This window comes from Maridesulfovibrio salinus (genome assembly GCF_055394525.1).
The window spans coordinates 2,105,172-2,220,514 of sequence record NZ_AP042461.1 but is presented as its reverse complement, the minus strand read 5'-3'; the positions used below and the strand labels follow the sequence as shown (position 1 = coordinate 2,220,514).

General features: G+C 46.0%; 105 protein-coding genes and 3 tRNA genes (2 of these 108 cut by a window edge). 40 read left to right on the top strand and 68 right to left on the bottom strand.

Annotated features, from left to right (window positions below; all coding sequences use genetic code 11):
- Nucleotides 1-91, bottom strand: the 5' portion of a protein-coding gene (locus tag ACZ5PW_RS09965; RefSeq protein ID WP_464552758.1) for a TetR/AcrR family transcriptional regulator. It extends 485 nt beyond the left edge of the window; the window shows 91 of its 576 coding nt (coding positions 1-91); its start codon is at nucleotides 89-91; its stop codon lies beyond the left edge, outside the window.
- A gap of 107 nt (nucleotides 92-198) precedes the next feature.
- Between ACZ5PW_RS09965 and ACZ5PW_RS09960 the strand changes: the two genes are divergently transcribed.
- Both ACZ5PW_RS09960 and ACZ5PW_RS09955 read left to right on the top strand, forming a co-directional pair.
- Nucleotides 199-996 carry an EFR1 family ferrodoxin gene (locus ACZ5PW_RS09960; protein WP_464552755.1) on the top strand — a complete coding sequence of 266 codons (798 nt, stop codon included), beginning with the start codon at nucleotides 199-201 and terminating at the stop codon, nucleotides 994-996.
- 215 nt (nucleotides 997-1,211) lie between these two features.
- Complete coding sequence (locus ACZ5PW_RS09955) at nucleotides 1,212-2,216, top strand: Lcl C-terminal domain-containing protein (RefSeq protein WP_464552754.1); 1,005 nt, start codon at nucleotides 1,212-1,214, stop codon at nucleotides 2,214-2,216.
- Between the two features lie 73 nt (nucleotides 2,217-2,289).
- Here ACZ5PW_RS09955 and ACZ5PW_RS09950 read toward each other — a convergent pair whose 3' ends face one another.
- Complete coding sequence (locus tag ACZ5PW_RS09950; RefSeq protein ID WP_464552753.1) at nucleotides 2,290-3,039, bottom strand: substrate-binding periplasmic protein; 750 nt, start codon at nucleotides 3,037-3,039, stop codon at nucleotides 2,290-2,292.
- Between the two features lie 259 nt (nucleotides 3,040-3,298).
- Here ACZ5PW_RS09950 and ACZ5PW_RS09945 point away from each other — a divergent pair, with 259 nt between their 5' ends.
- From ACZ5PW_RS09945 to ACZ5PW_RS09930, 4 genes are all read left to right on the top strand, one after another.
- Entirely contained in the window at nucleotides 3,299-3,946 is a 648-nt protein-coding gene (locus ACZ5PW_RS09945) for a cyclase family protein (protein WP_464552752.1), read from the top strand.
- Between the two features lie 114 nt (nucleotides 3,947-4,060).
- Nucleotides 4,061-6,217, top strand: a complete 2,157-nt coding sequence (locus tag ACZ5PW_RS09940) for an EAL domain-containing protein (RefSeq protein WP_464552751.1) — start codon at nucleotides 4,061-4,063, stop codon at nucleotides 6,215-6,217.
- A gap of 174 nt (nucleotides 6,218-6,391) precedes the next feature.
- A complete protein-coding gene (locus ACZ5PW_RS09935) occupies nucleotides 6,392-6,640 on the top strand; it encodes a phage regulatory CII family protein (RefSeq protein WP_464552750.1) in 249 nt (82 codons plus the stop codon).
- Between the two features lie 96 nt (nucleotides 6,641-6,736).
- Complete coding sequence (locus ACZ5PW_RS09930; protein WP_464552748.1) at nucleotides 6,737-7,201, top strand: phosphatidylglycerophosphatase A family protein; 465 nt, start codon at nucleotides 6,737-6,739, stop codon at nucleotides 7,199-7,201.
- Nucleotides 7,202-7,611: 410 nt separating this feature from the next.
- On the opposite strand, the gene pal is transcribed toward ACZ5PW_RS09930, so the two are convergent.
- The 17 genes from pal to ACZ5PW_RS09845 all read right to left on the bottom strand — a co-directional run bounded on the left by pal (nucleotide 7,612) and on the right by ACZ5PW_RS09845 (nucleotide 20,490).
- The gene (gene pal / locus ACZ5PW_RS09925) at nucleotides 7,612-8,211 is read right to left on the bottom strand and encodes a peptidoglycan-associated lipoprotein Pal (RefSeq protein ID WP_464552745.1); all 600 of its coding nucleotides are present in this window, start codon (nucleotides 8,209-8,211) and stop codon (nucleotides 7,612-7,614) included.
- Between the two features lie 154 nt (nucleotides 8,212-8,365).
- Nucleotides 8,366-9,742: a protein tolB gene (locus tag ACZ5PW_RS09920; RefSeq protein WP_464552743.1), complete on the bottom strand. Its 1,377-nt coding sequence runs from the start codon at nucleotides 9,740-9,742 to the stop codon at nucleotides 8,366-8,368.
- A 14-nt stretch (nucleotides 9,743-9,756) separates the two neighbouring features.
- Nucleotides 9,757-10,683, bottom strand: coding sequence for a cell envelope integrity protein TolA (gene tolA, locus ACZ5PW_RS09915; protein WP_464552738.1), 927 nt, complete (start codon nucleotides 10,681-10,683; stop codon nucleotides 9,757-9,759).
- Nucleotides 10,684-10,741: 58 nt separating this feature from the next.
- A complete protein-coding gene (tolR, locus tag ACZ5PW_RS09910) occupies nucleotides 10,742-11,158 on the bottom strand; it encodes a protein TolR (protein ID WP_464552735.1) in 417 nt (138 codons plus the stop codon).
- Between the two features lie 2 nt (nucleotides 11,159-11,160).
- Nucleotides 11,161-11,922 (bottom strand): MotA/TolQ/ExbB proton channel family protein, encoded by a 762-nt coding sequence (locus ACZ5PW_RS09905; protein ID WP_464552732.1) that lies wholly within the window; start codon nucleotides 11,920-11,922, stop codon nucleotides 11,161-11,163.
- Between the two features lie 62 nt (nucleotides 11,923-11,984).
- A complete protein-coding gene (locus ACZ5PW_RS09900) occupies nucleotides 11,985-12,725 on the bottom strand; it encodes an SIR2 family NAD-dependent protein deacylase (RefSeq protein ID WP_464552729.1) in 741 nt (246 codons plus the stop codon).
- Nucleotides 12,726-12,820: 95 nt separating this feature from the next.
- Nucleotides 12,821-13,474 carry a histidinol phosphate phosphatase domain-containing protein gene (locus tag ACZ5PW_RS09895; protein WP_464552727.1) on the bottom strand — a complete coding sequence of 218 codons (654 nt, stop codon included), beginning with the start codon at nucleotides 13,472-13,474 and terminating at the stop codon, nucleotides 12,821-12,823.
- An 8-nt stretch (nucleotides 13,475-13,482) separates the two neighbouring features.
- Complete coding sequence (locus ACZ5PW_RS09890) at nucleotides 13,483-13,962, bottom strand: bifunctional nuclease family protein (RefSeq protein WP_464552725.1); 480 nt, start codon at nucleotides 13,960-13,962, stop codon at nucleotides 13,483-13,485.
- Nucleotides 13,956-15,332, bottom strand: coding sequence for a tRNA (N6-isopentenyl adenosine(37)-C2)-methylthiotransferase MiaB (gene miaB / locus ACZ5PW_RS09885; protein ID WP_464552721.1), 1,377 nt, complete (start codon nucleotides 15,330-15,332; stop codon nucleotides 13,956-13,958). Before miaB ends, ACZ5PW_RS09890 begins: the two co-directional genes overlap by 7 nt.
- Before the next feature lie 296 nt (nucleotides 15,333-15,628).
- Nucleotides 15,629-15,772: a hypothetical protein gene (locus ACZ5PW_RS09880; RefSeq protein ID WP_464552718.1), complete on the bottom strand. Its 144-nt coding sequence runs from the start codon at nucleotides 15,770-15,772 to the stop codon at nucleotides 15,629-15,631.
- Nucleotides 15,769-16,023, bottom strand: coding sequence for a hypothetical protein (locus ACZ5PW_RS09875; protein WP_464552715.1), 255 nt, complete (start codon nucleotides 16,021-16,023; stop codon nucleotides 15,769-15,771). The genes ACZ5PW_RS09880 and ACZ5PW_RS09875 overlap by 4 nt, the downstream gene beginning before the upstream one ends.
- A gap of 126 nt (nucleotides 16,024-16,149) precedes the next feature.
- The gene (locus ACZ5PW_RS09870) at nucleotides 16,150-16,605 is read right to left on the bottom strand and encodes a Cif family virulence factor (protein ID WP_464552713.1); all 456 of its coding nucleotides are present in this window, start codon (nucleotides 16,603-16,605) and stop codon (nucleotides 16,150-16,152) included.
- Nucleotides 16,606-16,674: 69 nt separating this feature from the next.
- Nucleotides 16,675-17,283 carry an adenylyl-sulfate kinase gene (locus tag ACZ5PW_RS09865; RefSeq protein ID WP_464552710.1) on the bottom strand — a complete coding sequence of 203 codons (609 nt, stop codon included), beginning with the start codon at nucleotides 17,281-17,283 and terminating at the stop codon, nucleotides 16,675-16,677.
- A complete protein-coding gene (locus tag ACZ5PW_RS09860; RefSeq protein ID WP_464552707.1) occupies nucleotides 17,255-18,337 on the bottom strand; it encodes a phosphotransferase family protein in 1,083 nt (360 codons plus the stop codon). Before ACZ5PW_RS09860 ends, ACZ5PW_RS09865 begins: the two co-directional genes overlap by 29 nt.
- Nucleotides 18,338-18,792: 455 nt before the next feature.
- Nucleotides 18,793-19,725, bottom strand: coding sequence for a carbohydrate kinase family protein (locus ACZ5PW_RS09855; RefSeq protein ID WP_464552705.1), 933 nt, complete (start codon nucleotides 19,723-19,725; stop codon nucleotides 18,793-18,795).
- 147 nt (nucleotides 19,726-19,872) lie between these two features.
- Nucleotides 19,873-20,190 (bottom strand): divalent-cation tolerance protein CutA, encoded by a 318-nt coding sequence (cutA, locus tag ACZ5PW_RS09850; RefSeq protein WP_464560367.1) that lies wholly within the window; start codon nucleotides 20,188-20,190, stop codon nucleotides 19,873-19,875.
- Between the two features lie 12 nt (nucleotides 20,191-20,202).
- Nucleotides 20,203-20,490, bottom strand: a complete 288-nt coding sequence (locus ACZ5PW_RS09845; protein ID WP_464560365.1) for a hypothetical protein — start codon at nucleotides 20,488-20,490, stop codon at nucleotides 20,203-20,205.
- 130 nt (nucleotides 20,491-20,620) lie between these two features.
- On the opposite strand from ACZ5PW_RS09845, the gene nth reads away from it, so the two are divergent.
- Genes nth through ACZ5PW_RS09830 form a run of 3 tightly spaced genes read left to right on the top strand, consistent with a single transcriptional unit; the run spans nucleotide 20,621 to nucleotide 23,063 of the window.
- On the top strand, nucleotides 20,621-21,283 hold the full coding sequence (gene nth / locus ACZ5PW_RS09840; protein ID WP_464560363.1) for an endonuclease III: 663 nt from the start codon (nucleotides 20,621-20,623) through the stop codon (nucleotides 21,281-21,283).
- Nucleotides 21,283-22,419 (top strand): tRNA guanosine(34) transglycosylase Tgt, encoded by a 1,137-nt coding sequence (tgt, locus tag ACZ5PW_RS09835; protein WP_464560361.1) that lies wholly within the window; start codon nucleotides 21,283-21,285, stop codon nucleotides 22,417-22,419. Before nth ends, tgt begins: the two co-directional genes overlap by 1 nt.
- On the top strand, nucleotides 22,419-23,063 hold the full coding sequence (locus ACZ5PW_RS09830; protein ID WP_464560359.1) for a YdcF family protein: 645 nt from the start codon (nucleotides 22,419-22,421) through the stop codon (nucleotides 23,061-23,063). Before tgt ends, ACZ5PW_RS09830 begins: the two co-directional genes overlap by 1 nt.
- A 143-nt stretch (nucleotides 23,064-23,206) precedes the next feature.
- Here ACZ5PW_RS09830 and ACZ5PW_RS09825 read toward each other — a convergent pair whose 3' ends face one another.
- The 6 genes from ACZ5PW_RS09825 to ACZ5PW_RS09800 all read right to left on the bottom strand — a co-directional run bounded on the left by ACZ5PW_RS09825 (nucleotide 23,207) and on the right by ACZ5PW_RS09800 (nucleotide 32,697).
- Nucleotides 23,207-23,995: an ATP-binding protein gene (locus tag ACZ5PW_RS09825; RefSeq protein ID WP_464560357.1), complete on the bottom strand. Its 789-nt coding sequence runs from the start codon at nucleotides 23,993-23,995 to the stop codon at nucleotides 23,207-23,209.
- 10 nt (nucleotides 23,996-24,005) lie between these two features.
- On the bottom strand, nucleotides 24,006-25,883 hold the full coding sequence (gene cooS / locus ACZ5PW_RS09820) for an anaerobic carbon-monoxide dehydrogenase catalytic subunit (protein WP_464560355.1): 1,878 nt from the start codon (nucleotides 25,881-25,883) through the stop codon (nucleotides 24,006-24,008).
- Nucleotides 25,884-26,310: 427 nt separating this feature from the next.
- Nucleotides 26,311-26,961, bottom strand: a complete 651-nt coding sequence (locus ACZ5PW_RS09815) for a Crp/Fnr family transcriptional regulator (RefSeq protein WP_464560353.1) — start codon at nucleotides 26,959-26,961, stop codon at nucleotides 26,311-26,313.
- Between the two features lie 51 nt (nucleotides 26,962-27,012).
- Nucleotides 27,013-28,422 carry a YihY/virulence factor BrkB family protein gene (locus ACZ5PW_RS09810; RefSeq protein ID WP_464560351.1) on the bottom strand — a complete coding sequence of 470 codons (1,410 nt, stop codon included), beginning with the start codon at nucleotides 28,420-28,422 and terminating at the stop codon, nucleotides 27,013-27,015.
- A gap of 67 nt (nucleotides 28,423-28,489) precedes the next feature.
- A complete protein-coding gene (locus ACZ5PW_RS09805; RefSeq protein ID WP_464560349.1) occupies nucleotides 28,490-31,738 on the bottom strand; it encodes an AsmA family protein in 3,249 nt (1,082 codons plus the stop codon).
- 107 nt (nucleotides 31,739-31,845) lie between these two features.
- Nucleotides 31,846-32,697 carry a damage-control phosphatase ARMT1 family protein gene (locus ACZ5PW_RS09800; protein ID WP_464560347.1) on the bottom strand — a complete coding sequence of 284 codons (852 nt, stop codon included), beginning with the start codon at nucleotides 32,695-32,697 and terminating at the stop codon, nucleotides 31,846-31,848.
- Nucleotides 32,698-32,889: 192 nt separating this feature from the next.
- On the opposite strand from ACZ5PW_RS09800, the gene ACZ5PW_RS09795 reads away from it, so the two are divergent.
- From ACZ5PW_RS09795 to ACZ5PW_RS09775, 5 genes are all read left to right on the top strand, one after another.
- Nucleotides 32,890-33,186 (top strand): hypothetical protein, encoded by a 297-nt coding sequence (locus ACZ5PW_RS09795; RefSeq protein ID WP_464560345.1) that lies wholly within the window; start codon nucleotides 32,890-32,892, stop codon nucleotides 33,184-33,186.
- Nucleotides 33,187-33,247: 61 nt separating this feature from the next.
- Nucleotides 33,248-34,108, top strand: coding sequence for an ATP-binding protein (locus ACZ5PW_RS09790; protein ID WP_464560343.1), 861 nt, complete (start codon nucleotides 33,248-33,250; stop codon nucleotides 34,106-34,108).
- Nucleotides 34,108-34,965, top strand: coding sequence for an ATP-binding protein (locus tag ACZ5PW_RS09785; RefSeq protein ID WP_464560341.1), 858 nt, complete (start codon nucleotides 34,108-34,110; stop codon nucleotides 34,963-34,965). The genes ACZ5PW_RS09790 and ACZ5PW_RS09785 overlap by 1 nt, the downstream gene beginning before the upstream one ends.
- Before the next feature lie 8 nt (nucleotides 34,966-34,973).
- Entirely contained in the window at nucleotides 34,974-35,345 is a 372-nt protein-coding gene (locus tag ACZ5PW_RS09780) for a CGGC domain-containing protein (RefSeq protein WP_464560339.1), read from the top strand.
- Between the two features lie 7 nt (nucleotides 35,346-35,352).
- The gene (locus ACZ5PW_RS09775) at nucleotides 35,353-35,598 is read left to right on the top strand and encodes an FmdB family zinc ribbon protein (RefSeq protein WP_464560337.1); all 246 of its coding nucleotides are present in this window, start codon (nucleotides 35,353-35,355) and stop codon (nucleotides 35,596-35,598) included.
- 158 nt (nucleotides 35,599-35,756) lie between these two features.
- On the opposite strand, the gene ACZ5PW_RS09770 is transcribed toward ACZ5PW_RS09775, so the two are convergent.
- The 10 genes from ACZ5PW_RS09770 to lysS form a co-directional block, all read right to left on the bottom strand.
- Nucleotides 35,757-36,692 (bottom strand): hypothetical protein, encoded by a 936-nt coding sequence (locus tag ACZ5PW_RS09770; protein WP_464560335.1) that lies wholly within the window; start codon nucleotides 36,690-36,692, stop codon nucleotides 35,757-35,759.
- Between the two features lie 70 nt (nucleotides 36,693-36,762).
- Nucleotides 36,763-37,593, bottom strand: a complete 831-nt coding sequence (locus ACZ5PW_RS09765; RefSeq protein WP_464560333.1) for an LpxI family protein — start codon at nucleotides 37,591-37,593, stop codon at nucleotides 36,763-36,765.
- 2 nt (nucleotides 37,594-37,595) lie between these two features.
- On the bottom strand, nucleotides 37,596-38,393 hold the full coding sequence (lpxA, locus tag ACZ5PW_RS09760) for an acyl-ACP--UDP-N-acetylglucosamine O-acyltransferase (protein WP_464560331.1): 798 nt from the start codon (nucleotides 38,391-38,393) through the stop codon (nucleotides 37,596-37,598).
- Complete coding sequence (gene fabZ, locus ACZ5PW_RS09755; protein ID WP_464560329.1) at nucleotides 38,393-38,857, bottom strand: 3-hydroxyacyl-ACP dehydratase FabZ; 465 nt, start codon at nucleotides 38,855-38,857, stop codon at nucleotides 38,393-38,395. The genes lpxA and fabZ overlap by 1 nt, the downstream gene beginning before the upstream one ends.
- Nucleotides 38,850-39,887 (bottom strand): UDP-3-O-(3-hydroxymyristoyl)glucosamine N-acyltransferase, encoded by a 1,038-nt coding sequence (lpxD, locus tag ACZ5PW_RS09750; RefSeq protein ID WP_464560327.1) that lies wholly within the window; start codon nucleotides 39,885-39,887, stop codon nucleotides 38,850-38,852. The genes fabZ and lpxD overlap by 8 nt, the downstream gene beginning before the upstream one ends.
- 6 nt (nucleotides 39,888-39,893) lie before the next feature.
- Nucleotides 39,894-40,424: an OmpH/Skp family outer membrane protein gene (locus ACZ5PW_RS09745; protein ID WP_464560325.1), complete on the bottom strand. Its 531-nt coding sequence runs from the start codon at nucleotides 40,422-40,424 to the stop codon at nucleotides 39,894-39,896.
- 98 nt (nucleotides 40,425-40,522) lie between these two features.
- Entirely contained in the window at nucleotides 40,523-43,237 is a 2,715-nt protein-coding gene (bamA, locus tag ACZ5PW_RS09740) for an outer membrane protein assembly factor BamA (RefSeq protein ID WP_464560323.1), read from the bottom strand.
- On the bottom strand, nucleotides 43,224-43,907 hold the full coding sequence (locus ACZ5PW_RS09735; RefSeq protein WP_464560321.1) for an ABC transporter ATP-binding protein: 684 nt from the start codon (nucleotides 43,905-43,907) through the stop codon (nucleotides 43,224-43,226). Before ACZ5PW_RS09735 ends, bamA begins: the two co-directional genes overlap by 14 nt.
- Nucleotides 43,900-45,129, bottom strand: coding sequence for a lipoprotein-releasing ABC transporter permease subunit (locus tag ACZ5PW_RS09730; protein WP_464560319.1), 1,230 nt, complete (start codon nucleotides 45,127-45,129; stop codon nucleotides 43,900-43,902). Before ACZ5PW_RS09730 ends, ACZ5PW_RS09735 begins: the two co-directional genes overlap by 8 nt.
- On the bottom strand, nucleotides 45,129-46,655 hold the full coding sequence (gene lysS, locus ACZ5PW_RS09725) for a lysine--tRNA ligase (protein ID WP_464560387.1): 1,527 nt from the start codon (nucleotides 46,653-46,655) through the stop codon (nucleotides 45,129-45,131). The genes ACZ5PW_RS09730 and lysS overlap by 1 nt, the downstream gene beginning before the upstream one ends.
- 270 nt (nucleotides 46,656-46,925) lie before the next feature.
- On the opposite strand from lysS, the gene ACZ5PW_RS09720 reads away from it, so the two are divergent.
- Both ACZ5PW_RS09720 and ACZ5PW_RS09715 read left to right on the top strand, forming a co-directional pair.
- Nucleotides 46,926-47,001: transfer RNA gene (locus ACZ5PW_RS09720), tRNA-Asn, on the top strand.
- A gap of 228 nt (nucleotides 47,002-47,229) precedes the next feature.
- Nucleotides 47,230-47,305: transfer RNA gene (locus ACZ5PW_RS09715), tRNA-Asn, on the top strand.
- 102 nt (nucleotides 47,306-47,407) lie between these two features.
- Here ACZ5PW_RS09715 and ACZ5PW_RS09710 read toward each other — a convergent pair.
- Complete coding sequence (locus tag ACZ5PW_RS09710) at nucleotides 47,408-48,217, bottom strand: substrate-binding periplasmic protein (RefSeq protein ID WP_464560317.1); 810 nt, start codon at nucleotides 48,215-48,217, stop codon at nucleotides 47,408-47,410.
- A 213-nt stretch (nucleotides 48,218-48,430) separates the two neighbouring features.
- Between ACZ5PW_RS09710 and ACZ5PW_RS09705 the strand changes: the two genes are divergently transcribed.
- A tRNA-Asn gene (locus ACZ5PW_RS09705) sits at nucleotides 48,431-48,506 on the top strand.
- Nucleotides 48,507-48,591: 85 nt separating this feature from the next.
- Nucleotides 48,592-49,008, top strand: coding sequence for a cereblon family protein (locus tag ACZ5PW_RS09700; RefSeq protein ID WP_464560315.1), 417 nt, complete (start codon nucleotides 48,592-48,594; stop codon nucleotides 49,006-49,008).
- Nucleotides 49,009-49,107: 99 nt separating this feature from the next.
- Here ACZ5PW_RS09700 and pyk read toward each other — a convergent pair whose 3' ends face one another.
- On the bottom strand, nucleotides 49,108-50,532 hold the full coding sequence (gene pyk, locus ACZ5PW_RS09695) for a pyruvate kinase (RefSeq protein WP_464560313.1): 1,425 nt from the start codon (nucleotides 50,530-50,532) through the stop codon (nucleotides 49,108-49,110).
- A 254-nt stretch (nucleotides 50,533-50,786) separates the two neighbouring features.
- Between pyk and ACZ5PW_RS09690 the strand changes: the two genes are divergently transcribed.
- Nucleotides 50,787-51,263 carry an OmpH/Skp family outer membrane protein gene (locus tag ACZ5PW_RS09690; protein ID WP_464560311.1) on the top strand — a complete coding sequence of 159 codons (477 nt, stop codon included), beginning with the start codon at nucleotides 50,787-50,789 and terminating at the stop codon, nucleotides 51,261-51,263.
- A gap of 217 nt (nucleotides 51,264-51,480) precedes the next feature.
- Here ACZ5PW_RS09690 and ACZ5PW_RS09685 read toward each other — a convergent pair whose 3' ends face one another.
- Together ACZ5PW_RS09685 and ACZ5PW_RS09680 are read right to left on the bottom strand one after the other, a co-directional pair.
- Nucleotides 51,481-51,942 (bottom strand): arsenate reductase ArsC, encoded by a 462-nt coding sequence (locus ACZ5PW_RS09685; protein WP_464560309.1) that lies wholly within the window; start codon nucleotides 51,940-51,942, stop codon nucleotides 51,481-51,483.
- 171 nt (nucleotides 51,943-52,113) lie between these two features.
- The gene (locus ACZ5PW_RS09680) at nucleotides 52,114-52,410 is read right to left on the bottom strand and encodes a YciI family protein (protein WP_464560307.1); all 297 of its coding nucleotides are present in this window, start codon (nucleotides 52,408-52,410) and stop codon (nucleotides 52,114-52,116) included.
- A gap of 162 nt (nucleotides 52,411-52,572) precedes the next feature.
- Here ACZ5PW_RS09680 and ACZ5PW_RS09675 point away from each other — a divergent pair, with 162 nt between their 5' ends.
- Nucleotides 52,573-52,929 carry an STAS domain-containing protein gene (locus ACZ5PW_RS09675; protein WP_464560305.1) on the top strand — a complete coding sequence of 119 codons (357 nt, stop codon included), beginning with the start codon at nucleotides 52,573-52,575 and terminating at the stop codon, nucleotides 52,927-52,929.
- 79 nt (nucleotides 52,930-53,008) lie between these two features.
- Nucleotides 53,009-53,500 carry a YajQ family cyclic di-GMP-binding protein gene (locus ACZ5PW_RS09670; RefSeq protein ID WP_464560303.1) on the top strand — a complete coding sequence of 164 codons (492 nt, stop codon included), beginning with the start codon at nucleotides 53,009-53,011 and terminating at the stop codon, nucleotides 53,498-53,500.
- A gap of 95 nt (nucleotides 53,501-53,595) precedes the next feature.
- On the opposite strand, the gene ACZ5PW_RS09665 is transcribed toward ACZ5PW_RS09670, so the two are convergent.
- Together ACZ5PW_RS09665 and ACZ5PW_RS09660 are read right to left on the bottom strand one after the other, a co-directional pair.
- A complete protein-coding gene (locus ACZ5PW_RS09665; RefSeq protein ID WP_464560301.1) occupies nucleotides 53,596-54,339 on the bottom strand; it encodes a substrate-binding periplasmic protein in 744 nt (247 codons plus the stop codon).
- A complete protein-coding gene (locus ACZ5PW_RS09660) occupies nucleotides 54,336-54,812 on the bottom strand; it encodes a hypothetical protein (protein WP_464560299.1) in 477 nt (158 codons plus the stop codon). Before ACZ5PW_RS09660 ends, ACZ5PW_RS09665 begins: the two co-directional genes overlap by 4 nt.
- A 491-nt stretch (nucleotides 54,813-55,303) precedes the next feature.
- On the opposite strand from ACZ5PW_RS09660, the gene ACZ5PW_RS09655 reads away from it, so the two are divergent.
- The 10 genes from ACZ5PW_RS09655 to ACZ5PW_RS09610 all read left to right on the top strand — a co-directional run bounded on the left by ACZ5PW_RS09655 (nucleotide 55,304) and on the right by ACZ5PW_RS09610 (nucleotide 69,664).
- On the top strand, nucleotides 55,304-56,230 hold the full coding sequence (locus ACZ5PW_RS09655; protein WP_464560297.1) for a hypothetical protein: 927 nt from the start codon (nucleotides 55,304-55,306) through the stop codon (nucleotides 56,228-56,230).
- 36 nt (nucleotides 56,231-56,266) lie between these two features.
- A complete protein-coding gene (locus tag ACZ5PW_RS09650) occupies nucleotides 56,267-57,370 on the top strand; it encodes a hypothetical protein (protein WP_464560295.1) in 1,104 nt (367 codons plus the stop codon).
- Nucleotides 57,371-57,494: 124 nt separating this feature from the next.
- Nucleotides 57,495-58,700 carry an S-layer homology domain-containing protein gene (locus tag ACZ5PW_RS09645; protein WP_464560293.1) on the top strand — a complete coding sequence of 402 codons (1,206 nt, stop codon included), beginning with the start codon at nucleotides 57,495-57,497 and terminating at the stop codon, nucleotides 58,698-58,700.
- 16 nt (nucleotides 58,701-58,716) lie between these two features.
- The gene (locus tag ACZ5PW_RS09640) at nucleotides 58,717-59,682 is read left to right on the top strand and encodes a hypothetical protein (protein WP_464560291.1); all 966 of its coding nucleotides are present in this window, start codon (nucleotides 58,717-58,719) and stop codon (nucleotides 59,680-59,682) included.
- Nucleotides 59,683-59,775: 93 nt separating this feature from the next.
- A complete protein-coding gene (locus tag ACZ5PW_RS09635; RefSeq protein ID WP_464560289.1) occupies nucleotides 59,776-61,941 on the top strand; it encodes an AsmA family protein in 2,166 nt (721 codons plus the stop codon).
- Nucleotides 61,942-61,944: 3 nt separating this feature from the next.
- Nucleotides 61,945-64,296 (top strand): right-handed parallel beta-helix repeat-containing protein, encoded by a 2,352-nt coding sequence (locus ACZ5PW_RS09630; protein WP_464560287.1) that lies wholly within the window; start codon nucleotides 61,945-61,947, stop codon nucleotides 64,294-64,296.
- 36 nt (nucleotides 64,297-64,332) lie between these two features.
- Nucleotides 64,333-65,916, top strand: a complete 1,584-nt coding sequence (locus ACZ5PW_RS09625) for a SpoIID/LytB domain-containing protein (RefSeq protein WP_464560285.1) — start codon at nucleotides 64,333-64,335, stop codon at nucleotides 65,914-65,916.
- A gap of 23 nt (nucleotides 65,917-65,939) precedes the next feature.
- Complete coding sequence (locus ACZ5PW_RS09620) at nucleotides 65,940-66,683, top strand: tetratricopeptide repeat protein (protein ID WP_464560283.1); 744 nt, start codon at nucleotides 65,940-65,942, stop codon at nucleotides 66,681-66,683.
- A 136-nt stretch (nucleotides 66,684-66,819) separates the two neighbouring features.
- Nucleotides 66,820-68,478, top strand: a complete 1,659-nt coding sequence (locus ACZ5PW_RS09615; RefSeq protein ID WP_464560281.1) for a Na/Pi cotransporter family protein — start codon at nucleotides 66,820-66,822, stop codon at nucleotides 68,476-68,478.
- Nucleotides 68,479-68,494: 16 nt separating this feature from the next.
- The gene (locus ACZ5PW_RS09610; RefSeq protein ID WP_464560279.1) at nucleotides 68,495-69,664 is read left to right on the top strand and encodes a hypothetical protein; all 1,170 of its coding nucleotides are present in this window, start codon (nucleotides 68,495-68,497) and stop codon (nucleotides 69,662-69,664) included.
- An 8-nt stretch (nucleotides 69,665-69,672) separates the two neighbouring features.
- On the opposite strand, the gene ACZ5PW_RS09605 is transcribed toward ACZ5PW_RS09610, so the two are convergent.
- Together ACZ5PW_RS09605 and ercA are read right to left on the bottom strand one after the other, a co-directional pair.
- Nucleotides 69,673-71,364, bottom strand: coding sequence for a PAS domain-containing sensor histidine kinase (locus ACZ5PW_RS09605; RefSeq protein ID WP_464560277.1), 1,692 nt, complete (start codon nucleotides 71,362-71,364; stop codon nucleotides 69,673-69,675).
- Nucleotides 71,348-72,508 carry an alcohol dehydrogenase-like regulatory protein ErcA gene (gene ercA, locus ACZ5PW_RS09600; RefSeq protein ID WP_464560275.1) on the bottom strand — a complete coding sequence of 387 codons (1,161 nt, stop codon included), beginning with the start codon at nucleotides 72,506-72,508 and terminating at the stop codon, nucleotides 71,348-71,350. Before ercA ends, ACZ5PW_RS09605 begins: the two co-directional genes overlap by 17 nt.
- Before the next feature lie 319 nt (nucleotides 72,509-72,827).
- Between ercA and ACZ5PW_RS09595 the strand changes: the two genes are divergently transcribed.
- Nucleotides 72,828-75,698, top strand: a complete 2,871-nt coding sequence (locus ACZ5PW_RS09595; RefSeq protein ID WP_464560273.1) for a bifunctional diguanylate cyclase/phosphodiesterase — start codon at nucleotides 72,828-72,830, stop codon at nucleotides 75,696-75,698.
- A gap of 88 nt (nucleotides 75,699-75,786) precedes the next feature.
- Here ACZ5PW_RS09595 and ACZ5PW_RS09590 read toward each other — a convergent pair whose 3' ends face one another.
- Nucleotides 75,787-77,334, bottom strand: coding sequence for a DUF4301 family protein (locus ACZ5PW_RS09590; RefSeq protein ID WP_464560271.1), 1,548 nt, complete (start codon nucleotides 77,332-77,334; stop codon nucleotides 75,787-75,789).
- Between the two features lie 537 nt (nucleotides 77,335-77,871).
- Here ACZ5PW_RS09590 and ACZ5PW_RS09585 point away from each other — a divergent pair.
- The 8 genes from ACZ5PW_RS09585 (at nucleotide 77,872) to ACZ5PW_RS09550 (ending at nucleotide 86,819) form a co-directional block, all read left to right on the top strand.
- Complete coding sequence (locus tag ACZ5PW_RS09585; RefSeq protein ID WP_464560269.1) at nucleotides 77,872-78,915, top strand: UDP-glucose--hexose-1-phosphate uridylyltransferase; 1,044 nt, start codon at nucleotides 77,872-77,874, stop codon at nucleotides 78,913-78,915.
- Nucleotide 78,916: 1 nt separating this feature from the next.
- On the top strand, nucleotides 78,917-80,254 hold the full coding sequence (locus tag ACZ5PW_RS09580; protein ID WP_464560267.1) for a galactokinase: 1,338 nt from the start codon (nucleotides 78,917-78,919) through the stop codon (nucleotides 80,252-80,254).
- Nucleotide 80,255: 1 nt separating this feature from the next.
- The gene (locus tag ACZ5PW_RS09575; protein WP_464560265.1) at nucleotides 80,256-81,284 is read left to right on the top strand and encodes a LacI family DNA-binding transcriptional regulator; all 1,029 of its coding nucleotides are present in this window, start codon (nucleotides 80,256-80,258) and stop codon (nucleotides 81,282-81,284) included.
- Nucleotides 81,281-82,306: an aldose epimerase family protein gene (locus ACZ5PW_RS09570; RefSeq protein WP_464560263.1), complete on the top strand. Its 1,026-nt coding sequence runs from the start codon at nucleotides 81,281-81,283 to the stop codon at nucleotides 82,304-82,306. Before ACZ5PW_RS09575 ends, ACZ5PW_RS09570 begins: the two co-directional genes overlap by 4 nt.
- Before the next feature lie 34 nt (nucleotides 82,307-82,340).
- Complete coding sequence (locus ACZ5PW_RS09565; protein ID WP_464560261.1) at nucleotides 82,341-83,438, top strand: ABC transporter ATP-binding protein; 1,098 nt, start codon at nucleotides 82,341-82,343, stop codon at nucleotides 83,436-83,438.
- A 69-nt stretch (nucleotides 83,439-83,507) separates the two neighbouring features.
- The gene (locus tag ACZ5PW_RS09560; protein ID WP_464560259.1) at nucleotides 83,508-84,767 is read left to right on the top strand and encodes an ABC transporter substrate-binding protein; all 1,260 of its coding nucleotides are present in this window, start codon (nucleotides 83,508-83,510) and stop codon (nucleotides 84,765-84,767) included.
- An 89-nt stretch (nucleotides 84,768-84,856) separates the two neighbouring features.
- On the top strand, nucleotides 84,857-85,975 hold the full coding sequence (locus ACZ5PW_RS09555) for a carbohydrate ABC transporter permease (protein ID WP_464560257.1): 1,119 nt from the start codon (nucleotides 84,857-84,859) through the stop codon (nucleotides 85,973-85,975).
- 4 nt (nucleotides 85,976-85,979) lie between these two features.
- Entirely contained in the window at nucleotides 85,980-86,819 is an 840-nt protein-coding gene (locus ACZ5PW_RS09550) for a carbohydrate ABC transporter permease (protein ID WP_464560255.1), read from the top strand.
- 114 nt (nucleotides 86,820-86,933) lie between these two features.
- On the opposite strand, the gene galE is transcribed toward ACZ5PW_RS09550, so the two are convergent.
- From galE to ACZ5PW_RS09430, 24 genes are all read right to left on the bottom strand, one after another.
- Nucleotides 86,934-87,938: a UDP-glucose 4-epimerase GalE gene (gene galE, locus ACZ5PW_RS09545; protein WP_464560253.1), complete on the bottom strand. Its 1,005-nt coding sequence runs from the start codon at nucleotides 87,936-87,938 to the stop codon at nucleotides 86,934-86,936.
- A 139-nt stretch (nucleotides 87,939-88,077) separates the two neighbouring features.
- Nucleotides 88,078-89,226, bottom strand: coding sequence for an NAD-dependent epimerase/dehydratase family protein (locus ACZ5PW_RS09540; RefSeq protein ID WP_464560251.1), 1,149 nt, complete (start codon nucleotides 89,224-89,226; stop codon nucleotides 88,078-88,080).
- 82 nt (nucleotides 89,227-89,308) lie between these two features.
- Nucleotides 89,309-90,388: a polysaccharide biosynthesis protein gene (locus ACZ5PW_RS09535; protein WP_464560249.1), complete on the bottom strand. Its 1,080-nt coding sequence runs from the start codon at nucleotides 90,386-90,388 to the stop codon at nucleotides 89,309-89,311.
- 60 nt (nucleotides 90,389-90,448) lie between these two features.
- Nucleotides 90,449-91,564 carry a glycosyltransferase gene (locus ACZ5PW_RS09530; protein WP_464560247.1) on the bottom strand — a complete coding sequence of 372 codons (1,116 nt, stop codon included), beginning with the start codon at nucleotides 91,562-91,564 and terminating at the stop codon, nucleotides 90,449-90,451.
- 15 nt (nucleotides 91,565-91,579) lie between these two features.
- Nucleotides 91,580-92,770, bottom strand: a complete 1,191-nt coding sequence (locus tag ACZ5PW_RS09525) for a glycosyltransferase family 4 protein (protein WP_464560245.1) — start codon at nucleotides 92,768-92,770, stop codon at nucleotides 91,580-91,582.
- Entirely contained in the window at nucleotides 92,770-93,978 is a 1,209-nt protein-coding gene (locus ACZ5PW_RS09520; RefSeq protein ID WP_464560243.1) for a glycosyltransferase family 4 protein, read from the bottom strand. Before ACZ5PW_RS09520 ends, ACZ5PW_RS09525 begins: the two co-directional genes overlap by 1 nt.
- 8 nt (nucleotides 93,979-93,986) lie before the next feature.
- A complete protein-coding gene (locus ACZ5PW_RS09515; protein ID WP_464560241.1) occupies nucleotides 93,987-94,433 on the bottom strand; it encodes a GNAT family N-acetyltransferase in 447 nt (148 codons plus the stop codon).
- A 180-nt stretch (nucleotides 94,434-94,613) separates the two neighbouring features.
- Entirely contained in the window at nucleotides 94,614-95,996 is a 1,383-nt protein-coding gene (locus tag ACZ5PW_RS09510; protein WP_464560239.1) for an O-antigen ligase family protein, read from the bottom strand.
- Nucleotides 95,974-97,845 (bottom strand): ABC transporter ATP-binding protein, encoded by a 1,872-nt coding sequence (locus tag ACZ5PW_RS09505; protein WP_464560237.1) that lies wholly within the window; start codon nucleotides 97,843-97,845, stop codon nucleotides 95,974-95,976. Before ACZ5PW_RS09505 ends, ACZ5PW_RS09510 begins: the two co-directional genes overlap by 23 nt.
- Before the next feature lie 23 nt (nucleotides 97,846-97,868).
- The gene (locus tag ACZ5PW_RS09500) at nucleotides 97,869-98,975 is read right to left on the bottom strand and encodes a glycosyltransferase family 2 protein (protein WP_464560235.1); all 1,107 of its coding nucleotides are present in this window, start codon (nucleotides 98,973-98,975) and stop codon (nucleotides 97,869-97,871) included.
- Between the two features lie 5 nt (nucleotides 98,976-98,980).
- Entirely contained in the window at nucleotides 98,981-100,141 is a 1,161-nt protein-coding gene (locus tag ACZ5PW_RS09495) for a DegT/DnrJ/EryC1/StrS family aminotransferase (protein WP_464560233.1), read from the bottom strand.
- Nucleotides 100,138-101,196 (bottom strand): FemAB family XrtA/PEP-CTERM system-associated protein, encoded by a 1,059-nt coding sequence (locus ACZ5PW_RS09490; protein ID WP_464560231.1) that lies wholly within the window; start codon nucleotides 101,194-101,196, stop codon nucleotides 100,138-100,140. The genes ACZ5PW_RS09495 and ACZ5PW_RS09490 overlap by 4 nt, the downstream gene beginning before the upstream one ends.
- Complete coding sequence (locus ACZ5PW_RS09485) at nucleotides 101,196-102,050, bottom strand: XrtA system polysaccharide deacetylase (protein ID WP_464560228.1); 855 nt, start codon at nucleotides 102,048-102,050, stop codon at nucleotides 101,196-101,198. Before ACZ5PW_RS09485 ends, ACZ5PW_RS09490 begins: the two co-directional genes overlap by 1 nt.
- A 60-nt stretch (nucleotides 102,051-102,110) precedes the next feature.
- A complete protein-coding gene (locus ACZ5PW_RS09480) occupies nucleotides 102,111-103,505 on the bottom strand; it encodes a mannose-1-phosphate guanylyltransferase/mannose-6-phosphate isomerase (RefSeq protein ID WP_464560226.1) in 1,395 nt (464 codons plus the stop codon).
- Nucleotides 103,506-103,522: 17 nt separating this feature from the next.
- On the bottom strand, nucleotides 103,523-104,869 hold the full coding sequence (locus ACZ5PW_RS09475) for a phosphohexomutase domain-containing protein (protein WP_464560224.1): 1,347 nt from the start codon (nucleotides 104,867-104,869) through the stop codon (nucleotides 103,523-103,525).
- 13 nt (nucleotides 104,870-104,882) lie between these two features.
- The gene (prsR, locus tag ACZ5PW_RS09470) at nucleotides 104,883-106,244 is read right to left on the bottom strand and encodes a PEP-CTERM-box response regulator transcription factor (protein ID WP_464560222.1); all 1,362 of its coding nucleotides are present in this window, start codon (nucleotides 106,242-106,244) and stop codon (nucleotides 104,883-104,885) included.
- A 21-nt stretch (nucleotides 106,245-106,265) separates the two neighbouring features.
- Nucleotides 106,266-108,308 carry an XrtA/PEP-CTERM system histidine kinase PrsK gene (gene prsK, locus ACZ5PW_RS09465; protein ID WP_464560220.1) on the bottom strand — a complete coding sequence of 681 codons (2,043 nt, stop codon included), beginning with the start codon at nucleotides 108,306-108,308 and terminating at the stop codon, nucleotides 106,266-106,268.
- Between the two features lie 11 nt (nucleotides 108,309-108,319).
- Nucleotides 108,320-108,955 (bottom strand): exosortase C-terminal domain/associated protein EpsI, encoded by a 636-nt coding sequence (locus ACZ5PW_RS09460; RefSeq protein ID WP_464560218.1) that lies wholly within the window; start codon nucleotides 108,953-108,955, stop codon nucleotides 108,320-108,322.
- Nucleotides 108,945-109,793 (bottom strand): exosortase/archaeosortase family protein, encoded by an 849-nt coding sequence (locus ACZ5PW_RS09455; RefSeq protein ID WP_464560216.1) that lies wholly within the window; start codon nucleotides 109,791-109,793, stop codon nucleotides 108,945-108,947. The genes ACZ5PW_RS09460 and ACZ5PW_RS09455 overlap by 11 nt, the downstream gene beginning before the upstream one ends.
- A 179-nt stretch (nucleotides 109,794-109,972) precedes the next feature.
- Entirely contained in the window at nucleotides 109,973-111,214 is a 1,242-nt protein-coding gene (locus tag ACZ5PW_RS09450) for a TIGR03016 family PEP-CTERM system-associated outer membrane protein (RefSeq protein ID WP_464560213.1), read from the bottom strand.
- Nucleotides 111,215-111,312: 98 nt separating this feature from the next.
- Nucleotides 111,313-112,503 carry an XrtA/PEP-CTERM system-associated ATPase gene (locus tag ACZ5PW_RS09445; RefSeq protein ID WP_464560211.1) on the bottom strand — a complete coding sequence of 397 codons (1,191 nt, stop codon included), beginning with the start codon at nucleotides 112,501-112,503 and terminating at the stop codon, nucleotides 111,313-111,315.
- 22 nt (nucleotides 112,504-112,525) lie between these two features.
- Nucleotides 112,526-113,428, bottom strand: a complete 903-nt coding sequence (locus ACZ5PW_RS09440) for an XrtA-associated tyrosine autokinase (RefSeq protein ID WP_464560209.1) — start codon at nucleotides 113,426-113,428, stop codon at nucleotides 112,526-112,528.
- Nucleotides 113,429-113,445: 17 nt separating this feature from the next.
- Nucleotides 113,446-114,948 (bottom strand): XrtA system polysaccharide chain length determinant, encoded by a 1,503-nt coding sequence (locus ACZ5PW_RS09435; RefSeq protein WP_464560207.1) that lies wholly within the window; start codon nucleotides 114,946-114,948, stop codon nucleotides 113,446-113,448.
- A gap of 10 nt (nucleotides 114,949-114,958) precedes the next feature.
- Nucleotides 114,959-115,343: the end of a polysaccharide biosynthesis/export family protein gene (locus ACZ5PW_RS09430; RefSeq protein ID WP_464560205.1), read on the bottom strand. It continues 416 nt past the right edge of the window; only the last 385 of its 801 coding nucleotides appear in the window; its start codon lies off the right edge, out of view — the gene reads right to left on this strand; its stop codon occupies nucleotides 114,959-114,961.

Here is a 115,343-nt window from a genome sequence, read left to right as displayed (position 1 = left end):
CATCCGATTCATTCAGAAGCTCATCTGCTGCCGCGATGACTGCCTCACGCGACTTTTCACTTCTCGGCCGGCCAATTCGCTTTGCTTTCAAATTCCCCTCCTTTTTTTAAAATATTCTTTGCCATGCTTGACAAAGATTGGCAAGTTTAATTACGTTACGTTTAGTAACGAAAAAACAAAAGCTCAAAGGAGCAACCGATGAATTTTAAAAAAACAAAAATTGCCTACTTTTCACCCACAGGTACTACCGAAAAAATCATTAGATCCATTGTAAAAGGATTTGGATGCGGACAGACAGACTATCTGAATATTACTCAGCCAGAAAACCGGGAAATAAAACTGTTATTGGAGGAAGATGAAATACTTTTTATAGGAGTTCCGGTATACATGGGCCGGGTTCCCGCTCTGCTGGAAGATTTCCTGAATTCCATGAAAGCCGACAGCACCCCCACGGTCTGTGTTGCTGTCTACGGAAACAGAGCCTATGATAATGCATTACTTGAATTGACTGATATAGTTAAAGAAAGAGGATGTGTCCCTATTGCTGGTGCTGCTTTTATAGGAGAACACTCATTTTCAAGTCCGGAGCGCCCTACAGCCCACAGTCGCCCCGATGCTAACGATCTTGCTATAGCTGAGCAATTTGGCAGAGAAGTACGGAAAAAAACCGAAAGATATTCAGACCTGCAGGAACAAAAAGTCAAGGTTCCCGGCACAACACCCTACAATGGAGTTACCCAATTATGGGATGTTGATTTCATTGAAGTAAGCAACAACTGCATTCAGTGCGGCATGTGTGCTGAAATATGCCCTCAAAATGCTGTTGATCCGCATGACAGTCACAAGATAGATACAGTCAAGTGTATCACCTGTTGTGCTTGCATAAAAAAATGTCCTGAGAACGCCAGATCCATAAAATCAGGCCCGGTAATGGATGCTGCAGAGAGGCTGACCAGTCTTTACTCTGAGCGCAAAGAGCCTGAATGTTTTATTTGATTAATATTGATTACATAATTTTCAACTTGAAAACCCTAACTGGCAATTCAAAATATAATACAAACATTGTATAATATTATATTATCAATTAACACCTCAGATATCTTGGATGATTTGAACTTATTTACAATCTAGATTAATGATACCTTATGTATTAGTTATTAAACCATATAATATGAGAACACTTTTAAAATATACTTATAATGAATAAAAGTATGGATAAGATAAAATATATTCTCAGTACAGGACTCAAAGACTGCTATGCCGCAGATGGAAGTAAAACATCATGTAAAGGAAGCGGACAGGATGCCGAGTTCCGTATTGGAATCGAATCAGATGGTGAACGATTTACTGTTCAAGATTCCATCGTCTTTGACTCCCTCACGGAACTTCAGTGGCCTGTTCATGCTGACGCTTTAACTTTTCCGCTGGACTGGAATGAAACCCTTGATGCTGTCAGCCAACTCAACAAAGAGAATTATCTCGGATATTCTGACTGGCGGCTTCCAAACCGTAATGAATTACGCAGCCTGATATGCCACGGAGCCAAGAAACCGGCCTTGCCGCAAGGGCATCCTTTCAGGAAGGTATTTCAGGGATGGTATTGGACATCTACCACCTCCGCTAAGGCCCCCGCTTATGCATGGCGGGTCCATTTCAGCGGTGGAAGAATGTTCTATGGAAATAAAAAGGACCCCGGTATGGCATGGCCCGTAAGAGGCACAAGCACGATGCTGCGCCGGACAGGGCAATTGGAGTGTTTTGATACAAATGGCGATGTCATGCCATGCGACAAGACACTTCAGGATGGCAGTATTCAGTCCGGAGTTGAATGGCCCGTCCCCCGATTCAGAATTTTGGAACATGGCATACTGGACAGGGGCACCCGGCTTGTATGGGCAGAAGAAGCAATGCTTGGGGATATTGTCGACTGGCAGGGAGCACTGGATAGGATAAAGAAACTCAACACCGACTCGAAAACTGTATGGAGACTTCCAAACATTAATGAACTGGAATCACTTGTTGACGCGTCAAAATCCGACCCAGCCCTTCCCGCAGAACATCCTTTCAGGAATGTGCAGGAAGCTTACTGGTCTTCGACAACGAGTTTCTTTGAAACAGACTGGTCCTACGCCCTGTATATGCACAAGGGAGCGGTAGGGGTAGGTTTCAAGCGCAACGCAGAATTTCATTGCTGGCCGGTAAGCGGACCTTTTTGAGCATGCTCAAGTTTCAAAAACACCGGCATTATGGAACGGTAAACAATCGATAACGCTATGAAAAAAACAATTATTAGCGATAATTTTCATAAATGCGTTCAATAGTGCCATCTTTCAGAAATTTCTCAATGGCTCTGTTATAGCGTGGAACGGCATGTCTTTTACTGGGATGAAAGCGGACCATCATGTCCAGAACGCTGCAGGGCTCTTCGTTGATTATCAAGCGGTCACCAAGAAGCTGGCTTTTAATCAGATACTGAGCATACACCTTATTCATCAATGCCTGATCCAGCCTTCCCGCGAGCAGAAGCTGGATAAGCTTATTCTCATCATGAAGCAGATGAAGATTTATCCGTCCATCTTCAAAATAAGGCCCATAAACAGGGTACTGGTATCCCATGACACCACCAATGGTTTTTCCGAGCAAGTCCTTAGGAGATTTAACAGGTCGGTAGCTATCCGCGTTGAAGAGAAGAATTTCTTCGGAAACAGCAAGAGGAAGACTATAAACCCCGGGAACGGAAGCTGACTTCCGCCAAACAGGATTTGACATCGGCTCGATATCAATTTTACCGTTATCAAACTGATATAGAGCACGCTTGAATGGAACCCGGACATATTCGTAGGTATCGCCGGTTTCTTTTGCAAAAGCACTGAAAATATCTTTTATTATCCCTGTTCGCGGGTCATCTTTCTCAAAAAAATAAGGTGGAAAATCTCCAGTATGGAGCATCACTCGAAAGTTCTCTGCAAAGCCAGGAGAAGCCGGCTGAAGCGCTCCCATAAGAATTGTTAACAGAACTATGAGTATAATTTTATTCATTCTTAATGTCCTTTGAAGAAAGATCATATCCTCCAACCATGCAACGGCATAATTTTTATCATCATTTCGTCAGATAAATCAATCTATTTAGCAGAAACAACTGTCTTGGTATGGCAAAATCAACTTGGCTGCGCCAAAATAAACGCCATGCTTGTCTGCTTGCTTCAAACTGTCGAGGCCAGAGGGAAGCTCATTCAAGGATTCCCGAATTCAACGAGATAGTTTTTCGTTGAGAACTGTTTCAGGAGACTACGAGAAAATGAAAGCAATAGATCTTACACAGATGATCACACCAGACATGCCGGTCTATCCCGGGACCAATTCGCCGGAAATAATAAAAACAGCCACGCACGATAAAGAAGGTTATCTGGAACAACAGCTTGTAATCTCCACCCATACAGGCACTCACATTGATGCCCCTGCCCACATTCTTAAAGGAGCACCGTCACTAGATAAAATTGAAGTCTCCAACTTTTGCGGTACAGCATCCTGCTTGGACTTTACTCACAAGATTACAGAAGACAGCAGAATATGTATCGACGATCTTGCTCCCTTTGAAGAACTTATCGCCGAACATGAATTTATCATCTTGAATACCGGCTGGTATGACTATTGGGGAAGTCCGAAATATTATTCCGGTTACCCGGCACTAACCCCGGAAGCTGCACGATGGCTGACCGACTTTGAGCTTAAAGGCATCGGAGTAGATGTGATCTCCGTAGATCCCCTTGAAAGTGAAGACTTCACTGTGCATCAAATATTGCTCAAAGCAAATATTTCCATCATTGAGAATCTTACAAACCTGAAAGCTATCAAAGATAACAGTTTTATATTTTCCTGCTTCCCACTCAAAATCACCAATGCCGATGGTTCACCTATCCGTGCCGTAGCATTCTGCAATGATTGAGAGCGCTCAAACTAATTTCATTGCGATTTAAAACTACGGGTGATATTTTAAGCAAGTATCAGAAAAATAAAAAATCAGCTGTTTTGTACACTGAAAGAACTGGATTTACTCAGCATGAATAATAACCAATCTGATTTACTGAAACTTTTTTTCGACAGCTCCACACACCTTGCCATCATCAAGGACCCTGAATTCAGATATGTTCAGGTAAACAAATCTTTCATGAACTTACTGCAAATCGATCATGAATCTCAGGTTATCGGAAAAAATGATGATGAAATTCTTTATGGTTTTGCCTCTGAAGAACAGTTGAATAAGATTTTAAAATCAGACCGGAAAACATGTACACTGCCAGCCGGAGATAACCTCTCTGTAGAAGTAGAAATCACCCTGCCGGATGGAAACAATGTTTTATTCCATTCACATAAATTTCCCATAAGAGACAGCTCCGGCGCCCTGCAGGGGATTGGGGTCCTCACCTTTGATATTTCCGAAATAAAATCCCGTGAGATGGAACTTATAAGGAATAACCAGGTTCTAACACAGGAGTTCCGTACTCAGGCCGACATACTGCGTGAAGCCAATGAAAACCTCCAGTTCATGCGCCATGTGTTCAAAAACACAATGGACGGTATAATTATTACCGATAAAAACGGAGCGGCCCAGCAGATCAACCCGGCCTTCACCGAAATCACCGGTTATACACTAGATGAAATCCGCGGCGACAACCCAAGAGTTCTAAAATCCAACTACCACGACGCTGACTTTTACAAGAACATGTGGGACACACTCGCCCGGACAGGCAGCTGGGAAGGAGAGCTATGGAACCGTCGGAAAAATGGTGAAATATATCCTCAGCGACTCAATATAAGCGCAATTTATAATTCGGAAGGTGAAGTCACCCACTATGTGGGAGTTAACAACGACATCAGTGAACTGAAACGTAAAGAAGAAAAAATTCATTTTTATGCCTTCCACGATGCCCTGACAAATCTGCCCAACCGCAAACTTCTAGGAGACAGGCTCCGCCGCGAGATTGAACGCTCTGAAAGAACAGGACACAAGATAGCTCTGCTGTATATGGATCTTGATGACTTCAAAAAGGTGAATGACTCCCTCGGGTATAATGTAGGGGATGAACTTTTAAGACAGTTCAGCGGCCGGATAAAGAAACTTCTTGGAGCTCAGGACACACTCGCGAGACTGGGGAGTGATGAGTTTGCCTTAGCACTGGTTGGCTATAAGGACATTAACGATATCATCAATTTTGCCCACAAAATCAACGATCAGATTGCCAAGCCGTTTGACATTGAAGATCACGAAATTTTCATTAACTCCAGTATTGGTATTTCAATCTTTCCTGATGACACAGACTGCCCGGACCAATTAATACTACATGCTGACACGGCAATGCATCAGGTCAAAGGCAGCCATCTTGAAAACTTCAGATTCTACACATCCCAGATGAAGGTTGAGGCTCAGCGTAAGATTGATATGGAATCAGCTATCAGAAAAGCTTTGATCAATGGGGAATTCGTACCATTTTATCAAGCCAAGGTTCGCTCCGGAGACGGCAAGGTTGTCGGCATGGAAGCCCTTGCCCGCTGGATAAGACCAGATGGAACAATAATTCCTCCTGTTGAATTCATTTCCTTGGCTGAAAGTCTTAACCTTATCCATGAAGTGGATACCTTGATCATTACCCAGGCCGTTAAGGACATGCACTTATGGGAGAAATCGGGATTTGATGATCTGGTAGTTTCAGCCAACATATCCGCAAAAGAACTGGATACACCTGAATTTGCGGAAAAAATTGTGAAAATCCTTGAAGAAAACAATATCCCGAGGGAAAAACTTGAACTCGAAATTACAGAATCCCTGCTGATGGAAAATGTTGAGAAAAACACAGGAGTGCTCAACCACCTGTGCTCGTCAGGCATTTCCTGCTCTATTGATGATTTCGGAACAGGTTATTCGTCCCTCAGCTATCTGAAAAAACTCCCCATAACCACTTTGAAAATTGACCGATCGTTCATAAATGACATCCTAAGCGACAACAATGACCTTGCGATTGTCTGCGCAATAATCAGCATGGCCCGCCATATGGGACTCAAAGTGGTAGCAGAAGGTGTTGAAGATAAGAAACAGGTTGAACTGCTGACCCGTGAGGGATGTGATATAATTCAAGGGTACTATTATAGTAAACCCCTTTCACGAATTGACTTTCTTGAATTTCTCAATGGAAGAAGGGACAGTAAACTTCTGGTCTAGCGAAACCCCACCCCGGAAACCCGCCCTCCTGCTGAAAACCCTACCCTCATATACAGTCAAAACGGGCGTAAATACAAAGAACCTGCCGTTTACACGTTCATACTCTCCGTTAATAATGCAGTTGAAGAATGAGATTTCATTCTGGACTTATGCATTTTAAGAAGGAGTAGTAAGATGAACTTAGAATCAATCACAAAAGTGACCCAGGATGTCGTACTCGAAGGCAATAAACCAGCTAAGGAAGTTGCCCAGAACATCGGCAAGCCCTATTCAACACTGCTTAGAGAGATTAACCCCTTTGACGATAATGCCAAGCTAGGAGCCGAAACTCTCATGGAAATCCTGAAAGCCACTAATGAAGTTAAGCCTCTTGAATATATTGCCCAGAGTATTGGTTACAAACTTAAACCCAGATCCAACTAACTTATACTAACGATGTATTCCAGAAGGGACTGGGAGTTGAAGATTAACTCCCAGTCCCTTCTGGACTTTTCAGGCTGTTGAGTAGATACTGCGGTCATGAGATATTTCAAATTAAACTTAACCGCTATTGCCACCCTCGGCCCTATAGGTTTTCTGCCCAAGGCACCTGGAACATGGGGTTCTGCGGCGGCACTGATAACCGCACCGTTTCTTTTTTTTCCACTCCCTATTCCTGTCCGGATAATTGTTCTGGGTTTGCTTTTTTACTTTGGCGCAGTAACCTGCACCGCTGCTGAAAAAGACCTCGGACAGAAAGACCCTGGCTGTGTCGTAATTGATGAGGTTCTTGGTCAATGGGTTGTATTTCTGCCATTTGCCGGAATAGTCGGCTGGCAGGCCATTGCCGGATTCATCCTGTTTCGTATCTTTGATATTTACAAACCATGGCCTGTAAAAGCCTCCGAAAAATGGCTTAAATCCGGTTACGGAGTCATGATTGATGACCTCTTTGCCGGCATTTATGCAATGTTGGGATTATGGCTGCTACGCTACCTGACATAATCATTTTCTATGATGTAATTCTGCAGGCCGTAAAAGTTTATCTTTTACGGCCTCAACTGATAAAAAAGACCTCTTGCACCATAATATGTTCTTCGAACATACGGGAACAGATCTCTGAGATATGCTGCAACGAGCTCCCCCCCTTTCATATCTTCTACGTTTAATCCACTATATTTCAGGTCAGTCCTCTGGCTTTCTTTAAAAAATACTGATCTAACTTATTGCTCCGCCCTGCAGTAAACTGGCTTTGTTTCTTCCCACTGAAGCGGGTATCTATTTTAATAATCTTATTTCCCATCTTCAATCCCGTGTTAAAAATATTATGCAGTGATCAGTATAAGCATTTTGCATACACAAAAAGCCCCGTTCCTGAAAGAAACGGGGCTTAAAAGAATCAATTAAATCTGAGACTAATAAGTTAGTCTGAACTGTGCTCGCCTGTTTTTGGCCCAGGCGGTTTCGTTATTGCCGGGATCGATGGGATTTTCTTCTCCATAGCTTACAATACTGAGCCTTTCCGGAGCAACCCCAAGAAGAATGAGGAATTCATATACAGCGCGGGCACGACGCTCACCAAGAGCGAGGTTATACTCTTCAGTTCCACGGTCATCGCAGTAGCCTTCAATCACCATGGTCACATTATCGAACTTTTTCAGGATTTCAGCTTTTGTCTGTAAAAGAGGACGATATTCCTGTTTGATTTCAAAGGAATCAAAATCAAAATGAATCAGGTTACCCAACTCTTCAATAGCTTCATTAAATTCTTTTTTGACTGCCGCATTCTCTTCCGCTTCACGTGCGTCAGCGAGAGCCTGTTCCTGAAGAGCCTTCTCTCTTTCAAGTCTGGCCTGTTCTTCTTGCCTTTGTCTTTCTTTTTCCTGTTGCTCGGTCATCCTTTCTTCAACAGCAGGACTTGCAGGAGATGATTCAACACGCTTTTTGGAACAACCGGAACCGAGTCCGGCCAACAGTACTAACACTACACACAAAATTATAGCTCTAGCTTTCATTTGCCCTCCTGAGACAGGAACTTTGCAGGACAGGAGTTTGTCCACACCAGATGATTTTCTTCTTAACTTAATACGACCAATGTTTCGACACTAAAGTGTTTTGCAAAAAAATCAAGTCATGACTGCAACAAAGCTGTTAAATAGCATTTGAAGACTATGATTTTTTAACTTTTCCCCATGCCGGGGCCTTTGCGACTCCGCTTCCGGTTGGAACCAGCATTGCCGGATCTCCATGTCGGGTTGTCAGGTAAATCTGATACTTTCCACTTCTACTTGATGAAAAAGCGACAAAATACCCATCCGGACCGAAAGCAGGATCTTCATCATTTCCCGGACCGAAAGTCAGTTGACGCTCTCTTCCGTTTTCCAGGTCATGCACGAAAATACGGTGTCCCAAAGGAGTCTGGCGTGAAAAGGCAACATATCTGCCATCCGGGCTTATTGTTGGATTTGTATTATACTTACCTTCTTTGGTGACTCTGGTAACTACCCCGCTCTGCATATCCAGAAGAAAGATGTGCGGATTACCGAATCTGGCTGATGTAAAAACCATTTTGGTTCCGGTACGGTCAAAATCAGGAGAGACCTCAATGGCCCAACTCTGGGCAAGAGTCTTTTTAGGCTTGTAATTGCCATTGATCAGGAAAATATCCGAATTACCATTCATAGTCAGAGTTGCGGCCATATTCCCATCAGGAAGAAATGCCGGGCCTATGACCGTATCTCCGGGAAAACTCTTCTGATCTATTTTACCGGTAGCGCTATCCCACACGCAGAGCAGGTGCTGGCGGGAGCCAAGCCTCGTAAAAACCAGCTTGTCCCCCTCCGGGGACCAGTTGGGACTAAGATTAACCCCGCCAAGAGAACTGATCTGACGCAGGTTACGTCCTTGAGGGCTTACGGTATAAATCTCTTTATCTTTACCGACCTTTCGGACAAAAGCAATTTTAGATTCAAAAAAACCGTCCCTTCCTGTCAGTACGCGCATCAGGTGGGAACAGAACCGGTCAGCTATTCGAGGAAGCATCTCCTCGGTAACCATGGAGTACTTCTTTCCGATAATAGTACGGCCATTAAAGGTTCCGATACATCTCAGCAACAGGTTTTTCTCACCATTCGGGCGGATTTCCCAGCCGGTGGTAATCGCAAGGTCTACTTTGGACAGCCTGAGCGGCTTGATATCGATTTCGCCGGGCCTGACACCGTTGGAAGGATCGCCACCCAGAATATCGGTAACCGGGACAATATTCAAAAAAGGCAGATAAGCTAGATCCTGCTTTAAATCCGTACTGAACGTCCCGGCCTCACCGGGCAAAGGGAGATTCTTCTCTTTGGATCCTGCATACTTTCCCTGCGGCACTGTCTTGGGAGGTAAGAGGATAAGGTTCACCTTGCGCTGCCCGGGACCATAAATATCCACAGTCAGAGTATCTGCGGCCTGACATAAAGACGCGCTGGTTAGGACCAGAAAACTGGCAATCAGTACGGAGGCTACCGAACTGAATATAAATAAATTAAGATTATTTTTCATTTTTTAAAACCGACCTACTGATCTAAATCATGCAGGTTGAAGTTTACAACGACGGTTCTGATGGAATTACCGGGGGGGTCGGGCAGAACTTCGGTATCCCGAAGAGCCGTTAACACGGAATCATCAAAATCAACGTTACCCGAAGATTGCAGTAATTTGATACCACTGATTTCCCCGGATGATTTCAACTGGATCTGAACACGGGCCATCAGGTTCTGTTTCTGCCCGAAAACAGGATATCTCCAGTTCTTTCTTACTGCCTCCTGAACTATTGAGGCATAGACCTGAACCAGCCCTGAAGCTCCGGCAGTTCCTTCTGCCGAACCAGTCACAGCGGTCGACTTTGCCGTTTTAGCAAGAGCTGCCAGATCGCTGGCAACTGCTTTCTTCTCTTCCTTCTTCTTGGCTTCCACAATATCAGCCAGAGATGCAAGATCCGCTGCCAGAGCATCTTCCGCGGTAACTTCAGGCTTCTCAGGTTCTACTTTTTTAGGCGGAGTCTTTTTTTCAACCTTCTGCTTTGCAGGAGCTTCTTTTTTCTCAACCTTCTTCTCTACCTTTTTCTTGGGTGGAGAGGTTGTCTTTACCTTATTTTCAGAAATCTTTTTCGCTTCAGGCTCAGGCTTTGGTTTAGGCTTCGGCTTTGGCTTAGGCACTGGCTTGGCTTCCGGAGCTTTTACTGTCTCCGGCCGGGGCTTGGGGACGGCCTTGGGCTTTGCCTCAGGTATGGCCACAGCTCCGGGCTTGGAAAGTTTCGATTTTGCAGCGGGAGCTTTTTTAGCAGCAGGGGCAGAAGGAAGTGGAGCAAGGCTGACCAGATCAACCTTGTAAACCGGCATATCAAGAGATATTTTCACAGGTGGTGCCATGTTCCATGAAACCGCCATAAACAACAAGCCCGCATGAAGCAGGAAAGAGATGAAAAGACCGATGAACTTCATCAATGAATTCGTCCTGTAATTTCCTTTAAATCAGTATAATAAGCCTGACTTATCAGGATTACTTCTTTTTCTTTTCAACGGGTTCGGCAACAACACCGAGACGGTCAATCCCGACAGCTTTGATTTCACCCATCACTTTCACAACTTCACCATAGGCAACAGTCTTGTCCGCCCGCAAAAAAAGCATTTTGTTCTGCTTTTTTACGAGCCTTTCCAGATGTCCCTGCAATTCGTCAAAACCTACCTTGTATTCATCAAGATAGATTTCACCTTTGTCATTAATGGACATCACGATATGCTCATTATCCTGAGGTAAAGAGCGGACAGTCCGGGTCTGCGGCAGGTCCACTTCTACCCCCTGAGTCATCAGGGGTGCGGTAACCATGAAAATGATCAGCAGAACCAGCATGACATCCACAAAAGGAGTCACGTTGATTTCAGCCAGCATTCCCTTGTTGTTGGTTGAAAATCCCATACCTACTCCTGAGTGGAATGAGTATCTTCACCTACAGGATGAACAGACTCTTTGGAAGTTCCGGATTTAACGGAAGGCTCAACCCACGAAACTTCACGCTCAACACGGTTCAGAAACGCCCCGGCAAAGTTAACCATTTCAGTCTCGATACCGTTTAATACCCCGAGAAAAAAGTTGTATGCTATTGTAGCAGGGATCGCCACACCAAGACCGATGGCAGTGGCTACAAGGGCTTCAGAAATACCCGGAGCGACAGCAGCAAGGGCGGCACTCTTTGCTGCCCCGATGGAATGGAAGGAATGCATAATCCCCCAGACTGTTCCGAAAAGTCCGATAAAAGGGGCTCCGTTGGCACAGGTAGCAAGAAAGGAAAGTGAGGAAGTGAGTTTTTTCATCTCAGAGCTGACTTTCTGGCGCAGAATACGGCGCAGAGTATCCTTGATCAATCTGCGCTTGTGGCTGGAGCTTACCGCGGACTTTTCAAGCACCCGGTACTCTTTTACAGCTGCGGTTCCAATTCTGTTCAGCGGAGAGGCCGGAGTCTTGCTGATTGAAGTCAGCCCGGCTGAAAGAGACTCTGCTTCTTCCATTATCTGGTTTCCTTTCAGGATCAGGGTCCTGGCCCGTCCGAGAGAAATGAGCTTCCAGAAAATTATTGTCCAGCTCCATAGAGACATACCAGCTAAAAGGCAAAGCACTCCCTTGACCACAATCGTAGCCTGATCGAGCATGGCGAAAATTCCGCCCTGAGGTAATAAATCCATATTTTACCGCACCTTTTTTGACCTGCCTTCAACCGGTCAGGCATTAAAAAATGAAAACTTTATTAATCAATGTTCTGCGCAATCAACGGCAGAACAACTTCAGTCTGTCCCTCAATCAGCACATCACTGAAAGATGAATATGCTGACGGACGGTTGTTAATCTCAACGATTTTACCACCTGACTCCTGAACCAGAGGTGGAATCAGACTTGCCGGGACCACTTCGCCGGAAGTTCCGGCAACAATGACGAGATCCGCCTCCTCCGCCAATTCAAAAGCCTCTTTATGGGCTTCGGAGGGAATCGGTTCCCCGAAAAAAACCAGATCCGGACGTATTATCCCAGAACACTCCGGACAACGGACCGGAAGTTCACTGCTCTGCACTCGATTTCTGTCATAAGGCTTGAAGCATTCCATGCAGTAATAGTCACTGCAGTTTCCATGGAATTCAACAACCCTTTCAGAACCGGCACGCTGATGCAGTCCGTCAATGTTCTGTGTGATCACAGCATGAAGATTACCGGACTTTTCCATCTGTGCCAGAGCAAAATGCCCGGCATTGGGAGAAGCCTCACTCATCATCCGGTCTGCATCCACAAGAAATTTCCATACCGTAGCCGGGTCACTCTTCAAAGAGCGTATTGAGGCAACCTTTTCCGGGTCATGTCTGGACCAAAGGCCACCGGGGCTCCGGAAATCAGGAATACCGCTGGCAACAGACATGCCCGCCCCTGTCATGGCGACTACACACCTTGCAGCTGATATGAGCCCTGCGGCTCTGGCGATAAGTTCGTTTGACTGCATAAAGCCCTGATTGCCTGCTGTGCCCTGAAATTTCCAGATAAAAACAAGACTATTGGTCAATAGTTTCACACAGACCAACAATCCCGCAATTAAACCTACCTTTTCATGAGATCCTGAACAAGTTGCCGAGAATTCTCTTCGGCCTGCTGATATTCATCTTTTGTCATTCCCGCACCGAGGGCAATCATACGGCGCATTTCAGGACCAACCATATCGCCGGGAGCGTGGGCATCATTGTTGATAACCAGCTTTGCTCCATGCTTGCGGGCCATGGAAACAACATGCCCGTTTGTAAGACTGTGTCCTTTCCGGGTCGTGATTTCAAGACATACGCCATATTCTGCCGCAAGCTTGACTTCAACATCAGAAATCAATCCCGGATGACCAAGGACATCAACCTTTGCCTCGATTGCGGCAAGGTTCGTACCTTCAGCAACCGGCTCCACAATAGTCTCACCATGGCAGACCACTATCTGTGCGCCTGATTTTCTGGCGTACTTGGTCATTTCTCCAATCAGCCCCGGGGGAACATGAGTAAGCTCCACACCTGCAAAAACATCGATATCAAAATAGTGGGCATGCTTCTTTGCAAACCTGTGAATATTCTCAAGAATCAAATCGATATTGCTCAAGTCGGCATGATCGGTCATTGCCATGGCACGGTATCCTGCAACTCTGGCTCTTCTTGCCAGCTCGGCAGGGATCAACTCTCCATCACTGAAAACGGTATGAGTATGAAAATCAATCAATGGTCTACCTACATTTTGTATTTAAAGTCATCAGGGGACAGATCATCTAGCTCATCTTCCCACTTTGATTTTTTACTAATTTTCTCTTCTGTATCTTTGGTTCCCGCAACATCAAGAACCTTGCGGGATACCCGGACCGGACAATCGGCCCTTACGGCCAAGGCAACCGCATCCGAGGGACGGGCATCAATCACTACGGTCTCCTCATCCTTAAGGACAAGAATTTCCGCATAGAAAGTACCCTTTTCAATATCCACAATATCAACTGAAACAACCTTGCCGCCGAAGGTTGCAATAGTAGTTAAAAGCAAGTCGTGGGTCATGGGCCGGGGGAAAGACATCTCGTTGAGCACCATGGATATGGACATCGCCTCCATAGCTCCGATCCAGATGGGAAGAATTATTCCGGCAGACTCATCCTTGAGGACCAGAACCGGTGCTTCCGTATCACTTTCAACAGCCAGACCGTAAACCTGCATTTCTACCATGGTTCCCCCAGTTTTTCTCCCACAAGGGAGTGATTCTTGGACTCGGTGATCTTCACTTTCACCAGTTTGCCTCCAAGTTTAACATTCTCAGGCAAACCGTCAAAATGAACATTGATCACCCGTCCTCCGGGATCCTTTCCTCTCCAGGAAACACCACCGGCCTCCTGTTTTCTACTCGGCCTTTCAAGCAGCACGGTCATTTCCCGCCCCTTAAGAGCCTCTAGACTTTCTCTAGTAATACGGTTTTGTCTTTCCTGCAAGTGAGCAAGACGCTTTTGAGCAACTTCTTCATCCACTTTTGGTTTCATTTTTACCGCCGCAACTCCCGGACGGTCAGAATATTTAAAGGAAAAGCTGCTCTCGTAACGAACCCTCTCCATGATATCCATTGTCTGCTCAAAATCTTCGTCGGTTTCACCTGGGAATCCGACAATAATATCAGTTGTAAGGGCGATGTCCGGGCATGCCTTCCGCAACCCTTCAACAATATCCAGATACTTGGAACGGTCGTACTTGCGGCCCATTTTTTTCAGAATTCTGTCTGAACCGGACTGGACAGGCAGGTGCAGGCTGGGACAAAGATTTGGAAGCTCTCCAAAGGCCTTTATCACCTCGGGGGCGATATCCTTTGGATGCGAAGTTGTGAATCTGATTCTTTCAAGACCTTCAATTTCTGAAATCCTGTATAGGAGTTGCGCGAACGTAAGATCGGCCCCTTTCTTATCCATGCCGAAACTATTCACATTCTGGCCCAACAGGGTAATCTCCCTTACTCCGGAGTTTACAAGAGCCCTGCATTCACTGATCACAGCATCGGAGGAACGGGATTTCTGGCGCCCTCTTGTGTACGGGACAATACAATAAGCGCAAAAGTTATCGCACCCCTGCATAATATTTACAAAAGCCTGCCCGGGAATGGTTCCGATTCCCGGAGGAATGAGATCAATATTCCCTTTAAGCTCACCACCTTCACGCTCAGGATATTCAGGCACAAAATCAGTAAGAACCAATTTCCTGTCATGATTCCGGGCCAGATCCTCCAAGGCAGCCGGAGTCTGTGAAATACCGTCACTTCCGAAAACGAGGCGCACGTGGGGAAACTTCTCCATGAAACCTTCGCCTATCTGTTGGGCTACACATCCGCCCACGGCAACAAAACTGCCGGGATTTTTACACAGAGGAGCGAGTCTACCAAGCACACTGTATACTTTCTGCTCGGGCTTTTCGCGCACAGAGCAGGTGTTAATGATAAATATATCTGCTTCCGATTCCTCAACTGCAGTCCAGCCGCGGCTTTCCATGGCCCGGATCAGCCAGTCGGAATCGTGAACGTTCATCTGACAACCGAATGTTAATACCGTAAATTTCATACCCGCCACATACTCTATATGATCTCTACGGTAAAGCCCGTCAGTGCAGCATAAAAGCTGAATATTCCGGCAAGATATAATTCATAAGAACCTGAATTTAAAACTATATCAAAGAGAACATGAATAGAGCAGCGGGATTTTCTTATTGAATGGCAGAGATCTTAGACTGAAAAAAGCACAAAAGAAATGTAATAGTTGAGATCCGCGTTCCATGTTTGGAAAAGAAGAAATATAAACTAAAAAAACCGGACAATTCCTGTTTTATCAGTAGTTGCCCGATTTTGTTTTATTTATAGCTATTTATGGCGCACTCTTCCCGAGCATACCGGGACAGGTCTACCATGACGATGTCTGTGACGGTGGGAACGTTTCGCCAGAAGCGGCAGAAAAAGGACTGCTCCTATGGCTCCGAACAATGCTATTCTGGCCAAAGTAGTCATACAGAAGCCTCCGCAGCTTCATTATTTTCTTCTGCTTCATTTCGCTTGAATGATTCACGGGCCTTACAGGTAAGCGATTTAACATCATTCCTGATATTGTCGTACTGTCCCACGGTCCAGTCTTTGGCTTTCAAGCCGGCCTTAACAGCTGAAACAGCCGCCGGACGAATTTTCTCCGACTTGACTGCATACCCTACAAAAATACCGGCCGCCACTCCGGCTGTAACTAAAGCAATTCTTCCAAGAGACATATAATACCTCCTTTACTTATCGATTTAATTACACCCTACTGTTTGGAAAAGTTATCCACAAACCCTGACGTTAAAACCCAGTATCAATTGCCACAACCGCTAATTTAAAGATCGGAAAACGGAGAATCAGCCTTCTTTACGTCCGTAAGTCTCTTTGGAAATCTTCCATTTCCCGTTTCTCTTGGTGAATTCAAACATCGGGGTGAATTTTCCTCGGTTTTTATTATCGCGGTAGTCCCAGAGAATTCTGGCAGAACATTTGTCACCTTCCACTTCAAAACTGGTGATCTTAAAAAGGCGAAGCTTGAAAGCCGACTCCACCCAATATGTAGAACAAAGGCCCAGTCCTTCACTGAATTCATTAAAAAACACTTCTTTGTTTGAATCACATGGAAAAGACATGATCAAGGCATCGGCAGTGTATAAATTTTTAATAGCCTCAAAATCCCGGAGATTGTATGCATCTTTATATTCAAAGAGCAGATCGGTGATTTGGCTACGCATATCTTCTTCAGAATGCGCGGAAACAGAGACAGCAAAAACAAGCATGAAAACCAGAATAAGTATCAAAATTTTACGCACGTCATTCACCTTAATTATTGAAGTTGAAATTATGAACTGGTCCATCCTTAAAACATTTTTTTACAAAAATCAGCAGATACCGTTCATGCTGCGCCAGTTTTGAAGGCAGCCGGCAACTTCATCCAGAACTTCTTCCGGAGTCTTATTAGTTGTTTCCACAATGCACTCGGCATTTTTATCTTCCTGAAAACGTACATCAACCCCGATGACCTCACCCAGATTTTCAAACTGCTTTCCTGTGCGCTGACGCTCAAGCGCCTTCTCGTAAAGCCCTGCCATAACAAGCCCCTGCTGCCGCCCTGCTTCGCGTTTCATCGCCATATTCACCGGGCATTTCAGATATACTTCCGCAAAAAATTCTATCTTTTCCCTGGCGTCATTGCGCCAGCACTTTTCATGGGCAGTTCCGTCCATTATTACGCACCGTCCTGATTCCATAATGGAAACAGCATCCTCAACGAACAGGTTATAAGCCTGCTCACGCTCCTGACAGGTATATTCGGGTTCTGGAATATACAATTTACGACGCTCATCCATGCAGAGTTTGACAACCCCGACTCCTTCGGAACGCACCTTTTCATAAAGCATGTCCGCAATTGTGCTTTTCCCGCATCCGGGCAGCCCGGTAATCCACACAGCCCAATTTTTGTTAACGCATATACCGTTCGAATCTGACATAATCAAACACCTCATCTTCAAGAACATTTTCCATGAAACGCAGCAAAGGATCACGGACACTTTCAGGATGATCCGGATACCATACAGGCGAAGCTATCACCAGACTTCTGAACACAAAAAAAGGAGCCATAACTTCAAGTATCTCTTTGTCTCCGGTAAGCTCAAGATATCTATCAAAAAGTGTCATATACAAGGTTCGGAAATCCTCGGAGAAGCTGCCATCCGCATACAAACCGAAAAGGATATAGTTTGCAGCCATGCAGCAAAGATCCCCGGCCGCTTCACCCCATTCCCCCCTGCTTCGATCCAGAACACTGAATCCGTCCGACCCGCCAACAAGTACATTCCAGGGATGGAAGTCTCCATGCACCGCACAAAGCCTTCCGGTATAATGTGACAACTTCCAGCGCCAATCGATCAGACGTTTTTCCAGAGCCATGAACCTGTCTCTTGAAAAATACTCATTAGGGTGGGCATAAGCCTCATCCACAAGCCCCATGATACACTCGCTGGAACCGATCAGATCCCGGATACGCCGCATATACAGATGTGAATCATCTTTGCGCTCCGAGTGGAGATCAGCAAGCCATTCAGCCAGTGAAAGAACCATTCTCCTGTCCCGTTCCTCAAGACCTTTTCTGCCGATACGATCCAGATCCTGAAAATAATCATACCCCTCAAGTTTCTCATTCAGAATGAAAAATTCACGCGGATTGTGCAGTGCATTCATCTTGCCATCCGACCCCACGTACCCCAGACCCATCGGTTTCACATGGCGCTTCATCCTTGCGGAAGCTTCGTATTGAAACATCAAGACCGCGGCCCGGTCCCAGTAAAACTGGTGACCGTAATTATCGCCTTTCATTACTGATATGACGGTTTCCCGCTCTTTTCCGTCCGCCTTAAATCTCACCAGAAGAGGTTTTCCGTAACCGAACTTCTTCATTCCCTGCTTATCCAGTGATCCTATGTCACCGTAGTCCAGCAGAACAGTTTCATTACCAAAAGCTTCTTTAAGATATTGCTCCAGCATCCCGGCAGTCAGTTCCATCATTGAAACGCTCCAACAGCCCTGAGGGGTTAAGGTCAAAATATTTACACGCCAGCTTAATGGCGACCTGTTCCGCGCCAAGAAGGTGATATCTCCCTTGTGTTGCCCGTGAACAGAATAGATTCAATACTACACTCAAGGGAAACATATCTTAAAAATGAAACGATTTCACGCACTGAAAATAAAAGATTACAAACACAAAAGGCGGTTTCGAAATTAATCGAAACCGCCTTAATATAAAGCTTATTGCCGTCAAAGCAGCCTGTCAGTTGAAGTCAGCATAGAAAAACAAAGGCAACTTCCACTAAAAGTCCTGATAGTTCAATAGCCTCAGAATCAATCTAAAATCAAAGAAAACTTAGAATCAAAGACAGAACATTTTACTGAATTACAATCTTAATTCAGAATAGCAACTCAATTATACATGACTGCTTCAAACCGATTAGATTTTACCACTCTTAAAGCTTGCCGAAATTTTCTTCGTAGCGGGTCCAGAATTCCTCTTCAGTATAGGAGTGCTCCTGAGTTCCAAGCTGCTCAACGCAATAGACAGCGCTGACAGCACCGACATGTGCAGCTTCAACAAGAGTCTTACCCATGGAAAGTCCTTTGATCAGACCGGCACGGAAAGCGTCTCCCGCTCCAGTGGGGTCTTCCACTACTTTAGCTTTGGCTGCAGGAACTGCTGTTTCACCGTCTTTCTCCACAACTAGACAACCCTGCTCACCGAGGGTGACAATGATTGAATCACATATCTCCATCAGCTCTTCACGGGTTTTACCAGTGGACTTCATAATCATTTCAAGCTCGTAATCATTGGAAACAAGAATACTGCAGCCACCGATCATATCGAGAAGCTGTTCTCCGCTGAAAGCCGGAATATTCTGGCCCGGATCGTAAATATAGGGAACACCTTTATCACGGTACAATTTCGGAAAATTCTGCATATCATCGAGGTTTCCGGGGGAGACGATAGCGAGGGTGTCGGCAGAATCAACTGCAGAAAAATCATAGTCGCAGCTGTATTTCATTGCTCCGGGGTTGAATCCGGTGATCTGGTTATCGGACTTATCTGTGGTGATGTAAGCGCCTGCGGTAAATTCATCATCAACCCGCTTGATACCTTCACGGGTAAGGTTGTTCTTATCCAGCCATTGTTCGTAACCATCGAAATCCTTACCGGCACTACCGAGAATTACAGGCTTTTCATCCAGCATGGAGAGCGCGTAAGCAATGTTTCCGGCAGTTCCACCGAACCTTTCATCAAGACCATCCACCAGAAAGCAAACGTTAAGCATATGAATTTTGTCAGGCAGAATATGATCAGAAAAACTGCCGGGAAAACTCATGATTCTGTCATAGGCCAATGAACCGGAAACTAATATCTTCATTTTTAAGAAACTCCTTGAGAAATTATATTTGAACGACCGAAAAAAAACCGCGCGAAACTTTTATCTAGCTTCGCGCGGCAGAGAGTATGCTTTAAGAGTGCGTAAAGTCAACTTGGACTGTCTCCACTACAGAAATCAAGTCCGTATTTACTTTGAAGTATAACTTTTCACCCACTGGAAAAACTCTTCATTACCTTTTTTCGCTTTGACAGCGACAATGCAGGGACATTCATAGGAATGCAGCTGCTTGACGGTATCAATCAATTTTTCCACTTTCTTGTCCGAAGTCTTTGCAATAAGTACAACTTCAGAAGAACTTTCAATCTGTCCTTCCCACCAGTACAGGGATTCCATTTTATCAAATATATTCACACAGGCGGCAAGGTGACGCATTACCAGCTCGCCTCCGATTTCCCGTGCTTCCTCAACATCCCCGGTTGTAATATAAACAAGCGTCACGGACATATTTCATTCTCCTTACTGGCAGACCGGACTTTCGCCGGGCTTGGCATTCGCGAGATAGTTATTTACCAGATCCAACTCTTCAGGGGTAATTGTCATTCCCATATCAACCATACGCTGGTTGGTTTTCTTCCATGCGGCAAGATCCTTTTTACCAAGAGCCCTGCAGGTCCTTTTCATGCTGTGACAGGCAGTACATTTGGAAAAGATCAGACCGGAACCGTCCTCAGCGGAAGGAGCGGTTAAGGTGATGCCGGATACAGCGAGAAGCGCAGCGGCGACTAAAGGCAAAACAAATTTCATAAGTAATTTCCTCCGGTGTTTTGTTTGAATAATACAGTAATTGACAATACAGGCAACATCTATAACCATCAATCGGAATCAGATGTCCATTGTAAGTTCTAAAAAGAAATGATAGCCCACACTCGACTTTATGAAAAAGAATACCCCCGACAAAAAAACTTTGCAAAGAGCAAAGGAAATATATGACAGGCTTCTGGAAAGATACCCCGATCCCGAGCCGGAGCTTGACTGGCGCAACGCATGGGAACTGATGGTCGCCACAGCTCTTGCTGCACAATGCACAGATGTACGGGTCAATAAGGTTACGCCGGAACTGTTTCGCAGATGGCCCGGCCCGGCTGAAATGCAAAAGGCCGAGATTTCCGAAATCGAAGAAGTAATCCGCTCCACCGGACTTTTCCGCAACAAAGCTAAAAACCTTAAAGGGGCGGCGGAAGTGGTCATGAATGAATTCGGTGGTGAAATGCCACGGACCATGAAAGACATGATCAGACTTCCCGGTGTAGCCAGAAAAACCGCTAACATAGTCCTTTCCAATGCAATGGGCGTCCATGAGGGAGTGGCGGTTGATACTCATGTAAAAAGGCTTTCCTTCAGAATGGGCCTGACCCAAAGTACCAACCCGAATGTAATTGAAAAGGACCTGATGCAGCTTTTCGAGCCGCACACTTGGGGGATAGCCAATCATCTGCTGGTACTTTTTGGACGTGAAATATGCCCGGCGAGAAGCCCCAAGTGTGATATCTGCCAGCTCAATGATATCTGCCCGAAAAAAGGAATCGAGAAAAAATAATGACTGAAGAAAAAAAGAAACCGGGATCATTTACGGTCCATGCCACTGACGGCCATGCACGGCGGGGAACTCTGGTTACCGCACATGGTGAAATCCAGACTCCCGTTTACATGCCTGTCGGCACTCAGGGGTCTGTAAAAGCTGTCCCTCCCCGGGATCTGCGGGACATCGGATCACAGATTATTCTGGGCAACACCTACCATCTTTATCTGCGTCCCGGTGACGACCTCATCGCGAGAAGGGGGGGACTGCATAAATTTTCAACCTGGGACCGCCCCATTCTAACCGACAGCGGCGGATTTCAGGTTTTCAGCCTTGAATCCATTCGCAAGATCACCGAACAGGGTGTGGAATTCCGTTCCTACCTTGATGGTTCAAAGCACTTTTTCTCCCCTGAAAAAGTAATCTCCATTCAAAATAATATCGGTTCGGATATTATGATGGTCCTCGACGAATGTGTCGGGTACGGAAACGACCGGGATTACACTGCCCGTTCTCTGGAACTGACCACCCGCTGGGCAAAACGATGTCGTGATGCCTATCCCGTGGGATCCGGAGATCAGCTTATGTTCGGTATTGTACAGGGTGGATTTCACAAGGACCTGCGTGAGGTAAGCCTTGAACAGCTCTCCGAGATACCTTTTGAAGGTTACGCCATCGGCGGATTGAGCGTAGGTGAGCCAATCCCCGATATGTACGATATCCTACAGCACATCGGGCCCAAACTGCCGTTTGAAAAACCGCGCTACCTGATGGGTGTCGGAACTCCCCTTGATATCCTTGAAGGTATCGCCAACGGCGTAGACATGTTCGACTGTGTTCTGCCAACCAGAAATGCCCGTAACGGCACGCTCTACACCAGTCAGGGCAAGGTCAATATCAAACGCGCGCAGTACCGGGAAGACGACTCTCCGCTCGATCCCAATTGCGATTGTTACACCTGCCGCACATTCAGCAAAGCGTATTTGCGCCACCTGTACACCGCTAAGGAGCTGCTTTCTTACCAGCTCAATTCAATCCACAACCTGCGTTTCTTCCTCAAGCTTACCGAAGAAGCACGGGACGCCATTGAAAAAGGAACTTTCTCCGACCTGCGGAAAAAGTATGAAGCTGTTTACGAACCGGTTAACAAATAATGAAAATTTTCAGACCTTTTCTGACGCTTCTTGGAGCAATGGCTTTAACGGGACTGCTGGCAACGGCAGTCCTTTTTCTATTTGCGCCCTATCTTCTGCAAAATGAGGATGCTCTTGAAAAGGCTGATGCTATCGTTGTTCTTGGCGGCCAGTATTACCGTCCTATATACGCTGCGGAACTTTTTTTTGAGGGTTACGCACCTAAACTGATGTTAAGTAAACCGGTGGTGATGCCGGAAGAAGTTAAGGTCCGTAATCTCGGAGTTGCTTATCCCTATCAATGGGAAGTCATACGTGAAATTCTGCTGAAAAAAGGCGTCCCTGAAAATGTTTTCTCATTTTTCGGCCATGCGAATGTCAGTACGCTTGAAGAAGCGGAAGAACTCAAAAAGGCTCTGCCACCGGACATAAAATCTATAATTCTGGTTACATCCCCCATGCACACCAGACGTGCCGGAATAATATTCAGAGAGATTCTTCCCGGAAATATAAAAGTAATTGTGGTCTCAACGCCATACGACAAAGTTCCGGAAAAATGGTGGACCAACTTTCGGACGGCGCCGTTTGTAGTATTAGAAGTCGCCAAAACTCTCTATTACGAAATTGGAGGCGGATTCCGAAGCACGGAACAACTCTCAAACTGATCCGGATAAATACAACAGCGGCCTTGAGACTGACTCAAGACCGCCGTTTCATAATAAAGACTGATCAAACTCTGTATTGCTAAGCTATTGTTGCCGTGGAATTGTCATTATCGACATGGCTCCAGAAACTGATTCACAAAAGATCAATCAGGTTGTTCCCCCTTTAAGGAGAGAACTATTTTTTCCATTATCGCGTCGATCTCCACCGACTCAGGAAGATTAAGAACACTACCGTCTGTCATCTGCCTTTCTACAAGTCCCTGCATGGGAGGGATATAAAACTGCTGCCGGGGTAGATTCTCAAGCTCCGGCGGATTGCCACCCATGTATCTGTTAACAACCAGAACCTGACGATCAAGCCCCAGTTCAGAAGCCATTCTGCCGACCTCTGACGCTGTTTTAAAACTGCGCATCGAAGGCTCGGAAACAACGACCAGACCGTCCACATGCATCGCCGTACCGCGACCCAGATGCTCAACCCCGGCTTCCAGATCGACCAGAACGCAGTCATTGCTATCCATCACAATATGAGCCAGAAGGGCCTTCAGCAGTGCGTTTGCGTCACAGGCACACCCACCTCCGGCATTGGACAGTCCGCCCATCACCAGAAGTCTTTTCCTGCCGGGACTGACCATTGGGAAAGGATCTTCATAAAGCGGAACATCCACTGCCAGCTCCTCAGGAAGATCACCAACATCAGGGTTCAGGTTCAAGAAACCTTCGTTATGGATTCTCTCCCTTATAAGGTCCACCCTTGATGAAACGGCATCGGGCAACTGATCCTCATTCAGTCCGGAAGCCTGCCCAAGGGAAAGAGCGGTATCGGCATCAATCATCCAGACATTCTTTCCACTGCGGGCCATCCAGTCGGCCATCCATGAGGTGATGGAAGTCTTGCCGACCCCACCCTTACCTGCAAAAGCGAGCTTCATGCCGCCTCCTCTATTCACTTAAACCAAGCCCTCTGCGCTTGGCCCTGATCCGTTCATCAAATAATTCGGCTGCCTTCACAGGATCCGGTTCAATGACAAAGGAAGCACCTACAAGATCTTCAAGCCCTGAAACGGCAAGGTTCGTTACGGTTTCGGAACCGAGTATGTTCGGAGGATGACCGAGATGGGTATAAATCCCACTGGCAACAGCATAAAGGCCGATAGCTGCGGCCTTTTCAGAATACCACTCGGGAGATGACGCCCCAACGGGAAGATCACTGATATCAACATTTAAAGCATCTGCCAGAGCGGCACAAAGCTGAAGAATACGGGCGTTATCAACACAGGAACCATAGTGCAGAACAGGGGGGATGCCGAGTGCGCCACAGACTTTCTTAAGCCCGGGACCGGCCATTTCTATTGCGTCGGGAACCAGAAGTCCTGCCTTACCTGCCGCAGTGGTCACACAGCCGGTGACAAGTACAAGAATGTCTTTCTTGATCAATTCTTTTGCAAGCCCGACATTCATGGAATCCTGCTGGAATTTGGGATTGTTACACCCGACAATACCAACGGCCCCGCGGATATCCCCTGAAGCAATCGCCTGCACAAGAGGATCAAGGGAACCGCCAAGCGCGGATATGACAGCTTCATTGGAAAAACCGGTCATGATCTCTACAGGTTCACATGGGATATCTACACGTGAACTGTCACGTTCAGTGTAGGCTTTAACTGCAAGACGGACGATCTCGCAGGCCTGCTCGTAAGCATTGTGGGGATGGATATCGAAATGTGTTGCTCCGGTAAAACGGGCCTTAGCTGCAGTGTCAATGAAACGGGTATGGTAACAGCTGGAAATCTGGACCAGACTGGGCATGATACACTGATAATCAACGACTACAGCTTCCACTGCACCAGTAAGGATAGCAAGCTCAGTCATCAGGTGGTTCCCGGCCATGGGAATTCCTTTACGCATAAGAAGTTCGTTACCTGTGCAGCAGAGTCCGGCAATATTTATGCCCGCAGCACCCGCGGCTTCAGCTTCAGCAACAATCTCGGGATCTCGGGATGCTGCCAGAATCATTTCGGAAACGACTGGATTATGCCCATGCACAAGGATATTGATTTTATCTTCTTTTATTACACCCAGATTGGCCTTTGACATCGAGGGAGTGGGAGTACCGAAAATCACGTCGGAAAGTTCAGTTCCGATCATAGACCCACCCCAGCCATCAGAAAGTGAGGTCCTCGCAGCATGGAGAAGTGTGTTGGGAGCATCGTTATCACATCCCATGTGAGTACGATGCATCATTTCCGCAATTTCACGGTCGACACCGCGGGGAGTTATTCCAAGTTTTTCCCAGAGATCCTTACGTTTTTGAGGAACACGGGAAAGAAAAGAGACTGCCTTTCTGCGGCTGCCGAAGTCGGCAAAAAAACATTCAACCGCATCTTTGGCAATATCCTTTATATCACGTCCATCGGTTTCAATACCGACTTCAGCTGAAATTCTGCGCAACTTATCTTCATCGGTTATTTTATAATCTCCGGTCTCACCCTCAACTATGGCCTCAAGCACCTCAATCAGATCACGTCCATGGTCTGAATGTCCAGCAGACCCTCCGGCAATAAAACGGCCGAAATTCCTTGCCACTACAACATCGGCATCGGCCCCGCAAACCCCGCGTGGCGCTTTCGGAGTAATTTTACAGGGCCCCATGGTACAGATACGGCAACTTGTACCCAGTTCACAGAATTTACAATGAGGAGTCTGTTTCTGAAGTCTCTCATGAACAGTCTCAATACCCTCGGACCTTGCTTTATTGATCATTGCACGGGCATCTTCCCATATTGACAGTTCTTCAGCCGGGCGCGGTTCTTTAGCCATTAATCTATCCTCCCTGTTTTGCCGATGGCTGGTTTACCGGAGCCATCGATCCATTCCTAATGAGTTAAATGTAACAAACAGGACACATTCTGTTTGTCGGATAGCCGACAAAAACAGTATAATTTTAAATTATACTGAACTTGGAAGTATCAGCAACCGATTGCCCTCTTTTCAGCTCCAAATAAAAAGCAACCTGCTGACGGGATAAAGCCAGAGGTTGCCAAATTACAGGTAAGGAAAGAAGAAACTATTTTAACAAAAGCTGCCCGGTAATCTGGGCCTGTAAATTTTATAAACGTGAAGACAGTTCACTTTATGAGCAGACATACACAGCTCAAAAATTAAAATCTACGATGAGTAAAACAGAACAACAAAGCCAATCTCTTGAAAACCGGATTTTTATCAACCTGAAAAAACAGGTTTAAGATTATCCCTCAGCCAGAGACTTCAACTGATCCATATCAGCCACAAGCCAGCGGGAACGGTTAATCCTTGAGATTACGCCTTCACGGGAAAGGTTATTAAGCAGAGTGGATACGGTCTGCCGCGTCGCTCCGAGCAACGTGGAAAGCTGCTCTGCAGTCAGGTTTAGATTAATCTCTATTCCACCTTCCACAGCACGCCCATAGTCCACTGCTTCTTTATACAGATATCCGCAAAGGCGGGAGTTGATATCCCGGAAAACAAGACCGTCAATGACCGAGAAAGAATTCTGGAGAATTTTACCAAGCACACGGACCATTGTCCGATTGAAAAGAGGAATATCCGCCATACACCTTTTAACGGACTTTACATCCGTCACAAGCAGCCTGCTATCCTCGTAAGCCTGAATAAAACATCCGGCATGAGTGGAATATAAGTCACCAGGGCCGAGAATACCGAGTGTAAATTCCTTGGCTTCATAGGCAAGATAGACGCGCACTCTACCCTCGGCGACAATAAAAACAAGATCTTCATCGTTATCAGAGGAAAAAGCTATCGCCCCTTTTTTTACCCTTCGCTCGGTGAATACACTGCGGATATCTTCGAACTCATCTCTTTCAAGTTCATCCAGAAGATTGATGCCGGAAAATTTCATTTGCTCTCCCTTTATTAGGGAAATGCCTTAAAATTAAAAAGCTGTCACTAATCAATTCAGATCCGGTTCAAAGCCTTCAGCCGCAACTCCTGCTTCATCAGGCTTATCAGATGAATCTCGGGATATGAACTGTGCCAATTCCTGCGAACATTCACTTAAGCTGATATCAAGCCCGCTACCACGAATTGTCTTTTTAAGATCATTGAACAACGAAGTAACGTAAGCCATACCCGGTCCTTCAACAACAGATGAGGCCCCTTCGCCGCTTCCGGACAGGATGCTCATTATTCTGAGAACGGTGATATTGGCCGGAGAAAGTGCAAAGCTGTAGAGATCCTGCTCATCATCGGAAGCTTTTACAAGTACACCGCCAGCAACGAATTTATCCAGAAGTGGCGAAATGAAATTGACCGGAACACCTATTTCACTTGCTAGATCTTCGGGAGCATAGGGAGGCTCTGAACGTTCAAAGCGAAGAGCCATGAGGCTAAGAGCCAGAAGGGAAAATTTCTGCATATCCTCAATTCCGGCATCCGGCATAAACCGCTGCTGACGGTAAAGCATCACATTCTGTACCGCATAACTGATTTCGGAACCGAGAAGAACGATTATCCAGCTGAAATAAAGCCAGAGCAGGAAAAGAGGCAACTGGGCAAAGCTGCCATATATGGCATTGTACTTGGAAACACCTATCTGCCAGTTTATATAGGCCCACTGCGCCATCTGCCATGTTGTTCCGGCTACAATCCCGCCGACAAGAGCACTTTTTAATCTGACCCTTGTATTGGGCATGAAGGCATAGATAAAAGTGAATGCAATCCAGATCAAAACCAGCGGGGCCAGTTTTATCAGGATTCCTTCCACTTCAGGAACTCCGTATATTCCTTCAAGAGAATGTAGAATGGCCTGCTTTTTAACGGAAACGCTGACACTTGTGGCTACAATAATAGCTATCGGACAGATAAAAATGACCGAAAAGAAATCAGTGAACTTGCGCCAGAAGGTTCTCCCACGATTAACCTTCCAGATAATATTGAAAGCCTTCTCAACCGTACCTACAGTAGAAAGGACAGTGAACAGCAGGGTTCCCACACCTATCCAGCCGAGAGTCTGAACATTTGTATTATCAACATACTCAAGAATCTTGGTGACAACCTCTTCTCTCCCAGCTGAAACTTTCAGCAGCATATCATGTATGAAATTGGAATCCTGAAATCCCATTCCTTTCATGAGAGAAAAAGCCACCGCAAGAAAAGGCACGATGGATAGCATAGTGGTAAAAGTAAGAGCTGAAGCCCGGATAATACACTGATCTTTCAAAAAACCGATACATACCAGATACGAGATTCTGGCTACTGTATAAAGCATCCTGAGCGGTCCGCTGGTCTGCCTGGAACTCCAGTCCCAGATATCGTGCAGAAAAAAATCCGTTATCCTCTGCCCAACCTTACCTCCGGTCATCACGGCCTCCTTGGCGAATCAGTACAAACAGGATGCGCTACTAATCATTAGACTATGAAAAAAACTATCAGAAAATCAGGTCCCTGAAAAACATAAAAGACTGCTCGGGAAGACCCAGAACATCATTTAAAACATCGCTCCAACGCTCAAGTCCCTTCACCTCAACCTTCGGGTCACTCAACTTCCCGGTGACCGTGACGTTCACACCAGTCATTGCTCCCAGAAAAGCATTGACGAGCTTCAGATACAGATTGGGTAATTTTACGATATCCGCCTTTACAAAAACACTGATGGAGTCTTTCGGAAAACTGAACCCGCCTTTGGCCGTAGCCGTCAGATAATCGGTTTTGAGCAAATAGTCGGCAACCTTGAAATTGCCTTCCTCGCCTTTGATAAACCCCTTCATGAGTGAAAAGGATGTCGGCTTTGCCTGCTTCTTCTGCTTTTTCTCTTTAACGGCGGTGGATTCGAACAGATAAGACCCATCGGTTATCTTGAACGCCAGGCTTCCGGTCATGGAATTGGTGAAATAAGTATTGGCTGATGAGCTTCCCTTGATTTTCAAAGAAGCATCCGTCCTGCCGTTGACCATGTCCCGCCCCACATAGTCCGCAAAAAAAAGTCCGGCATCGAACCCGCGGCATTCAAAATCCGTATCAAGAGTCACAGTTCCATTTTTAAGTCCAAGCGCAAGGCCGCCTGCCAGATTACCCTTATGAAAATCAGCCTTGATATTCCGTATATCTATAACTGATTTCTGCATCCCTACATCAGCACTGATGCTGCTGGCACCAAAATCAAATATACGGAAATAGTCACAATTAACCTTTCCAGTGGCATTGATTGCTCCAAGCAGGCTGTCGGGGAACTCCCATTCAGGCAGCTTGACTTCATAAGATTCGGTTCCGCCTGTTCCTTTTGCCTTCAAACGTTCATCTTCATCAGGCGGCAGAAAACGGTCGACATCAACATTTTGCCCATTGATTACAAAATTCAGAAACGGCTTTCTGAAATCAACCAGCTCGAAAGTAGCATCGGCAGTAGCGTTATCCAGACGGGCATTATTGACCCTGAGATTAAAATTTTCACCATTTAACTGAAAGGAGGTATCAAGCTCAACGGATTCAAATGCGTCAGAAGCTTGAGTCTCAGGTTTATCTAAACCGAAAAGACTGAATATTTCAGAACACGCTACCTTATCTAGCTTCAGTTCGCCCCTTGCTGATGCTGTTTCAGAAGCAAGCCTTTTGCCTTCCAGTTTTCCATGCAGCTTGATTTCACCACTTTCCAGCTGAAAACTATCCAGACTAAGATTGCGCTCCTTGAGACTGCCACCACCTGACACTGAAACTTTTAATCCTTTTTTTACAAACGGCAGTCCGGAACCTGAAGCTGCAATTGCGAAAGAGCTTTTCCTGAGCTCCACCCGCTCCGGATAAAGCCTGTCGCAGAAGACATCTCCATTAAAGCCTGTATTCAACTTTATCTCCGGTTTGGAAACATCCCCGGTCAACTTCAGGGCAATCTTGCGCCCTATCAAGCCTGCCGGAGCAGGACTGGACAAAGGAGCCCCCGAGAGATCAAACTTGAAATCTTTAACATACAGATTGCGATATTCAGCAGGCACAGCTTTGTTTTTTAAATCCGCAGCTATATTCTGTCCATTCAACTCAAGGTCAAATCTTAAATTGCGAAATAATTCCAACATATTTTTACCGCTGGAATTGAGGCTGTTAAGCTTGAGCCGGACTTTACCAGAACTGAACCTGAAATCACTCTCATTAAGAGGTATACGGACTAAGCTGAAAGGATCTATTTTTCCATTCCCTGAAAGATACAGGACATCAGTCTTTTGCTTTGCATCGAGGTCTAGATCCACCCGCAAGGAAAAATCACCATCCAGATATGCACCTTTGCCGATGCTCAACGCAGCAATCTTAGGCCCTGGAGAAATGGATAACCTTGTGTTGTCCAGATGCACACCATCATAAACAAGAGTTCCGACCTCCATCTCTCCCTTGCAGGGAATGTTTCTGACAAGATCCGCAATCACCACTTTGCGTAAGTCAAAACCATTATTTCCCGGCCTGCTATCAGTTGCCTTGGATACTGACTTTGCTGTTTTGCCCTCACCTTCATGCTCCAGAAAATCAAAGACACGAGTATAAGGATCAAGCTTGAGCTTATCGGCATAGACATTAAACTCAACCCATGGCCTGCTGTAATTGCTAAGGGAAAACGCCCCTTTGACTACAGTGTTATCCACCTTGAGAACCATGTTGCTCAAGGTACTTTTTTGAAGCGTGGAATGGAAATCCACTGAAAAAGAAGCAGTGTTAAGAATCTCTTTGAATTCTGAAGGAATAGGAACCGGGGTAAATTTAGAAAAGACGGCTTTGGGATCAAAACGGGTGGACTCAAGACTGCCTTTGAAATCCGGATTATGATAGATATCCGTGCATACAGCGGAACCGGACAGCCGGACTCCGCCCCCCTGAATAACAAGACCTTTGACATCGACTCTGCCATCCACCAGATTGAAGTCAAGATTGGCTATGGCCTGCACAGATTCATCAGGTCCAAGCAATTCCCCGCTCTGGACCTCGAGCGCGACTGAAGTTTCTGAGAGAGAAACAGACCTTTGCGGCCACGAAAAATCAGCCAGACCTTTCACCGTGGTTTCAGCGCGCAAATCAAGCTGGTCCGCATCGAGTACCGCCCTGACGTCAAAAGCCAGAGGCATCCCACGGCGTAAAGGTCCGGTTCGCACATTTACACCGGAGACCTTCATAGTGTTTCCGGATTCAACATCCGAATAAATGCATGTGGCATTTATTACACTCACTCCACGGACTGATAAAGAGTTAAAAAGTAATTCCAGAGAGTCACCCTGAGCATTCTCTTCAGATTTGCCGACATCAGGCAGATCAAGCCTGCCATTTTTTCCACGGTCCATTCTGAACACGGGCGAATCAACAATCACAGTATCGATTTCGAGCTCCCCGCGCAGCAGTGGAAGAGGCCGGACCTTAAAATCTATATCCTTAAGAGTAAGCTGATTGTCATAGTCCGCTCCCGGGGCAGAGGCCACCTCGACCGGTCCTGTATCAAAGCCCAGCCAAGGATAGAAAAAAATATCCAGATTCTCTTTAAAGACAACTTCGCGGCCGATTTTATCACTGATGAGTTTTTCAAGCTCATGGCGCGGAGCATCGGATTCCAAATAATAAACACCTCCCATAACCGCTGCCAGCAGGCAGAAGTCGAAGAGAAGAAATATAATCCAGAAAACTTTTTTTACTTTGAGAAACACCATCGAAACCTGTGTTTAAACTTTAGAAAAACCATCAAGACTTAACAGTAAAACACAAGCAGCATACAGGTAAAGAGATGTTTGGCGAATTCATTCAATTTTACAATAAGTTAATCTTCTCGACAAAAAAGTGAAGTTTTCATGGGATGTCCGGTAATGTCTGCCACAACCGGGCACTTGACTTTAAATGCATAATAAACCCCGGGAAAATTACCCCATAAAGACTCAAAATTACCCTGCCCCTTACTCAAGACAACCGGTGAAGATTTCAAAAGATCCAGAAAATCCGGGTCACATCTGTCCAGTACTGTCCCCGGTGTGTCCACCCCCGAAGGCACAACTTCACAGATATCGGTCATGCCAACGGTTTCAGCATCTTCTAGCGTGGCATCATTAAGCACCTTGCTGCCGCGCACGGCATAAGTCACTTGCACTCCTTCATCCTTCAGCAATCCGGTTAATATGGTATCAAGACCGATTTCGCCCGCATTATCGCCGAGAATGAGCAGCGACTTTTCAGCACGGACCTTTTCCATGAAGACACCGAACAGATCTCGGTCCACACCTTCTTCCAGAGTTTCCAGTTCTGATTCCCAGTCATATCTTTCAAGGACGGCACAATCCATATAATTGCCTATTATCGATACTCCCAGAGCTGCAAGCAATGGATCTGCACTGTTCATAACTTTACTGCGCACCTCGGGAAGAAGCTCAAGAACCCTTTTGTTGGCCAGTTCTTTCTGGTCCTTGAATATATCAATATCCCCGATGTATTCAGAAGTCTCCCTGAACAACCTTCCGGCGAGGGAAGGCGGAGATTCACTGAGATCAGCAGAAGCAAACCCTGAAGCCCAATGCTTTACTACCGCCTCATGAATATCCTCTTCTCCGGGACATGCAGCCCTTATCCCTGATAACGCCATAGTCAAAAAACATGGCAGACAATCTAACCGTGTATTCATTTTCAATCTACTCCATCTACATTAAGGCTAATTATAAGCCCAAAAATTAAAAAAAGGGCAAATTATAAGCCCCAAAGATTAAACATAAACATAATTCAACTGGATAACACACTGTTATTAAATAATTTTTAATTTAGGCACGGCAGTTGCTCATTTCAAGTTACCAATAACCAAATTAAAGGAGCAAAATCAATGCCCGTTAGTAAAAGAAATCAGAATCGCTCCGACAGGCAGGGCCTGGGACTTGGCCCGTGCGGAGCCGGACAGGCCAGAGGAAGAGCATCCATGGGCTATAGAATGAACAACAGACGCGGTATGGGACGTGGTATGGGCCAAAGTGCCGGACGTGGCATGGGCCGTGGTAATGGAATATGCCGCTATGCCGGAATGTCAGCCATGACAGATGACCGATACGAGATGTCTCTTGAAGCCCGGATTGTTGAACTTGAAGAAGAAAACAGGAAACTACGCCAGGAAGCTTCCAGATAAATCACTTCCCGATCCTCCGGTTTATCCGGGGGATCTTTCATATAACAAAAGGACCTTGTAAATGAAAATTGCAATAGCCAGTGGTAAGGGAGGTACAGGCAAAACTACTATAGCCGTAAATTTTGCCGCGTATCTCGATTCATTGGGAATAGATGTGAGTTTTACTGACTGCGATGTTGAAGAACCTAATGCACACTTTTTTCTGAATCCTGAACTTGAACAGGAAAGAGATGAATACCTCCCCGTCCCTGAGATAGACGAAGATAAATGTCTCGGTGAATCATGCCGTAAATGTGTGGAACTTTGCAGATTCAAATCGTTAATCTGGATGGTTGACTCTGTGATGGTTTTTTCTGAGCTTTGTCACGGGTGCGGATTGTGTGAACTTGCCTGCCCTGCTGATGCCATAGGCGAAGGAAAACGCCTGATCGGAACCACAACAAGCGGTAAAGCTGGCAGGATCAATTTTACAAAAGGTCTGCTGCGCATTGGAGAGGCGATGTCTCCTCCCCTGATTAAGGCCGCCAAAAATATTTCCCCTGAAGCTGAAGTCAATATTCTTGATTGCCCTCCGGGAACATCATGCCCGGTAGTTGAGTCTATTGAAGGCACGGATTTTGTCGTGCTGGTGACTGAACCTACCCCATTCGGGCTTCATGACCTGAATCTGGCTGTGCAGCTCATGCAGACTCTTGAAATGCCCTGCGGGGTAGTCATTAACAGGTCCGGTATGGGTGATGACCGCGTTGAAAAATATCTGGCTGAAAAAAATATCCCACTTCTCGGTTCTCTGCCTCACAGCCGTGAAGCCGCCTCGGAATACTCCAAAGGAGAACTCCTTTATGAGTCCATCCCCGGATTTAAGGCCGTTTTCGGTGATATCTGGGAATCAATTCAAAGTCAGGTCAGCGGAGCAGCATAATGAAACAGTTAGTAATAGTGAGCGGAAAAGGCGGAACCGGAAAGACCAGCGTGGTGTCCGGCCTTGCTTCAATCGGACCAAAGAAAGTTCTGGCTGACTGTGATGTGGATGCCGCAGATCTTCACCTCATCCTGAATCCCGCTGTAGTAAACACAAATGACTTCGTAAGTGGAGAACGCCCTTACATCGATCCCGACACCTGCACACAGTGCGGAATGTGCGCTGAGCATTGCCGCTTTGACGCAATTTCCGAAGACTTCAGGGTGATGCCGGAGAAATGCGAGGGATGTGGAGTCTGTTCATTTGTCTGTCCTGCTGGGGCAGTTACCGTAACTCCAAGAAAGTGCGGTCAGTGGTTCAAATCTGAAACCAGATTCGGAACAATGATTCACGCAGAGCTCGGTATAGGAGAAGAAAATTCAGGCAAGCTTGTCACAACTGTCCGGAATGCATCGGCAGAAGCAGCAGAAGAAGAGAACGCGGAACTTGTTCTCGTAGATGGTTCGCCCGGGGTAGGCTGCCCGGTCATCGCATCACTTACCAATGCCGATCTAGCTGTTTTCGTGGCCGAACCGACCATTTCCGCTGTCCATGACCTCAAAAGGGTTCACAAACTTACCGAGCATTTCAAAATCCCCGCCATGACTATCATCAACAAATGCGGAATTAATGAAGAGCAGGAAAACGAAATCCGCTCTTTCTGCAGAGAAAAACAGATAGTCCTTGCCGGAGAACTTCCCTACGATACTATTTTCACCAAAGCCCAGCTCGCAGGGCAATCTGTTGTGGAGTATGACCCCGATGGTATGGGAAAAAGAATTGAAAAAATATGGCACACAATGGAAAGCAACCTTTAGGAGGGAAAATGGCCAAGGAAAAGATTCTTATTCTGGGATGCAAGAGAACTATGGATGACACCTGCATCGGCTGCTCAAGATGCATGGTGGGATTCAACCGCCGTGCCGGTGAATTCGAAAGGTATGATTCAGATGCGGAACTTATGGGAATTATGGGCTGTGGAGACTGTCCTGGAGTCGCTATAGTTCCACGCATGGCTTTGATGAAATTGTGGAATTCCAAGCTTGGTGAAAATCCGACCAAGATTCACATAGCTCCCTGTCTTGCCACCCATTGTGAACACAGGGAAACCTTGGTAAAGAAAATCAAGGCAAAGGCAGGATGTGAAGTAATCGAAGGAACCCACCCTTTTCTTCCCGATAACATTTTTGCCGAATAAAAAGACGATGCCGATCTACGAATACAAGTGCCTTGAATGCGGTAAGGTTTACGAAGAACTAAGTAGCGTCAACGCTTCCCCCGGCCCCTGCCCTTCATGCGGAAAAACGGAAAGTGAAAAACTGATGTCCTCCACATCTTCACTTTCGGGCAAAGAAACCCCTGATGTGCCCGATTCCATGGGCACTGGATGTTGCGGAACAAACCCGTCATCCAAGGGATGTGTTCCCGGGTCATGCTGCGGAAAGGCCTGATATAAAGATAAAAAAACTTCAGCACAAAGAACGCTGAACGAAAATATATCTGTTGAACATACAGATTAAATAAAAACTGAAACAAAGCGTAATTGCAGTTCGCTGAGTTTCAGTTTTTTTATGAAACAAATTGTATGGAAGCTTAGCTCTAAAGATTCTTAATGCGCCATTTCAGAAGATAAAACACTTCCCTCGAAATGAATTTTGTATTCCCTGTCAAACCTTGATTTTAAATTGATAGGGACCCAATTTGCCAGTATATCCTTGAGTTCTCCTGAGCGTATCCCGGCTTCCAGGATCTGATCTATACGCTTGATTACTTCACGTCCCCATCTATTTCGTGGGGCTGCAAAATAACCGAGCATCGATTCTTTATTAAACCCTTTGCAGTTGAACATCGCTATTTTTTCAGCTGTCCCCTGATATTCGGAAGTGTAATAGACAATCAAAGGGTTAGCGAAAAAAATATCAATACGTTTTTTTAAGAGCAGAGAAATCTGATTTTTAAAATCCCGTGATGGATACGAAGTATTTTCGGTTTTCCTGTATCTGTCGATAACCGGATTAAGTGGCCCATAGTTAACACCCTTTATGTAACCCAGCTTATACTTACCGGAGCTTAAAAGATTCTCAGGGTTAATCTCTCCGTTTGCAACCATCTTCTTACGGTCATCCGCACGAATCACTGCCATCATCCACCAGATCAACCTGCACGGGTATTTGGAGAAGATTAGATACTTCTCCCTATCCGGTGTTTTGAGTAATCCTGTAGCTACCCATCCTCGACCCAGCTGTATCTCTTGAATTATTTTAACAGGCGAGGCTAAAGCATCTTTGTGCTCATATTCAGGCATATTGTACTTAATATAGTCTATTATGGCAGGCCCGGCTCCGGCAAAAGAGCCGTCTTTCTGGCTCATAAACAGCGGCGGTATATCAAATTGCGGCCAGACAACAACATTCTGAGCTTTTAGGTCTGTTGCAAAAGAAACAAAGACCAGCATCCAGAAAAATTTAAATGAAAAGCTGCTACAAGTGATAGAAAATCTATTTTGATACGACTCACTATTAAAAAAACAATAATCGAAGTTCATATACTTCTCCCCAAAAGTACACTTCAGCAGAACAATCCCCTCAATTGATCAACTTCCCGAAGATTTACCCTTACTCTTCAAACCAGTCTGAATTGAGCCCAACAATACTGATTCCGTGCTTATCAGCAAAGTCAACAGTCTTATCAAGGTCAAAAAACAGGCTCTTCCCCGCTTCAACACCTAGACAGGTTGCGCCGAACCTGTGCATCTGCTGAACAGTCTTAAAGCCGATAGAAGGCATATCCACCCTATCCTCCTGTCCCGGCTTGAAAACCTTTACCACACAACACCCTTTGCCACCGAGTTCACATCCGCGTTCAATGGCAGCGTCGGTTCCCTCAATAGCTTCTACAGCTGTTATGATACCTTCTCTCAAAACAACACATTGCCCGATATCAAGTCGTCCGAGTTCCCTTGCAATACGCCAGCCTGTTTCAAGATCAACTTTCTCAATATCACTGGGAGACCTTCTCGAAATCTGACCGGACGGAGTCAGCAGTTGAGGCGCAAAAACATGAGGCCCGACAACCTTCATGCCCTCATTCTCAAACTCATTGGTGATGGTTCTTAAAATTATGTCATCACCTTTGGTTGCCAGCTTGAAAAGCAACCTGGCAGCCCTGAAGTCCGGCCTGATATCAAGAGCTTTGGGCTTATTAATTGTGCCGGCCATAACAACTTCATCAACCTGACTCTTCTTGAAAAAAGTAATGAGTTTTGAAAGCTGCCCGAGCTTTAACTCAACAGAGTCATCCACTAACTCCGCAACATCGAAATTTGAATGCCCCTTAAAAAAAACAGCCACAACACGATGCCCTTGTGCTGCGGCTCCTTTTGCAACAAGGAGGGGGAATTGCCCCCCTCCTGCTATAAGGCCGATAGTCTTCATATTTGCAGTCATTTTTATTCAGGACTACGGTCAGCGGGACATATCCCACGCTCACTGGTCCGTATAAATTCTATAAGATTCTGAACTTCCGGGATGTCAGGAAACTCTTTTTCCGCCATTTCAAGGGACTCATCACGAGTCAAAGCAGAACGGAAAATAATTCTGTAAGCCTTTTTAATGGCCATACAAGTCTTGGAGCTGAATCCTCGCCGTCTGAGACCAACAGAGTTTGGCCCATGCAAAACACCACGGACACCGGTAGCCAGCATATACGGAGGAATATCCTGGCCAAAGCCGGACATTGCTCCGAGAAAAGCATAGTCACCAATACGGGCAAATTGATGAATTCCAGACATGCCACTAATGGTTACATAGTTTCCCACGTCTACATGTCCGGCAAGGCTGGAAGCATTCGCCATGATTACATAATCTCCCAACATACAATCATGTGCAACATGGACGTAAGCCATCAACATACAATTATTGCCGATAACAGTTTTGCTTCTGCCCTGCACCGTACCGCGATGCACCGTCATATATTCACGGAAAATATTATTATCGCCAATTTCTACTGTTGTATCTTCACCTTTGAATCCAAGATGCTGAGGAGGGCCACCAAGCACAACTCCGGTATGGACTACATTCCCTACTCCCATACTGGTATATGCCTTAATCTGGACATGTGCATCAAGACTGCAGTTGTCACCAATTACGGTTTTGTCCTCAACTACGCAAAAAGGTCCGATTTTAACATTTTCACCTAGCTCGGCACCAGGATCAACAATAGCACTGGGATGGATATCAACACCCACTATAATGACTCCTTGTCGACAATAGCAGCAGCAACTTCACCCTGAGCGGCAACTTCGCCATCTACTGTAGCGACGCATTTCATTTTCCAGATATTCATTTTACGCTTTACATCATTGACTTCAAGAACAAGCTTATCTCCCGGCACAACAGGTCTGCGGAATTTGAGTTTGTTAATTCCGGTAAACAGGAAGACTTTGTCAGAAGTGTCAATCTCATCCTGGCTAAGAACAATCATTCCACCCGCCTGAGCAAGAGCCTCAACAATAAGGACTCCGGGCATAACAGGCAGGCCGGGGAAGTGGCCCTGAAAAAAGGGCTCGTTCATGGTCACGTTCTTATATGCCCGGATGGATTCACCAGGAACAATCTCTTCTACTCTGTCCACAAGCAGGAAAGGATACCTGTGGGGAAGCATTTCCATAATTCTTCTGATATCAATATGATCAAGTGCGCTGTTACTCACTTTCTTTTCCTTTACTTAATTCAGCCTCAAGAACTTTAATGCGTTTTTCCAAGGCAGTCAGTTTTTTACCCATATCCGGAAGTTTTTTTAGATAAACTGAAGATCTCAGAAATTTACCTTTTTCCTGAATCGGGGATCCCGCCCCCATAAAACCTGCGGGAATATCGTTCATTACTCCGGCCTGCGCGCCGATTACGGCACCGTCACCGATCTTGATATTATCTACCAGCCCGGCCTGGGCCGCAAGAATAACATTATTCCCAAGTTTGGTACTGCCTGCGACTCCGCACTGCGAAATGATAAGACAATCTTCACCGGTAGTCACGTTATGCGCAATCTGAACAAGATTGTCTATCTTGGTCCCGGAACCGACTCTGGTAACATCAAGTGCAGCCCGGTCAATACAGGTATTAGCGCCTATCTCGACCTGATCCTGCAGTTCAACAGTGCCAATCTGGGGAATCTTCATATGCTTTCCGGAAACCTGCGCGTATCCGAATCCGTCCCCCCCGATCACAGCTCCAGGCTGAATGATAACACCGGTCCCGATGTTAGTCTCAGCCATAATAGAACAGTTGGGATAAAGAATGCATCCAGGGCCGATCACCGAGTCCTCGCCTATGTAAACGCAGGAAAAAACTTTGCAGTTAGGCCCGACTTTTGCCCCGCGCCCGATAAAAGCGAAAGGATAGACAGTTGCGGAATCATCGACTTCAGCCTCATCATGAATGAATGCCAGTTCATGGACACCATCAAGGCATCCCTGAGGTCTGGAAAACACATGCATGGCTTTCGCCAGATCCATATACGGGTTTTCACTGATTATGGCGGACTCTACATGGTCGGCATATTTCTCCTCAAGCACAACAGCACCAGCTTTGGTGCTTGAAAGCATGTTCTCATACTTTGCATTGGCGAGGAAAGACAGCTCTTCAGGTCCAGCCAGCTCAAGTGTATTGAGCCCGTTGATCTCCTTGTCCACCCCAGATATTTTCAGGCCAAGAAGGCCCGCAAGTTCGGAAAGAAGCATAGCAGCCTACTTTTTACCCGCTCTGAACTGACGGTTCATTTCAAGAAGAACTTCATTGGTTACATCAATGGCATCATCAACATAGAGAAAACCGGCTGAGCCTTTATCAAAAAGAGCTGCGTAGCCATTTTTTTCGCCATACTCAGTTACCACTTTCTTGATCAGTTCGAGTACGGGAGTTCCGACTTTTTTCTCTTCAAGCTGCATTTTTCTCTGAGTAGCCTGAGCAAGATCCTGATAATCTCTAACTTTACGTTTGAATTCTAGTTCCTTATCCTGTTTTGCTTCCAGCGAAAGCACAAGGCTTTGTTTCTGCAGGGACTGTTTCAGAGCTTCCAACTCTTTCTGCTTGGCCTCGAGTTTAGTTTTTGCTGACTCGAACTTTTTTTCCATTTTTTTCTGAGCGTCCTGACCAACTTCTGAATCTTTAATGAGCTTACCCATTGAAACAACTGCATACTTCTGAGGTCCTGCGGCGAAAGCGTGTGCCTGAAAAGCCAGAACCAGAACTAAAACTGCAAAAAGAATTCTACGCATTTAAATACTCCTTATTTCCTTTCAAATAAATTCAGTCGAAAAGGCATGCCGGAAATTTCCGACATGCCCTGTTTAACATCGTTTTGTTTCAAGCTCTACTAGAAGAACTGTCCCATAGAGAATTCGATCTTATGTCTGCCGCTGTCCTTGAGCTTGTCAAGACCATAACCGTACTCGACCCTGATCGGTCCCATCGGTGAAAACCAGCGTATACCGGCACCGATACTTTTGTACATACCGAGCAGCAGATCTTCTCCGTCTTCCTGCTTAGTGTCATGGAAGAAATTCTCACCGTCATTCCAGGCGTTACCCATATCGTAGAATGCTACACCGACCAGACCGAACTCTTCGTTAAGAGGAAAGAGCAGTTCAAAGTTCATGTAGAACATTTTGTTACCACCGATACGGTCTCCGGAATCACTGTCACGAGGTGAGATCATACGGCTTGAATAGCCTCGAACGTTATTGATGCCGCCAAGATAAAACCTTTCAAATGAGGGGATATCCCCACCACCGAAGTTATCATGAATAAATCCGGTACTACCTTTCCAGTGGAAAACGAGATCCCAGAATACAGGAGTGAAATAGTTAGAGTCAAATGTGTATTTAACAAATGAGTCATCACCGAGCAGTATTCCTCCGCCCATCTCAACAGTAAGTTCGTTCAAAGTACCGGTTGACGGGTTGAATGCTTTGTTGGTGGTATCACGTTTGATAGTGGCTCCGACAACACTGGACCAGTTGGGCCCCTTCATATCTATAATATCCTGAGCTGCGTCCGCGGAAACTTCGGTAACGTTGTAGTGTTCAAGACGATATGAGGTCAGGAAGTTGGTGTATTCCCCAAGGGGATAGCCGGCAGAAACAGATGCACCAATTGTTTCCTTGTCGTAATCATCGTAGTCTTCGTTACGCCAGTAGGTTGATCCCCCTGCACCCCAGCGCGAATCATTTACACGGGGGTTGTAGAAGTCAAGGCCGTAACTGATGTTTTTGGAACTCCACCCGCCGTTAAGACTGAAATTCCAGCCACGCCCGAAGAGGTTTCGCTCAGACATCTTTGCTGAAACGAAGACTCCGTCAGATGTCGAGTATCCGATACCACCACTGACCATGCCGGTATTCTTGTCCTTAACCTTGACCTTGAGATCCATTTCACTGGGATCCCCGGTAGGAACCGGCTCAATATCAACTTCGCTGAAGTAATCGAGTTTATTAAGACGTACAATGGAACGCTGCAGTTTTGAGCCGCTGAACTGGTCCCCGTCAGCAAGACGCATTTCACGCAGAATTACGTTGTTCCTTGTTTTACTGTTGCCCTGAATAACAACTCTGCGGATATGAACTTTCTGACGCTTGCTCATCACAAATGTGATTGCGACAGATTTGTTGTCACGGTCCTGATCCATCTGGATATTGGCTTCAGCATAAGCGTAACCATAGTTTGAATAAAAATCCGAGAGGGATTTCATATCTTCACGAATAACAGACCGGTCCAGAAATTCACCGCCATCAGCCATATCATCTGCACTGATCAACTCACGAAGTCTGGATTTCTTGACTATAAGATCTCCACGGAAATTGACAGATCCCACTTTATAGCGGTCTCCCTCAGAGACCTTGAAAGTGACATAAATACCGTCATCTTTGATATCAACTTCCGGTTCACCGACTTTAGCATCGATGAAACCACGGTTTCCGTAGTAAGCCAGAATTGCTGCGGCATCGCGCTCAAGAAGCTCTTCCTTGAGGACTCCGGTCTTGGTAAACCATGAAAGCCAGCCGCGTTCGGTAAGAGCCAATTGTTCCTTGACCTCATCCGGATCAAGTTTTTTGGCACCCTCTATTGTGATGCCTTCAATGTAGAGCTGCTTACCTTCCTCTATATTGATATTCAAACGCGCCTGAGGCCCTTCACCTTCAACGCTGTAATCAATTTTGGCATTGTAGTGACCTTCCTTGCGGTACATTTCACGCAGGGTATTGAGGTCATCTGAAAGAACTTTAGGGTTCAGGACAGCACCTTTTTTGGTGTTTAAAGCCGCAAGAATGTCTTCCGAGTCGATCTCATCAGCACCATTTACGGTTATAGCCTGAATTCGCGGCTTCTCTTTTACATCAAAAATTATTTTCTTGCCGCCGGGAACATCAGCAACCTTCACTTTAACATCGTCAAAGTAGCCGAGGGCATAAATATTTTTCAGATCAGCATTTATCTTGGAGGGGGTATAAATATCACCGGTCTTGATTCCTGTGCGCATCAAAATAACGTCTTTATCAAGAACTCTGGTGCCACGCACTTCGACCTTGGCAATTTTATCCTGACTGAGAAGTTCAAGTTTCATTTTGGAAACAAGTTCATCAACAGCCGGCAGAAGATTTATCAAACCTTTTTTGGAGACAAAAAGAGGTATAGCCGGTTTCAATCCGAAAGCTTCAACCAGCCTTACATCCAGGCTTAAATCCTCGCCTATCTGACTGAAACTGCCGTAAACGGAATAGCCTGCTCCTGCCAGAAGAGCCATGTCCTTGGCTCCCTGGATATCAAGATACTCGTATCCCTGTTCATCCATCAACTGCATCACCCGTTCCTGTCCAACTACTCTGAATCCGGCTTCTCGAAGACGGTCGGTAATGAGTGTTGGAAGGCTGTTCTTCAGGTATTGTGAATCAGCATCGGCATTAACTTCAAAAGGAAGAACAGCGATAATCACGCTGGAAGAGTCTTCCGCCCGGGCTTCTTGAGCCCCGAAATCGAGCATGAAAGCAAGAGTTGCCGCAATCAGTAAAAGCAGAATTCTAGTTCTGGGCATACAGTTCTCCGGAACGCAGCTCAAGCCGGCGCTTCATAAGGCCGGCAAGTTCGAGATTGTGAGTCACAATAACGAGCGTCATTCCAAGCTCTTCATTAAGGGAGGCCAGCATCTCGCCAACCATATTCCCTGTCTTCTCATCCAGGTTGCCGGTAGGTTCATCAGCAAGCAGAACTTTAGGTTTGAGCAATATGGCGCGCGCAATGGCCGCCCTCTGCCTTTCACCGCCGGAAAGGGTCGTCACCCTGTGTTCCAGTCTGCCTGCCATATCTACCAGCCCCAAGGCTTCACGGGCCATGTCAGAGGCTTCACTCTGACCAATGCCTGCCATCATGGCAGGAAGAGCAACATTTTCCAGAGTTGTAAACTCCGGAAGAAGATGATGAAACTGAAAAACGAAACCGATTCCCCTATTACGAATCGCAGCCCGTTTTTCAGAAGTCATATCATTAATATTCATTCCGGCAAAGTTGACAGTTCCACTCGAAACGGTGTCAAGAGTGCCGAGAATATGCAAAAGGGTAGTCTTTCCTGATCCGGAGGAGCCCATGATGGCCATGGCCTCACCCTTTTCAATAGAAAGATCCACATGATTGAGGACCCGCACATTTTCGGTAGGACCTTCGTACTCTTTGACGACGTCCTTGAGCTCATACAAAATATCACTCATATCTTAAAGCCTGTGCGGGTTCCAGACGTGCAGCCTGCTTTGCCGGATACAGTGTAGCCAAAAAGCAAAGCCCGAATGCCGCCACGCCGATTATGGTCAAATCCAGCCAATCCATCCGTATCGGAAGATAATCAACCGGATAAACATTGCTGGGCAGTTTAATAAACTGGTACTTCTTCAGCAGAAGGGCAACCGGCACACCTATCAGGTATCCGATAGAAGTTCCGATCAGTCCGATCAGAGTGCCCTGCAACATAAAAATTCGTCTGATACTCCCGGAAGTAGCCCCCATGGACATCAACACCGCGATATCTCTGGTCTTCTGCATCACAAGCATAACCAAAGTAGTAATGATGCTGAAAGATCCGACCATGACAATCATTGCCAGAATGATGAACATAGCGGTTTTTTCCAGCTTCAGCGCGGCAAACAGGTTGGCATTCATTTCCTGCCAGTTCCTGACCTGCACCGGGTATCCTGCCAGTTCTTTATCCAGTGCTTTGCCTATCTTATCAACTGCATATACGTCTGCGAGCCTAATTTCAAGACCGGAAACAAAATCGCGGTTGAATCCCAGTAATTTCTGAGCCGCTGTGTTGCTGATATAAGCCAGAGAAGAATCATACTCGAACATTCCGGTACGAAAGATTCCACCGACTTTGAATAAGCGCACTTTAGGAGTAAACCCCGCAGCAGTCTTTGTTCCCGAAGGAGACAGCAGATTCACGGTATCCCCGACCAAAAGACCGAGTCTCTGCGCAAGCTGCGTTCCTATAACTATTTGAGGCAGTTTACTATCTTTCTCAAGACAGTCAACACTGCCTGCAAGCATATCGCCCGGAAGACTCAGGACGCCCTTGGCTGTCTTGGTATCTACTCCACGCAGAACAACTCCCTTTACCCCACCACTGCTGGAAAGCATAACTTCAGAATAGATAAAGGGCGTTACACCTGTAACGCCCGGGATCTTCTTTATTCTGTCGGTCATGTGGTGGTAATTTTCAAGAGTACCATCATACGCGTTAATTATAATATGTGCGTTAACCCCGAGAATCTTATCTCTCAAATCGGTGGAGAAGCCGTTCATTACTCCGATAACAACGATCAGAGCTGCAACCCCGATGGCCACACCGCATACGGCAAACAGAGAGATCACCGAAATAAAGGAATTCTTCCTCAGGGTGAACAAATACCGCAGTGCGACAAAGAGTTCGAATCTCATTAACTGGAGCTTCCGGCTGATTCGGTTCTCAGGAGCGGGAACAGGATAACCTCCCTGATGGAGGCGCTATCTGTAAGCAGCATGACCAAACGGTCAATACCGATACCCTGCCCGGCCGCAGGAGGCATTCCGTATTCAAGTGCGCGGACATAGTCCTCATCCATGAAATGGGCCTCGTCATCACCGGCTTCCTTCTCTTCCACCTGCTCCATGAATCTCAAACGCTGATCCACAGGATCATTTAGTTCGGAGAAAGCATTCGCCAGTTCACGACCGTAAATGAACAGCTCGAAACGGTCAGTGATATCAGGATTCTCTTCATTCCTTCTGGAAAGAGGAGAAATATCTGTCGGATAATGATAAATAAAGTGCGGCTGGATAAGCTTTGGCTCAACCAGCAGGTCAAACAGCTTGGCCTGGAGCTTGCCGAGTTTTTCACCTTCGACTGCCTTTTCACCCAGCTTTTTAACCAGTTCCTTACATTTATCGTAGTCGTTGTAGACATCAGGAGAAACATCACCGACTTTTTCCAGTGACTCGTGAAAAGCCAGACGGTGCCAGGCTCCGGGAGTCAAATCGATACGCTCACCCTGATACTCAATCACTGTATCGCCGTTAACTTCCTTACATACCGAGGAAACCATCTCTTCAGTAAGGTCCATCAGGTCCTCAAAGTTTGCATAGGCCCAGTAGAATTCAAGCATTGTGAATTCGGGATTATGTCTTACAGAGATTCCTTCATTGCGGAAGTTGCGGTTGATCTCATAAACCTTTTCGAACCCGCCGACCAGAAGACGCTTGAGATAAAGCTCAGGAGCGATGCGCAGGTAAAGCTGCATGTCCAGCGCATTGTGATGGGTAACAAAAGGTTTGGCCGCCGCACCGCCTGGAATTGGCTGCATCATGGGAGTTTCCACTTCCATGAATCCCTTTTTATCAAGGTAGTTGCGGATAGACCTTACGATCAGGGTTCGCTTCTGAAAAATTTCACGGGCCCGCGGGGTAACGATAAGGTCAACATATCGCTGACGATATCTGGTCTCCACGTCTTTAAGTCCATGATACTTTTCAGGAAGCGGACGCATGGATTTGGTGATCAGTTCAACTTTGTCAGCCTTGAGAGTCAACTCATCAGTCTTTGTTCTGAAAAGCTCTCCCTCAACTCCGACAATATCACCGATGTCGAATTTTTTAAAAATTTTGTACAGGTCCGCGCCGAGATCATCCCGGGCAACATAAACCTGAATCCTGCCTGTAGGATCCTGAAGATGAAAGAATGCGACTTTACCGAAGGACCTGTGGGTTATAACCCTACCTGCAATTTTGAATTTCTTGCCTAGGGCTTCAAGCTCTTCGCCTCCGAGAGAGTCGTAATTGTCCCATATTGCAGAGACATCTGTATCTTTACTGAAGTTGTTAGGATAGAGCTCCACGCCTTCATCTAGAAGTCCGCAGGCTTTTTCCACACGATTCTTCAGAACCTGATTGAGTTCGTTCTGAGCTTGCAGAGCCTCAAGCAGGGGCATAAAAGTTGCCACGTGCTCTGATTTGGTTGCCAGCTTGATTTGCTTTTTCTTCTTGCCGCTCAAGTTATTAATTCTCCGTAACCGAATAAAGTCTAGATAAATACAAGATCCGTTGATTGCCTAAGCTAATTACCCTTTGTCGTCAAGAAAGTACATATCTTAAAGTTCTGATCCGCAATTTTAATTTTTTTTAAAAAAGTGTTTGACAAGTTCGCAGCAAATCCGTAGAAACCATCTTCGTTGCAGCGCGGAAGTGCTCAACACAAATATTCCTCGGTGGCTCAATCGGCAGAGCGGGTGACTGTTAATCACTAGGTTGGGGGTTCAAGTCCCTCCCGGGGAGCCAGAATAAACAAGGCTGCTTTCATATGAAGGCAGCCTTTTTCTTTTTATTTTTTACACTACATTAAATATAGATTCAGTCTCCTGGAAAACTACACAATTCATTTGTTTCAGCTCTAAGTAACCGGCAATTTAAAAAACATGAATTAAAACGAAGATAATGTTTGACAAGTTCGCAGCAAATCCGTAGAAACCATCTTCGTTGCAGCGCGGAAGTGCTCAACACATATATTCCTCGGTGGCTCAATCGGCAGAGCGGGTGACTGTTAATCACTAGGTTGGGGGTTCAAGTCCCTCCCGGGGAGCCAGAATAAACAAGGCTGCTTTCATATGAAAGCAGCCTTTTCTTTGTTTCCATTATTTCTTTCTTTAACGTGAAAGCAGGGAAAAACGCTCACACTGGCATCATTTCATAAATACCTTTTCAATTGTTCAGGAATTATATCATCAGGAACTTTCCCCTTTCCATAATACTTCTCCAGTATTGAATAATATGTTCCGTCTCTGACTATTTTCATGAGCCCCTTTTCAAATTTTTTCTTCATGAATTTGTTCTGTTTAAGAAATATCATGGAAAGAGGCATATCAAGCAAGTGCTTATCAATGTAGGCAAATTGATCTTCTTTACCCTGAAACATCACTCCAGCTAAATATGTCCCGGTAATCCTGAATGCTACTGCGAAATCGAATCTGTCCGCTTCAAGCTTTTTGAAATTCAACTTTACGTTCTTTACCAAGTCAATTCTCAAACCAGCAGATTCAAGAATGTGCTGACTGCTGCTCCCCCTGACATTGCCAAATGTATACTCACGCAACTCAGACAAGCTTTCATATTCAACACCGTCAGGGAACCTCGACTTCTTGTAAAAGGCTACAAACTTCAAGTTTACCAAGTCTACATGGCTGACAAGATCTTCCTTGCCCTGCCTTCGGAACCATTCCATGGCACCAAGGCATGCATCAGCCATTCTCTTGTCGATTGACCAGACATTTCTGGACATGGGAATCAGTTCATAATTAGCTTTGTAGCCGGAAGCCTGATATGCTTTCGAAGCGATTTCCCTTAGCATCCCCTCCTCTTTTACCTGATCATTCAGCTTAAAAACCAGAGGAGGATAAATAACTGATGAAATCACCACTTTCTGTTCAGCGGCTGCATCGGAGATTGCTCCCAAAACAATCAACATCACGGGGATAATTTTAAATATAGTTCTGACCACAGCAAGGCCTCCAGACTCAATTAAAACCAATTGTAATAATTATGGCAATCTTTCATGGCAAGAAATGCGCTACACCCGTTTTATCTAAATACAATTCTCCTCATACTCTCCATTTAAAAAAATTAAATTAAATTCCAGATAACGTTTGACAATCATGAAACAAATCCGTAGATACTTTCTTCGTTGCAGCGCGGAAGTGCTCAACACAAATATTCCTCGGTGGCTCAATCGGCAGAGCGGGTGACTGTTAATCACTAGGTTGGGGGTTCAAGTCCCTCCCGGGGAGCCAGAATAAACAAGGCTGCTTTCATATGAAAGCAGCCTTTTCTTTTATCTGGATGGCATCTTTTTCTATTTAGAGTTACAATACTGCCATGGAAGCAAATTTTATTACATATGGCCTTTTGGAATCTTTGCCGGACTCCCCTTCCGGTGAATATGAACTTAAAGATGAATCCGAACTCGATACCAATTCTCGGAAAGGAAAAATACTCTGCAGAGAATGCAGGTTCAAAGTTTCCGCTTCCTCCTTTTCCATCAACGTAAATGGAAGCCATGAACATTCCTTTTTCAACCCTCACGGCTACGTATTTGAAATTCGCTGCTTCTCCTGCGCGCCGGGTTGCATGCCTGCCAGTCCTCCATCTTCAGAATTCAGCTGGTTTGCCGGACATACATGGCAGATTGCGGCATGCACTCTCTGCGGAGCCCACCTTGGCTGGAAGTTCCAATCCGGAGCTTCTTCCTTCTACGGACTGATAAAAAACAACATACTGGATGAAGACTCTTAGGGTCCCCCAGCAAAGCTGGAGGGTTTCTCATCGGACTAATAAAAAGCTCCCGAAACCTGACGGTCCCGGGAGCTGTTCATTGATATTGTTTATTAAAATCTATTTGTGATAGAGCTTAACTTCGTTTGTTTTGGGAGTTGTCTGGCCGGGGGTAGGCTGGCCGGAAACAAGTATGTAACCCTTTCCTCTGGGGAAGTCCTTGTTGCCTTCAAGATATGCAACAAGCCGATCTCTATGGTTCGGTATTGTTGAGTCTGTCAGCACAGGAATGATTGCCCAGAAAAAGTTCAAATACGCAGGCACACTCTGATCAGGAGTCAGGCAGTAAATCGGCTGCTCCGGTCTGCGGCTGCAAACCAGTCTGGCGGAGGCTCCGCTTGTGGAGTGGCAGAGAATTGCCGGGCTATCAATATTATCAGCCAGCAGGCACGCGGAATAGCTCAGATACTTAACGGGGTCCACGCCTTTTCTTGCAGGCTTGTAGGGACCTTTAATCCTTTCAATATAATAAGGCTCGGTACCTTCTGCTATTTCTTTTATATATCCAACTGCCTCTGCAGGGTAATTACCGATTGCTGTTTCCTCGGAAAGCATGCAGCAGTCAGCCCCATCCATGATGGCATTGGCTACATCATTAGCTTCAGCACGTGTGGGAATGGGGTTCTTAACCATGGAAAGCATCATCTGGGTTGCCACGATTACTGGCTTCTGCGCATGACGTGCAGCTCGGATAAGCTTTTTCTGAATAACCGGTACAGTGGAAAGTTTGCACTCCAGCCCCAGATCACCACGGGCGACCATTATACCGTCTGCAACTTCTAGAATAGACTCGATATTGTCGACAGCATTCTGACGTTCAATCTTGGCGATAATCGGCATCCAGACGCCACGGTTCTGCATGTGCAAACGGACATCTTCCACATCCTTAGCCGTCTGAACAAAAGACATCGCAATTGCGTCCACACCGATATCAATACAGCCGTCAAGATCAACCTTGTCTTTTTCGGTAAACGCCGGAAGTGCAATATGCTTTCCGGGGAATGTTATCCCCTTCCGGGAAGAAAGAATACCTGCATTCTGTGACTGAATTTTGTAAAGACGATCTTTTGTACAGGTTTCGGTCACCAGGAAAGTAAGCATACCGTCACTCAAAGAAACTTCCATTCCAATATCAAGACCGAGCAACAGTTCAGGCTGGTCAAGAGGTATAAAAGGCAGATCTTTGGCATTTTCCGCTTCTTCGGGAAGTCCAAGGTATACTTCTGAATATGAACTGATTTCATGAGGAGCGCCTTCAACCTCACCGACCCTGATTTTGGGGCCGCAAAGGTCTCCCATAATAGTCAGAGGAATGGAGAGCTCTTCCTGCACCTGACGGATCAGGGCAATAACCGGTCGAAAGCTGTCCGCGTCCGAATGTGAAAAGTTCAGACGCAGAATTCTGACTCCGTTTTTAACCATTTTAGTAATGGTTTCGGCATTTGCGGAGGCCGGTCCAAGAGTGGCAACTACTTTGGTTCTCATTGTTTCTGTCCTCAAGTTTTTTGTATTGAGTAAATTTCCCACTTCCCTTAATCACCTAAAACCATACAGTTGACCTGACTGCAAAATGTTCGTTTCCGAAAACAATATTAACTCAATTTTCGAAAATGTCCATAACCTTTAATTTCGGGTTTTCAATTTCTTGCCAACAGCCTGCTTTTTGTTTTAAGGAAAGTTTTTGCCCGTTTTTCGAAAGTACTTTGAATTAAATAATCTAAAACACATGGAGACAATTAATGCTCAAGAAAGCAATCAAGCTGACCCTTCTTCTCACAATGGCCGCATTTATCGCTGGTTGCCAGCAACAGGCATCCACCGGCGCAAAAATAGGCTTTGTTGATACTAACAGGGTTTTCAAAGAGTGCAAAGCCGGAGCAGAAGGCATGGAGTATCTCCAGAAAGCAGGAGAAGAATTCCAGACCAAGTTCACTGAAATGCAGAAAAATCTTGCAGGCAACCAGACTGAAGAAAACACCAAAAAGTTTCAGGAAGCTCTTAACGAGTACCAGACCAAAATGGGTGCTGAGCAGAATAGAATTATCGAAGCTCTGCAGAATGCATTCGGTAAAGCCGTTGAAGAATACCGTAAAGCCAACGGTTACTCTGCAATCCTTTCAGTGGAAACAGCTGTAAGTTACGACAAATCCGCTGAAGTCACTGACAAGATCATTGAATCAATGAATAAAATGGATGTCAAAATCAAACCTGAATAAAATCAGTTCATACTTTTGACCCTCAGGTCCCCCTTGCTGATCGGCTCGGGGGACTTTTTTAATTCCTGAATCCGACGGTTTTAGCAAAAAATATATACTGCGAATAAAAAAGGACCGTATATTTCACCGGTCCTTAAAGCTGGTCATGACATATCCGCAGAGATTTGGGCAGGATGTGAGGCCCGATTCAGCTAAGCTTACATCTCCCGGAAATCATCTAACATTTGTTAAGGTTACAGAACTGATCAATCTCTCCTGAGGTAACAGCCTCAACAAAATTTTTAACTTTATCTTTAATAGAATCACGAATCTCACGTGTCTTTACAAGCTTCTCTTCCTGACTTCCCTCCAGTTTGGCGGGATCCTCGAACGGAAGATTCATACGCCTTACTATACCGGGAAAAATCGGGCAGTCTTCGTCAGTGCCTTTTTTACATACAGTGATAACATAATTGAATATTTTACCCTCCTTGTACAAATCAAACACAGACTGGGTCTTCTTTTCAGAAAGGTCGATCCCCTCCTCACGCATGACTTCCACTACAAGGGGATTTATTTCGGTGGGTTCAAACCCTGCACTGCAAACTTCAAACTTATCCCCGCCAACCTGGCGCAGAAACTCTTCGGCCATCTGGCTGCGAGCGCTGTTATGAACACATATAAAAAGAACTTTTTCCATTTAAAATAACTCCTTGTGTGGACTAAAACTTGAGCCGACCTGTTTCGCGACAATATCCTTGTGCGCTTTATCAAAATAATTGGTTAATGCACTCAGTTTTTATTATACAAACACCCCCCGGCATTTGTTTCGATTCTGTTAAGTTACTGACACGAAGACGTGATAAAAAAATCAAAGCAGTTCATCCTTTAGCCCTTCAAATCCTGCAGCCATCATGGTTGGAATAAACTGTATAACTTCATATTCAGCCACACCGTGTATCATAAAAGGATCTTCGCTGAAGACCTGATCCAATTCTTCGAAAGAAATATTCCTGACCAGAATAATCCCCCCTGTCCTGGGGACCTTTCTTCCGGAGGCAATAAAAATTCCTTTTTCATACTGTCGCTCCAAAAAACTGATGTGCTCGTCGAGCAAAGAATCAACTTTATCCAGATCATGGATATAATTCAAATTTACAATATACATATTCATTGATCTCCATATTTAGTGATGATAGTTATCAGTTATAATACTTTTGTAATTAATTTACCATTGTAGATTAGAGGCACAGCAAAAGTTTTAAATAAGTTAATTCGGATGCTCAAAATTTTAGAATAAGATGTGCCGCTCAAACAAACAGGGGAAAATATGAACCTGGTCCGCAATAGGATAGGGAACTATCTGATACTGCAGATAGATTCGGAAAGAGTTGATTCAACAAATTACCTGAAGTTAGAGCAAGTGATCACCCGTGAAATAAAATCAGGGGAAGATAAAATTGTACTTGATCTTTCCAAAGTCAAATTTATGGACTCCTCCGGTCTGGCCGGTCTGCTTCCCGCAGTAAAAACTCTTCCGCAGAATGGAATGCTACTGATAGCCGGACTGAACACAAGGGTTCAACAGTTATTCAAATTGACCAAGCTTGATGAAATATTGGAAATATTTCCATCAGTGAATGAAGCCATACAGCATGCGGAAAGCCCTACGGAATCTTCCTCTTGACTACTTTCCAACAATTATTAATTAACAGCTCAGCTTCATGCCCTTAAAAGAATAAATACTTAATGGAGGATATACCCAAGTGCCATCATTCGATATTGTCAGCCAGGTTGATATGCAGGAAGTGGACAACGCCGTGAACAATGTGTTGAAGGAAATTGACACAAGATATGATTTCCGTGGTGTCAACACAGAACTCTCCCTTAACAAAAAGACATCCTCAATAAATCTTGTCACCGGCGATGACATGAAGATTAAAGCTGTACGTGACATGATGATCACCCACTTCACCAGACGCAAAGTAGACCCCAGAGTCCTGGATTTCTGCGACACTGAGCCAACGTCAAATGGTCAGCTCAAACAGGAAATCAAACTGAAAGAAGGAATCGATAAGGATACTGCCAAAAAGATTGTAAAAATGATCAAAGGCAGCAAAATCAAGGTTCAGGGTTCCATTCAGGACGATCAGGTCCGGGTAACCGGAAAAAAACTGGATGATCTGCAAGCAGTTATTTCCATGGTTCGCGACTGCGACATAGATATGCCTTTTCAGTTTGTGAACATGAAAAAATAATTCAGGGCTACTCCCTCCTGCTCAACATCAGGAAATATCATTACAAATGATCCGGCCAGTTTAAAGGTTGTGCAACCGTAAAAACTGGCCGTTTTCTATTTCTGAGAATATATATCCACCAAAAGGTGAGAATATTTACCAGCGAGCCTCTTCATCGTTCCATCGCGAAACATGCTTTCAAATGATCTGCCCAGCTTTTCGGACAGCGAACCTTTAAATCTGGCATGCACAGCATGATAAAGAAAATTTTCAGCCAGAGGAGCTGAAACCCTGCACTCTTTAAAATCCAGCCTGTTGATAAGATATTCCCCGACAAGCATGTTACATAAAACAACATCCACGCGCCCTTTCTTCAGTACTGCAAAGAGTTGCCTGTGATTATCCACTTTAAAGACTTCGTTTGAAAATGATTCTGCCAAGTTAGTGGATGAGATATCACCCCTGACAACAGCAACCCTGCTTTTAGACAGCTCACTTATTTCAGAGACGCAAAAACTGCCATTGACACAGAAAGCAGCAGTTGAAACTTTGAAAAGAGGGACTGAAACACCTACCAGATTATCATATTCAGCTATCGCCTGCTCAGTTCTTACCCAGGAACCATCGGTGACGCCTTTATTTGCATATTCCAGATCCCTCATCATCGGCAGGCATCTGAACCTTACCCCCGCACCGGCACGGGAATACGCCTCGGTGAACAGGGCTTCAAACTCAGGAGGAAATTTCCTGCCCTGTAAAAAACTCCATGTGCCTACAGTATAAACCTCTTGGGCAAAAACACTGCCGCCCGGAATGAGCAACGCGACAATCAAAACAATCACGCATAAATAATATGTCATGGACGAGTCTTATTCCTGCAGTGTTCTTCGTAGCTGCAGACGGTTTCCATTATTTCTCTGCAAGTACGCTCGCCCTGACGACGAACCATCTCGGGCGGAGCATTCTCGGCAATCAGCCTGTCCAACTCCACCTTTTCAGGATAATCGTCCAGGCACTCCTCTTCCACTGTTAACTTATCCGGTTCAAAGGCGGTTTTCACGTGTACTCTGTATCCGATTGAACTGCACAAGTGATTTAAAGCCGCAACCACTAGTTCACGCTCTCCGGCATCATCAAGCATACTGAATAACAGGTGCAGGCGATCCAATGGATTACGCTGATGGTCTTCATGACCGGGAGAAGAACAATAACGGTTTATCTGGCTTTGCCCCCGGGAGAAAATTTTCTGCAACTCGGTAGCTCCAAGACTTTCCCTGCAGCACTGCATCATCTCCCAGCTTTCAACGGCGCACACTGTTTTGCTGGATTTCATTCTGACACCTTCCCCGTAAGAATTCAGACCACAATCAAAAGGTAAACTCTCTTTCAAGGCGTAGGGAAAAGCACATAATTTTTCCCCTCGCTTTTCATTCTAAATGTTTTCATTATAAAAACCGTGGATAAGCATCCTATTTGTGTGATATACACAAAACAGGATCTTTATCAATAAAAGAGCGGCATTGCGACTGTCCCGGACAGTATAGAAAACTTTTTTATTCTTATAAAGACATGAAGTTCAGTATATAATCGTTGATAGGATTTAAAAACGGAACTTTATACATATAAACACACTGCTTCCACTAAGATTGATTACTTAGTTATCCTGAGGTTGCCAACACCCTGAAATATAGTATAATCACACTTGATAATCGACATAAAAAGGCTTTGTTTTCTGATATCAGATCAAAGCAGTAAAAATGAATAAATGTCGGGGATGGTCCTGGCTTTAACAAAGGAACACAAATTATTTTAAAGGAGTAAGTCATGAAAAAAACCATTTTGCTTCTGGTGGCCTTTTTAAGTTTCTTAGTTGCCCCCTCGCTTTCGCTCGCAGGGGACCTTCCCCGGCTCATGATCGTGGGAGAGGACGCCGACCCGGATACGATCCCGCGCAACAACCGAGTTTTCAAACGTGTCCTCAATTCAATTTCCAATGAACTCCTGAACAGGGGGTTTGATGTCAAAGACGAAACAGCACTGACCCACATGACCCATGTGCAGGGACGCACCAGAAGAAATGATGCCGAACTTATCCAGATTGCAAAAGATGCGGGAATAGATGTCCTGATTATTTTCAGTATTTATCCTAACGTCAAACAGAACCAGAACAGTGTCCGGGCAACAGCCAGAGTTGAAGGACGTCTGCTTTCGGTATGGGATGGCTCAAGACTCGGCAACTTTGAGGCCGAACCCCAGCAATACCAGCTTGTCCCTGCTCCTTACAGCAGAAACGATGTTCTCGAATCCGTAGGCAAAATGTCCAAGATTATCGGTTCGGACGTGGCTGCGGTTCTGGCAGACCGGCTTGAAGGATATTATCCTGAAGGCGGGGGATACTCGGAAGACGGCAGCGGCGGCGGAAGTGGAGTCGGTGCAGGTGGTCGCGTCAAGGAATGGGTGCTCATATTTGATGGCTTCTCAGATGACGACATGCTTGATGTTGAAGATTATATCACCATTTTTACCGGCTACGACAGCCACCGTCCCAAGTCCAACGCTCTGAACACTTCTTCCCATCACGAGTTATGGTACAATACCTCCATTGACTCAGCCCACCTCAAAAGAAACATAACCCGCATGCTCAGAAAACTGAATATGAAGGGACGTGTCTACATCTCCGGGCAGGAAGTAAAAGTTGTAAAGCAGCACCGGGTAAAACAACGTAGAAAGCAGAGTAACACTGACTGGTAAATCTTCACCGGATCAAATCGAAAAAAAGAGGTCTTTATGCCCTTTTTAAAAATGCATGCAAAAACGGCTTTAATTTCATTATTACTCCTGATGTGGACCTCCCCGGCTTTTGCCGTGGAGGCCACAGGTCAGGGAATCGACCGCCAGCAGGCACTCAATTCCGCTCTCAGGTCTGCGGTTGAAATTGCCATCGGGACGGCAATAGCATCCAACAGCATAGTGGAATCCGGGATTTTGGTAAGAGATGAAATTGCCAGCCATTCCAGAGGGTATGTATCCTCTTATAAAGTAATCCGTGAAGGAGTTCTGGAAGATGGTTACACCATAACCATCGATGCCACCGTCAGTCCCGAACTTTATGGCGATTACAACACTCTTGGTATCCTGCAGAAAATGTCCAACCTTCCGAGGCTGCTCATTTTTGCATCCGATTACGGTTTCAGTTCCGTTCCCCCGGAAGCCATGAAACACCTTGTCCATGACGTAGCGAGAGTTTTCGGCGAGAAGTTCCGTTTTGAGGTAATCGACTGGCCGCTGACCCGCGCCACTTATCAGGCGATAGAAGGACAGATGACCCTGCAGAAGGCTGTCAAATTCAATAACCTGCTCAAGACTGATTATGTTGTTGATGTTTCGCTAGAGCTTCCCGCCGCAGCGAATCCGGTACTGCATATGTCCTGTGTCCGCATTTCAGACCGTCTTAAGATAGGAGAAGTCCGCAGGCCTGTGGAGCAGTATGTCAGACTTTCAGGTAAACCGGCCCAGCGTTATGCCACTGCAACAGATGCGGCAAAAACGGAAGTCTACTGGGCATCCGTACGTCTGGCTCGTGAACTTCTTGAAAACATGGAATCTGAATTGGACCGGGGAAAAGGTTTCCGCTACGGGCTGACCTTCAATGCATTCCCTGAAATCAATCAGATCTCCCGTGCGCTAGAAGATATTCCAGGCTTTGTACGTCAGGAAGTTAAAAGGAAAAACGACAAGAACATTGAGTTGGTTTACTGGTCGACACTACGTTCCGAAGCACTTCTTAAAAGAATTCAGCGGGCATTGAGAGACATAGGTGTTGAAAAATTCAGAAGTAAAATGGATGGCAGATCAATGAAATTCCGCTGGGAAAATCCCGAGGGCTTCTAAACGATCTTAAACGGGCGGAGGAAGGAAAAAAGGATTTCCTCCTCGCTTATCAATCTGAATGGTTTGTAATCAACTTAAACCATGATTGCTGCCCGAAGCGATCCGCAGCAAGGAGAACAACAACATGAGAAAATACCTGATATTGTTTACGGGACTGCTTTTAATCCTCTCCCTTGCGGGTTGCGGCAAAAAAGCAAAGCCCCAGTCCATTGAGGACAATCCGGCACATCATTACCTGATGGGTATGGAACTTATCGATCAAGGAATGCCGGACAAAGCGTTTGTCCGCTTTGAACGTGCTGTGGCTCTTGACGATGAGTTTGCCCCGGCCATCGCGGGTAAAGCACTGGTTTACGCTATTCGGGCTGAGACTGAAAGCGATGAAGAGTACAGTGCCGTTGATGCTGAAAGAGCTATTGACCAATTCGACAAAGCAGTGCGGGAAGCACGCCGTGACCGTTCTCAGAAATTCAGTGTGTATGTCACCGGCATAAGGGTGTACACCCACATCTCAACCCGGGGCTGGCTGCAAAGAGCGGAAGATCTTTGTGCTGACGCTAAGTTGATGATCAAATATGTCAAAGAAGAAGACCTCCCCTACTACCGCAATACCGAAGCTGTTCACTACTTCATGGGAGCAGCCTATTTCAAAGGCGGAGAATTCCGCAAAGCCGAAGACTCCCTGAGTCTGGTTCTGGCATCCTCACCGGGCAAATGGCATGACAAGTCAAACGCCCTTTATAAAAGAGCACAAAAGATTCTGCGGGCCATGAGCAACTACACCCTGACCGATGTAGCCAAAAAAATCGCAGTCAAAGAAAAAGTAGACCGCGCTGATGTGGCGGCACTTCTTGTGGATGAGCTGCACCTGGACCGTCTTTTCGCAGGAAGGATTCCTGTCCCCGACAAGAATCGCAAAGCTGAATTCGTTCCCGCAGATGTGGTTCAACACATGTTTGAGCCTGAAATAATGACCGTTCTCAAATGGAATGTACGGGGCCTGCAACCCATTTATGACCCCAATACTCGAGCCGAACTCTTCTTTCCCAAGAAACCCATGACACGCAAGGAACTCGCGCTGGTACTGGAGGATGTTCTCATCAAACTTACCGGAGATGAATCAATGTCCAGCCAGCACATGGGGCAGAGTAAATCCCTTTATCCCGACGTGAAGCCGACCGATGCGTGTTACAATGCCATCGTGACTGTGGTTAACAGAAATCTCATGGAAACCGACCTTTCCGGAGCTTTCCGTCCTGACGACAGCATGGACGGGGCGGACCTGATTCTGTCCCTGATGCGCCTGCGTAATATAATGAACATCTATTAAAGGAGTGGAGGATAACGTGAAAAAATTACTCTTTGCCATATTAGCGGTGATGCTTTTTGCAGGCTCCGCTCTGGCCGGTGAGAAAATTATTGAGGTGGTTCATCCGGACGATGTCTTTCAGAAAGGTTATATTCAGGTAATCGGCGAATCCGAAGCCGGGCAAAGCCGCTACCGGGCTAAAAGAGCTGCTGAAGTTGTTGCTCAGCGCAGGCTCCTTGAAATCTTTCAGGGGCTGAGACTTTCAGGCAAAACCACTGTACGTGATGGTATGCTGACCAGTGAAAGGATCAAAACCAGCGTTGAAGGAACCTTGAGGGGAGCAGCTCCTTGCGGAGAGTCATTCGACAGAACGGAAGGTTACGCAAGAGTATGTCTGCGCCTCAATCTCCACGGTCAGGATTCAGTGTACTCGGCTTTTGATGATATTATACTCAAAAGTCCCGAAGAATTGAAAATGAGGGAAATTCCCGCATTTAAACCGGAAAAGGACACACTCCCGGAAGTTCTGCCTTTGCCTGAAGTTCCGGAGCAGCAGGTGAAAGCCGAAACTCCCGCGGTTCCTCAACAGACCGCAGCAGTGGAAGAAAAGCCGATACCCACCACGGAAGAAGCTGCTGACAAAATTCAGGAAGCAGTGAAAAACCCCATAGACGGCATTATAGTTGACGTGCGTAATTTCGACTTCAAACCGGCTTTGGTCAACCGCATTCTGACAGAAAACAATGAAGTGCTTTTTGATCCCTCCAAGGTGCTCAATCAGGTGCTCATTGAGCGAGGCTGCGGGGGCTATACCACAGACCTGCAGAAAGCCCGCGCCCTTCTTGAGTCATGGGGTTCCAAGTCTCCCGTGGTTCTTAAAGGTAAGACCGTACAGAACGTAACCGATGCGGTGGTCAGCACTGAAGACGCCGCAGCCGTATTTGCATACGACCAGCAGTACAACCTGCTGGCACAGGCCAGAGTAGTATTTGTACTTAAGTAAAAAAGCTTAACTCCGCTTTCCGGAAGCAGGTCAGCTTTTTGCGAAATATGACCTGCCTTCCGGACTTCGGAGACAAATCCAGGGCGGTTTAAAATGCTGCGGAAGAAAGTAGTTCTTATTGCCGGGTTGATTACAGCAATCCTTATTGTCGGATCTGGTGTGCTGGTAAGAATCTACTTTGCCGAAGCAGCGGAAAAACTGCTCTCGGAGATGACCGACATGGGCGTAGTGATGGATGATATTGAAATACGATACTCCCCCCTGCCCTCCCTCCTAGTTCACAACCTTCAAGTGCAAAACGGAGCCGACACCGTAAGTGTCCCCCTCCTCGAAATCTACCCCGACATAGGCAGTCTGCTGATCGGGGAGATCAAACTGCGCCATGTGGTACTGAAAGATCCTGCTGTCCAGACCCCGGCACATAGGACCGAGACCGGAGCAGCCTCCCCGGAGATTCAGCTTCCCGCAATATTCCCGGAAAAACTGGACGTGGTGTCCGGCAAGGTAAAATTAACCAACGGGTATGAGGCCGCCCCGTTAACGGTTTCCGCAAGCATGGAAAAGGAAAGTAGTGGTTTCGCGTTCAACGTGCGCAGTGCTTCAATAGCCGAACTGGGATTCAAATTTTCAGGTAGAATGGATATGATTTCCACCTCGCCCCTGAAGCTTAATCTGCAGGCCACTGAATGCACCATCAACCCTTCTGAATTTCTGGGATTCCTGACCGGATTCGGATACATGGGCAACAATACAATTCCCGAACTGGCAGAATCGGGAGAATTCAAGACCAGAAATCTGGATTTCAGTGTGGATAGTGAAGCAGGCAGTATATCTGCTAAAGCAGCCGAACTTATCCTCGATTCAACAAGCGGTAAAAATCTTTCCTTTAATCTGGGCAAAACAGGATCTTTGGAAATTTCCCTTGAGGAAGCCCGGCTGGATGCCGGACAGCTATTTGCCATGGCCCAGAAAAGCGAAAGGGGCCGTAACGCTACAAAATCCCTTTGCGAATCGGCAAAATTAAAATCCATTGTACCAAAAGGCCAGCTCATTTTAAAAAACCTATCCCTTTATTCTACGGGTGGTAAAAAAAGCTCCCCTTCGGGAAAAATGACGATTTCGGCCAAGGATCTGGTTCTGGTGCTGGAATCACTTGAAGGCCGGAAGCAGGAATTGTCAGTTTCCGACATTGACGCAGATGTTGAAATCAAAAACGGAAAACCCATTCTTTCTGTACGCAAATTTAATATTGCCTCGGCAACGGGTGGTAATTTTAATATACAGGCTCTACTCGAATTCCCGTTTAATACGCGCCAGATTCGTTTCAAAGCAGAGGCTGACGCTTTTACGCTATTCGACTACATCATCACCTGCGAGGCTGAAAAAAAAAATCCTTTGCAAACCTTTTTTGACGGCCTGCTCACCTACAAGGAAACCCGAATCTCAGCTTCAGGCCGTATAAAAACTCCAAGTTCGATCTCCGGGAGCTACGAGGCCCAACTCAAATCTTTAAGCATCCGAACCCCTGAAAATCAGGACAACAAACAAAATGACAAATCGGCAGGCAACGAGAATTTTGATTTTGAACCTTTTCTCGGCAGAAATTTGAAGGGAACAGCCTCAATCAGGCGGTTTTATTATAACGACTGGCCGTTCAGTGATGTGGCTGTATACCTGCAAAGCGGAACCGAACGAGCAATTCTTAAGGCCGGCGGGAAATTGTTCAACCTGAACTTAAATGCTGATCTGGTCCTTGCCAAAGACCAGATGGCCGCGCAATGCAGTATAAAAGGCCGAGGAACCAGCCTGCCTAGCCTTATAGCATGCTTTGCCAAGGACCTTTCTGTTTCTCTGCGCGGCAAGGTATATCTGAATTCAAACATTTTTGTTCAGGGCAGCAGCCCCGAGGAATTAAAGAGTTCCCTAAGAGGTGAGGCCACAGCCAGAATCGACAGGCTCCATATCTTCAATCTCGCCAACCTTGATCCACGGCTGGGCTTTTTCATAGATATCCTTGATGCGGTATCGGCACACCCGGAAGCTGGTGAGGGGCTTAACTTCGACTCCGCCAGACTGAGAGCTGGTCTGACAGGAGAAAAGCTTTTCATAAACTCATTCAACATGAGCGGAAGGCTTTTACAGGCCTGGGGAGAAGGTTTTTATTCACTGGAAAACAGACACCTGAAACTGGACGGACAGGTCCGCTCAATGCTTGGAACACTTAATAATTTCAATATTGACCGAAAACTCAAATCATAACTTATGAATATAAACCATAAATATTTAATCCTTTTCCTCCTGCTGCTGATTGCAACCGGGGGGTGTGCATTTAAAAAAACTCCGCAATCCGTTCAATACACGGAAGAGGAGGCCATCCCCTACCGCATTGCGGTTCTACCTTCGGAGTTTGTCGTTCACGATTCCAATTCCACTGAGCACAAATCCGCACTGATAATGGATGACGACAGACGCTTCGTTGCGGATATTGCGCGCAGTGCCATTGCGAACCAGATGGCCGGAAAAGGCTTTATCCCACTTCAGATGAATATTGTGGACAATAAGCTTGATGATCTGGGGCAAAATGACGAATGGAAAGAACTTAGCGATAAGGATCTTTGCAAAGCCCTTCAGGCAGATGGGCTTGTGCGGACCGATATATACAGTGCGGACATGATTAAAGCACTGGCCTTTGACATGTTTCAAGTCGATGCTGAAGTCAGAATGGTCAACGCCGAGGGAGAGCTTGTCGGGAAATGGCGTGACAGTGCATCCAAACGAAGGGTCTCCGTCCCCACAGGAGTTTTCGCTCTTGCAGGAACAATTGTGGAAGAGGTTTTTTCCGATCCCATAAGGCGGCAGATGAGGATGGTCATCTACGACTGGGCATGGAACATGGCCCAGATGCTTCCTGACTCTCCAAAAGGGACCAAGCTGCCTGAGATTATTGCCGTTGATACCAATGTTGACAACCGTCTTTTCGCAGTCGGGAAAAGAGTGACAGTTCGAGTGGATGCCGAACCGGGCCTCAAATGCTTCTTCGACATCGGAGATTTCAGGAAAAACATACCATTGCCCCAGACATCACAGGGGGTGTACGAAGGTTTCTATGTCATCCGGGAAGGAGACAAAGGGGCTAACGAACCTCTGGTAATCCGGTTACGCAAAGCCAACGGCGTAGACCGCTTGTGGATTGAGTCTGGCTCACTCATTACCATTGACGGCACACTGCCTTCCGCGCCGATGGATATTCATTACCGCGCCGACCGGGACGGGGTTCACCTGATCTGGCAGATTCCTCAGGATAACGATCTTGATGGATTTACAGTTGAAAAATCCGATACTCCGGTCAGCGGTTTTGAGCCGGTAATCCGCACCAACAATAACTCCTACCTAGATCCCGATATCATGCAGGGTTCTACATCCTACTACCGTATCCGGAGTCTGGATAAGGCAGGTAATCTCTCAGCTGTGAACGGCTCGGTTAAAATAACCATGCCGCAATTTGATGAAAGAGAACTTTCAAGTGTGCTTACAGGAACACTGGTCAAAGGTAACTACCTGCTCACTATTGCGGCAACTGTTCCCGAAGGAACGAGCTTCACCATTCAGTCCGGAACCCGGATACGTTTTGAAAATAATGCCGGAATCGAAGTTCATGGCAATCTGGAAGCCAGCGGAGAACTCAGCTCTCCTGTCCGCTTTCTGTCGAACAGCTCAAAGGGTATAACCGTCTACCCCGGCGGCAAGGCTCTCATCAGCCATTCCGAATTCAAGGGATTCTCCAATTCAGTCTCTGCTGCGGGGGGATACTGTGAAATGCGCTCCTCGGTTATTTCGGGAGGAAAGACCGCCCTTTCAGTAAATGCAACCGGTAATTATGATTTCAAAGGATTACGTATCTCCGGTGCTGAAACAGGTGTGGCAATAAGTGCCGGGAACGGTTCGCTTGTCCGCTCCAGCATAAACAACTGCACTGTCGCAATAAGTGTTGAAGGCGGAAGTACAATCATTAAAAACAATAATCTTTACGACAATGAAATAAACATAAATTCACTTACAGGTCTTGTTGTTACCGATAACTATCTCGGTTCCGCCTCAGCTGAGAACATGCGCGTTTCAGGGAATGTACTGGTGAAGTCCATTCTTGATGCACCATACCCCCACGGACGCCAGATAATACTTGTCGATGACCGGACTGTCACACCTGAAGTACTCGAAAAGCAGTTCACCGAACTCAAGAAGAAAGGTATATCATCATTCCACAGCCAGCATTACGGAGATGCCTACCAGTATCTCAATAAAGCCGTCAGAATCAAAGATGACCGCGACATCTACCTTTATCTGTCCTACACCCTGCTGGCACTCAGTGATGACATCGCACTATCGGAAGTGCTCGAGGAAGGAATTTCCAAGTTCCCCTATGACGTAAGGCTGCATCAGCTTTTCGTCCGCCATTTGCTGAACAAGGGAGATATTAAACAAGCCCGGCAGGTACTTGAAAAAGCACTGACACTAAGCCCATCGGATAACAACCTCCTATACATGAAAGATTATATTGATCATCTGAATGCAGCAGAAGAGCCTGCAAAAAAGAATGATCAGCCTGATAAATAAATGATCTGGAGCAATATATAAAAGGCGGAGGATAACATGAGGAATGACAGACTAAACAAAATCGCTTCCATATCGGGCTTTCTGCTGTGTTTAGCACTTGTGTCAAATGCAGTAGCCAGAGAGTATACACCCATCGAAATAGAAGATCAGGCTCAGGCTCAGTGGCATATCAACTACGCGAGCTACCTGATCGACATAGGGAAATATTTCGAGGCACTGGAACAATATGACACCGCCATAGATTATTCCCCTGTCGTTAAGACAAGGGTGAATGCGATGTTCGGCAAGGCGATGGTTCTTTCAACTTTTCTTGACGCTCCCGACAAGGCGGCGGATTTATATAAAATGGTGGGCAGGAAATATCCGGATCATGCCGAAACCGCGCTCTACCGCCTTGGATTCCTCTACTACCAGATGGCCAAATACGATCAATCAAGATCCGCTTTCGCACAATATCTGAGATATTTCCCCAAAGGAAAATTCCGCTATCAGGCCGAAGCTGTAATATCCGCCATGGAAAAAAAAGTTGAACCTGAACCGGAAGACATTCCTAAAATTCCCGAGCCCATAGATAAAGAACCTTCTCTCAGGGTCTGCCTAAGCCGCAAAGCAACAACCATGACGGTCACCACCGGCGGCAAGCCCGGAAACATCTGCACTGACGAAATGGGCTGTGGCAAGAATTACAAGGTCGGCCTCAAAGGAGGCAAACTGGTCATGGACGGCAAAACAATCTCAGCAAAACGCATCAAATTCACCTCCGCCGCCCCGCTTAAAGTTACCTACGGTTCCGAGAGCAAGAGAGTGCGCGGGACCGTTCAAGTCAGTATCCGCAAAGGAAAACTGCTCATACTGAACCTGATCGATATTGAGGATTATCTGCGCTCAGTTGTTCCGGCTGAATCCTACGCTTCATGGCCCGCAGAAACACTGAAAGCGCAGGCGGTAGCAGCACGAACCTATGCCTACTACCAGAAACTGCACCGAACCCATCTTTTTTATGATGTTTACGCCGACACCTATGACCAGATGTATGCAGGGGTAGATAGGGAAGACAAGCGTACAGACAAGGCTGTAAAACAGACCAGAGGTCAGGTCATGACCTATAAGAAACGCCCCATTCTCTCGCAGTACACAGCAAACAGCGGAGGATTCACCGCTGACGCAAAGGCTATTTTCGGGGCGGGTAAAGCCTATTTGATCGCTCAGAAAGATCCGTCCAGCCTGAAAGGGAAAATGGCCAGTTGGACCCGCAAGTTCAAAGCTTCCGAAATAGAGACTAAACTGCGCAAAATAGGAATCTCTGTACCGGGCATAAAATCCATCGCTCCGCTCGAAAAGGGACCATCCGGAAGAATCGTCAAGGTTCGTATAAAATACAACGGCGGAAACCGCGACCTCCGAACAAGAACCACTCTGGGAAGCTCACGTGTTCTCAATTTGCCGGAGATTCTCCTTCGTATCGACAAAAAAGGCAGTTACTATGTCTTCAAGGGCAATGGTTGGGGTCATGGAGTCGGATATTCCCAGTGGGGGGCTGCCGAACTTGGAAAAAGCAAACAATATGAAGATATTCTTAAATTCTACTACCCGGGAAGCAAGCTTGAACAGATGTGGTAGGATTAAATACTCAAAGGTAGTAAATGAATAAAACAGAACGAATCATCTGGGTCGCCTGTCTGGTGATAACACTGACTCTGCTTGTGGGAATAATTGAAAGTCGTGCAGAAACGTCCGGCAACGGTTCGCAGGTCAAATCGGAACTGACCTGCGGAAGAATGGCCCAGGAGCTGATTGACGTAAAAGAATATGAACAGGCGATTGAGATTCTTGAGCCATGCCTCAGAGAACATCCCCACTCAGACTGGCTTTGCGGCATGCTTGGCAGAGCCTACTACAAAATGGGAGACTTGGAGCGGGCTGAAGCGCAATTCCGCAAAGCTCTTGAGCTTAATAAAAACAATATAGTTGCAAAACGGCTTATTGTTGAAATGCGCAAGACACAGGATCTGCTAAAAGACCGCGATATTTCAGAATGGATAAATATCGCTCAGGAACGTGTGGCAGACCTTGTCACACTTGTTGTAGGTGTCTGGCTCGGCACACTTCTTTCAGGTATATCAGGCCGTTTTTATTCTCATTTTGTAAAAACCAATTTTAAAAAAGCACTTTCAAGAAAAGACTACGACTATGCTTCAGACCTGCTTGAGGACCTGCATGTAAAGAGGGAAAAGGCACAGCTCAGAATGAGACTGCGCGAACTGCTTAATTATATGGGGCTTGATGAATCCAAAAAAATGATCATCGAATACGTCGACGATCAGGATATAGAGAATAAGCTGCTTCGATTTCTGGAAAAAATTGAAAAGCGTTCAAGAGAAAAATAAAATATCCGCTAATAGAAAGCCCTTAAAAGTCCGCCCTTTTTTCCGCTAGGATAAAATCCTTGCTTTTTCCACCATCTCATTAGAGTATCGGGATCAATATTTCCTTTAATTTCAACAATGCAGATAAAAGGTTTGTATGACTTTCGATATTTTCGGCTCCCTTTTTGGCGGCCTTGGACTTTTTCTCATTGGCATGCGTCTGATGACGACCGGACTGAAACAGGCTGCAGGCAACTCTCTCAAAAAGATTCTGGGCCAATGGACCAAAACCCCTGCCCGGGGACTTTTCTCAGGTTTCATGATTACCGCTCTGGTTCAATCTTCCAGTGCCGTTACGGTAGCGGTTATCGGATTTGTCAATGCGGGATTGATCACACTTTCCCAATCCATAGGAATCATTTACGGCAGCAACATAGGAACAACCGTCACCGGCTGGATAGTCGCTGCCGTCGGCTTCAGTGTCAACATGAAGACTTTTGCTCTGCCTCTGGTTGCCCTTGGTGCAATCCTAAGACTGACTGGCGGTAGTTCCAGACGCTCGTACTTCGGTGATGCATTTGCCGGATTCGGTCTTTTCCTGATGGGTATCTCTACCCTGCAGATGGCTTTCAAAGGTATCGAGTCATCCATCGACCTGTCCGCCTTTGCCTCCATGGGAATTATATCAATTCCAGTTTTTATCGGTATAGGTCTTATGCTGACCCTGCTGATGCAAAGTTCCAGTGCTGCCATGGCTCTTGTACTTACGGCCACAGTAAGCGGATTGATGGACCTCAATCAGGGAGCCGCTGCGGTTATCGGTACAAATATAGGAACTACATCAACGGCAGCTTTATCGGTTATCGGGGCAACAGTTAACGCCAAAAAAGTTGCCACCGGGCACATTATTTTCAATGTGATCACCGCTCTTGCTGCACTTCTGCTCCTGCCGGTAATTATTAAATCCATACTTTTCATCATAAATTCAGCTGGATTAACACCTGACCCTGCGGCAGTACTGGCCCTTTTCCACACCATTTTCAACATACTCGGAGTAATACTGCTCTGGCCCTTCACTGAAAAAATGGTGGAATTTATTGAAAAACGCTTCGCACGGTCCGGAAGCGACAAGGGACGACCACGCTATCTGGACAGCAACGTGGTTGCCACTCCTTCAATGGCTATTGAAGCACTGGCACGTGAATTAAACCGCATTGGGGATATCACACGCACCATGGTACGAAACGGCCTGAATTCAAGTTTTGACTATGCCGCTTTTTCCGAAGACAAAGAAGCTCAGGACAGCCTGATTGAGGCCGCAAGATCTTTCTGCGTGAAACTGCAGGGGCGTCCTCTCTCTCAGGATCAGGGAGAGCAGGTTGCAACAGCCCTGCGCGTACTTCAGTATTTCAGAACCGCAGGAGCACTTGCTGAATCATTGGACAAGAAAAAGCTGCATCCCCTCACGGATCCTCTCGGGGATGACGCAGATCTGGTCACTGTATTCATTAATTCCTGTATAGGGGTTCTAAATGTTGCAGAAAATCCATGTTCTGAAGAGTTCTGCCAAATCGACAACCTTATAGATGACATGTTATCAGCATATCACGATCTTAAGGCCAGACTGCTTTCAGCCGGAGGGACGGCACAAATGCCTGTTCCTGAAATGGTTGAACAACTTGAACTTTATTCTAAAATACGCAGAATAACCCGGCAGTCTGCCAAGGGTGAAGTATACTTGGCAGCAATGAATCCGAATTCAGGCGTTTGCTGTCCGACCAACTCTATTAAATTTGCATGGAACAGACACTGGTAACTCCACGGAGAGAAACATGAACAAATTCAAAATACCCATGGTTATTTTTGCTGCGGTTTTCGTAGTTTCTGCCGCGGCCCTGTTTTTTTTCATTCAAGACGATATTGATAAAAAAACCGGAGAAGATGTTTCTCCTCCGGCATGGGTAAATGAAAACAGTTCAGGCGAAAAACACTCTGTATCGAACAAGGTTGTCAAATCCGGGGATAAGCTGAACAAAAAAGAAGCCGCTGTTGAAGAAAAAACTGCTCCGGTTGAAGAAAAAGGGCCGCAGGTTGCAAAAGCAGATGAAAAGGCCGAACAAAAAACTGAAGAAGCTACCTCTGATTCTGAGGGATCAACTGTTGAAAAAACATTCGCAGATATCAGAAAAACAATTGTCACCGATATTTTTCTCGACAATCTGGCAACCTACATTGCCGACAGCTACCATCCCGCCGGAAGTATGCCCCACAAACCTAAGAAAGGATACAGCTCGGCCTCCTTCAAAGGAATCAATACACATTTCGGTCTTAATCTGAACGGCTTGATGCCGGAAGCACTTGCTCTAAATACTGCGAGGAAAAAAATATGGGCAGAACTTCTCTCTCCCGGCTCACTCACACAAGTATATAGGTCTGACAGCAAAACACTGCTCAATCTGATTGAAGAAAAAGGAGTTCTTGCTGAAAGAAAATTTGTTGAAGGTCAGACATTTGAAGTGCGGGAACTCAGTACCGGGCAACGGGCGGATATGTTTAGAAAAAGCGCAATCCCTCTGCGGCATGCTTCAGCAGTGTTGAGTGCAATAGCGGAAAACAGAGATCTGCTGCAGGCTATGGACGGTTACTTCAAGGCGGAAAAGCGTGTTGATATTGCTAACGGTATTTTCCAGTCCGACCTCAACCAGTCCAGAAACTCCAATTCGGTTACGGCACGCAACAAGGCCGCACATTCAGGCAAGGTCCTCAAAGACGCCATCACAGTCCGCGAGAAAATAAAAACCGGAATAACCGACAAGATAAAAGCATTCTGCAGCGGTCCCTGTGAAAACCCAAATGACTCCTTTTATATTGCCAAATGGGTTTACAGACGCACTAAAGACAATGAGAAAAGGATTGAATCAATCCTAACAGGATCAGAACTTCTGCAAAATCTTGCAGACCAAATGGAGAAACGAGCAGACCAGATTGAAAACAATCTTTAGCATCAGAACTATTTCAATCGATCTTCTACACCACCGGGTTCACGATGGCAGTGGCATGCTGCGGGAAGTCTTATTATAACCTGCATGCCCTTTCCGGGGCTGGTTATAATATCAAACTTTCCTCCATGTTTCTGGGTAATTATATAGTAGGAAACAAATAGACCCAGCCCGGTTCCCTCTCCTGCCGCTTTGGTAGTGAAAAACGGTTCAAGGGCATTGCGACGGGTTTCGGTGTCCATGCCCGGACCGTTATCGGCAATTTCGAGACGGACCATATCTCCTTCAAGCTTAAGTGTGATGCGGATGACTCCGCGCCGTCCATCAATGATCTCAGGCTCTGTGTAAATAGCCTGAACAGAATTCTTGATGAGATTAATCAATACCTGCTCTATTTCAGAAGGAGAACACAAAATCTGAGGGATAGGATGTTCAAAATTCCTGATGATTTCAACTCCCTTATCCCCTGACTTGCGGTAGATATCATATCCGCTGAAAGAAAGATCTATCGCGGTTTCAACAACTTCAACAATATCGGCACAGATTTTTTCCCCACCTGACTGGCGGCTGAATTGAAGCATATTGGAAACAATGCGTGCCGCCCGTTCACCCATTTTCTTTACTGAATCAAGCTTCGAAAGAATACCACGCCGCTCACAATATTGAAGCAATTTTTCAAAGGGAACTTCCAGTTCATCAGCAGTCTCCCGGTTTTTACTTATTTCAGCGGAGAAACGCCTCTGAATATTTTGAACACCCTGGAGTATGCCCCCAAGAGGATTATTGATTTCATGTGCCATTCCAGCAGCAAGTCCGCCAACGGTCATCATTTTTTCCGTCTGTACCATGACCTCTTCCATACGGGTACGAGCGGTAATGTCATCAATACGGATAACAGCCCCCGATTCCTCATCTGTCTTGAACGGAAAAACGACAACTTCGAAAAACACAGTCCCCCTTGGCTGCTCGACATGGTAAATTTCAGTTCCACCTTCGAGTAGCCCATTGATGGTCCCTGTGATCAATACCTCAAAGCGTTTCAATTCCGGCATTACATCAAAAACAATTTTATCCTGAGCTTCTTCAAACGTAATACCGGTTTCCACACTTGCATGGGCATTCCAGAGAACTACCTTGGCTTCGGCATCAATCCCGACCAGTATGGACTGCATGGAATCTATCACATTGGCAAGATAGTTACGGGTACGACGCAATTCTCGCTGATCCGCCAACCTCCTGCGCATGTCACGGGCAACCATAACAATATAAAGCCTGCCCCCCACAAAATGAACTCGCAGGGTCATTTCCACCGGAATTGAATCACCTCCCTTGCATAAAAGTTCGGTAAGTGAAACATCCTCTTTATCCCACGAGGAATATACATCATCATCTATGAGAACTTCATGCAGCAGAAAACATGTTTCTTCGGGAAATACCAACTCCGGCGGGCTGTCCATCAACTCCTCACGCGAATAGTTGGTCTTGGTCATGGCTGTTTTATTAGCGTCTGCAAAACTCCAAGAAAAAGCATCAAGAACGAAAAGGGCATCATTTGCATGTTCCACCAAGGCCCTGAACCGCTCAAGCTCATTTATTCTTTCCCGCAATTCCGGGTAATAGCTCTTGCGCATAGAATTTTCGCCAAGCCCGATGAGCTTGTTGCGAACATTCTCGTTTTTATTGTCCTTAGAGCGCCGCTTCATAAATTTTCTCTACATCATCCTGAGTAAGATCTATAGGATTAGTCACCATGCAGGCATCGTTTAAAGCCAGCTCCGCGAGCTTTGGTATCTCCTCTCTGGAAAGTCCGAAATCTCTCAAAGATTTGTTAATTCCAGCCTTGGTGCGCAAATCCACAATACTTTCCACAAGTGATTCACAGATTTCCTCAGAAGATTTACCTTCAGTCTTCACGCCCATAGCTTCCGCTATCTGGAAATAGCGCTCTTCAGAGTATGGAAAATTAACCCTGACCACATAAGGTAGCAAAATAGCGTTGCATTCTCCATGAGGAAGATCAAGATGCCCGCCAAGACTGTGAGCCATCGCATGAACCGCTCCGAGTATTGCGTTTGAAAAGGCTAGTCCCGCCTGCATGCTGGCGAGCATGACATAACCGCGAGGCTCTATGCTCTCCGGGTTATTGATGACTTCAATAAGGTTGGATTTAATAAGTCTGATAGCGTCCAGTGCAAGAAGATCGGTCAGAGCTGAGTTGGCATTGGAGACATAGGCTTCAACAGCGTGTGTCAAAGCATCCAGCCCGGTTGCTGCGGTAAGCTCAATACTCATGGTCGTTGTGAGCTTTGGATCTATCAGTGCCGCATCGGGAACCATGGCCTTACTCACTATACTTATTTTCACATCACGTTTGGTATCAGTAATGATGGCAAACTGAGAAACATCAGCGGAACTTCCGGCCGTTGAAGGTATACAGATCAGCGGAGGGCCCGGAACCTCAACCATATCAACACCTTCAAAAGAAAGTATGTGGGAATTGTTAGTTGAAACTATTCCAATACCCTTGGCGCAATCCATGGGGCTTCCACCTCCGACAGCCACAATGCAATCACAACCGGTTTCAAGATATATTTCGGCCCCCTTCATCACTTCCGTGTCGCGGGGGTTCTCGGAAACCTCGCTGAAAAGGACAGTATCCACTCCAGCCCTCTCCAGGCTGTCTTTCACCCCGGAAACCCAACTGCACCTGACAATCCCCGGGTCAGTAACGATCAGTGCTTTATTAACTCCGAAATTTTCCGCATACTGTCCGGCAAGAGTTGAAGAACCTACACCGAAAACAATTTCAGGGGCCACGAACTTACGCATTGCAATAACTTCTTTCACTTAATCCCCCAATGACAATCATTGAACGCAAACTACACCACCCCGAAGATATTGACACCAAAACAAATTTAACCTTTTTTCAATGAATTAATCAACATGAAAGACACATAAACACCTTTTTCCGCAATAAACAGACTGATATCAATCTGCCAGCAAATAATAGTAAAATGCAGCAGAGCGCGTCAGTATTCCATTTCATAATTCCCCTTCACAAAAGGTATAAATTACCTCAATAAAAAATACTACTTTTCCCTAGAATATTCAGTTACTATTCTTATTTCCATTAACTCACAGCAATATAAATTTATTCATATTTAGTATGGCAACATCTAATTTCCTATCCGAATTAAAAATCAGGCCCAGACTCATCATAACCATATCGGCCCTGACTATTTTCTCCCTCCTGTTGTGTGGCGCAACAATTTACCCGTTAGTGCGCAACACTGTTCAGGAAAACATCGAAAAAGAACTTACCAACACGACCAGAGCCATGGTCAGTATGGTTCAGGCCACAATTGACGCTTCTGTTAGAAATCACCTGAAGGCCATAGCGGAAAAAAACCTTGAGATTGTTTCCATTATTTATGATGAATATAAATCCGGACACCTTACAGAGGAACAAGCCCAAAAGAATGCCTCCAGACTGCTGCTTGGACAGAAAATAGGTACTACGGGCTACATATACTGCCTTAACAGTTCGGGAAATGTAGTCGTCCACCCTAAGAAAAAATTAATCGGCACTGATGTGACCGAACATGAATTTGTCAGGAAACAGGTCGCGGAGAAAGAAGGCTTCGTAGAATACCAGTGGGCAAACCCCGGGGAAAGCACTCAGAAAGAGAAAGTTCTCTATATGAAATATTTTGAGCCGTGGGACTGGATAATCTCAGTATCCTCCTACCGCTCCGAATTTGCGTCACTCATTGATGCCAATGATTTTCGGGACAAGATAAGCACGATAACTCTGGGCAAATCAGGCTATGTCTTCATAGTGGGAAAAGATGAAGAAGTCATAGTACACCCATGGGTTGCCGGATCCATGAATAATTTTTCCAAAACACTTGGCTCCGATTTTCTACGCGATTTATATAACAAGAAAAGCGGGAGACTCCACTACCACTGGAAAGACAAAGGTGACGACCAACTCCGGGAAAAAATAGCCGTTTTCGAGCATCTGCCCAGTATGGACTGGATCGTAGCTGCTTCTGTCTATACAGATGAAGTATATGCTCCATTAAATAAAATCATCTACTATGTAATTTTCGCCATTATCGTATCGCTTCTTCTGGCAATTCCGCTTGGAGCGTTCGTAAGTGACAGTATAACCTCTCCTATTACCGATCTGGTGAATCTGTTTTCCAAGGCCGCCTCAGGAAAATGGGACGTACGTTCCAATAACCACTGTCCTGACGAAATTGGTAATCTTTCCCGCAGATTCAACAGGTTCATGGACGACCTGCAGGGCATGCAATGCCATCTAAATACCGAGATGGCTATCCGCCAGAAGGCCGAATTTCAGAAACGACTTTTTGAGGAAGTGTTTAATAATGCAATGGAAGGCATTACAATCACCGATACAGAAGGTAGAATTCTGAATGCTAATCCAGCCTTCACCGATATTACCGGATATGAAGTGCAGGAGGTTGTCGGCCAAAACCCAAGCATTCTAAAGTCAGACAAGCACGACAAAGACTTTTATACCCGTATGTGGTCTGACATACGTCAAAATGGCCACTGGGTAGGCGAAATCTGGAACCGCCGTAAAAACGGGGAGTCATACCCTGAACTCCTGAGCATCAGTTCCATAAAGAACCAAGAAGGCGAAGCTACTCATTATGTGGCTGTTTTTCATGATATTACTGAGATGAAAAGCAAAGAAGAACAGATCAGGTATCAGGCCAACCATGATGCGCTGACTGGTCTGCCTAACCGTGAACTGCTCACAGACAGAATAACCATGGCCATTTCCAGAGCCAGACGACTGAATACCAAGCTGGCTCTGTTTTATATTGACCTCGATAATTTCAAGACAGTCAACGATTCGCTCGGACATGCTGTCGGTGATAAAATTCTGCTCAAAGCCACAGAACGTATCTCTTATATTTTCAGAACTCAGGACACCATATCAAGACTTGGGGGAGATGAATTTGTTATTCTTGTTGAAAGTGTGGATGACGAAATATTCCTGCTGAATATAATTGAAAGGCTGCTTAACGCTTTTGCCAAGCCTTTCATTATTGATGATACAGAACTGCACCTTACAACAAGCCTCGGAATTACAATCTTCCCTGATGACGGAGAAGACGCTGGAACCCTTATTAAAAATGCGGACATGGCCATGTATCAGGCCAAATTGGAAGGAAGGAACGGTTACCACATGTTCCGGCAGGAAATGCATGAACGGGCCAAACGCAGACTTACTGTCGAGAATGCTCTCCGTCAGGCTCTACTTGCAGATGAATTCACGATCTACTACCAACCGAAAGTCAATCTTGAAACAGGATTGATCTATGGCCTTGAGGCTCTTGTCCGCTGGGTAAGGCCGGACGGTACAGTCATTTCTCCGGCTGAATTTATTCCGCTTTCGGAAGAGACCGGATTAATAGTGGACCTCGGCAGGATCGTTCTTGAAAAGGCGTGCAGGGATATGAAAAGCCTGCTGGCCCAATTTCCTGATCCTTTGACTGTTTCAATCAACCTCTCAGGCCGGCAGCTGGGACACCCTGAAATAATTAAGGATATAAAGGAGATAACCTCCAGACACAAAACTTCTCCTGTAAATATGGAATTCGAGATAACTGAATCTACACTCATGGAAAATGTGGATGAAACTGTTAAAATATTACGGGAAATTTCAGATATGGGTTTTGAGTTGTCCATTGATGACTTTGGAACGGGATACTCTTCTCTGGCCTACCTCAAAAAATTCCCAATAAACACACTTAAAATTGACCGCTCGTTTATCATAGATATCACTAAAAATGATGAAGATGCCAGCATCGTCCGTACAATCATAGACATGAGTCGCAACCTGAATCTTAATGTTGTTGCAGAAGGAGTTGAGACTGCAGAGCAATCCTTGATGTTAAAAGAACTTGGGTGCAGCAGGATTCAGGGATTCTTTTATGCAAAACCTCTTCCACTATCTGAGCTGATCATTTTTTTGAGAGAATGGAAAACACCGGAATAATAAATGATTAACGGGATTCATTAACTTCGAATGAATCCCGTTTTACTTTATAAAAAACCCGCTTTTAAAAAACGTCTCTAAATATTGTTTACTTTCTATGCTCTTCCTTAAGAAGGTCATTAACGGTCTTAACCGGTGAGAAAGTGCTCAGAGGAACTTCTACAAACATAGTGATCCAATCAGCCATTGAACCATTCCATAATCCGGGAAGCTCCATGGCTTTAAGCTTACGCCCTTCCTTGGATTTGGTAGAAATAAAACCAGCTTCAGGATCAACAAAATCATGCAGATTGTATCTTTCACCCCTGTGATTTCTGACCCCGCAAACCAGATCCACCGGATTAAAGTGTGTAGAGCTGTTAAGAACCGAAACCTGCTGGGGGTCTTCCATGTCGACCTGACTCTTTTCAACTATCTGCGGTGCGACCACCCCGCCATCTCCTCTAACCCAGAAAGGTCCACCACCCGGTTCACCCTGATTTTTAACCATGCCGCAGATACGTATCGGTCTTGAAAGGCGGGCAAGCAGAAATTCTATTTTTTCATCCAGCGAAAGCAGAGAAAAATCATCAGGCAGGCTCATCTGAAGTTTGCTCACAGCATAGATTGAAACAGCTGCGACCTCAAACTCACCACAATTCCGGTCTTCAAGCATGTTCAAACATTCAAATATCTCAGATTGAATCTTTACCAGCATTCCCCCGAGAAGTTTTTTATATTCCACAGTGTCAGCCTTAGCACTGTCCGGCACAACGTTATCAATGTTTTTCAGATATACAAGATCGCCACGGATATCATGCAGATTGCCAAGCAAAGCACCATGGCCTGCAGGACGGAAAAGGATCTTGCCATCGGCAGTACGGAAAATCTCATTCTCCATATCAACTGCGATTGTGTCTGTCTTCGGGCACTGCTCAGAATAACTTATCTCAAGCTTATGCCCGTCAAATTTGTCCTTTGCCTGTTCTATATGGGAAACAATGCTTTCACGATGGGCGGGGCTTACCGTGAAGTGCAACCGAACCTTTCCCCGTCCGCACCTTGTATGCTCAAGGGCCTCAGCAATATGCTCCTCAAAAGGAGTACGGCTTTCATTCCTGTAAGAATGGAATGGTATCAGCCCCTTAGGCTGCGAACCATAGTTCAGCCCTTTTTCAGTCAGCAGATACTCAAGTATAGTTTTGTGGTCTTCTGCTGCATAGCATTCCTCAATCTCCAGCCCAGCAGACACCATTACCGACTTCAAATCATTATAAAATGGAAATACCGGAAGGCAGTCCATGAAAGTCTGGACCATTTCTGAATCCTTCTCTTCCAACTCCCCACCCTCTTTTTCGAAATTCAATTTTGCAAGCAGATGCTTGAACATACGCGTTGCAGCACCTGAAGCAGGAACAAACTTTGAAAAGCGTCCTTCTTCCACGGCGTCTTCGAATGCATCAAGAAGCTCCTGCTTCTCTTCAGGTTTGATCTGGTAAATCCCATCACCGGGGGTGCAGGCACGCTCGATCCTTGTCGCGGAGAATCCTTTTTTGAACCGTTTTATCTGCTCCGCCATATCTCTTGCAGAGATACCACCATCCAGAATTTCCTTAAAACTGTTCTCAAGTTCGCGAAGTTCGTTTTCAGTAGTCATGTGCACCCTTCCTGTTATAATTAAACTGTTATAAAACAGATAGTTACTAAAACAAATCCCAACCCCTAAACATCATAAGGTACAGTTTGATACCTATCCCATAACACAGTTTTTAAAACCTGTTTAGTCTTCAAATTAATTAATTTGAAACTTTTTTGATTTGCACCATAATCTCAACTCTCTAACCATAGTACCCTGTAATAACTTAATAAAACCAAAAACATTTTTTATAAAGAGTTGAGATATTGAGAATAAGCTTCCAATCGGGGTCAATAGGGTATCAAAATGGTTACAGAACTGAGCAAACACCACACTAGAGCTAATGATTGGCAGAGCGTAGGCTCATAGTTTTAGATATTTCAAATCGTAATTGACAAAATAAGTGCCTATTTTTTCGGCAGGTAAATTATCTCTATTCTCCTTATACAACACCACATTCAGGCTTATTGACAAACTAACTTACGAAGGGCAATATTACCGAAAACGTTTGCGGTTTCGTTTGCGGAAATTTCTTAAATTCTCAATCGGTGAGTTTAAATGAAGAAAGAATTACAGGATTATCCACACAAACGCTTCAACCCGCTCAGCGGAGAATGGGTTCTGGTTTCACCTCACCGGACCAAACGTCCGTGGCAGGGAAAACAGGAAAACTACGCCGCAAAATCTCTCCCCGAATATTCTCCAGGCTGCTACCTATGTCCGGGCAACACACGCAATACAGGAAAAGCAAACCCCGAATACAAAGGTGTGTTCGTTTTTGACAACGACTTTCAGGCATTACTGACCGACTCGGTTGAACCAGAACAGGACGAGCTTTTTAAAGTTGAGCCCGAAAACGGTATCTGCAGGGTTGTCTGTTTTTCCCCCCGGCACGACCTCACTATTTCAAGAATGCAGCTTCAAAATGTGCGTGAAGTAATAGATGCATGGTGTGAACAGTTCATAGATCTCGGAAACCGTAAGGAAATCAGTTACGTCCAGATTTTTGAAAACCGTGGAGAAATCATGGGCTGCTCGAACCCCCATCCCCACGGTCAGATATGGGCTACCGGATCAGTTCCCGTAATTCCGGCAGAGGAAGACCGCAGACAGAAAAAATTCAAAACCGAGAAAAACAAGTGTCTGCTCTGCACTTATCTGGAAAGGGAGTTAAAATCAGGTGAGAGGATCATATTCGAAAATGACTCTTTTGCGGCACTGGTTCCCTTCTGGGCGGTATGGCCGTTTGAAACCATGATTCTCCCCAAATCGCACATGGGTGCAATAACTGATATGGATGACAGCCAGAAAGACGATCTGGCCAGCGCACTTATACGCATGGGGATACGCTTCGATAATCTGTTCGAAACTTCATTTCCATACTCCATGGGCATCCATCAACGCCCCGCTACTTCAACTGACAACTCCCACTGGCACTGGCATCTCCACTATTATCCACCGCTGCTCCGCTCAGCTACAGTACGCAAGTTCATGGTAGGATTCGAAATGCTGGGCATGCCGCAGCGAGATATCACAGCGGAGCAGAGTGCGCTCAGACTGCGCGAACTTTCAGATATCCATTTCATGGACCGGGAAGGCTGAGATGTTATCAATTGCGGAACTGACAAGACATCTTGATAATGAAAAATTCGATAAGGACTTATGCCTTATTCACTCCCGAGCCAATCTGGAAGAGTCCCGTAAGCGTCTACATAGCCTTTTCGACCGCATGGAAAAATCCTTCAATCCCGAAAAGGCGGGGATAGCAAGTGCTCCGGGAAGAACGGAAATGGGCGGCAACCATACAGACCACAATCACGGGCATGTTCTGGCGGCAGCCGTAAACCTTGACTGTCTGGCAGTTTTCTCTCCGTCCCCTGAGCGCAATAAAATTTCCATCTTATCCGAGAATTATGCCCGGCCCATTGAAGTGGATATCACGGAGACCTCCCCTCGCCCCGAGGAAGAAGGCAGCAGTGAAGGAATTGTCAGAGGGGTTGCCGATGGATTCCGTAAATGCGGCTTCGCCATATCAGGATTTAATGCCTGTGTTTCAAGCACCATTCCCTCAGGAACGGGATTAAGCTCTTCAGCTGCATTCGAGGTACTTATAGGCAGGATATTCAGCTACCTTTTCAACAACAATCAGATAGGACCTCTGGATATAGCCAGAATAGCCAAGAATGCTGAAAATATTCACTTCGGCAAGCCGTGCGGATTCATGGACCAGATGGCCTGCTCGTTTGAAGGAATCCTGAGTATTGATTTCAGGGACCCTCTTAATCCATCAATTGACAACATTCTACCCGGTTTTGAATTGAAAAAGAGCTCTGACGGCTTCTATGGTACAGGTTACTGTCTGTGTGTAGTTGATACGGGCGGCAACCACGCGGATCTTACCCCGGACTATGCCGCTATCCCCGAAGAGATGTTCCGTGCTGCCGCAACCTTGGGCAAAAGCGAAGCACGCGGCCTTGATATGAAAGATGTTTTAGAAAACATTTCTTCAATGCGGGCCAAGGTCAGTGACCGGGCAATACTGAGACTGATGCACTTCATCGGCGAAAATGAACGCGCAATCCTACAGGCTGAAGCTCTCAAGAATGGTGATATGCCGGAACTCCTCAGACTTGTTAATGAATCGGGCCAATCTTCATCACAACTACTGCAGAACTGCTTCAGCCCGGCAGATCCGACAAACCAGCCGATACCATTAGCCATTCAACTGACGGAATTAATGTTCGGAGAGCAAGGAGTTGCCCGAATACACGGCGGGGGATTTGCCGGAACCATACAGGCATACATCCACGAGTCCTGCTTTGAAACCTACAGAAACTTCATGGAGAATATTTTTGGTGTCGGGTCAGTCATAGAACTTACATTGCGGCAGCCGGGACGTGAGTTCCTGAGTATCAATGATAGTTTAAAGGATGGCAGTTAATATGAGCCATACTACTCTCAAAGATCTCGCCCGAAAACTGGGCATCTCCGCATCCACTGTCTCCCGTGCCCTGCATGACCATCCTGACATCAGTGACAAGACCAAGCAGAAAGTCATAAAAGCTGCCGAAGAATACGGATACCAGCCCAACCCGATAGCACAAAGCCTGAAGAAACAAAGCAGCAAGACAATCGGTGTAATAGTCCCTGAAATCAGGCACAATTTTTTTGCCACCGTCATCAGCGGAGTTGAAGAAGTTGCTTACGATGCCGGATATATTATCATGGTCTGCCAGTCCAATGAGACCCTCAGCCGGGAAATAATGACCACCAGAGCACTTGCGGCCAACAGAGTTGCCGGCGTGGTAATGGCTATTTCTCACGAAACAACCACATACGACCATATGCGCGCGATTATGAGACAAGGCATCCCGCTAGTCCAATTCGACCGCGTAGTCGACGAGCTTAACACCGGTAAAGTCATCATAGACGACTTCAAAGCCGCCTACAGGGCTACCAGCCACCTTATAGACTGCGGATATAAACGGATAGGTTTTCTCGCAGGAAAAGAAGTAATCAACCTTAACCGTTTACGTTTCAAAGGATTTAAGAGAGCTCTGCAAAACCACGGTATTCCCTATTATCCGGAACTCCATACAGGAACAGGCGGATGCAGAGGCATTGACGGACGCATTGGAGCTGAAACTTATCTTGAAATGGAAAACCCTCCCGATGCAATACTTGCCATAAATGACCCTGTAGCAGTGGGAGCCTTCTGCCGCTTTAAGGAAGCGGGACTTCGAATTCCTGATGATATCGCAATTGCCGGATTCTCCGGTTCCCCTCAGGCAGCCCTTATTGAACCCGCGTTGACCACTGTCTCCCAGCCCGCGTTTGAAATGGGCCGGGCTGCCGCTGCAATGCTCCTGAGACAACTTTCAAATGGGCAGGATGAATTCATTCCCGAAACAGTGACCCTGGAAACAGAATTACTCATAAGGGGTTCCAGTCTCAGGAGGGAAGAAAATTGAGTGTATCTGTGCGGCAATGGGGGTTCGGCCCTGACAACACCCCAGTGGACTTTTTCACTCTGGCTAATGAAAGTGGGGTCGTCCTGCATGTTTCAAGCTACGGGGCATGTCTGACCGGACTTGAAGTTCCGGCACGCAGTGGCAGTGTTGATGTCATTCTCGGATTCGATACCCTTGAAGGCTATATGGCTGACAGCGCATATTTCGGGTCAACCATCGGCAGGACAGCCAACCGGATTTCAGGAGCCTCTTTCGAATTAAACGGACGCCGTCACAAACTGGACAGCAACGAAGGCAGCAATTGCCTGCATGGGGGCTACAGTGGATTCAGCAATCGATTCTGGTCTGCAAAGCCATTCGATAAAAACGGCAACGCCATAACCCTTTCATACAACAGTCCTGAATTCGAAGGCGGATACCCCGGTAATCTTCAGGCAGAAGCAATCTTCATGCTCCTTGAGAACGGAATACGCCTGACCCACAGAGCAATAACGGACAGCCCCTGTCCGGTAAGCATGACTTCGCATCCGTATTTCAATCTTAATGGATCCGGGAATAATCTGAGCGGCCATGAACTGACTATTTTTTCCAATAAAATACTGAGCGTTGATAAATGGATGATTCCAGACGGTGAAACAATGGATGTCCGCCGCACTCCCGCAGACTTCACTTCCTTTGCTCCCATTGATGGTGGCCTCCATTCATCCCCTGCTACTCACGATCGATTCTACCTCCTTGAGAACAAGGGCAAAATGTCACCGGCGGCGCGGGTAAGATGTATGAAAAGCGGCCTTGAAATGGAAATCTCAACAACACAGCCCGGTATTCAGTTTTATTCCGGTGATGGAATCCCTCCGGACACTGAAGGTAAGAGCAGAAGCTTCTATGGCCCGCGTTCCGGGTTCTGTCTGGAGCCGCACGGCTTCCCGGACGCACCCAACAGAAAAAAATTTCCCTCCGTGATTCTAAATCCCGGAGAAATATATACGCATTCAACAGAGTACAGGTTCCGTCAGATTTAATCGCGGAGCACAAACCGATCAAGGCGAGAAGAGTATGGCAAACGTAGAGCTTAAAGGCGTGGTCAAAAAGTATGGATCGGTTGAGGTTATCCACGGAGTGGACCTCTCCGTAAAAGACAATGAATTCATCGTGCTGGTTGGTCCGTCCGGCTGTGGAAAATCCACACTGCTGCGCATGGTGGCAGGACTGGAAGATATCAGCGGCGGCGACATCAGTATCGGCGAAAATGTTGTTACTGATGTATCACCAAAAGACCGCAACGTAGCTATGGTTTTCCAGAACTACGCCCTTTACCCGCATATGAGTGTGGCTGAAAACATGGGATTCTCCCTCAAAATGCATAAAAAAAGCAGAGAGGAGATCAACAGCAGGGTAATGGAGATAGCAAGAATTCTGGAGCTTGAGCCATACCTGCACCGCAAGCCCTCGGAACTTTCCGGCGGGCAGCGTCAACGGGTTGCAATGGGCAGAGCCATGGTTCGCAACCCCTCGGTATTCCTTTTTGATGAACCGCTCTCCAACCTTGACGCTCAACTCAGAACACAAATGCGTATTGAACTGCGCAAGATGCACATGCAGCTCAAAACCACCACCATCTATGTAACCCACGACCAGATCGAAGCAATGACCCTTGCCGACCGCATAGTAATCCTCAAAGACGGCTACATCCAGCAGGTCGGGACTCCGGTGGAAGTATTTGAAAGACCTAATAACGTTTTCGTTGCACAGTTCATCGGCAATCCACCTATGAATATCCTCGAAGGGACCGTTAATATTATAGACGGAAAACGTTATGTCGAGTCCGGAAGCTCCAGATTTCCCATACAGGATAATCAGGGCCCCAATCTCCAAGAAGGGGCCCCTGTGCTGGTAGGACTTCGGCCCGACAGCATTAAAATGGGCGATAGCATCAAACGGCTTCCTGAGGACTGGCTTTGCAAAGGAGAGGTTGTCGTTTCTGAAATTCTAGGAGCACACTCACTTCTTGAAATAGTCATTGACGGTGAAAACGAACTGATCGCTGAAGTTGAAGGTCGGGTAATGGCCAGGCCCGGGGAAATAGTCCCTATCGGCTTTGAATTTGACCGCATGGTCCTTTTCGATCCTGAGACGCAAGAGGCGCTTTATTAGGAAAGTCCTTTAAAGCGGCACTGATAAACGGTTAGAGGTTTGGATGTTTTTAAACCATAGGAGGAATCCATGAAAAAAATGGTTAAGTTGTGTCTGGTTGTTGCCGCAGCTTTGCTGCTGGCTGTTCCACAGGTCTCTTTGGCCAAGGAACTCAGCGGCGATCTCGAAATTTTTTCCTGGTGGGCAGGTGATGAAGGACCGGCTCTGCAGGCATTGATCAAGCAGTACAAAGCCCAGAACCCGAAAGTTAAGGTTATCGATGCCACTGTCACCGGTGGTTCAGGTGTCAACGCCAAAGCAGTTCTTAAAACACGGATGCTCGGCAACGAACCTCCGGACAGTTTTCAGGTTCACTCAGGACAGGAACTTATCGGAACATGGGTAAAAGCAGACCGTATGGAAGATCTCACCTTCCTGTTCGAAGAACAGGGCTGGATGGATGTTTTCCCCGAAGGTCTGATTAAACTGATCGGAACCGATGAAGGTATCTGGTCCGTGCCTGTAAACATCCACCGCTCCAATGTGATGTGGTACATCCCCGCCAATCTGAAGAAATGGGGTGTTGAAGCTCCCAAAAGCTGGGATGACTTCCTCAAAATTGCCCCCAAACTTCAGAAAGAAGGCGTTACTCCTCTGGCTCTGGCTCAGAACTGGACCGCCAACCATCTTTGGGAATCAGTTGCACTCGCCTCAATGGGACCTGAAAAATGGGATGCACTGTGGGCAGGAAAACTCAAGTTCGACAGCCCCGAAGTTGTAAACGCATGGGAACTGTTCGGTAAAATCCTGAAGTACACCAACAAGGACGCAGCTTCCCTGTCATGGCAGCAGGCCACCGACATGGTTATTGACGGCCGTGCGGCATTCAACATCATGGGCGACTGGGCAGCCGGATATATGGTTACCACCAAGAAGATGGTTCCCGGTAAAGACTTCGGCTGGATGGCCTCCCCTGATACCAGCGGTGAATTCATGTTCCTCGCCGACTCCTTCGGCCTGCCCAAAGGCGCGCCTAACCGTGACAATGCCATTGCATGGCTGAAAGTTCTCGGTTCCAAGGAAGGCAGTGACGCTTTCAACCCCCTGAAAGGATCAATCTCGGCACGCAAGGACTCGGATCTCACCAAGTACAATCCCTACCTGCAGTCCGCGGCGAAGGACTTCAGTCAGGATAGAGTTGTCGGTTCTCTCGCGCACGGTGTTGCTGCAAATGAAACATTCATGGGCGGCTTTGCGCAGGTCATGGAAATGTTCCTTAAAACCAGAAACGCCAAGGCGGCTTCCAAAGCCTGCCAGCAGCTGGCAAATAAAGCTCAGATCGGTATGTAGAACATAGTGCTGGAACTCAGTTTCAGACATGGTCAAGTTAAAAAGGTCCGCATCGCCTGAGTGGTGCGGACCTCACAAAGGGGCGGCTTATGCGGGAAGCATCAAAAGACAGATTGAAGGCCTTTTTAACACTCCTTCCTTCAATTATCTTAATCGCGGTGTTCGTTTACGGATTCATCGGCAACACTATCTGGATATCTTTGACCGACTGGGGCGGCATGGGATCTCTGGCTCTTGATCCAAAAATGAATTTTGTCGGGTTGGACAACTATGTGGACCTTTTCAACGGGTTCCTTTCATCCGGCTTCAGGCAGGATCTGGTCAATGCAGTCTTTTATTCAGTAATGCTGCTCGCAGGCGCAATCGGTCTGGGTATGTTCATTGCCATCCTCCTGGACCAGAAACCCAAGGGCGAAGATATACTACGCACCGTCTTCCTCTACCCCATGTCACTTTCCTTTATTGTCTCCGGTACAATCTGGCGCTGGATGCTCGCCCCTCAGGGTGGAGTAAACGTTCTGCCCACATATTTCGGATTTCCGGCACTGGATTTTCAATGGACCTCTTCAACAAAAGCAGTTCTTGAATTCAACTGGCAGAACCTGTTCCAGATTTTAATTTATATTGCTGCCTTTATACTGATTATGATCGGCCTGTTTCTGCTCAAGGGAAACCCGCAGAAAGCTGTTAAACGCTGGCTGGTTCCCGGAATTATCATGGGAGCTTTTGCATGGCTGGGTGGAAGCATGCTCCCGCAAGCCCTTTTCATGGAAGAGACACACGGCTTCAACCTCGCCACTCTGGGAATAATTATCGCCACTGTCTGGCAGTATGCAGGGTACACAATGGCTCTATACCTCGCCGGATTCAACGGGATCTCTCAAGACCTGCGAGACGCGGCAATGCTTGATGGAGCAAGCACATTCAACTATTACCGCTATGTCGGAATTCCCATGCTCAAGCCCATCACCATCAGCGCGGTGATAATCCTTTCCCACATTTCTCTGAAAATGTTCGATATCATCTTCGCCATGACCGGACCGGACAACGCACAAACCGGACACCCCGCCCTGAATATGTACATGACAACTTTCCGTGCCAACGACTTCGCAAGAGGTGCTGCAATTGCGATTGTACTCTTTCTGGTAGCGGGCACGTTTATCGTTCCCTATGTGATAAGCCAGTACAAACAAAGGGCCAGAGGTTAGGACCATGAGTACAGTTACTGCAAAAAAAAATATCACCCCGGGTTCCATCCTGCTTTACGGCACTCTCATACTTTTAGCCGTCTGTTTCCTTATGCCCGCTTATATGGCACTGGTTACCGCATTGAAAGATCCGGCCACCATCAGCCTCCCTACAGCATGGGAACTGCCTGAAACATTTTACTGGTCCAGTTTTTCTGAAGCCCTGAATCTGCTCAAGCCGAACATTGTCAGCTCTCTGATTCTGACGGTATGTGCCACAACTCTTTCCACCGTACTGGGTTCACTCAACGGTTATGTATTCTCCAAATGGAAATTCAGAGGCAGTGAGCTTATATTCACCCTTTTCCTTTTCGGCATGTTCATACCCTATCAGGTCATTCTTATACCGCTTTTCCAGACTTTGAGGGCAATGAACCTTTATGGCGGACTGCCGGGACTGATTCTTGCCCATGTAGTTTACGGCCTTCCTATCACGTCACTTATTTTCCGGAACTTTTACGCCCAGATACCAACCGCTCTGGTTGAATCCGCAAGACTGGACGGAGCGGGATTCTTTTCCATTTACACCCGTATTGTCTTTCCGCTTTCCATACCGGGATTTGTTGTTACAAGCCTCTGGCAGGTCACCCAGATATGGAACGAATTCCTGTGGGGAATCTGCCTTACACGCCACGCTGACAACCCCATTACCGTGGGTCTTGCGCAACTGGCAGGCGGTCAGGCCGTAAGCTGGAACCTGCCCATGGCCGGATCCATCATGGCCGCATTTCCCGTGCTGATGATTTATATCTTTCTTGGTAGATATTTCATCCGAGGCCTATTGGCTGGGTCGGTCAAGGAATAGTTATCCGGTCGAAGTGTTAAACAATTTGTCTACCGCGAGAATTGCAAAACAATAAAAAAACGGTGGGAAGCCTTACCTTCCCACCGTCTCAAAACATTAATAATTCAGTCAGAATCACGTCAGGCTAGACTGCCATCTCCAACTGTCACGGACCATATCTTCAAGGTTCAGTTCTGCTTTCCATCCAAGTTCCTTCCATGCCAGTTGCGCATCTGCATAACATACCGGAAGATCACCCGCTCTGCGCTGGGTAAACTCAAATGGGACAGGGACTTTATTGACTTCCTCAAACTTCCTGACCAACTCAAGCACACTTGTAGGATTTCCGGTTCCAAGATTATACCTGTAAATGCCTGACTGTTTTTCAACTTTATCCAATGCGGCGATATGGCCTTTGGCTAGATCTACCACATGAATAAAATCTCTAAGGCACGTTCCGTCAGGAGTGTCGTAGTCGTTGCCGAAAATACTCAGTTTTTCCCTCTGCCCGGAAGCAACCTGACACAGATACGGCATGAGATTGTTAGGTATCCCCCTGGGATTTTCTCCTATCAGCCCCGATTTGTGCGCACCTACCGGGTTAAAATACCTTAGCAGCACTACGTTAAGCTCTGGATAAGCGGCATGAATATCCTCTAATATTTTCTCAATGAATAGTTTGCTGTTACCATAAGGGTTTGTGGCAAAAGTCAAAGGATGTTCTTCTGTGTAGGGCAGAAACTCCGGCTCTCCGTACACTGTAGCGGAAGAACTGAATATGAATGTCTTAACACCGCTGTTAACGCATGCCCTTGCAACGTTTAATGCACTTGAAATATTGTTCTCATAATATTCAAATGGTTTTTCAACGGACTCCCCTACAGCTTTTAGGCCAGCAAAGTGAATAACAGCGTCAAACGATTCTGCCTCAAAAAGCTCGGCTACTGCTTTACTGTCACAAAAATCGATATGGTACTTTTCAATATCCTTACCGGTTATTTTTTGAAGGCGTTCAAAAACATCCTCACTGCTGTTGACATAATTATCCCCGCAAACAACATCAAAACCGGCTTTACAAAGTTCTACGGCCGTGTGTGATCCTATATATCCGGCCCCACCAGCGACTAAAACTTTTTTCATAAGCTTTCTCCGTAAACTTAGATATGCCTTGAAGGAACCATGATACAGAAATATAACTGCGCTTGATTCATTAATTACTTTTCCAAAAGCCCATGCATGTACCTAAAATCAGGTTGTTAAACTTGGAAAAAGGCTTAGATCAAGCCCATTTCACCCCTCTGAAGATAACATTTTCATCAATTTTATCTTTATGCCTGATAATAAGTTCCATCAGCCTTCCAAGGACTTCATCGGTGAGCAGTTCCGGCTCAAGTCCAAGTTCAGTCAGTCCGCTGTGAGCCGGATTATAGTAATGGTCTTCCAGTTCCTTTCGCGGATTCTCAATATTATTGATCTGGACATTAATCCCAAGGTCAGAACCGACCTTACGCACTTTATCCGCAAGCTGGTTAACCGAAAACGTTTCGGTGAACTGGTTGAAAATGCGCAGTTCTCCTTTTTCAGCCGGATTTTCCAAAGCAAGACTTACGCACTTCAGGGTGTCCACAATGTTGAGATACCCCCGAGTCTGACCTCCCTTTCCATATACAGTCAAAGGACACTCAGCCACGGCCTGAACCACAAATCGATTAAGCACAGTTCCGAAAAGTTCATCGTAATTGAAAAACGGAAGCAATTGTTCGTCATCCCCGCTTTCTTCAGTGAAAACCCCGTAAACAGGTCCCTGCATCAGATCAGTTACCTTCATACCCCACATACGCACGTAGAACCAGAGCAGGTCGGTATCCATTATTTTTGTGGTGTGATAAAGACTGGAAGCCTGACGGGGATAAAGAAATCTATGGGAACGGCCCTTATGTTCAACATCCAGCCAGCCTTCCTCAATGTCGATATCGGGAGTTCCATACTCTCCCATGGTTCCCAGCTTGACAATATGTGCCTCAGGACAGAATTCACGAACGGCAAAAATTACGTTAGCGGTTGCCTGAATATTATTATTCAGAGTCAGAGAAGCAGCGCGTCTGTTCAGCATGGAATAAGGAGCTGACGGCTGCTCGGCGTAGTGAACAACTGCATCAGGAGTAAACTTATCAAATACCTCGGCCACAAAGTCCCACTGCGTCAGGTCTCCGATAAAGACCTCCATGGAATGCCCCGACTTGGCTTTCCAAAGCTCCACCCTCTGCGCGAGGTTGGGAACAGAATAAAGTGCTTCCGAGTTCTCTTCCCGGCAGCAGTTACGGCGCAGGTAATTATCAACCACAGCGACTTCGTGCCCCTGTGCAGTTAAATTCATGGCAGTCGGCCATCCAAGATAACCATCTCCTCCGAGAACAAGTATACGCATAACTATGACCCTCTAATTACTCTAAATTAGAAATTGAAAATTAAAAATGAAAGCATCACAAACGAATTTCGAATCATCTGAATTACGGCAGAGCATGCCTTTCTGCCGGGTGCTCAGGTGCACTCAGCTCCTCAAGAAGACCTTCTGTAACAAGGAAATCACGCAATTCAGCATGCGTAAGACTGGGTTCATTCCCTGAATGGTAAGGATTGGTGACGTTGTCACTGATTATATCCCCGAAATCATACTCTACGTCACGATAAAGACTTGAAAAAGCAGGCAGAACTGCAAAATACTTTTCCAATTCAAGAGTACGCCTGGTTTCTTCATGGTTCATAAGCTCTTCATACATTTTCTCACCCGGCTTTGAACCAATTATGATAATTTCAATATCATCCGGGTTGTGCCCGTAGACAGGGGCCAGTTCTTTAATCATGACTTCTGCAAGGTCACGTATGCGAATCACCGGCATCTTGGTAATAAAAACTTCCCCGCCCAAAGCAATCGTTGAAGAATCGATAACCAGTTCGGCAGCCTGTTCAATACTCATGATGAATCTGGTCATTGCATCATCGGTTAGGGAAACAGGGCCGCCTTTCTTGATCTGTTCACGGAAAATAGGAATAACCGATCCTCTTGAGCCGAGCACATTACCAAATCTTGTAGATGCAAAAACCGTTTTTCCCGCACGGGAGTTACTGTTGGCTGCAGTCATCATACGTTCACCCATTAACTTGGATGTTCCCATAACATTGGTCGGGTTAACGGCTTTATCCGAGCTGGTGAAAATAACCTTATCCACGTCCTGCCTGCTCGCGGCCTCGATGATATTGTTAACCCCGAGTATGTTATTCTGCACTGCCTGAATAGGAGATCTTTCACAGAGAGTGACGTGCTTGAATGCAGCTGAATGAAATACGATATCAACTCCTTCCATTTTCTCGGTAAGAGAAGGAAGATCCTTGATATCACCTAAAGAAAAGGACGCCTTACGCAGATTGAACCATTCCTGCTCCAGAAAAAAAAGCTCACTCTCGTTATTGTCAATGCCAACAAGTTCGCCGACATCATACTTTCCAAGCAACTGACGAACCAATTCCTGCCCGACAGTACCGCAGCATCCAGTAACCATTACTCTTTTATCAGAAAAATAAGTTTTCATAAGACCTTTCCATATTTATATTCAACGGGGAAAACCATAAATCCAATCCCACCACAAAAACTAATTCCAACTGCCCTTCTCTACAAGATTTAGATACATTCGTTCATAGCATCCCGCAGAATAATCAAGACTGTACCTTTCCCGGACCAACTGTAATCCAGCTTGTCCCATGTCACAGGCAGTACTCTTTGAACTGAAAATTTTCACCAAGGCTTCAGCCATACCGGATTCATCACCATTTCCGCAGAGAAGACCGTTACCCCTGTCCCTGACCAGTTGCGGAACACCTCCCACGGCAGTAGCCACAACCGGAAGTTCAGAGGCCATTGCTTCAAGCAAAGTCATGGGCAACCCCTCCTCACTGGATGAAAGCACGGCCACATCCAAAAGAGGCAAAATATCCGCCACATCCCTTCTGGGTCCAAGAAAAATGACACTTTCCCCCAGCCCAGACTCCTGCACCTGCTTTTTTAGAAGGGGCTCCTGATCTCCTTCACCAACAATAACCAACTTTGCCACGGGTACCTTCTCTGTAACCAAAGACCATGCCCGGAGAAGCATTTCATGATTCTTAACCTTATCGAGTCTGGCTACTATACCCGCCACCTTATCTCCAGCTTCGAGTCCGATATCACGTCTTTCCAGAGAGGTTTGAGAATTATAACGATTGAGATCTATTCCGTTAAGCACCGTCACCAGTTTATTCTGCTGTAGCTTCAAAGAGTCACGCATAAAATGGCGGGTGGAATCATTCACTGCGGTAATGACTCCACAGAAACGGCCAAGAAAAGGCATATAAAGCCTTCCGTTTCTGGTATCCAGAGTCCAGAACTCATGCTCAGTATGAACAATGGGTACCCTGAAGCGAAATGCTCCGGCGACAGTATAAAAGAGAGTATACATATGATGAGTATGGATGACATCCGGCCTGAATTCCGAGACTAAATCCCAGACATCTTTCATGGATTCAAACATTCCCTTGCCTGCCCTTTCAACTGCTCTGGTTTCAATTCCCCGGGCATTCAATTCGGCGGAAAGCACTCCGTCATGCTCAAGAGCGACTACCATATTGCTGTGCCCGTTGGACTGCATGTATCTGGCAATCTCACTTCCCACAGTCTCCGAGCCGCCAATATCAAGCGAATACAGCAAGTGCATTATTCTAAGCTTTTTCATTGCGAGCTCCCTCTTCTAAACCCCAGAAGCAACAACAAGCCGGGAGTAAAAATCAAAATGTTTAAGAGCCCATTCATGAGTGTTGAATCGCTTACGCACATCTTCAAAAGCCAAGCGCCCATGTTCAGCCCTAATTTGAGGATCACTTATATACTCCAGAGTCTTTGCCAAAAGGACATCAAGGTTTCCGCTTGAAAACATGAATCCGTCACGACTGTCATTTACTACATCGCAATTACCACCAACCATTGGAGCGACAACAGGGAGCCCGTAGGAGCGGGCTTCCAGAAGACACATCGGAGTCCCTTCCCAGAAAGAAGTCTGAACCAGCAAATCAGCGCCCAGATAAACAGTTTCCATATCCGAAACAAAGCCGGTAAAAACAACTTTGTCCTCTACCCCCCTTTCAAGAGCCTCATTGCGCAATTTCTCTTCAAGCTCACCATTACCAATCAGCAGGAAAGTCGGAATTTCCTTACCTGAAGCAGAAAAAGCTTCGATCATCTTAAGATACAGAGAAAAATTTTTCTGCGGGCACAATCGGCCTACATTGATTACTATTGGCTTGTCGGCATCAAGCCGATAGCAACTGACCAGTTTCTTTCTGGCCGACTCTCTGCGGCCTAAAACAGAATCAAAATCCTGCCCGGGACAATCAATGGCATTGATGATAACGGATGAACGGTTCTTAGGTACTCCACCGCCACTGGAATCAAGAATTTCACGGGAACAGCCGACCACCCCGTCACACATCCTCACCCCCAGGTTCTGCACAGCTTTGATAATGGAAGAAAAGAATCCATCCTCAAGAATAAGCCCATGCAGAGTATAAACCACAACTCCGTCAATCATTCCGAGAGAACGCATCAAAAGCACATAAAAAAGGGACTTGTAACAATGGCAATGTAAAACCCCTACACCGTCTTTATGGAGCAATCCGGAAAGCTCTCGCAGCAGGCGCACCTCGAATCTGGAATAAGTCCTTAGAAACCTTGGATTAACACCGATATTCTTCAAACAATCCAGTAGGTTTCTATTACGATCAGCTCCATGTCTTTCTTCTATAATCATATACAAAAAGCAGGATGGCGAAATTTCATTCATACTGCTGTACAAACTGGCAGCGACTTTTTCCCTTCCCCCAAAATCACCTGAAAAACTAAGATGACCAACCACCGGCGGGGCAGCTACGCTTCCAACAGCCATCACCCCTCCCCTGACAGACAGTCGCTGTAATCTCCGCATAGATAACCGACAAAATCCTGAAGATTCTTTCCTATGCTGGACCAGTCGTATTTACCCACGACAAAATCTCTGGCCCTGTCACGTAATTCATTGCGCATCTTGGGTTCGGAAACCAGTTTCATGACTTCTGCTGCAAAATCTTCTGCTTTGTCGGCAATAAGGATATTATCACCATGTGAGATCTCAATCCCCTCAGCACCGAGAGAAGTTGAAACAACAGCTCTCCCCGCCGCCATTGACTCAAGAATTTTTAGTCTGGTTCCTCCCCCCACAAGAAGGGGAACAATGGTGAGAAGCCCCTTTTCAAGATAGGGACGGACATTCGGAACCCCGCCTGTAACAATGAAATTATCGTCCGACAGGCTTTTGATATGATCCGGCGGATTTTTGCCAACCACATACACCTTCAATTCCGGACATTCTTTTTTGATCAGAGGGAGTACATCAGAAGCAAAAAATTCTATTCCGGAAATATTTGCGTGGTAATCCATGCTGCCAACAAATACGATAGCCTTTTCCTGTGAATCTGGATCGATATCAGAATAGAACGGGCAATCCACCCCGTTAGGTACTACCTGGACAGGAGTTTCAGCCCCTTTTACTTCCAGCTCACGCTTTTCTTTTCCTGAGCAGACAAGCACTCCATCAAAATTACTTACAGCCGTCATTTCGTAGCGCTCAAGCTTCGAAGCTGTAAGTCTTGCATAAGCAGATCTAAAAAAACTCTTTTCTTTATCTGCATAACGTCTAAGCAGATCGGATTCGATATTATGCATATCAAGAACCCTTTTAGGACCGCGTTTGTTCAGCGCATACTGAGCAAGATTAATATCTTCGACCTGAACATAGTCATAATCGTTTTCTGTTGTTAAGCGTCCAAACTCAGCTGCAAATCTGTCATCCGCATAGTTCAGTACAGTAAACGGTGTTTTTGAATATACTCCCCTGAAAAGGTCTATAGGTGAGTAACTCTTTTTACGGGGAATTATGTGAATATTTCTACACAAGTCCTTAAGCTCGCCGCAGTCTTCCAGCGGATCACCAAAAACAAGCAGATCAAGCTCGGCCCCAGTCTGGGCCAATGATCTGATCAGAAAAAAAGTCCGTATCTTCCAACCATCATCCACCGGATAAGGCAAACGTCCCGCAAGGACTAATATCTTTTTCATATCCACGCTCATTCCCATATAGTCATTCGGGTGTTAAACGGCCCGATCGACCTTATTCTTGCAATCCTGTTAAATCCTGCAGACTCCATGGCCCCGCAGGAAGCCACATTATCCGTGTGTACAACAGTAAAAGCCTTTTCAATCCCCTGAGAGCTCAAAAGCTGAAGCCCCATACCGAGAGCCCATTGGCAAATCCCCTTTCTGCGAAAATCCGGTCTGGTATGAATGTAATTAATTTCTGCGGACCTATCTCCCAGATTTAGAAATCGGCTTGTCGAGCCCGGTTTATGAATCCAATGGATATAGGCAGGTTGGTTGTTACATAAAACTAAATGGCAGGTGGAAAGTTCACCCACTGCATCAATGTAAAATTCTTGAGAAAAACCTTTGTCTCGATACATGTCCAGATTTTCCGGACTCAACTCCATGAATTGCAGATCACCGCGAAGGGGCATTGACTCAGGCTTAATATCGAGCCTGAACTCATAAACATTAAATGTATTTAAACGTAAAACACTGAAATAGAGGAACTTTAAATACCTGAGCCGTCCTTCACCGTAGTTGGACCGGACGGATTCACTTAAATGTTCTAAGGAAAGCCGTACCCTCCTGAAAAAGGAAACCATACCTGAACCTTATCGCTTTATAGGTTTTCCAAAACTGCATTCCAAGGAATCAAAGTGTCCCTGAAGATAGCATTTCCAAACAATTGTCGAGCAGCCGACAAGAAACAAAACAAACGAACTGTAAGCCAGAGACAGAAACTGCGCCCCCAGGAGAAAAGCTACAATTGAAATCTGTAGAGCCGATAAAAGGGACATTGTTTCAGGAGGAATCTTAAGATTACCATCCCTGCGTATCTTCCGGATCTGGAACCATGAAAGAACCAACATTCCGACGAGACAAATACCTCCCGGCAGCCCCAGCTCACTTGAGACCTGAAGCATAAAATTATGAGCAACCAACCCTTTACTCTGATTATTTACTTCGGAGTCAACAAAGGTAAAACACCCCATTCCTACACCAAAAACAGGATTGGCTTTGATAATCGAGAGCGCCCGTCCCCAGATCATCATACGTCCGTGCTTATCACTCATGTTGTAATCCTGCTCGGCATCACCGAGCCGTGAAAAGCGTTCCTGCATATGGGAAGGCATAAGAGCAACCAGCAAGGCAAGCGTCACAACAATAAAAAGCACTTTTTTGAAAAAGGATCCCTTGTCAGCCAGAAAAGAATAACTCAGAGAAACGCCGAGTGTTATCAACCCTCCCCTTGACTGGGTGGCAAAAACTGCACCAATTCCCAAAACCAAAGCACCAAGCGCCACATACTTTACCCACCCTTTCCCACGGCGGAAAAAAGAATAGGCAAATGGAGACATCATTCCTATGAGTAGCGCGGCATCATTAGCGTCAAGAGTTGCACCGACTCTGGCACGCCCTCCAGCTCCACTTGCAATCAAAGAAAGATCAAAAATAACAATTGAGCACACTATAACCAGCATCAGCTTACGCAGGTCACTCATGGAGTAGACACTTTTAACCAAAAGATAATAGAACAGGAATGTACGAAGATAATTCATGTATATGGTAAAGCTGAAAGATGGCCAGTGCCCCAGATAAGAGCTCAAAGGCATCCACAGCAGCAGGAAAAGGACCATTTTGAACTGAGGAATTTTCATCCATGGGACATGGTTGGCCGGCTTACTGACGAAAACAAGTCCCATACTGAGCGCCAGAGAGAACATTCCCAATTTCATTTTGCTGAGCAGCGGATGGAGTTCCTGAAGACGGGAAAGAATAATAATACTCAGGCACATAATGCCGATCATGGCAGGACTCTGCTGCCAGATTCTCAGTTTTCGGCCATCCTGGTCATCCTCACACGCATCAGGCATGAGATGTTTTTTGCTATCCTGATCAACCGGACAATCGTTTTCCATTGCTACAGAAACGGATTGCCCGCCCGAACTGCCTCGGAGGCGATAAGAGCGTTTATCTTCCTTCAGGCTGTACATCTGGTTTTTCCGTTACGTTATTATGCGTGCACCCTTCTGGCGATGCTCCGGAAACAGACTCCCGCCTGCCATCTCTAAACAGTTCAGCTCCCTGATTCACAAAATCCACATATTTTCCACTGCTGACCACACGTCCCTGATCCAACATAAAAATCCTGTCACACTGGGAGAGGGTCTGGGTCCGGTGTGCAATCATTATGATTGTCTTTTTTCCTGCCAGACTTTTGATTGAATCCATAACCCGGCTTTCGGTCTCCGAATCAAGCGCGCTTGTAGCCTCATCAAGAATGAGAACATCCGGGTCATGATACAAAGCCCTTGCGATGCCCATGCGCTGTTTCTGGCCGCCGGACATCCTTACGCCCTGCTCACCTACGATTGAATTATATCCATCGGGCATGTTCTCCATGATGTGATCATGAATATTGGCAATCTTTGCTGCCTTGAGCACTTTTTCATCGTCTATGTCCTCCGGTTCAACTCCGAACGCGATATTCATCCGCACTGTGTCGTCCAGCAGGAAAATCGACTGTGACACGTAACCGATATGCTTCTGCCAGGCCCGTACGTTTTTACTATCAACAGGAACTCCATCTATCTCAAGAGTGCCTTCATCCGGCCTCAGTAGCCCAAGTAGTATATCTATCAGTGTTGTCTTCCCTGCACCGGTAGTACCCACCAGACCTACCATTTCATTCTTATTTATGACAAGTTCCAGTGAATCAAGAACGTTCCTCTCTCCTTTCGGGTAGACAAAGGAAACATCCCGGAAACGGATGCTCTTTTCAAAGGGGACAGCATCCACCGCACTCTCAGCTTCCTCCATAGAAGGACCGTATTTGCTAAAATCCCTGTATAACATCTGCAATGTCGGCAGATAAAACCGTATACTGTTCACAGCCGTGAACATCTGCTGCAAGGCGGGCATTAGTTTCATACCACCAAGGGCATACATTCCAAGCAAAGGCAGGAACTGCGCCAGTTCAAATCCGGCAATAAAAAAGTAAAGGACCAGAATAATAACCGAGCCGAAAGCAACTACCTCAAGTATGAAACGCGGGCAGCAGGCAACAATCTCATTTACAGCGCACTGATGAGCGAAATCCCTTGCATTCTTTCGAAAAAGCTCAAAGAAGAACATTTCACGGTTACCGGACTTAACTTCCTTGATTCCTCTGAAACTGTCCCCTGCAACGTGGAAACGACCGCTCTGAGCCTTTACCCTCAGCTTTGCCACTGATGACATTTTGCGATGAGTAGCAAGATAGGCAATTACATAACAACCACCGAAAAATGAGAACAGGGCGACCGAAACAAGCGGTTCCATGGCCACCATAAATGTCAGCATTGCCAGAGTGATTATCCCACGCGATGCCAGGATCAGGTACTGCTGCAGCACGTTAGCCGATACCAGCCCAACTTCATCGAGTATATTTTTACCCATTTCACTTGAGTTGTGATTAAGAAAAAAAGTATAGGGTTGAAGGATGTATATTTTGAACATACTGGTGGATATCGCGAAATTTCCGCCATGGATAAATTTCAACAGAGCAGCAGTAGTGAAGAACCGCACCATATTTGAGAAAACAAGCATGCAGACGGCAAATATACCACAATAAACGACAAAGGTATTACTGTCCTGAAGTCCAGTTAACTCAAAGGATCTGGCCAGCCACTTGTTTTCGCTTATGATGGAAGGATCACCAACCAAAGCAAGAAAAGGCATTATGGAAGCGACACCCACAACTTCAAGAAAAGCCATGACTGTCAACATAAGCCCCAGAATAAAAATGAATTTCTGCTGTCTGGGGTCCAGCATTCGGTACAATTCTTTAAAAGCTTTGATCACTGTTATATTTTCTCCATTAATCCCTAGTTATGCCTTGGATTCCATGAAATATACTTTTCACCACGGAGGTATTGCACTAATCCTGTCAACGCACTGTAATGAAGGAGCAGAAAACTGAACGGCAGTTTTTTGATTCCCCCTTCCGAATGCCTGAAGAACCAGGCAGAAAAATAAAAAAAGCCCTGTACTACAAGAGTAAAATCAAAAAAAAGTCCACACCCGACAAGAGTGAAATTAGCCATCAACAGGGCGAGCATGAGCGGCACAGTGAACCAGCGAAGCAGTTTATGTGAAAAAAGCTGCCAAAGCAGCCCCCACCGTGCAGATCGGATCAACTCCGGGATCTGGGCAAATACGATTATCCATGACTGAGCCATAATTCTGGTCTGACGCCCAAGCTCCCCTGCTCCTACAGGCTCCATGGGTTCACGGCATATGGCGGCAGAGTCCTGAATTGCGCTGTATCCCTGAATCACAGTCTGTAGGGGATGGAGAAAATCATTTATGAATTGAGGCTCCAGTGGTGTGTATAAAGATCTGCGCATAGCGTATATGGCCCCATCAGCCCCTACAATTCCCCATAGTCCGGACTCAAGGGTTTTAATCCAGTCCTCATATCTCCTGTAGGCTCCGGCACCGCCTCCGATGTATTCAGTCCGCCCGCTCACCAGCCCGACCTCGGGATCTGAAAACCCGGCGGCAAAAGTCCTCAATACCCCCCTGTCGAACATGGAATTGGCATCGGTGAAAACCAGTATATCTCCGCTGGACTCTGAGACAGCCCGGTTGAGCGCGGCGGTCTTTCCCATATTGCGCTCCTGCACAAGAAGATGAACACCTGAGATACCTGCCTCATTAATCAATTCTGCGGTACGGTCTGTACTTCCGTCTGAGACAATTATGAATTCAAGTCTTTCTCTGGGATAGTCCAGTGCTTCAAAATTGGCCAACTTTTCGAGTATTACCGACTCTTCATTGTAAGCAGACAGAATCATCGATATTGAGGGCAATGAACCGGATAGATTCCGTTTATTCCGCCCAAACAGGACATTCAGCAGTTTCAGGGATAAAGGATATCCGGCGAATGCATAAAAAAGCATAACCGCGCTTATCCAGAACAAAGACTCCATGCCTATCAATTCTCCAGTAAATTTATATAGGTCGAAATTTCATCTACATCATCATCTGAAACATAAGCATGGGTGGGAAGAGTTATGATTCCTGCAGCCAGCTTATCGGCTCCTGCAAATACAGTTCCTCCTGCAATATGCCCTTTAAGTTCCTTTATTCTTCCTATGGACGTTGGATATGAGCCCACCACTCCCCACTCAGGTGCAGCAGCACTATTTCCGGCAGATAAAACAGGCAACCGCAAATATACGGAGGTAGCCCCTTCGACCACAACAGGGAAAACCGCACGGGTGATTCTTTTCATGTATGCACGAGCAGTGCCGATTCGTCCCTCTGTTATCTTTTCAAGCTTATCAAGCATTCGCATTCCCAGTCCCGCCTGAAATCCGGTCAACCCAGAACAGTTAAAATCAGGATCAAATACAGAACGCCCCAGATCAAGAAACGGCATCTTTCTTGGAATCCAGTAAAGACGGGGATGCAGCAACAGACAAAGAATGAACGCCATGATAATAATTTTGAATCTCTGTTTCAGCGAAGCGAATGGATATTCCAAAGAACTTAAAGCTTCTGCTATTTCCGGTTTGCCTGTCACCAGTATTCCACCGTCCACAGCAGAAATATTTTTACCGCGACTCATACTATACAAGCCTATGTCACCAAGAGTTCCAGCCTTCATACCCTTGTATTCCGCCCCGAGGGACTGGGCTGCGTCATCTATAATCGGTAGATTACCTGCTATATCAAGTACTGCGTCCATATCTGCCACATACCCGAATAAATGGCAGACAACTATGCAAAGAGATCTCTCAGAAACAGCACTCCTTAAACTCTGTTCATCGGGGCTCAATGTATCCGGATTCAAATCATACAGACGAACTTTCAACCCGGCATTGACCACAGCTGAAGGGACAGAAAAAGATGTATAGGCAGGGATAAGTACTTCATTCCTTTCTGGATGAATAGAATGAAGAACTTGAAGCGCAGCACTGAGGGCTCCTCGACCTGAAGAAAATAAAAAAACCGACCTTTGTCCGGTTTTACCGGACAAACGGTTTCGAAAAATACGGAGAGACTTTTCCGGATGCAGTGCTCCTTTGAATCCAGCCAGCAGATCCGCAGGACTGAACGGAACCCCGGAAGGGGCCAGTGATCTGAAAATCATGGAATCGACCTCACAATTCTAGGCCCGACAAGCCTGGTCAGAAACACAGGTAGCTTCTGCCATATCTTAATGATCATCCTGAATTTGGGATTGTCAGGATTAATTTCAGGCATCTGCTTTCCCTCAGGAAGAAGATACTGCCAGTAAAGTTGTACAGGCTCTGCCCCCCACTGCTTTTTGAATTTGTAAGTTCCACCATCAGGAGTTGAACGGCCAAAATCAAAAACAGAACAACCGATCTCACAGGAGTGTCTAAGCATCTGCCAGTAGAGGAGGTTATTAGGGCACAATCGGTTAAAACGCCGAAGAGATGAAGCCCATGGAATTTCAAATCTTCCCCGATACCATATTCCCAGACCTCCGGCCACACACTGTCCGTCTTTATAAACCGTAAAAAGGGCACTATCATCTGGGAAACGATTAAGAACATTAGCAAAAAGACTCCGAGAGTAAACAGGAGTTCCAAGGTCCCTCATGTTTTCCGCAAACACATTATAAAAATCATTAAGAAGTTCAACACCCCCTATACGGGCCTGCAATTCAGACTTCTCGGCCTTGCGCACCTGATTGCGCACCTTTGCCTTTAAGCTTTTCCAGAGCAACTCAGATGACTCTGGTAACTGCAGTTCCATGGTGACCTTATGGGTTCGTGTAGGAAGACCTTCAAGTCCCGCCCCGAGATGGCGCAGTTCAAGGCTATCAGCACCATATTCCGATAAAACGTCTTCACTCTTTGCAAGCAATGCCGAGGTCACTTTTTCATCATCACTCAAGATCCCCCCATAATTGAAAAAAGGAACAGAAACCAGATTTCTACCGAAAATCCTACTACGCATGTAAACCAACGGTAGTAATCCAAGTACTGTTCCTGAGAAATCCCGAACCCAAAGAGGAATGACCTTGTGCCCGAAGCTTTTTTGCACAACTTCAAGCCAACCGCTACGATGATAATTAACAGCCTGTTTAGACTGATTCACATATGAATCCCAAACCATCGCTTCTTCAGGAGAACTCAGATCTGCCACTGCAGGATAGTAATATTCTGTACCGGCCATCACAGCCCCCTCTCCACGCCGAGGACCTGAGCCATGGGAGCAAAGCTGAACTCATCAAGAAGACTTTCAAGCTTACTGTAAGTCTTTCCAAGATTAACATAATGGCGAAAACGACTCTTAAGTCCTGCCTTAATGCGCGGCTGTTCAGGATCAATCTCCCATGGATGAAAGTAAATTACCGCCTCGTTTCCCTGCTCATTGATTCTGCGAAGCGCTCCAGAAATAAATTTTACAGGTAAAAGGCGCAGATACCCCCCTCCGGAGACAGGAATATTTACTTTCCTGCCCAGCAGATTCATCTGGTATGTAGTGGGAGGGAATTCACGGATAACACCGTGATCTCGCTCAATAGAGTGAGGATGGCGCTTTGCATCCGGCATTCCGTAAAGATCATGATGGATGGGAAAGATACTGGAATCATAAGTGAACCCGGCATCAATCAACACATCGAGCGCCCATATGGACTCCGATGTTATCGAATAACTGGGAGCTCGGTATCCCATAACCGACTGTCCGGAAATGTCTTCAAGCAGTTTTTTTGATCGGTCAATATCCTTCTCAAAAGCTTCCCGGCCGATTTTATATATACGCTGATGTCCCATTCCGTGGCAGGCGATTTCATGCCCGCGCTCACTGATGGACCGGACCAGTCCGGGAGCCCTCTGCGCAACCCAACCAAGAACAAAAAAAGTCCCCTTTACTGAATGTTCATCAAACAGGTCGAGTATCCGTTCTGTATTCTCGACTACCCGCATGGGTATGGAATCCCAGCTTTCCATCGGGATTTCTTTTTCAAAAGCACTGACATGAAAATAATCTTCCACGTCCACCGTCATCGCATTCAGGACTCCCATACCAGAACCATGCCCCCCGGAAATATAGATTTTAATAAAAAGACAGAATAAGAGCCTGAGTTACCGTCTGTATTTATCCTCAAAGCGGACAATATCATCTTCACCAAGATAACTGCCTATCTGTATTTCGATGATCTCCAACGGAACCCTGCCCGGATTTTCCAGACGATGCTTATTTCCGGTGGGTATATACACGGACTCCTCTTCCTTGAGCAGGAACTCCTTATCTCCGTTAATAACCTTGGCTGTTCCACGGACAACGACCCAGTGTTCAGCACGATTATAGTGCATCTGCAGCGACAGGACTTCCCCCGGCTTGACGATTATGCGCTTGACCTGAAACCGGTGATCCATACTGAGAGATTCAAAACTTCCCCATGGACGGTATATTGTTTTGTGATCTTCAGTCTCAATACGCTCAGAAGATTTCAAAAGATTCATAACATCTTTCATATTCCCCAGTTTATCGTGGGGAGCCACAAATACGGCATCCGGAGTCTCCACAACCGTGGTATCTTCAAGTCCCATTGTAACGACGAGCCGTTCAGATGAGCGGACATAACAATTCCTGCACCCCTCAACCACTACATCTCCAAGAAGACTGTTGCCGTTCTGATCATGCTCATGCATTTCATGCAGACTTTTCCATGATCCGAGGTCACGCCAGTCAATATCAATGGGAATGACTTCCATATTGGAGACCTTTTCCATGACCGCATAGTCCACAGACTCTGAAGGACAACTGTTAAACGCGTCCTCCTGCAACCTGATAAAATCAAGGTCTTCATAACAATCGGTAACAGCCCGTTCGCTGCAATTGTATATTTCCGGCTCCAGTTCTCTCAGAGCATTCAGGTAAACCGAAGACCTGAACATGAAAATTCCGCTGTTCCAGAAATAGTCTCCGGAAGCCACATATTCTTCCGCCACAGCCTGCTCCGGCTTCTCCACAAAACTGTTAACCGCAAAGACACCTTCTGCTGTGGGGGCTCCCCGGTTGATATATCCGTAACCGGTGTGGGGATGGTCGGGTACGATTCCAAAACACACGAACTGACCATTCAGAGCACGTTCGTATCCGAGCCGAACCGCACCTTCAAAAACCTCTGTCCCGCCAATATGATGGTCGGCAGGCATCACTAGCAGAACTGGATCTTCTTCAATGGTCATAAAAGCCGCAGCGGCAATCGCCGGGGCGGTGTTGCGTTTACATGGCTCCAGAACCAGCCGGCCTTTCACACCACATCTGCGCATATGCTCAGAAGTTAAAAAACGGTATTCTGCGTTACTGACCACAATAGGATCAATACCGCCCAGGCTTTTACATCTTTTAAGAGTTTCCTCAAAAAGCACATGCCCCTCCGCAACTTCCACAAACTGCTTGGGGTAGGACTTTCTGGAAAGAGGCCAAAGCCTTGTCCCGCTTCCACCGCATAGAATCACCGACTGCAACATTCTGACTTAACTCCTTCTCAGCCCATCAGCTGGAGAATTTCCCTTGTTTTATCTGCCACAAGTGAAATGCTTTCACGGGCCTCAACATTCAATCTCACCAGAGGCTCTGTACTGGAAGAACGGACATTGAAACGCCAGTCACTAAAAGACATGCTCAAACCATCTTCGAAAGAAATATTTTCAGCCTCCGCTCCAAAGCGGGCTTTGAGATTATCCAGCACTTCCTGCGGATTTTCGATTGTCCTGTTAATTTCACCGCTTACCGGGTATCTGGATTTGTATGCGGCTACTTTTTCAGACAGCCTGACGCTCTGTTTTCCCAACAACTCAACAACGAGAAGCCATGTCAACATACCACTATCGCAGTATCCGAAATCCCGGTAGTAATGATGTCCGCTCATCTCGCCACCGTAGACCGCATCCAACTCACGCATCGCCTTTTTAATAAAAACATGGCCCGTTCGTGACAGGCACGGCTCTCCCCCCATCCCGCTGACAACATCAACAGTATTCCAGTAAAGCCGGGGATCATGAACTATCCTAGCACCGCGATTTTTCTTAAGCACCATCTCTGCCAGCATTGATACGATGTAGTAGCCCTCAACAAAATCCCCATTTTCATCATAGAAAAAACAACGGTCAAAATCTCCGTCAAAAGCAATTCCCAGATGACACCCATTGTCAACCACAAGACTGGAAGTCTCACCCCTGTTCTCAGGGAGTAGAGGGTTAGGGATGCCATTGGGAAATGTTCCGTCAGGTTCATGATGGACCTTCAGAAATGAGCATGGAAGCCGCTCTTCCAGCATATCAATTACCGGTCCGGCACAGCCGTTGCCGCTGTTGACCAGAATATTTAAACCTTTGAAAGATTCTGGATCTACAAAGCTCAGAAGGTGCGAAATATATTCCTCACGGAAAGAACACTTTTTAACCTCTCCCGGGACGGCATCGGGGAAAGTATGCCCTGACTCAACAAGTTTCCTGATTTCAGCAAAGTCACCTTCCGGGTCAAGAGGAGTGGAATTACGGCCCACCAGTTTCATGCCGTTCCACTCTTCAGGATTATGGCTGGCTGTAACCATTATACCGCCATCCAGTTCCCTGCTGAAGGCTGCATGATAAATTTCTTCTGTGCCGCACAAGCCGATATCAAAAACATCAACACCGGAGGCTGCGAGCCCCTTTATAACAGCATCGGCAAGTCCGGGACTGCTGATTCGGGCATCATAGCCGACAACCACATTTTTAGCCCCAACGACTGAACAGAATGCCCTGCCAACCCTGTAAGCCAAATCATGGTTTAGCTGATCAGGCACTATCCCACGGATATCATAAGTTTTAAAACACGAATCTGAACTCATTTCCTGTTATCCCCTATCTGGCCTTAATCCCGTGGCGTTTCATCAGATCATAAAAGGTTGGCCTACTTATCCCGAGCGCTCCTGCAGCACGTGCAATATTACCTGAAAATTTAGATAAGACGGACTCACACATATCCCTTTCCAAGAGAGCTTTAGCTTCCTTCAAAGTAAGCTCTCCGGCCTTGAAGCGGGCTCTCATTCTTTCACTGCCTTTAAGATCCAGGTCTTCAGGAAGAATCTCGGAATCCTGTGACATGACAACCGCCCGTTTGATCCGGTTTTCCAGTTCACGGATGTTACCGGGCCAATCATACTCATTCATAGCCTCTAGAGAATCACTGCTGAACCCCTTCTGCGTTGCACGCAGCCCGACATTGTATTTCTTCAAAAAATAATTTGCCAGAACCTCAATATCGCCGACCCTGTCACGCAGTCTAGGTAAGGAGATATTCAGTACTCCGATACGGTAGAAAAGATCCTCGCGAAACGAACCGTTTTTAACTGCTTCTTCAATATCAATATTGGTAGCAGCTATGATTCTTACATCAACATCAATCTCTTCTGTGCCGCCAACCCTGGTAATAGTCATCTCTTGTAGAAAACGCAGCAACTTAACCTGCAAAGATGGTTCCATTTCGCCTATTTCGTCCAGAAAAAACGTACTTTTGTCGGCTGCTTCCACTTTTCCCTTTTTAGTCTGAACAGCTCCGGTAAACGCGCCCTTCTCGTGTCCGAAAAGTTCGGACTCAAGAATTTCTCCCGGTATGGCACCACAGTTTACTGAAATCATCTTACGATCACTTCGCAGGCTCTTGTTATGAATAGCTCTGGCGACAAGCTCCTTTCCTGTTCCGGATTCACCGGTAACAAGAACGGGAACATCGGACATCGCGACCCGGTCGATCATATCAAAAACCTTCTGCATTGATTCGCATTCGCCGATCATCCCTATGTCAGTAACACGCTCCTCACGCAAATTCCGGTTTTCATCTTCCAGAGACTGAAGATACATAGCCCGGCTGATGATTATCTTGAGCTCTTCAAGATCAATCGGTTTTTTATAATAATCGTAAGCACCGATGCGCACAGCCTGAAGTGCAGCTTCGTGATCTTCATTACCTGTTATGACTATCACCCTTGCCATGGGGTTAAGGCGTAACATTTCTGAAAGACAGCGTATTCCTTCTTCTGTACCGTTTTCAAATGGAGGAAGACCCAGATCAAGCGTGACTACTGTGGGAGATTCCTTTTCGAACAACTCCAATCCTTCATTACCATCGCGTGCGAAAACAAGGTCGTATCCGGATCTGGACAATCCCCACTTGAGCTGTTTACGAACCTCATTATTATCATCTATAATTAACAGTTTCTGCATAACTAATCCTTAGACCGGCAACTAGATGTTGCCGGAATTTAAAACAATGCTGAAAACGGCTCCACCTTCATCACGGGAACTGGCAAGAATCCCTCCGCCATGAGCCTCCATGATCTGCTTGCTTTGATACAGACCGATCCCCATGCCGCGTTCCTTTGTGGTTTTAAACGGCACGAACAAGCCTTCACGCAAAATCTGCTCATCTATACCGTCACCAAAATCCATAACCTTTATGACGGGGCCGTCTTCATCATCTATCCGAACTACAACCTTTTTGCTTTCTCCGGCTTCGATAGCGTTAAGATAGAGGTTTAAAACAACTTTCTGTAACTGCTCTCTATCCACATAAGCTTTTACCGGTTTTCCTTCGTATTTGATATCAGCTGCCGGAACCAGCTTTCCCGCCTCTTTAGCAAGTTCCATGAGATCTACCCAGTCCAGATTTAGAGTCTCCCGTCTGGGTATATTGACCAGTTGCGCAATCAGCGAATTCATGCGCTCGACAATATTTGTCAAAGACTCAATCATATCCTGCTGAAATTCAGGGTCGTTAATGAATTCGCGAGCATTATCAACAAGCAGTTTAAGAGGGTAGACCTGATTTTTAAGATCATGCAACAAAAAGGTTGCAACTTTACCGAATCCTTCCATATCCCTTGCTTCGGCAAGCTCATCTCCAAGACGAACACTGGTAATTGATGTAGCGACCTGACGGGCCACAGTCCGCATCAGCTCTTCATCCTCGGAGTCATATTTCTCCATAGGGCTGACCGGAGAACCGAGCATGATCATTCCCAGAAGAGAGCTTTCCGTAAAAATAGGGATAATGAATCTGATCCCCCGGTACTCACAGTAGCCCTGCAACTTGCCATCAATTATGTTCCTGTCGCGTTTAAGATCAAGAATAGTGTTCTTTTTTCTCAGAACGCGGACCAGTTGCAATGTGGGCGACAACTCCTGCTTGTCCGGTTCCATTTCATGGAAAAGAGCGGGAGAATAGTTCTCTGAGTTACGTCCCTGAAGGAAAATGACTCCTCCTCCCGTACCGAATGTTTCACAGAAAAATATTAGAATATTGCTGCAAAGCTGGTCCATACTTTTTGCCCCGGTTACCTGCCGGGTAAACTTCAGCCACTCAGAGCGATAATCATATTTTTCGCCATAAAACTCCCTTTGTATGAGAACCTTGACCTTCCGCCGCCAGGTTTCGGAAAGGAGCAGCACAATAAGCCCTAAAACTCCGGCAAACAGCACGAGAAGGAAAATATAGGAACTGAACCTGCTGCCAAAAAGTTTGGCCCCTTCACCCGCTATTCCCACAATGAGAAAAAAAACAGCCGAAAACAACACCACGAATGATTTATAGGCCAGTTGACGTGAGATAACTATTTTTTCCCGGCCCCGCTTGAGTTCGGAATACATGACCATCGCCAGCCCGATAAACCCGGCCCACATTCTGGGATAAACATACTCAACATCAATGGCCCGCAGCAGGAGACTCTGGCTGAAGTAGAGCATAAAGGACACTATCATGGCCCCTGCCCCCAGAATTGCAAACTTGATCTTCCACTTTACACCATGCCGTGCATGGGCAACAGTCGCTTCCAGATTATACAGGGCCACAGCCATAAAAAGGAGCATCTGCAGATAGTAAAAGAAAGCTACAGGTTCCAGAAATAAAACTTTGTCCAGCTTGAAATCAGGGGAATAGTAAAACCCAGAAGCCGGAATAAAAATAGTAAAGCAGGCCGGAACAACAGATAGCAACAGAAGCACTCTATTGGCCCGACTCAGATCATTCCGGGAAAAACTACGGCAGAAAACAAGACTGAAGAACAGCAACACCGGACAGAGCAAACCTTCAAGAAGCAGAGCAATACCTCTGGTGTCCGGAAAATCCGGATTATTGCTCAAAGATAGCAGATCAAGAAAATTAAGAGCTGAAAAAAGGCCTACCACAACCACAAAAGCAACCGAAGAAATGTTCAGTCCTTTTTTCCAGATAAGAAATACCGAACACAGTACCATCAATACAGGCACCAGTAATTGTGGATTATATCCCATCCCACTTCCCCTCAGCTGGATTTTTCAGGTAAAAATTCTTTGATATCGCGATGGAAAGCAGTCAGGAAATCAACAAGAAGCTCCTCGTTACCTGACTCTCCTTCCTTAACTGCTGCTGAAACTCTTACCAGCGCAGTATCCCGCCTGCGGTGAAAGACTGAAGCTGTTATCTCTCCTGCTTTCATCCCCAGTTCGGAGTCAAAAACATTACCAGCAACCTGATACCAGTACATAAGCTGAACCTTCACGCCCCCTTTCATGTACAGGGACCGGACCACCGGAAGAGCATCTCCACCGACATTGATCTTAATATTCTGCCGGGACTCCAGATTCCATCCCCCGCCCGGCAGGCAGTTTTTGGGAGAATGAACGGGTCCTGCTCCCTGACCGCCGTCATGGTAACCGATATATAAATCAACAAAGCGTCCCTGCGGGTTGATATACCGCCTGAACAGATAGTCCGTAGGATTGAGCACTTCTATTGTACTTTGATCAAAATGCTGGCTTGCAACAGTCCGCCACTGGCCAGAAGCAACCGGAAAGCTGTCAAGAGGCCGAGTAAGAGGATATGAGTCATCTTTGTGAAACTGCATGAAAAGACCAGCAGTAAGCAACAGGACACAAACGATTATCAGTCTATGCCGCATAACGGGACTCCATATATTTAAGCAAACCGCAGATAAGGCTGAGCAGAATCATGGCAATAAAAAATATGACCATTCCGGCAAACTCGTGGAAAAATCCTTCAGCTGCTGAACGGCCATAGTGGAAAGCGAGAATTCCGGTGACTACAACTCTGAATATATTTGTAGCCACCGCAACGGGAACTGAAGAAAATACCAGAAGCCAGCGGCTGAGATTTCCTTTCAGAAAAATAACCGCAAATGTAACCGACAAGGCAATCAGGGAGACCAGAGATCTCAGTCCACTGCATGCATCAGCAACTTCGAGCACGATATTGGGGAATGAAATAATATTGCCTTCCCTCAGAACAGCGTAGCCCATCAATTTTATTATATGGACAGAACACCAGGAGACAAACAACTTAAGAGGAAAAGCAACGGCATCGTAAACGATGTAAGGGAGAGGGATCATCAGGATAAGATAGGCCAGAGAGAGTCTTAATTTTCGAAAGACCTCCCTGCCGAACAGGTAAAGAATGATACCGGACAATACTACAATCAGGGAGAGCCGCATGTTGTAGTATTCGGTTGCCATCCATCCCAGAAGCAATTGGACAATTCCGAGCAGCAGGACAGGCAGGCCAAGATTTGATCCCTCAGACCTGCTTGTTTTTATACCGTCCCAATTGTCATAGATAAACCACGCCGCCACCAGAGGCACGATGAAACCATGCGAGTAGTTATCATCCGAGACCCACACACCTGCCATTGCTCCAACGATGCGGGCATAAACAAAGCTCAAAAAGATCAGAACAAGTATCAATTGATACTTATACGTTTCAAGTTCCTGCTGAAAAGTCATCAATCCCCCGGTATACGTCCAGTCAATGAAGAGGCATGGAATAGATTACAGCGATGGTTCCATTCAATGAATAGAAGTCATTAAATAAAAAACACCGCAGTTCTCCTCCCCGGACAAAACGGGGAGTAAAAACAACAACCTACTCCTTAGCAAACATTGCGCCAAGGGGATGATTTTTTTTACATACTCCAGGAGAAATTGAGACCGATGGTGTTACTGATATAGTCGTTGTCTGTTCCGGTATCGTCAGTACTTTTAAAACGATACTGCAGGCCGGAAGAGATCTGATCAGTAAAACTGTAGGAAAGTCTGGTAAGGAAAAAGGTGATTATCTTCTTTTCCGCGCCATCATAAAAATCACTGTACATATTGTAGTTAAGACCGAGCAGATCTGTCAGCTCATGATGCCCACCGAACTCAACCCGGAAATAGCTGGTTCTGACTGTGGAGTCCGGATTATCCAGATCGTTGTAAGAAAATGTGAGCTTGGCATTACCGCGCCCATATTCTTTATTCAACCCCAGTGAATGGGTTATCTTGTTTTCAGTGTCTCCGGATTCAGGGTTCTCCTGAAAATCCATACTGCTACTCAGTGATCCTACAAAAGTATCTGTAAAAGCGTAGGTAAGAAGAAAATCGTAAGGCAGGTATTTGGTATCTTTGGATTCATTGGAATCGTAGTCTGTATATGTAGGCGAAACACTAAGAGAGAGAATCGACCCTTCAGAGTAGCTGTAGGAAGTCCCAAGATCTATACTGTAGCGGTTGAGTCTGCTGTTCTTGTCATCGGGGACACGCCTTTCATATCTAGCACCGCCATTGATACTCCAGACATCATTTAGCTCATGGTTGAGACTGCTGTAAGCGCTGTAAATAGTCTTATCCACACTGTCTGAGGAACTGTATGTGAGGTTCTGAAAATCACCACCTACTTTGAGGCTTGTCCGTTTCTGCAACTCAAAATCAAAATAAGGAGTCAGGTGAAAATCATTCTGTTCAGTTGTTCCTGCGCTGGTATCACCTTCGGCTACATCCCCGCGGGCAGGATCCTTGTACACCTGTTGATACCGGTCTGTAACATCTATATAAAAAAGATCTTTGAGAGCTTCCACATTCAGCGCAGAATCAAGAAAGTTGTTATTTTCATCGCTTTTGACGCCATCAAGGTAATCTTTGTATTCATAATCATAGGAAAGATTGAAGAAAACACGGCTGTGGTCATAGCTGGCACTCAATCCGGGTTTCAGAATACCCACAAAATCACCGCGCCCGTTCTTTTTTTCTTCAACATTGTCGTTGTATTGAGCTGTGGCAGAAAACCTCGGCTCAAACTTAAATTCCTCACAACTGCCCGGCACAACTTGAAAAAAGGAAAACAACAGCACAAAAAGGAAAAGAAAGGGCAATTTAGCTTTGATCAATGGAAGCCTCTTAAAAACGAATTATGTAATACTAATGAAATATAACAATTACATTTAACCTTTCGTTATTTGAGTTGCAATCCTAAAAATCCGTTTTTTTACAATAATATTGCAAAAACTTTCCTCCAGAAACCTTTTGAACGCTTATTGATTTCATCTTCAGGCACAAAATTTTCATGTCCTGAAATATCAGACACCTCGGAGACTTCATTTTGTGCTTCATGGCTATACAATGTTTTAAGGTGATCCAGCTCCAGGCTCTGCTCCAGAACCTTTTCTTCCAGTTTGCCAATACGCTCGATCAAAACTGGTACCATTCCAGTATCAGTCGAGCTAAGCTCGCTTTCAATCCTATTGATCCTGAGTTCCATACCGCGGATAACTTTCAATACTTTTTCCGCAGATTTATTCTTAATGCGGCCGCTTTTTGCAACCCCGTCATCTTTTGCATCAAATGGATTCGATTCCACAGGCCAGTACTGGCTTTCAAAATCCAGTTCATCCACTATCTGCTCAATATCCTCAAGAACAACCTTCTTGCTTTTACGCGCAAAAGCATCGATGAGCATATAATCACAAAGAATATTTATAAGCCTTGGGATACCACGGCTTTTCTCGCTTATCAGTTCCAGCGCATCAGATTCTATAGAAACCGCGTCACGGTTTCCGGCACATTCCATTCTCCTGAAAATGTACTCCCGGCTGTCACCAGCAGTAAGCGGTTTCAAGTGGGTGGCAATCTGAATGCGCTGTCGTAATTGAATAAGCTCAGGGCTGTTCATAGAATCACGTAGCTCAGGCTGTCCTACCAGAATTATCTGCAGCAGCTTTCCACCATCTGTTTCAAGATTCGACAGCAGCCGGACCTCTTCAAGCAGATCGTTTGAAAGGTTCTGGGCCTCATCAATTATGAGCACCGGCCTTTTTCCCAGAGCATATTGATCTATCAGGAATTCATTGAGATCACGAAGCATGACGGCCTTGGACCTACCGTCGGTTTCAAGGCCGAAGTCATCATTGATCATAGTCAGCAACTGTAGGGAATCCACCTTGGTATTGAAAACTTTGGCGAAAAGATTGTCCCCTAAATGGTTGCTGACCAGTTCTTTAATCATAGTGGTTTTGCCCGCGCCCACTTCCCCGGTCAACAGAATAAATCCGACTCTGGAATCAATTCCATAGCGCAGATAAGTAAGAGCCTTGCTGTGGGTACTGCTCAGAAAGAGCATCTCCGGATTAGGCAACTGGTCAAAGGGGCGCGATTCAAAATGGAAAAAATCTTTATACATGAGGATTTCTTTCTATCTCGCCTTAACTGTAATAATATTGATATTTGATTTCTTCAAGACTGCGGGAAAGAGGGTCCATACTGCTGGCCTGAACAAAAGCAGCTCCGAGAAGATTGCTTCCCCCAAGGGCGGAGACCGTTTCACGAACCTCAAAATGTGTAAGACCTCCCTCTTTTACAACCAACAGGACACCATCAACCATGTTGGCCAGAATCCTTGATTCTGCGAAGGGCAGTACAGGCGGTGAATCAATAATTATGTAACGATCCGAATAGCGGTTTTTCATTTCCGCCAGGACAGCTTCCATGCGGTTTGAAGCCAAAAGCTCACCGGGATTAGGCATGGGAGTTCCTGCAGGGAGGAATGAAAGCTTGTGAATACCGGTTTTGATCATGGCTTTACTGACATCAGCCCCTTCCAGAAGACAATCTGAAAGGCCGTAATTATTATCAAGCCTCAAAAGATTGTGGCAGCTTGGCCTACGTATATCAGCATCAACAAGCAATACAGTATGGTCAAACTCCTGAGCAAGACTGATTGCCAGATTAGTTGCTGTTACACTTTTACCTTCATCCACAGTTCCACTGGTTACAAGCAGCATATTCTTGAAATCTTTAGCCTTGCTGAGCCTTATTATATTCTGCTTTAATTTTCGAAATTCTTCTGCAGCCCGGGAGTTGGCATCATTTATCGAAACAAGCATGCGTTCCCCGCGGATTCTGTCAAGACCGCCGGTGTACTGTCTATTTATGAATTTATAATCCAGTGGTTTCCTAGCATCATTTTCCGAGAGATCTTCAGTTGAAAGAGGAGCATCTGGGGCATGATTGTGCACCGACTGCTCCCTACCGGCATCGGTAGATCCGTTCTGAATTCGACTTCTTTTTCTGGTAGCCATTTTAAGTGCTTCTTCTATTCTGCTCATCACTTATTTCCTGCTTTTTACATTGAAGCGGATATCTTTTTAATCGCCAGATCAACAACCCCAAGACCAAAAAACTCCACTACCGCAAAAGAAAGGACAACCAAAATTCCCAGAGCGGCTATTGCCCAGATTCTGATGGTCCTGCGTCTTTCCTTGACCACATATAATGATCCTTTAACTTTAGGTATGACTGCAAGCACCGGAACACCCAGTTCACGCAGAGCATCCACACTTTTTACTGTCGGGCTGATCATATCTAGCAGGAACACTACTCCGAAACCCAGCCCAAGACCCATAAAAATACCCATCAGATCTATTAAAGGCCTGTTCGGGCTTGCCGGGGACGCGGGAACAACAGCCGGGTCCAGAATTCTGAAGTAAACAGACTTATCCTGAAGCTCCATTTCCTTAGAGACTTCCGACTGCCCATAACGTGAAACAAGCTGTTCATATATCAGAACTTCTTTTTCTCTTTTACGTTCAAGTTCCGCAAGCTGAGTCTGGACCTTAGGCATCTTCAACAGGATTTCTTTATTATCAGCAATCTTATCCTCAAGCCGTTCCTCCATAACCCTCAGGGAAGCAATGCGCACCTTGAGACTCTGATATTCCTGTGAACGGTAGACCTGATTCATCTGAGCTTCCCTGTTTTTACTGAACTCCCTTTCCAGTTCATCAATAGTGCTCTTCAGGGATTTTACTCTGGGATGCTGTTCTGTATACCTAACCCTAAGCTGAGTAAGTTCCTGCTCAAGGCTTGTTATCTTTTCCCGCATAGGGGAGCTGTTGATAAGGACTTTGCGTGAAGTCTCAAGAGAGTTGATCTCCATCCGGACCTGCTCTAATTCATCCTGATATTCTTCTATGCGTGCACGGACAGAGACCTCGTCTGAAGACAATATCTTACCTGATTCAAGCTTGAATTCATCGATATCCTTCTTGGCCTCATCAATTCTATTCTTATAAACCTTGATCTGCTCTGCAAGAAAGCGGGTTGCTTCAAATGATTCTTTTCTTTTGAGGGAAGTATTTTCTTCGATATATATTCTGGTCAGGGTGTTAACAACGTCACGGGCAAGCACGGGGTTGTTGTCAGAGTACCTGATTATTACAACCCCCCTTTTTTCATCAAGGGAGACCTTGATTGTATTCTGCAACTTTTTGATGATCGAATCAACGGAGACACCCTCTTTAAGGGCAACATCCATATCAAGCTGCTTAATAACTTTGGTAATCAGACTCCGACTGAGCATGGTCACCCGTATAGCTTTGATTTTGGTCTCCATGGACGGGGTAATCGCAATGCCCTTCACAAGGTCCCTTATGACGTTATGTTCAATAAAAAGGATACTCTTGGCTTCATATTTGCGGGGCATGGCGTAACTTACAACCAGAGCCGAAAACATAATTACCAGTGCGATTGAAACAAACAGACCTTTGCGTTCATTGATCAGGTAAAGATAACGCATTAAATCAAAGGAGCCTTCCTGCCCCCCTGATTCATTCTCATATTTTGGCATTCCCGACATCCTAGAAGAAACTCTCACTTGCGATTATGTAGTCACCGGCTTTAAGCATTATGTTCTGCTTGAAGTCTCCTTCTTTGAAGAGTTCCTCGGTTTTGACTACAATGCGGGAATTACCTCCGCCAGCTTTTCGGATAACCGTTATTTCATCTTCATCGGCATATTTATCAAAGCTTCCAGCCTGAAGCAGTGCATCAAGAACAGTCAGACCATCATAGTAGACAATGGCTTTCGGCTCTTTTACCGAACCCAGAACGAAAACATTGCGCTCGTATTTGACCGGCAGAAAAATAGTATCGTTAGGTTCAAGCTGCATATCCTTTTCAAATTCGCCTTTGCTGAACAGTCCGGAAAAGTCCGACATAATTTTTTTACCGTTACGATAAAGA

Coding starts and splice junctions, on each gene's coding strand:
- ACZ5PW_RS09960 (WP_464552755.1), top strand. CDS start 199: ATGAATTTTAAAAAAACAAAAATTGCCTACTTTTCACCCACAGGTACT.
- ACZ5PW_RS09955 (WP_464552754.1), top strand. CDS start 1,212: ATGGATAAGATAAAATATATTCTCAGTACAGGACTCAAAGACTGCTAT.
- ACZ5PW_RS09950 (WP_464552753.1), bottom strand. CDS start 3,039: ATGAATAAAATTATACTCATAGTTCTGTTAACAATTCTTATGGGAGCG.
- ACZ5PW_RS09945 (WP_464552752.1), top strand. CDS start 3,299: ATGAAAGCAATAGATCTTACACAGATGATCACACCAGACATGCCGGTC.
- ACZ5PW_RS09940 (WP_464552751.1), top strand. CDS start 4,061: ATGAATAATAACCAATCTGATTTACTGAAACTTTTTTTCGACAGCTCC.
- ACZ5PW_RS09935 (WP_464552750.1), top strand. CDS start 6,392: ATGAACTTAGAATCAATCACAAAAGTGACCCAGGATGTCGTACTCGAA.
- ACZ5PW_RS09930 (WP_464552748.1), top strand. CDS start 6,737: ATGAGATATTTCAAATTAAACTTAACCGCTATTGCCACCCTCGGCCCT.
- pal (WP_464552745.1), bottom strand. CDS start 8,211: ATGAAAGCTAGAGCTATAATTTTGTGTGTAGTGTTAGTACTGTTGGCC.
- ACZ5PW_RS09920 (WP_464552743.1), bottom strand. CDS start 9,742: ATGAAAAATAATCTTAATTTATTTATATTCAGTTCGGTAGCCTCCGTA.
- tolA (WP_464552738.1), bottom strand. CDS start 10,683: ATGAAGTTCATCGGTCTTTTCATCTCTTTCCTGCTTCATGCGGGCTTG.
- tolR (WP_464552735.1), bottom strand. CDS start 11,158: ATGGGATTTTCAACCAACAACAAGGGAATGCTGGCTGAAATCAACGTG.
- ACZ5PW_RS09905 (WP_464552732.1), bottom strand. CDS start 11,922: ATGGATTTATTACCTCAGGGCGGAATTTTCGCCATGCTCGATCAGGCT.
- ACZ5PW_RS09900 (WP_464552729.1), bottom strand. CDS start 12,725: ATGCAGTCAAACGAACTTATCGCCAGAGCCGCAGGGCTCATATCAGCT.
- ACZ5PW_RS09890 (WP_464552725.1), bottom strand. CDS start 13,962: ATGGTAGAAATGCAGGTTTACGGTCTGGCTGTTGAAAGTGATACGGAA.
- miaB (WP_464552721.1), bottom strand. CDS start 15,332: ATGAAATTTACGGTATTAACATTCGGTTGTCAGATGAACGTTCACGAT.
- ACZ5PW_RS09880 (WP_464552718.1), bottom strand. CDS start 15,772: ATGACTACTTTGGCCAGAATAGCATTGTTCGGAGCCATAGGAGCAGTC.
- ACZ5PW_RS09875 (WP_464552715.1), bottom strand. CDS start 16,023: ATGTCTCTTGGAAGAATTGCTTTAGTTACAGCCGGAGTGGCGGCCGGT.
- ACZ5PW_RS09865 (WP_464552710.1), bottom strand. CDS start 17,283: ATGTCAGATTCGAACGGTATATGCGTTAACAAAAATTGGGCTGTGTGG.
- ACZ5PW_RS09860 (WP_464552707.1), bottom strand. CDS start 18,337: ATGATGGAACTGACTGCCGGGATGCTGGAGCAATATCTTAAAGAAGCT.
- ACZ5PW_RS09855 (WP_464552705.1), bottom strand. CDS start 19,725: ATGAAGATATTAGTTTCCGGTTCATTGGCCTATGACAGAATCATGAGT.
- cutA (WP_464560367.1), bottom strand. CDS start 20,190: ATGTCCGTGACGCTTGTTTATATTACAACCGGGGATGTTGAGGAAGCA.
- ACZ5PW_RS09845 (WP_464560365.1), bottom strand. CDS start 20,490: ATGAAATTTGTTTTGCCTTTAGTCGCCGCTGCGCTTCTCGCTGTATCC.
- nth (WP_464560363.1), top strand. CDS start 20,621: ATGAAAAAGAATACCCCCGACAAAAAAACTTTGCAAAGAGCAAAGGAA.
- tgt (WP_464560361.1), top strand. CDS start 21,283: ATGACTGAAGAAAAAAAGAAACCGGGATCATTTACGGTCCATGCCACT.
- ACZ5PW_RS09830 (WP_464560359.1), top strand. CDS start 22,419: ATGAAAATTTTCAGACCTTTTCTGACGCTTCTTGGAGCAATGGCTTTA.
- ACZ5PW_RS09825 (WP_464560357.1), bottom strand. CDS start 23,995: ATGAAGCTCGCTTTTGCAGGTAAGGGTGGGGTCGGCAAGACTTCCATC.
- cooS (WP_464560355.1), bottom strand. CDS start 25,883: ATGGCTAAAGAACCGCGCCCGGCTGAAGAACTGTCAATATGGGAAGAT.
- ACZ5PW_RS09815 (WP_464560353.1), bottom strand. CDS start 26,961: ATGAAATTTTCCGGCATCAATCTTCTGGATGAACTTGAAAGAGATGAG.
- ACZ5PW_RS09810 (WP_464560351.1), bottom strand. CDS start 28,422: ATGACCGGAGGTAAGGTTGGGCAGAGGATAACGGATTTTTTTCTGCAC.
- ACZ5PW_RS09805 (WP_464560349.1), bottom strand. CDS start 31,738: ATGGTGTTTCTCAAAGTAAAAAAAGTTTTCTGGATTATATTTCTTCTC.
- ACZ5PW_RS09800 (WP_464560347.1), bottom strand. CDS start 32,697: ATGAATACACGGTTAGATTGTCTGCCATGTTTTTTGACTATGGCGTTA.
- ACZ5PW_RS09795 (WP_464560345.1), top strand. CDS start 32,890: ATGCCCGTTAGTAAAAGAAATCAGAATCGCTCCGACAGGCAGGGCCTG.
- ACZ5PW_RS09790 (WP_464560343.1), top strand. CDS start 33,248: ATGAAAATTGCAATAGCCAGTGGTAAGGGAGGTACAGGCAAAACTACT.
- ACZ5PW_RS09785 (WP_464560341.1), top strand. CDS start 34,108: ATGAAACAGTTAGTAATAGTGAGCGGAAAAGGCGGAACCGGAAAGACC.
- ACZ5PW_RS09780 (WP_464560339.1), top strand. CDS start 34,974: ATGGCCAAGGAAAAGATTCTTATTCTGGGATGCAAGAGAACTATGGAT.
- ACZ5PW_RS09775 (WP_464560337.1), top strand. CDS start 35,353: ATGCCGATCTACGAATACAAGTGCCTTGAATGCGGTAAGGTTTACGAA.
- ACZ5PW_RS09770 (WP_464560335.1), bottom strand. CDS start 36,692: ATGAACTTCGATTATTGTTTTTTTAATAGTGAGTCGTATCAAAATAGA.
- ACZ5PW_RS09765 (WP_464560333.1), bottom strand. CDS start 37,593: ATGACTGCAAATATGAAGACTATCGGCCTTATAGCAGGAGGGGGGCAA.
- lpxD (WP_464560327.1), bottom strand. CDS start 39,887: ATGCTTCTTTCCGAACTTGCGGGCCTTCTTGGCCTGAAAATATCTGGG.
- ACZ5PW_RS09745 (WP_464560325.1), bottom strand. CDS start 40,424: ATGCGTAGAATTCTTTTTGCAGTTTTAGTTCTGGTTCTGGCTTTTCAG.
- bamA (WP_464560323.1), bottom strand. CDS start 43,237: ATGCCCAGAACTAGAATTCTGCTTTTACTGATTGCGGCAACTCTTGCT.
- ACZ5PW_RS09735 (WP_464560321.1), bottom strand. CDS start 43,907: ATGAGTGATATTTTGTATGAGCTCAAGGACGTCGTCAAAGAGTACGAA.
- ACZ5PW_RS09730 (WP_464560319.1), bottom strand. CDS start 45,129: ATGAGATTCGAACTCTTTGTCGCACTGCGGTATTTGTTCACCCTGAGG.
- lysS (WP_464560387.1), bottom strand. CDS start 46,655: ATGCCCCTGCTTGAGGCTCTGCAAGCTCAGAACGAACTCAATCAGGTT.
- ACZ5PW_RS09700 (WP_464560315.1), top strand. CDS start 48,592: ATGGAAGCAAATTTTATTACATATGGCCTTTTGGAATCTTTGCCGGAC.
- pyk (WP_464560313.1), bottom strand. CDS start 50,532: ATGAGAACCAAAGTAGTTGCCACTCTTGGACCGGCCTCCGCAAATGCC.
- ACZ5PW_RS09690 (WP_464560311.1), top strand. CDS start 50,787: ATGCTCAAGAAAGCAATCAAGCTGACCCTTCTTCTCACAATGGCCGCA.
- ACZ5PW_RS09685 (WP_464560309.1), bottom strand. CDS start 51,942: ATGGAAAAAGTTCTTTTTATATGTGTTCATAACAGCGCTCGCAGCCAG.
- ACZ5PW_RS09680 (WP_464560307.1), bottom strand. CDS start 52,410: ATGTATATTGTAAATTTGAATTATATCCATGATCTGGATAAAGTTGAT.
- ACZ5PW_RS09675 (WP_464560305.1), top strand. CDS start 52,573: ATGAACCTGGTCCGCAATAGGATAGGGAACTATCTGATACTGCAGATA.
- ACZ5PW_RS09665 (WP_464560301.1), bottom strand. CDS start 54,339: ATGACATATTATTTATGCGTGATTGTTTTGATTGTCGCGTTGCTCATT.
- ACZ5PW_RS09660 (WP_464560299.1), bottom strand. CDS start 54,812: ATGAAATCCAGCAAAACAGTGTGCGCCGTTGAAAGCTGGGAGATGATG.
- ACZ5PW_RS09655 (WP_464560297.1), top strand. CDS start 55,304: ATGAAAAAAACCATTTTGCTTCTGGTGGCCTTTTTAAGTTTCTTAGTT.
- ACZ5PW_RS09650 (WP_464560295.1), top strand. CDS start 56,267: ATGCCCTTTTTAAAAATGCATGCAAAAACGGCTTTAATTTCATTATTA.
- ACZ5PW_RS09645 (WP_464560293.1), top strand. CDS start 57,495: ATGAGAAAATACCTGATATTGTTTACGGGACTGCTTTTAATCCTCTCC.
- ACZ5PW_RS09635 (WP_464560289.1), top strand. CDS start 59,776: ATGCTGCGGAAGAAAGTAGTTCTTATTGCCGGGTTGATTACAGCAATC.
- ACZ5PW_RS09630 (WP_464560287.1), top strand. CDS start 61,945: ATGAATATAAACCATAAATATTTAATCCTTTTCCTCCTGCTGCTGATT.
- ACZ5PW_RS09625 (WP_464560285.1), top strand. CDS start 64,333: ATGAGGAATGACAGACTAAACAAAATCGCTTCCATATCGGGCTTTCTG.
- ACZ5PW_RS09620 (WP_464560283.1), top strand. CDS start 65,940: ATGAATAAAACAGAACGAATCATCTGGGTCGCCTGTCTGGTGATAACA.
- ACZ5PW_RS09615 (WP_464560281.1), top strand. CDS start 66,820: ATGACTTTCGATATTTTCGGCTCCCTTTTTGGCGGCCTTGGACTTTTT.
- ACZ5PW_RS09610 (WP_464560279.1), top strand. CDS start 68,495: ATGAACAAATTCAAAATACCCATGGTTATTTTTGCTGCGGTTTTCGTA.
- ACZ5PW_RS09605 (WP_464560277.1), bottom strand. CDS start 71,364: ATGAAGCGGCGCTCTAAGGACAATAAAAACGAGAATGTTCGCAACAAG.
- ACZ5PW_RS09595 (WP_464560273.1), top strand. CDS start 72,828: ATGGCAACATCTAATTTCCTATCCGAATTAAAAATCAGGCCCAGACTC.
- ACZ5PW_RS09590 (WP_464560271.1), bottom strand. CDS start 77,334: ATGACTACTGAAAACGAACTTCGCGAACTTGAGAACAGTTTTAAGGAA.
- ACZ5PW_RS09585 (WP_464560269.1), top strand. CDS start 77,872: ATGAAGAAAGAATTACAGGATTATCCACACAAACGCTTCAACCCGCTC.
- ACZ5PW_RS09580 (WP_464560267.1), top strand. CDS start 78,917: ATGTTATCAATTGCGGAACTGACAAGACATCTTGATAATGAAAAATTC.
- ACZ5PW_RS09575 (WP_464560265.1), top strand. CDS start 80,256: ATGAGCCATACTACTCTCAAAGATCTCGCCCGAAAACTGGGCATCTCC.
- ACZ5PW_RS09565 (WP_464560261.1), top strand. CDS start 82,341: ATGGCAAACGTAGAGCTTAAAGGCGTGGTCAAAAAGTATGGATCGGTT.
- ACZ5PW_RS09560 (WP_464560259.1), top strand. CDS start 83,508: ATGAAAAAAATGGTTAAGTTGTGTCTGGTTGTTGCCGCAGCTTTGCTG.
- ACZ5PW_RS09555 (WP_464560257.1), top strand. CDS start 84,857: ATGCGGGAAGCATCAAAAGACAGATTGAAGGCCTTTTTAACACTCCTT.
- ACZ5PW_RS09550 (WP_464560255.1), top strand. CDS start 85,980: ATGAGTACAGTTACTGCAAAAAAAAATATCACCCCGGGTTCCATCCTG.
- galE (WP_464560253.1), bottom strand. CDS start 87,938: ATGAAAAAAGTTTTAGTCGCTGGTGGGGCCGGATATATAGGATCACAC.
- ACZ5PW_RS09540 (WP_464560251.1), bottom strand. CDS start 89,226: ATGCGTATACTTGTTCTCGGAGGAGATGGTTATCTTGGATGGCCGACT.
- ACZ5PW_RS09535 (WP_464560249.1), bottom strand. CDS start 90,388: ATGAAAACTTATTTTTCTGATAAAAGAGTAATGGTTACTGGATGCTGC.
- ACZ5PW_RS09530 (WP_464560247.1), bottom strand. CDS start 91,564: ATGAAAAAGCTTAGAATAATGCACTTGCTGTATTCGCTTGATATTGGC.
- ACZ5PW_RS09525 (WP_464560245.1), bottom strand. CDS start 92,770: ATGGCTGTTGGAAGCGTAGCTGCCCCGCCGGTGGTTGGTCATCTTAGT.
- ACZ5PW_RS09520 (WP_464560243.1), bottom strand. CDS start 93,978: ATGAAAAAGATATTAGTCCTTGCGGGACGTTTGCCTTATCCGGTGGAT.
- ACZ5PW_RS09515 (WP_464560241.1), bottom strand. CDS start 94,433: ATGCCCCTTCGCGGTGATCTGCAATTCATGGAGTTGAGTCCGGAAAAT.
- ACZ5PW_RS09510 (WP_464560239.1), bottom strand. CDS start 95,996: ATGTACAGCCTGAAGGAAGATAAACGCTCTTATCGCCTCCGAGGCAGT.
- ACZ5PW_RS09500 (WP_464560235.1), bottom strand. CDS start 98,975: ATGGAGTCTTTGTTCTGGATAAGCGCGGTTATGCTTTTTTATGCATTC.
- ACZ5PW_RS09495 (WP_464560233.1), bottom strand. CDS start 100,141: ATGATTTTCAGATCACTGGCCCCTTCCGGGGTTCCGTTCAGTCCTGCG.
- ACZ5PW_RS09490 (WP_464560231.1), bottom strand. CDS start 101,196: ATGGCCGGTACAGAATATTACTATCCTGCAGTGGCAGATCTGAGTTCT.
- ACZ5PW_RS09485 (WP_464560228.1), bottom strand. CDS start 102,050: ATGGGAGTCCTGAATGCGATGACGGTGGACGTGGAAGATTATTTTCAT.
- ACZ5PW_RS09480 (WP_464560226.1), bottom strand. CDS start 103,505: ATGTTGCAGTCGGTGATTCTATGCGGTGGAAGCGGGACAAGGCTTTGG.
- ACZ5PW_RS09475 (WP_464560224.1), bottom strand. CDS start 104,869: ATGAGTTCAGATTCGTGTTTTAAAACTTATGATATCCGTGGGATAGTG.
- prsR (WP_464560222.1), bottom strand. CDS start 106,244: ATGCAGAAACTGTTAATTATAGATGATAATAATGAGGTTCGTAAACAG.
- prsK (WP_464560220.1), bottom strand. CDS start 108,308: ATGGGATATAATCCACAATTACTGGTGCCTGTATTGATGGTACTGTGT.
- ACZ5PW_RS09460 (WP_464560218.1), bottom strand. CDS start 108,955: ATGCGGCATAGACTGATAATCGTTTGTGTCCTGTTGCTTACTGCTGGT.
- ACZ5PW_RS09455 (WP_464560216.1), bottom strand. CDS start 109,793: ATGACTTTTCAGCAGGAACTTGAAACGTATAAGTATCAATTGATACTT.
- ACZ5PW_RS09445 (WP_464560211.1), bottom strand. CDS start 112,503: ATGTATAAAGATTTTTTCCATTTTGAATCGCGCCCCTTTGACCAGTTG.
- ACZ5PW_RS09440 (WP_464560209.1), bottom strand. CDS start 113,428: ATGAGCAGAATAGAAGAAGCACTTAAAATGGCTACCAGAAAAAGAAGT.
- ACZ5PW_RS09435 (WP_464560207.1), bottom strand. CDS start 114,948: ATGCCAAAATATGAGAATGAATCAGGGGGGCAGGAAGGCTCCTTTGAT.